At 61.1% G+C, this 115,343-nt stretch carries 92 protein-coding genes, 2 tRNA genes and 7 rRNA genes (2 of these 101 running past the window's edge); 53 read left to right on the forward strand and 48 right to left on the reverse strand.

Features of this window, described 5'->3' with window-relative positions; genetic code table 11:
- Positions 1-107: the start of an NAD(P)H-binding protein gene (locus tag V3314_RS03865; protein ID WP_046615298.1), read on the reverse strand. The gene continues 511 nt to the left of window position 1, outside the view; only the first 107 of its 618 coding nucleotides appear in the window; it begins with the start codon at positions 105-107; the stop codon falls past the left edge of the window.
- Between the two features lie 52 nt (positions 108-159).
- Between V3314_RS03865 and V3314_RS03870 the strand changes: the two genes are divergently transcribed.
- Positions 160-492, forward strand: coding sequence for a DOPA 4,5-dioxygenase family protein (locus tag V3314_RS03870; RefSeq protein ID WP_046615297.1), 333 nt, complete (start codon positions 160-162; stop codon positions 490-492).
- 120 nt (positions 493-612) lie between these two features.
- Here V3314_RS03870 and trpA read toward each other — a convergent pair whose 3' ends face one another.
- A complete protein-coding gene (gene trpA / locus V3314_RS03875) occupies positions 613-1,422 on the reverse strand; it encodes a tryptophan synthase subunit alpha (protein WP_046615296.1) in 810 nt (269 codons plus the stop codon).
- Positions 1,419-2,636, reverse strand: a complete 1,218-nt coding sequence (trpB, locus tag V3314_RS03880) for a tryptophan synthase subunit beta (RefSeq protein ID WP_015268451.1) — start codon at positions 2,634-2,636, stop codon at positions 1,419-1,421. The genes trpA and trpB overlap by 4 nt, the downstream gene beginning before the upstream one ends.
- Before the next feature lie 110 nt (positions 2,637-2,746).
- Here trpB and V3314_RS03885 point away from each other — a divergent pair, with 110 nt between their 5' ends.
- Positions 2,747-3,643, forward strand: coding sequence for a LysR family transcriptional regulator (locus V3314_RS03885; protein ID WP_046615295.1), 897 nt, complete (start codon positions 2,747-2,749; stop codon positions 3,641-3,643).
- On the opposite strand, the gene V3314_RS03890 is transcribed toward V3314_RS03885, so the two are convergent.
- On the reverse strand, positions 3,640-3,963 hold the full coding sequence (locus tag V3314_RS03890; RefSeq protein WP_003261039.1) for a DUF883 family protein: 324 nt from the start codon (positions 3,961-3,963) through the stop codon (positions 3,640-3,642). The two genes, V3314_RS03885 and V3314_RS03890, sit on opposite strands and share 4 nt — an antisense overlap.
- 150 nt (positions 3,964-4,113) lie before the next feature.
- Here V3314_RS03890 and V3314_RS03895 point away from each other — a divergent pair, with 150 nt between their 5' ends.
- Together V3314_RS03895 and V3314_RS03900 are read left to right on the forward strand one after the other, a co-directional pair.
- Entirely contained in the window at positions 4,114-4,329 is a 216-nt protein-coding gene (locus tag V3314_RS03895) for a dodecin (RefSeq protein WP_013970282.1), read from the forward strand.
- Positions 4,330-4,430: 101 nt separating this feature from the next.
- A complete protein-coding gene (locus V3314_RS03900; protein ID WP_003261041.1) occupies positions 4,431-4,652 on the forward strand; it encodes a DUF1161 domain-containing protein in 222 nt (73 codons plus the stop codon).
- A gap of 98 nt (positions 4,653-4,750) precedes the next feature.
- Here the strand turns inward: V3314_RS03900 and V3314_RS03905 are convergent, their stop codons facing one another.
- Entirely contained in the window at positions 4,751-5,755 is a 1,005-nt protein-coding gene (locus V3314_RS03905; protein WP_046615294.1) for an LLM class flavin-dependent oxidoreductase, read from the reverse strand.
- 152 nt (positions 5,756-5,907) lie between these two features.
- On the opposite strand from V3314_RS03905, the gene V3314_RS03910 reads away from it, so the two are divergent.
- Together V3314_RS03910 and V3314_RS03915 are read left to right on the forward strand one after the other, a co-directional pair.
- A complete protein-coding gene (locus V3314_RS03910; protein WP_046615293.1) occupies positions 5,908-6,333 on the forward strand; it encodes an OsmC family protein in 426 nt (141 codons plus the stop codon).
- Positions 6,334-6,406: 73 nt separating this feature from the next.
- Entirely contained in the window at positions 6,407-6,640 is a 234-nt protein-coding gene (locus V3314_RS03915) for a DUF1161 domain-containing protein (RefSeq protein ID WP_046615292.1), read from the forward strand.
- A 44-nt stretch (positions 6,641-6,684) separates the two neighbouring features.
- Here the strand turns inward: V3314_RS03915 and V3314_RS03920 are convergent, their stop codons facing one another.
- Together V3314_RS03920 and V3314_RS03925 are read right to left on the reverse strand one after the other, a co-directional pair.
- Positions 6,685-7,098, reverse strand: a complete 414-nt coding sequence (locus tag V3314_RS03920) for a hypothetical protein (RefSeq protein ID WP_046615291.1) — start codon at positions 7,096-7,098, stop codon at positions 6,685-6,687.
- A 55-nt stretch (positions 7,099-7,153) separates the two neighbouring features.
- The gene (locus V3314_RS03925; RefSeq protein WP_015268455.1) at positions 7,154-7,567 is read right to left on the reverse strand and encodes a hypothetical protein; all 414 of its coding nucleotides are present in this window, start codon (positions 7,565-7,567) and stop codon (positions 7,154-7,156) included.
- Between the two features lie 85 nt (positions 7,568-7,652).
- On the opposite strand from V3314_RS03925, the gene V3314_RS03930 reads away from it, so the two are divergent.
- Complete coding sequence (locus tag V3314_RS03930; RefSeq protein ID WP_338459935.1) at positions 7,653-8,726, forward strand: aminopeptidase; 1,074 nt, start codon at positions 7,653-7,655, stop codon at positions 8,724-8,726.
- Between the two features lie 117 nt (positions 8,727-8,843).
- Here the strand turns inward: V3314_RS03930 and V3314_RS03935 are convergent, their stop codons facing one another.
- Both V3314_RS03935 and V3314_RS03940 read right to left on the reverse strand, forming a co-directional pair.
- Entirely contained in the window at positions 8,844-9,494 is a 651-nt protein-coding gene (locus tag V3314_RS03935) for an HAD family hydrolase (protein ID WP_046615289.1), read from the reverse strand.
- A 59-nt stretch (positions 9,495-9,553) separates the two neighbouring features.
- Positions 9,554-10,102 carry a gamma carbonic anhydrase family protein gene (locus V3314_RS03940; RefSeq protein ID WP_046615288.1) on the reverse strand — a complete coding sequence of 183 codons (549 nt, stop codon included), beginning with the start codon at positions 10,100-10,102 and terminating at the stop codon, positions 9,554-9,556.
- A 66-nt stretch (positions 10,103-10,168) separates the two neighbouring features.
- Between V3314_RS03940 and prlC the strand changes: the two genes are divergently transcribed.
- The 6 genes from prlC to V3314_RS03970 all read left to right on the forward strand — a co-directional run bounded on the left by prlC (position 10,169) and on the right by V3314_RS03970 (position 18,641).
- A complete protein-coding gene (gene prlC / locus V3314_RS03945) occupies positions 10,169-12,256 on the forward strand; it encodes an oligopeptidase A (RefSeq protein ID WP_338459936.1) in 2,088 nt (695 codons plus the stop codon).
- Complete coding sequence (locus V3314_RS03950) at positions 12,253-12,534, forward strand: YheV family putative zinc ribbon protein (RefSeq protein ID WP_013970292.1); 282 nt, start codon at positions 12,253-12,255, stop codon at positions 12,532-12,534. The genes prlC and V3314_RS03950 overlap by 4 nt, the downstream gene beginning before the upstream one ends.
- 110 nt (positions 12,535-12,644) lie before the next feature.
- Complete coding sequence (locus V3314_RS03955; RefSeq protein WP_338459937.1) at positions 12,645-14,639, forward strand: M3 family metallopeptidase; 1,995 nt, start codon at positions 12,645-12,647, stop codon at positions 14,637-14,639.
- Positions 14,640-14,716: 77 nt separating this feature from the next.
- Positions 14,717-15,775: a PA0069 family radical SAM protein gene (locus V3314_RS03960; RefSeq protein WP_046615285.1), complete on the forward strand. Its 1,059-nt coding sequence runs from the start codon at positions 14,717-14,719 to the stop codon at positions 15,773-15,775.
- A gap of 422 nt (positions 15,776-16,197) precedes the next feature.
- Positions 16,198-16,917, forward strand: coding sequence for a carbonic anhydrase (locus V3314_RS03965; protein ID WP_013970295.1), 720 nt, complete (start codon positions 16,198-16,200; stop codon positions 16,915-16,917).
- Between the two features lie 191 nt (positions 16,918-17,108).
- On the forward strand, positions 17,109-18,641 hold the full coding sequence (locus V3314_RS03970) for a SulP family inorganic anion transporter (protein WP_046615284.1): 1,533 nt from the start codon (positions 17,109-17,111) through the stop codon (positions 18,639-18,641).
- Positions 18,642-18,772: 131 nt separating this feature from the next.
- On the opposite strand, the gene V3314_RS03975 is transcribed toward V3314_RS03970, so the two are convergent.
- Positions 18,773-19,414: a hypothetical protein gene (locus V3314_RS03975; protein ID WP_085601989.1), complete on the reverse strand. Its 642-nt coding sequence runs from the start codon at positions 19,412-19,414 to the stop codon at positions 18,773-18,775.
- A 369-nt stretch (positions 19,415-19,783) separates the two neighbouring features.
- Here V3314_RS03975 and coxB point away from each other — a divergent pair, with 369 nt between their 5' ends.
- The 4 genes from coxB to V3314_RS03995 are packed head-to-tail and all read left to right on the forward strand — an operon-like array spanning position 19,784 to position 24,025.
- Entirely contained in the window at positions 19,784-20,911 is a 1,128-nt protein-coding gene (coxB, locus tag V3314_RS03980; RefSeq protein ID WP_338459938.1) for a cytochrome c oxidase subunit II, read from the forward strand.
- 43 nt (positions 20,912-20,954) lie between these two features.
- Positions 20,955-22,544 (forward strand): cytochrome c oxidase subunit I, encoded by a 1,590-nt coding sequence (gene ctaD / locus V3314_RS03985; RefSeq protein WP_013970300.1) that lies wholly within the window; start codon positions 20,955-20,957, stop codon positions 22,542-22,544.
- 10 nt (positions 22,545-22,554) lie between these two features.
- Positions 22,555-23,121 (forward strand): cytochrome c oxidase assembly protein, encoded by a 567-nt coding sequence (locus V3314_RS03990; RefSeq protein WP_015268464.1) that lies wholly within the window; start codon positions 22,555-22,557, stop codon positions 23,119-23,121.
- 16 nt (positions 23,122-23,137) lie between these two features.
- Positions 23,138-24,025, forward strand: coding sequence for a cytochrome c oxidase subunit 3 (locus V3314_RS03995; protein ID WP_003258926.1), 888 nt, complete (start codon positions 23,138-23,140; stop codon positions 24,023-24,025).
- Positions 24,026-24,061: 36 nt separating this feature from the next.
- Here the strand turns inward: V3314_RS03995 and V3314_RS04000 are convergent, their stop codons facing one another.
- Positions 24,062-24,265: a twin transmembrane helix small protein gene (locus tag V3314_RS04000; protein WP_003258925.1), complete on the reverse strand. Its 204-nt coding sequence runs from the start codon at positions 24,263-24,265 to the stop codon at positions 24,062-24,064.
- A 63-nt stretch (positions 24,266-24,328) separates the two neighbouring features.
- Between V3314_RS04000 and V3314_RS04005 the strand changes: the two genes are divergently transcribed.
- From V3314_RS04005 to V3314_RS04025, 5 genes are read left to right on the forward strand one after another with little or no spacing between them, the layout of a single operon-like run.
- Entirely contained in the window at positions 24,329-25,066 is a 738-nt protein-coding gene (locus V3314_RS04005) for an SURF1 family protein (protein ID WP_338459939.1), read from the forward strand.
- Positions 25,035-25,616, forward strand: coding sequence for a hypothetical protein (locus tag V3314_RS04010; protein ID WP_338459940.1), 582 nt, complete (start codon positions 25,035-25,037; stop codon positions 25,614-25,616). Before V3314_RS04005 ends, V3314_RS04010 begins: the two co-directional genes overlap by 32 nt.
- Before the next feature lie 9 nt (positions 25,617-25,625).
- Positions 25,626-26,705: a COX15/CtaA family protein gene (locus V3314_RS04015; protein ID WP_338459941.1), complete on the forward strand. Its 1,080-nt coding sequence runs from the start codon at positions 25,626-25,628 to the stop codon at positions 26,703-26,705.
- Positions 26,690-27,583, forward strand: a complete 894-nt coding sequence (gene cyoE / locus V3314_RS04020) for a heme o synthase (protein ID WP_085601993.1) — start codon at positions 26,690-26,692, stop codon at positions 27,581-27,583. The genes V3314_RS04015 and cyoE overlap by 16 nt, the downstream gene beginning before the upstream one ends.
- A complete protein-coding gene (locus tag V3314_RS04025; RefSeq protein WP_013970305.1) occupies positions 27,580-28,212 on the forward strand; it encodes an SCO family protein in 633 nt (210 codons plus the stop codon). The genes cyoE and V3314_RS04025 overlap by 4 nt, the downstream gene beginning before the upstream one ends.
- A 120-nt stretch (positions 28,213-28,332) precedes the next feature.
- Here the strand turns inward: V3314_RS04025 and V3314_RS04030 are convergent, their stop codons facing one another.
- The 3 genes from V3314_RS04030 to V3314_RS04040 form a co-directional block, all read right to left on the reverse strand.
- A complete protein-coding gene (locus V3314_RS04030; protein WP_025337216.1) occupies positions 28,333-29,103 on the reverse strand; it encodes a MetQ/NlpA family ABC transporter substrate-binding protein in 771 nt (256 codons plus the stop codon).
- Positions 29,104-29,167: 64 nt separating this feature from the next.
- Complete coding sequence (locus V3314_RS04035; protein WP_013970307.1) at positions 29,168-29,839, reverse strand: methionine ABC transporter permease; 672 nt, start codon at positions 29,837-29,839, stop codon at positions 29,168-29,170.
- The gene (locus V3314_RS04040) at positions 29,839-30,846 is read right to left on the reverse strand and encodes a methionine ABC transporter ATP-binding protein (protein ID WP_003256960.1); all 1,008 of its coding nucleotides are present in this window, start codon (positions 30,844-30,846) and stop codon (positions 29,839-29,841) included. Before V3314_RS04040 ends, V3314_RS04035 begins: the two co-directional genes overlap by 1 nt.
- Before the next feature lie 227 nt (positions 30,847-31,073).
- Here V3314_RS04040 and katE point away from each other — a divergent pair, with 227 nt between their 5' ends.
- Positions 31,074-33,209: a catalase HPII gene (gene katE, locus V3314_RS04045; RefSeq protein WP_338459942.1), complete on the forward strand. Its 2,136-nt coding sequence runs from the start codon at positions 31,074-31,076 to the stop codon at positions 33,207-33,209.
- A gap of 114 nt (positions 33,210-33,323) precedes the next feature.
- Here the strand turns inward: katE and V3314_RS04050 are convergent, their stop codons facing one another.
- The 4 genes from V3314_RS04050 to zur all read right to left on the reverse strand — a co-directional run bounded on the left by V3314_RS04050 (position 33,324) and on the right by zur (position 36,192).
- Complete coding sequence (locus V3314_RS04050) at positions 33,324-34,031, reverse strand: PA5502 family lipoprotein (protein ID WP_046615275.1); 708 nt, start codon at positions 34,029-34,031, stop codon at positions 33,324-33,326.
- A 127-nt stretch (positions 34,032-34,158) separates the two neighbouring features.
- A complete protein-coding gene (gene znuB, locus V3314_RS04055) occupies positions 34,159-34,941 on the reverse strand; it encodes a zinc ABC transporter permease subunit ZnuB (RefSeq protein ID WP_046615274.1) in 783 nt (260 codons plus the stop codon).
- Positions 34,934-35,710: a zinc ABC transporter ATP-binding protein ZnuC gene (gene znuC / locus V3314_RS04060; RefSeq protein WP_046615273.1), complete on the reverse strand. Its 777-nt coding sequence runs from the start codon at positions 35,708-35,710 to the stop codon at positions 34,934-34,936. Before znuC ends, znuB begins: the two co-directional genes overlap by 8 nt.
- Entirely contained in the window at positions 35,707-36,192 is a 486-nt protein-coding gene (gene zur / locus V3314_RS04065; protein ID WP_046615272.1) for a zinc uptake transcriptional repressor Zur, read from the reverse strand. Before zur ends, znuC begins: the two co-directional genes overlap by 4 nt.
- An 18-nt stretch (positions 36,193-36,210) precedes the next feature.
- Between zur and V3314_RS04070 the strand changes: the two genes are divergently transcribed.
- A complete protein-coding gene (locus V3314_RS04070; RefSeq protein ID WP_046615271.1) occupies positions 36,211-37,167 on the forward strand; it encodes a zinc ABC transporter substrate-binding protein in 957 nt (318 codons plus the stop codon).
- A gap of 111 nt (positions 37,168-37,278) precedes the next feature.
- Here the strand turns inward: V3314_RS04070 and V3314_RS04075 are convergent, their stop codons facing one another.
- Together V3314_RS04075 and V3314_RS04080 are read right to left on the reverse strand one after the other, a co-directional pair.
- A complete protein-coding gene (locus V3314_RS04075) occupies positions 37,279-38,229 on the reverse strand; it encodes a homoserine kinase (RefSeq protein ID WP_046615270.1) in 951 nt (316 codons plus the stop codon).
- A gap of 69 nt (positions 38,230-38,298) precedes the next feature.
- Positions 38,299-38,586 carry a DUF2782 domain-containing protein gene (locus V3314_RS04080; protein ID WP_013970316.1) on the reverse strand — a complete coding sequence of 96 codons (288 nt, stop codon included), beginning with the start codon at positions 38,584-38,586 and terminating at the stop codon, positions 38,299-38,301.
- 75 nt (positions 38,587-38,661) lie between these two features.
- Between V3314_RS04080 and polA the strand changes: the two genes are divergently transcribed.
- Positions 38,662-41,409: a DNA polymerase I gene (gene polA / locus V3314_RS04085; protein WP_046615269.1), complete on the forward strand. Its 2,748-nt coding sequence runs from the start codon at positions 38,662-38,664 to the stop codon at positions 41,407-41,409.
- Positions 41,410-41,822: 413 nt separating this feature from the next.
- On the opposite strand, the gene yihA is transcribed toward polA, so the two are convergent.
- On the reverse strand, positions 41,823-42,455 hold the full coding sequence (yihA, locus tag V3314_RS04090; protein ID WP_003252993.1) for a ribosome biogenesis GTP-binding protein YihA/YsxC: 633 nt from the start codon (positions 42,453-42,455) through the stop codon (positions 41,823-41,825).
- Positions 42,456-42,656: 201 nt separating this feature from the next.
- Here yihA and V3314_RS04095 point away from each other — a divergent pair, with 201 nt between their 5' ends.
- From V3314_RS04095 to V3314_RS04125, 7 genes are all read left to right on the forward strand, one after another.
- Positions 42,657-42,959 (forward strand): c-type cytochrome, encoded by a 303-nt coding sequence (locus V3314_RS04095; RefSeq protein ID WP_046615268.1) that lies wholly within the window; start codon positions 42,657-42,659, stop codon positions 42,957-42,959.
- Positions 42,960-42,990: 31 nt separating this feature from the next.
- Positions 42,991-43,608: a c-type cytochrome gene (locus V3314_RS04100; protein ID WP_003256951.1), complete on the forward strand. Its 618-nt coding sequence runs from the start codon at positions 42,991-42,993 to the stop codon at positions 43,606-43,608.
- 174 nt (positions 43,609-43,782) lie between these two features.
- Positions 43,783-44,415 carry a thiol:disulfide interchange protein DsbA gene (dsbA, locus tag V3314_RS04105; RefSeq protein ID WP_046615267.1) on the forward strand — a complete coding sequence of 211 codons (633 nt, stop codon included), beginning with the start codon at positions 43,783-43,785 and terminating at the stop codon, positions 44,413-44,415.
- 12 nt (positions 44,416-44,427) lie between these two features.
- A complete protein-coding gene (locus V3314_RS04110) occupies positions 44,428-45,282 on the forward strand; it encodes an endonuclease/exonuclease/phosphatase family protein (protein WP_046615266.1) in 855 nt (284 codons plus the stop codon).
- 27 nt (positions 45,283-45,309) lie between these two features.
- A complete protein-coding gene (locus tag V3314_RS04115; protein ID WP_046615265.1) occupies positions 45,310-47,232 on the forward strand; it encodes a GGDEF domain-containing protein in 1,923 nt (640 codons plus the stop codon).
- An 80-nt stretch (positions 47,233-47,312) separates the two neighbouring features.
- Positions 47,313-48,101 (forward strand): N-acetylmuramoyl-L-alanine amidase, encoded by a 789-nt coding sequence (locus tag V3314_RS04120; RefSeq protein ID WP_046615264.1) that lies wholly within the window; start codon positions 47,313-47,315, stop codon positions 48,099-48,101.
- Positions 48,102-48,406: 305 nt separating this feature from the next.
- A complete protein-coding gene (locus V3314_RS04125) occupies positions 48,407-50,011 on the forward strand; it encodes an EAL domain-containing protein (RefSeq protein ID WP_046616921.1) in 1,605 nt (534 codons plus the stop codon).
- Positions 50,012-50,132: 121 nt separating this feature from the next.
- Here the strand turns inward: V3314_RS04125 and V3314_RS04130 are convergent, their stop codons facing one another.
- Both V3314_RS04130 and algB read right to left on the reverse strand, forming a co-directional pair.
- On the reverse strand, positions 50,133-51,914 hold the full coding sequence (locus tag V3314_RS04130) for a KinB sensor domain-containing domain (protein ID WP_338459943.1): 1,782 nt from the start codon (positions 51,912-51,914) through the stop codon (positions 50,133-50,135).
- Positions 51,911-53,257 (reverse strand): sigma-54-dependent response regulator transcription factor AlgB, encoded by a 1,347-nt coding sequence (algB, locus tag V3314_RS04135; RefSeq protein ID WP_046616919.1) that lies wholly within the window; start codon positions 53,255-53,257, stop codon positions 51,911-51,913. The genes V3314_RS04130 and algB overlap by 4 nt, the downstream gene beginning before the upstream one ends.
- A gap of 211 nt (positions 53,258-53,468) precedes the next feature.
- Here algB and V3314_RS04140 point away from each other — a divergent pair, with 211 nt between their 5' ends.
- The 6 genes from V3314_RS04140 to V3314_RS04165 all read left to right on the forward strand — a co-directional run bounded on the left by V3314_RS04140 (position 53,469) and on the right by V3314_RS04165 (position 58,970).
- Positions 53,469-54,290, forward strand: a complete 822-nt coding sequence (locus tag V3314_RS04140) for a BON domain-containing protein (protein ID WP_046616918.1) — start codon at positions 53,469-53,471, stop codon at positions 54,288-54,290.
- 174 nt (positions 54,291-54,464) lie between these two features.
- Complete coding sequence (locus V3314_RS04145) at positions 54,465-54,755, forward strand: hypothetical protein (protein WP_046616917.1); 291 nt, start codon at positions 54,465-54,467, stop codon at positions 54,753-54,755.
- A gap of 41 nt (positions 54,756-54,796) precedes the next feature.
- Positions 54,797-54,958: a DUF1328 domain-containing protein gene (locus tag V3314_RS04150; RefSeq protein ID WP_003252966.1), complete on the forward strand. Its 162-nt coding sequence runs from the start codon at positions 54,797-54,799 to the stop codon at positions 54,956-54,958.
- A gap of 2 nt (positions 54,959-54,960) precedes the next feature.
- Entirely contained in the window at positions 54,961-55,431 is a 471-nt protein-coding gene (locus V3314_RS04155) for an inhibitor of vertebrate lysozyme family protein (RefSeq protein ID WP_025337234.1), read from the forward strand.
- A gap of 742 nt (positions 55,432-56,173) precedes the next feature.
- On the forward strand, positions 56,174-57,502 hold the full coding sequence (gene gltP / locus V3314_RS04160) for a glutamate/aspartate:proton symporter GltP (protein WP_025337235.1): 1,329 nt from the start codon (positions 56,174-56,176) through the stop codon (positions 57,500-57,502).
- Between the two features lie 238 nt (positions 57,503-57,740).
- Positions 57,741-58,970 carry a spore maturation protein gene (locus tag V3314_RS04165; protein WP_046616916.1) on the forward strand — a complete coding sequence of 410 codons (1,230 nt, stop codon included), beginning with the start codon at positions 57,741-57,743 and terminating at the stop codon, positions 58,968-58,970.
- Between the two features lie 26 nt (positions 58,971-58,996).
- On the opposite strand, the gene V3314_RS04170 is transcribed toward V3314_RS04165, so the two are convergent.
- The 9 genes from V3314_RS04170 to V3314_RS04210 form a co-directional block, all read right to left on the reverse strand.
- Positions 58,997-59,614: an ABC-type transport auxiliary lipoprotein family protein gene (locus V3314_RS04170; RefSeq protein ID WP_338459945.1), complete on the reverse strand. Its 618-nt coding sequence runs from the start codon at positions 59,612-59,614 to the stop codon at positions 58,997-58,999.
- Positions 59,611-60,549, reverse strand: coding sequence for an MlaD family protein (locus V3314_RS04175; RefSeq protein WP_046616914.1), 939 nt, complete (start codon positions 60,547-60,549; stop codon positions 59,611-59,613). Before V3314_RS04175 ends, V3314_RS04170 begins: the two co-directional genes overlap by 4 nt.
- Positions 60,550-60,552: 3 nt before the next feature.
- Positions 60,553-61,344, reverse strand: coding sequence for an ATP-binding cassette domain-containing protein (locus V3314_RS04180; RefSeq protein ID WP_046616913.1), 792 nt, complete (start codon positions 61,342-61,344; stop codon positions 60,553-60,555).
- Positions 61,341-62,474: an MlaE family lipid ABC transporter permease subunit gene (locus V3314_RS04185; RefSeq protein ID WP_046616912.1), complete on the reverse strand. Its 1,134-nt coding sequence runs from the start codon at positions 62,472-62,474 to the stop codon at positions 61,341-61,343. The genes V3314_RS04180 and V3314_RS04185 overlap by 4 nt, the downstream gene beginning before the upstream one ends.
- 133 nt (positions 62,475-62,607) lie before the next feature.
- The gene (locus V3314_RS04190) at positions 62,608-63,630 is read right to left on the reverse strand and encodes a DUF5924 family protein (RefSeq protein ID WP_046616911.1); all 1,023 of its coding nucleotides are present in this window, start codon (positions 63,628-63,630) and stop codon (positions 62,608-62,610) included.
- A gap of 129 nt (positions 63,631-63,759) precedes the next feature.
- The gene (locus tag V3314_RS04195; protein ID WP_338459946.1) at positions 63,760-65,160 is read right to left on the reverse strand and encodes a pitrilysin family protein; all 1,401 of its coding nucleotides are present in this window, start codon (positions 65,158-65,160) and stop codon (positions 63,760-63,762) included.
- Positions 65,161-65,190: 30 nt separating this feature from the next.
- Positions 65,191-66,849 (reverse strand): Na/Pi cotransporter family protein, encoded by a 1,659-nt coding sequence (locus V3314_RS04200; protein ID WP_046616909.1) that lies wholly within the window; start codon positions 66,847-66,849, stop codon positions 65,191-65,193.
- Between the two features lie 197 nt (positions 66,850-67,046).
- The gene (locus V3314_RS04205; RefSeq protein WP_046616908.1) at positions 67,047-67,817 is read right to left on the reverse strand and encodes a TerC family protein; all 771 of its coding nucleotides are present in this window, start codon (positions 67,815-67,817) and stop codon (positions 67,047-67,049) included.
- Between the two features lie 71 nt (positions 67,818-67,888).
- On the reverse strand, positions 67,889-69,196 hold the full coding sequence (locus V3314_RS04210; protein WP_015268498.1) for a CitMHS family transporter: 1,308 nt from the start codon (positions 69,194-69,196) through the stop codon (positions 67,889-67,891).
- Positions 69,197-69,462: 266 nt separating this feature from the next.
- Here V3314_RS04210 and V3314_RS04215 point away from each other — a divergent pair, with 266 nt between their 5' ends.
- Positions 69,463-69,864, forward strand: a complete 402-nt coding sequence (locus tag V3314_RS04215; RefSeq protein ID WP_135002938.1) for a GFA family protein — start codon at positions 69,463-69,465, stop codon at positions 69,862-69,864.
- Positions 69,865-69,990: 126 nt separating this feature from the next.
- Here the strand turns inward: V3314_RS04215 and V3314_RS04220 are convergent, their stop codons facing one another.
- The 10 genes from V3314_RS04220 to V3314_RS04265 form a co-directional block, all read right to left on the reverse strand.
- Entirely contained in the window at positions 69,991-71,946 is a 1,956-nt protein-coding gene (locus V3314_RS04220) for a DUF4105 domain-containing protein (RefSeq protein ID WP_284385634.1), read from the reverse strand.
- Positions 71,943-72,263 carry a DUF2388 domain-containing protein gene (locus tag V3314_RS04225; protein WP_003256970.1) on the reverse strand — a complete coding sequence of 107 codons (321 nt, stop codon included), beginning with the start codon at positions 72,261-72,263 and terminating at the stop codon, positions 71,943-71,945. The genes V3314_RS04220 and V3314_RS04225 overlap by 4 nt, the downstream gene beginning before the upstream one ends.
- 36 nt (positions 72,264-72,299) lie before the next feature.
- Positions 72,300-72,593 (reverse strand): DUF2388 domain-containing protein, encoded by a 294-nt coding sequence (locus tag V3314_RS04230; protein ID WP_046616905.1) that lies wholly within the window; start codon positions 72,591-72,593, stop codon positions 72,300-72,302.
- Positions 72,594-72,681: 88 nt separating this feature from the next.
- Positions 72,682-72,999, reverse strand: a complete 318-nt coding sequence (locus V3314_RS04235) for a DUF2388 domain-containing protein (RefSeq protein WP_046616904.1) — start codon at positions 72,997-72,999, stop codon at positions 72,682-72,684.
- Positions 73,000-73,306: 307 nt separating this feature from the next.
- Positions 73,307-73,522, reverse strand: coding sequence for a DUF1127 domain-containing protein (locus V3314_RS04240; protein ID WP_003256968.1), 216 nt, complete (start codon positions 73,520-73,522; stop codon positions 73,307-73,309).
- Positions 73,523-73,896: 374 nt separating this feature from the next.
- Complete coding sequence (locus tag V3314_RS04245; protein WP_338459947.1) at positions 73,897-75,390, reverse strand: acetyl-CoA hydrolase/transferase family protein; 1,494 nt, start codon at positions 75,388-75,390, stop codon at positions 73,897-73,899.
- Between the two features lie 186 nt (positions 75,391-75,576).
- Positions 75,577-77,013, reverse strand: a complete 1,437-nt coding sequence (locus tag V3314_RS04250; RefSeq protein WP_015268505.1) for an NAD(P)(+) transhydrogenase (Re/Si-specific) subunit beta — start codon at positions 77,011-77,013, stop codon at positions 75,577-75,579.
- 2 nt (positions 77,014-77,015) lie between these two features.
- A complete protein-coding gene (locus V3314_RS04255; RefSeq protein WP_003256966.1) occupies positions 77,016-77,330 on the reverse strand; it encodes an NAD(P) transhydrogenase subunit alpha in 315 nt (104 codons plus the stop codon).
- A gap of 11 nt (positions 77,331-77,341) precedes the next feature.
- Positions 77,342-78,463 (reverse strand): Re/Si-specific NAD(P)(+) transhydrogenase subunit alpha, encoded by a 1,122-nt coding sequence (locus tag V3314_RS04260; protein WP_046616903.1) that lies wholly within the window; start codon positions 78,461-78,463, stop codon positions 77,342-77,344.
- Positions 78,464-78,900: 437 nt separating this feature from the next.
- Positions 78,901-79,800 carry a LysR family transcriptional regulator gene (locus tag V3314_RS04265; RefSeq protein WP_046616902.1) on the reverse strand — a complete coding sequence of 300 codons (900 nt, stop codon included), beginning with the start codon at positions 79,798-79,800 and terminating at the stop codon, positions 78,901-78,903.
- A gap of 161 nt (positions 79,801-79,961) precedes the next feature.
- Between V3314_RS04265 and V3314_RS04270 the strand changes: the two genes are divergently transcribed.
- From V3314_RS04270 to rrf (V3314_RS04320), 11 genes are all read left to right on the forward strand, one after another.
- The gene (locus tag V3314_RS04270) at positions 79,962-81,143 is read left to right on the forward strand and encodes an acyl-CoA dehydrogenase (protein WP_003252907.1); all 1,182 of its coding nucleotides are present in this window, start codon (positions 79,962-79,964) and stop codon (positions 81,141-81,143) included.
- Positions 81,144-81,157: 14 nt separating this feature from the next.
- Positions 81,158-82,378, forward strand: a complete 1,221-nt coding sequence (locus V3314_RS04275) for a CaiB/BaiF CoA-transferase family protein (protein ID WP_046616901.1) — start codon at positions 81,158-81,160, stop codon at positions 82,376-82,378.
- A 568-nt stretch (positions 82,379-82,946) separates the two neighbouring features.
- Positions 82,947-84,483 (forward strand): 16S ribosomal RNA (locus V3314_RS04280).
- A 316-nt stretch (positions 84,484-84,799) separates the two neighbouring features.
- Positions 84,800-87,691: ribosomal RNA gene (locus tag V3314_RS04285) — 23S ribosomal RNA — on the forward strand.
- Between the two features lie 131 nt (positions 87,692-87,822).
- Positions 87,823-87,938: ribosomal RNA gene (gene rrf / locus V3314_RS04290) — 5S ribosomal RNA — on the forward strand.
- A gap of 447 nt (positions 87,939-88,385) precedes the next feature.
- Positions 88,386-89,922 (forward strand): 16S ribosomal RNA (locus V3314_RS04295).
- An 85-nt stretch (positions 89,923-90,007) separates the two neighbouring features.
- Positions 90,008-90,084 (forward strand) — tRNA-Ile (locus V3314_RS04300).
- A gap of 24 nt (positions 90,085-90,108) precedes the next feature.
- Positions 90,109-90,184, forward strand: a tRNA-Ala gene (locus V3314_RS04305).
- Positions 90,185-90,422: 238 nt separating this feature from the next.
- Positions 90,423-93,314 (forward strand): 23S ribosomal RNA (locus V3314_RS04310).
- Between the two features lie 130 nt (positions 93,315-93,444).
- Positions 93,445-93,560: ribosomal RNA gene (gene rrf / locus V3314_RS04315) — 5S ribosomal RNA — on the forward strand.
- Between the two features lie 109 nt (positions 93,561-93,669).
- A 5S ribosomal RNA gene (gene rrf / locus V3314_RS04320) occupies positions 93,670-93,785 on the forward strand.
- Together the 16S, 23S and 5S rRNA genes with 2 tRNA genes alongside form the textbook arrangement of a ribosomal RNA operon.
- A 110-nt stretch (positions 93,786-93,895) precedes the next feature.
- On the opposite strand, the gene V3314_RS04325 is transcribed toward rrf (V3314_RS04320), so the two are convergent.
- The 4 genes from V3314_RS04325 to V3314_RS04340 form a co-directional block, all read right to left on the reverse strand.
- Complete coding sequence (locus tag V3314_RS04325; RefSeq protein ID WP_338459948.1) at positions 93,896-96,382, reverse strand: TonB-dependent siderophore receptor; 2,487 nt, start codon at positions 96,380-96,382, stop codon at positions 93,896-93,898.
- 222 nt (positions 96,383-96,604) lie between these two features.
- Positions 96,605-97,561, reverse strand: a complete 957-nt coding sequence (locus tag V3314_RS04330) for a FecR family protein (RefSeq protein WP_108479897.1) — start codon at positions 97,559-97,561, stop codon at positions 96,605-96,607.
- 4 nt (positions 97,562-97,565) lie between these two features.
- The gene (locus V3314_RS04335; RefSeq protein WP_085602325.1) at positions 97,566-98,069 is read right to left on the reverse strand and encodes a sigma-70 family RNA polymerase sigma factor; all 504 of its coding nucleotides are present in this window, start codon (positions 98,067-98,069) and stop codon (positions 97,566-97,568) included.
- 108 nt (positions 98,070-98,177) lie between these two features.
- Positions 98,178-98,867, reverse strand: coding sequence for a GntR family transcriptional regulator (locus tag V3314_RS04340; protein ID WP_046617194.1), 690 nt, complete (start codon positions 98,865-98,867; stop codon positions 98,178-98,180).
- Positions 98,868-99,071: 204 nt separating this feature from the next.
- Here V3314_RS04340 and lapG point away from each other — a divergent pair, with 204 nt between their 5' ends.
- Both lapG and lapD read left to right on the forward strand, forming a co-directional pair.
- Positions 99,072-99,833, forward strand: coding sequence for a cysteine protease LapG (gene lapG, locus V3314_RS04345; RefSeq protein WP_178081828.1), 762 nt, complete (start codon positions 99,072-99,074; stop codon positions 99,831-99,833).
- Positions 99,834-99,843: 10 nt separating this feature from the next.
- On the forward strand, positions 99,844-101,790 hold the full coding sequence (lapD, locus tag V3314_RS04350) for a cyclic di-GMP receptor LapD (RefSeq protein WP_108479895.1): 1,947 nt from the start codon (positions 99,844-99,846) through the stop codon (positions 101,788-101,790).
- Positions 101,791-101,965: 175 nt separating this feature from the next.
- On the opposite strand, the gene V3314_RS04355 is transcribed toward lapD, so the two are convergent.
- Positions 101,966-103,342, reverse strand: coding sequence for an HlyD family type I secretion periplasmic adaptor subunit (locus V3314_RS04355; protein ID WP_046617192.1), 1,377 nt, complete (start codon positions 103,340-103,342; stop codon positions 101,966-101,968).
- On the reverse strand, positions 103,332-105,488 hold the full coding sequence (locus V3314_RS04360; RefSeq protein WP_196183839.1) for a type I secretion system permease/ATPase: 2,157 nt from the start codon (positions 105,486-105,488) through the stop codon (positions 103,332-103,334). Before V3314_RS04360 ends, V3314_RS04355 begins: the two co-directional genes overlap by 11 nt.
- A 913-nt stretch (positions 105,489-106,401) precedes the next feature.
- Here V3314_RS04360 and V3314_RS04365 point away from each other — a divergent pair.
- Positions 106,402-115,343: the 5' portion of a retention module-containing protein gene (locus V3314_RS04365; RefSeq protein ID WP_338459949.1), read on the forward strand. It continues 6,862 nt past the right edge of the window; only the first 8,942 of its 15,804 coding nucleotides appear in the window; its start codon is at positions 106,402-106,404; its stop codon lies off the right edge, out of view.

Here is a 115,343-nt window from a genome sequence, read left to right on the forward strand (position 1 = left end):
GTGACTTCGTGCTGGCGCGACAGCAGCTCTACCATCAGGGCGTTGCCCAGGCTGCTTTCAGGCCCGAACAGGACCAGTTTGAACACTGGGGTTTCGGCGTTTTTCACTGCATCACTCCCTTTGCAGGTGGTGATGGTTGGACCGCAATCAGGAGTTATCGTGCAGAGGATCAAGGGTTACCACGCCCATGTTTACTACGACGCAGCGACCATGGACCAGGCCCGTGAACTGTGCGAGGAAGCGGCGCGTTTGTTCCCCGTGACCATGGGGCGCATGCACCAGAAACCGGTGGGGCCGCACCCGGACTGGAGCTGCCAGTTGGCGTTCGGGCCGGAGGTGGTGGGTGTGGTGTTGCCTTGGTTGGCGTTGTATCGGAAGGGGTTGGTGGTTTTCATGCACCCGCTGACCGGGGATGAACTGGCGGACCACCGTGACCATGCGATCTGGATGGGGGCTGTGCGGCCGCTGGATCTGTCGATGTTTGGGGGCTAGATCTTCATAGTCTGTACTGGCCTCATCGCCGGCAAGCCAGCTCCCACAGGGATATCACAGGGCCTGAGGGCGGCGCTGTACCTGTGGGAGCTGGCTTGCCGGCGATGAAGGCGACGCGGTTCAACGGCGGGCGCTGCGCACTCCTTCAGCCAGTGCCGAGCACAGGCTCAATACATCTTTGACTGCCTGCTCGGCACTATTGGCCTGGGCAATCTTGTCGACCAGCGCCGAGCCCACCACCACGCCGTCCGACAGTCGGGCTATGGCCGCAGCCTGCTCCGGTGTACGAATGCCAAAACCAACGCTGATCGGCAGATCGGTATGCCGACGCAGGCGGGCAATGGCTTGGGTCACGTGCTCGGTGGTCGCCGAGCCGGCGCCGGTCACGCCGGCCACCGACACGTAGTAGACGAACCCGGAGCTGCGCTCCAGCACGCGCGGAAGGCGCACGTCGTCGGTGGTAGGGGTAGTCAGGCGGATGAAGTCGATACCCGCAGCCTGGGCCGGGGTCGCCAGTTCGGCGTCGTGCTCTGGTGGCAGGTCGACGATGATCAGGCCATCGACACCCGCTTGCTTGGCTTCGGCCACGAACTTTTCCACGCCAAAGCGGTGGATCGGGTTGTAGTAACCCATCAGTACGATCGGTGTGGCCTGGTTATCCACACGGAATTCGCGAACCATCTGCAGGGTCTTGGCCAGGGTCTGGCCAGCTTCCAGGGCACGCAGGGTGGCCAGCTGGATGGCCACGCCGTCGGCCATCGGGTCGGTGAACGGCATGCCCAGCTCGATCACGTCGGCACCGGCTGCCGGCAGGCCCTTGAGGATCTGCAGCGAGGCGTCATAGCCCGGGTCGCCCGCGGTGACGAAGGTGACCAGTGCCGAGCGGCCTTCGGCCTTCAGCTCGGCGAAGCGTTGTTCAAGACGGCTCATGCCTGTTTCTCCTGGGCGGCCATGTGGTTCATGACGGTTTGCATGTCTTTGTCGCCGCGGCCCGACAGGCACACGACCATCAGGTGGTCCTTGGGCAGCTTCGGTGCGCGCTTGATCGCCTCGGCCAGGGCGTGGGAGCTTTCCAGGGCCGGGATGATGCCTTCCAGGCGGCAGGTGGCGTGGAACGCATCCAGCGCTTCGTCGTCGGTGATGCTGACGTACTCGACACGCTTCACTTCGTGCAGGTAGGCGTGCTCCGGGCCGATGCCCGGGTAGTCCAGGCCGGCGGAAATCGAGTGGGCGTCGGTGATCTGGCCGTCTTCGTCCTGCAGCAGGTAGGTGCGGTTGCCGTGCAGCACGCCCGGTACACCGCCGTTCAGGCTGGCGGCGTGCTTGTCGGTGTGCACGCCATGGCCACCGGCTTCGACGCCGATGATCTGCACGCTTGGCTCTTCGAGGAACTCATGGAACAGGCCCATGGCGTTGGAGCCGCCACCGACGCACGCAACCAGGCTGTCTGGCAGGCGGCCTTCCTTCTCTTGCAACTGGGCGCGGGTTTCCTTGCCGATGATCGACTGGAAGTCGCGGACCATGGCCGGGTACGGGTGCGGGCCGGCCACGGTGCCGATCAGGTAGAAGGTGTCTTCGACATTGGTGACCCAGTCGCGCAGGGCCTCGTTCATGGCATCCTTGAGGGTGCCAGTGCCGGCGGTGACCGGGACGATCTCGGCGCCCAGCAGCTTCATGCGGAACACGTTGGCCTGCTGGCGCTCGATGTCGGTGGCGCCCATGTAGATCACACAAGGCAGGCCGAAGCGGGCAGCGACGGTGGCGGTGGCCACGCCATGCATGCCGGCGCCGGTTTCGGCGATCAGGCGCTTCTTGCCCATGCGCTTGGCCAGCAGCACCTGGCCGATGCAGTTGTTCACCTTGTGCGCGCCGGTGTGGTTGAGTTCTTCACGCTTGAAGAAGATCTTCGCGCCGCCGCAGTGCTCGGTCAGGCGCTCGGCGAAGTACAGTGGGTTGGGGCGGCCGATGTAGTCGCGCTGGAAGTAGGCCAGCTCTTCGAGGAACTTGGGGTCTGCCTTGGCCGCTTCGTATTCGCGGGCCAGGTCCAGCACCAGTGGCATCAGGGTCTCGGCCACGTAGCGGCCGCCGAACGAGCCGAACAGGCCGTTGGCGTCGGGGCCGGGGCGGTATTGGGACTGGGTCATGGGGCGCTCCAGGGCGTTATGAATGAGTGACGGGCTTTACTGTAACCACGGCAAGCCCGGCTGAAAACCGATAAGATTGCGCAAACTTGTCAGAAAAACTCACAGATAAAATGGCCCACGACCTCCCTCCCCTCAATGCCCTGCGGGCCTTCGAAGCGACCGCAAGGCTAAACAGCGTCAGCCAGGCTGCCGAAGCGCTGCACGTCACCCATGGCGCCGTCAGCCGGCAGATCAAGGTACTTGAAGAGCACCTCGGCGTCGCGCTGTTCGTGAAGGACGGGCGTGGCATCAAACTCACAGATGCCGGCGTACGCCTGCGCGATGTCAGTAGCGAAGCCTTCGATCGCCTGCGCAGCGTGTGCGCCGAGCTCAGCCACGATGTCAGCGAGGCGCCGTTCGTGCTGGGCTGCTCGGGCAGCCTGCTGGCGCGCTGGTTCATCCCACGGTTGGGGCGGTTGCAGGCAGATTTGCCAGAGCTACGCTTGCACCTGTCGGCCGGTGAAGGTGACCTGGACCCGCGACGGCCTGGGCTGGATGCGCTGCTGGTGTATGCCGAGCCGCCATGGCCGTCGGACATGCAGGTGCATGTACTGGCCGAGGAGCGCATCGGGCCGGTGCTCAGCCCGCATTTCGCCGGTTTCGAGCGCTTGCGGGGCGCGCCGGCCAAGGCCTTGCTGGGCGAAGCCTTGCTGCACACCACCTCGCGTCCGCAGGCTTGGCCGACCTGGGCACTGGAACAGGGGTTGGAGCCGGCGACCCTCCACTATGGCCAGGCTTTCGAGCACCTGTATTACCTGCTGGAAGCTGCGGTGGCCGGGTTGGGTGTGGCGATTGCGCCGCAGCCGCTGGTCGCTGATGACCTGCGGGCGGGCCGTTTGAATGCGCCGTGGGGCTTTTCACCTACCCCTGCGGCATTGGCGCTGTGGGTGCCCAGGCGCGCCGCGGACGGGCGCGCCGAGCAGTTGGCGCAGTGGCTAAGGGCAGAACTGGCGCGACAGGGCGCTTAGTTGCGTTTGCACATCAGGTACGCCGCCAGCAGGCCTAGCGCGCCAATGGCGACGCCGGCGGTGGTGTACGGGTGTTCCTGGGCATAGTCGCGGGTGGCGATGCCGGTCTGGCGGGTGCGGTGCTTCACTTCCTCGTAGGCATCGCTCAGCAGATGGCGCGAATGACGAAGGGCGCTCTCGGCGTTGCTGCGGATTGCCTTCACCGATTTCTGGGACTCCTCCGACGCATCATGCTTGAGGTTTTCCAGGCTTTTCAGAAGGCTCTCGATCTCCGCTTCCATGCTTTCCAGGGACGTTCTACGCAGCGAATTGCGGTGCATGTTGACTCTCCTTTGCAGTATGGACTGTAAGGATTGCGACCTTGGGCCCGCGGGAAAGTGCGATCGAACTTTCGCCAATAGTGACCGCTCGCAGGTAAACCAGGCCTGCACTGCTAGGCTCAATCTCACCATCATCCGAGGAGAGCGCTCATGACCGATCATCACACCTACAAGAAGATCGAACTGGTGGGGTCTTCGACCACCAGCATCGAAGAGGCGATCAACAATGCTCTGGCCGAAGCCGGCAAGAGCATCAAGCACCTGGAGTGGTTCGAAGTGATAGATACCCGTGGCCATATCCGTGACAACAAGGCGGCGCACTTCCAGGTCACGCTGAAGGTCGGCTTCCGTATCGCCAATAGCTGACATATTGCCGGGCTGGATGAGCCCGACATGATGGGGTATTTAGGAAGAGGGCGCCTTGGCGGGCGCCCTTTCTGATGTCATCTGCACAAGGAAAGCGAGTGATGAACAAACTGATTCTGGCGCTGGGCCTGATGACCCTGGCCGGTGGTGCGCTGGCGGCGGGCAAGCCGTGCGAGGAACTCAAGGCAGAGATTGCGGCCAAGCTGGATGCCAAGGGGGTTACCGGCTACAAGTTGGAGATCGTCGACAAGGGCGACCCGGCCGGCAAGGTCATTGGTAGCTGCGAGGCTGGTACCAAGGAGATTGTGTACCGGCGCGGTTAACGGGTTGGGTTCTTCGCGGGTAAACCCGCTACCACAGGGATATCACAGGCCTGAGAGCGACGCCGTACCTGTGGGAGCGGGTTTACCCGCGAAGAAGATCACGCGGTCTTGAGAGCCTGCGCCAACAGTTCATAGGACCGAATCCGGTCCGCATGCTCATACAAATCACAGGTGAAGATCAGCTCATCTGCTCCGGTCTGCTCCAGCAGCACTTCCACCTTGGCCCGCACCTTCTGCGGGCTGCCAATCATCGCCAAGCCGAGGAAGCTGCCCACCGCGTCCCGCTCATGGGGCAGCCACAGCCCATCCATGCTTTCCACCGGCGGCTTCTGCATCAGGCTCTGCCCGCGAATCAGCGCGAGGATGCGCTGGTACACGGACGTGGCCAGGTATTCGGCCTTTTCGTCGGTTTCCGCCACCACCATGGGGATGCCCAGCATCACGTATGGCTTGTCCAGCGTTGTCGAGGGCTTGAAGTGGTTGCGGTACACGCGGATCGCCTCATGCATGTAGCGCGGCGCAAAGTGCGAGGCGAAAGCGTAGGGCATGCCGCGCATGCCGGCCAATTGAGCGCTGAACAGGCTGGAGCCGAGCAGCCACATCGGTACGTCGGTGTCGTGCCCTGGCACGGCGATCACTTTTTGATCATCGGTACGCGGGCCGAGGTAGCGTGACAGTTCCTCGACATCGTCCGGGAAATCATCCGGGCCGCCGGCGCGGTCGCGGCGCAGAGCGTAGGCGGTCATCTGATCGGAACCCGGCGCGCGACCCAGGCCCAGGTCGATGCGCCCTGGGTACAGGCTGGCCAGGGTGCCAAACTGCTCGGCGATCACCAGCGGTGCGTGGTTGGGCAGCATGACCCCGCCAGAGCCCACGCGAATGCTCGAGGTGCCCCCGGCCAGGTAGCCGATCAGCACCGAAGTCGCCGAACTGGCGATGCCGTCCATGTTGTGGTGCTCGGCAACCCAGAAGCGGTTGTAACCAAAGCGTTCGACGTGCTGCGCCAGGTCCAGCGAGTTGCGCAGCGACTGCGCCGGGCCGGCGTCGGCGCGCACCGGCACCAGGTCGAGGGTGGAAATTTTCAGTTCACGCAGCTGCGTCATGGAGCCTCCGCAAAGGTTTTTGGCCACAGGCCTTTACAACTCTGTATGGGCACATTCGACGGATTCAATGCTTGCCGTGCGATTGCTCTGAACTTGCTGTAGGCGGCTGACCTCTGAAGCCATGAGCATGTAACCCGAGACCAGGAGGCATCATGAAAAAGACAGCATCGGCGATCTGGCAAGGTGGCCTGAAGGACGGCAAAGGCCTGCTTTCTACTGAAAGTGGCGCGCTCAAGCAGAACCCCTACGGTTTCAATACCCGTTTCGAAGGCTCACCCGGGACCAACCCGGAGGAGCTGATCGGCGCGGCGCACGCTGGCTGCTTCTCGATGGCACTGTCGATGATGCTGGGCGAAGCGGGGTTCACCCCGGACAGGATCGACACCGCTGCCGAAGTGACACTCGACAAGCAAGCTGATGGCTTTGCCATTACCGCAGTGCATCTGGTGCTCAGGGCCAAGGTGCCTGGGGCGAGTGAAGCGCAGTTCCTGGAGATTGCCGACAAGGCCAAGGCTGGGTGCCCGGTGTCCAAGGTGCTGAACGCGAAGATCAGCCTGGATGCGGCGCTGGTGGGGTGAAGCAGTGCAATAAGGGCGGTTTGTTGTAGTCTAAACAGCGTCGGCAGCACGCTGCCCTTTCAGGAGCCGTTTCATGATTCGCGTAGCAATCGCCGTGTTGGCTTCCTTGGTCGCCACATCTGCGCTGGCGGCGGTCAAGCCGTGCGAGGAGCTCAAAGCCGAGATCGAGGCCAAGATCCAGGCCCAGGGTGTTCCGTCCTACACCCTGGAGATCGTGCCCAACAGCGAGGTCAAGGACCAGAACATGGTCGTCGGGACCTGCGATGGTGGGACCAAGAAGATCATTTATCAGAAGAATGATCGGTAGGTTCAGAATTGCGGGGCCGCTTTGCGGCCCATTCGCAGCCCCGATCACGGAATGCAGAACACCTCGCTAGGCTCGTTCACCACCACCTTGCGGTTGCCGTCATAGAGCAGCACCTGCGGCTCCATCACCGGCGCCCGTGCCTCCAGCCGATAGCGTTCGCCGGCCTTGAAGTTGTCAAAGCGCACGGTCAGGTAGCAGGTACGGTCCCTGGGCTGGGTCATGAGGCCGCCCCCATATATCTCGTAATCGAAGCGCACTACCAGTTCGTGCTTGCCCGGCGTCACCTGGAAGTAACGGCCATCCTCCAGGCGCTTGCCGTCGAGGCGGTCGGCCATGATCACCCTGCCGGGAGTCATGGTGTACAGGTCGACCCAGGCCTGCTTGGGGTCGACGGGCGGCAAGGGGCTGGCGCAAGCCCCCAATGCACTGAGGGCGATCAGCATCATGGGCTGGCGCATGGCAAGACTCCCACTTGCGACTTATAGGCTACAAGCATAGCGCCGTTTGTGCGTTTCAGGTGCGCTGGCAGCCTGCAGGCAAACCCTGCCCAACCAGTTTTTGCTGGTGGTCATAGAGTTTGATCCAGGGGCGGAAACCGATGCTGCCAGCCTGCAGCTGGTAGCGCTGGCCGGCACTGAAATCCTTGAAGGTCAGCTTGACCTGGCAATCCCGCCACAACGGCTCCTCGACCGGGCCGATATTGCTGGGGGTAACCGGAAACTGGTAGCGCACGGTCAGCTCGTGGCTGCCGGGCTGTACTTCGAAGTAACGGCTGTCGGCCCAGTCGCGTTCATCTACCTGCACGGCGTGCAGCGAGGTGTTGTCGTAGGGCGTGAGGTCGATCCAGGCCTGGTTCGGGTCGGGGTCTGGCAAGGTCGAACAGGCGGATATCAGCAACAGTGAGCCGGTGACCAACAGTGCACGCATGGCGAAACGCCCCCTTGGCGAGATAGTCTTGGAGTGAATCGGCCTTGAGCGAGTCAGACAGTCCCGGATGCTTCGACTTTTTCTTATGCAGCGCTCAGGCCCTGGGCCACTCGACCTTGTTTTCACCCGTTTGGTTCCCCTGCTAGCGGTGCTCCTGCTGAACGGTTGCAGTAGCGCGGCCTACTATGGGCAGTTGGCCGAGGGCCAGTGGCAGCTGCTACGCGCACGTCAGCCGCTGGAGCAGGTAGTGGCCAACCCGGCCACTTCACCGCAATTGCGCGCGCGCCTGGAGCATGCCAAGCAGGCGCGAGCATTTGCCAGCCAGCAACTGAAGCTGCCGGATAACCGCAGCTATCGGGTGTATGCCGACCTTGGCAGGCCCTACGTGGTATGGAATGTGTTCGCCACCCCCGAGCTGTCGTTGCAGCCAGTGACGCACTGCTTCCCGATCGCAGGGTGTGTGGCCTATCGCGGCTATTACCAGCAAGGCGCGGCGCGTGGGGCGGCGGCGTTGATGCGCCAGGACGGCATGGATGTGTATGTGGGCGGCGTGGAGGCCTATTCGACCCTGGGCTGGTTCGACGACCCGATCCTGTCGTCGATGGTGGGCTGGAGCGACGAGCGCCTGGCCACGTTGATCTTCCATGAGCTGGCCCACCAGCGCTTCTATGTGCAGGACGACACCGAGTTCAACGAGTCGTTTGCCTCCTTCGTCGAGCAGGAAGGCACCCGGCAATGGCGCGTGGCGCGGGGCCTGGCTGCCTCTGGTGGGGAGCAGGGGCAGCAGCGTGAGCAGTTCATCCGGTTGGTACTGGCCAGCCGCGAACGGTTGCAGGCGATTTATGCCGGGCCTCTGGATGATGCGCAGAAGCGGACGGCCAAGCAGGCGGAGTTCGAGCGGCTAAGGCGGGAATACCGGCAGGTGCGTGATGCCCAGTGGGGTGGTGACAAGCGCTATGACGCCTGGATGTATGGGCCGATGAGCAATGCCAAGTTGCTGCCGTTCGGGCTGTATGACCAGTGGGTACCGGCGTTTGCGGCGGTGTTCGGTGAGGTGGGTGGGGACTGGGCACGGTTTTATCAGCGGGTCGAGCAGTTGGGGCAGTTGCCGATTGAAGAGCGGAAGGCGGCGTTGCGGCGGTTGATGGTTAGCCGGTGAGATTTTGGGGCCGCTTTGCGGCCCATCGCGACGCAAGGCCGCTCCTACAGAAGATACGCGATCGCCTGTAGGAGCGGCCTTGTGTCGCGATGGGCTGCAAAGCAGCCCCCAGGGCCATCAAGCCTTGAGAAATGCCTGATGCATCTCGGCCAAGGTAGCAAAATGGTAGGCCGGCTCTTCCGCCATCAGTTCTTCCTGGCTACCAAACCCGTACCCCACCGCCACCGCCTGCAAGCCATTGCTGCGCGCACCGATCAGGTCATGCTTGCGGTCGCCGATCATCAGTGTATGCGCCGGGTCCAGCCCTTCTTCATCAAGCAGGTGGCGAATCAGCTCGACCTTGTTGGTGCGTGTGCCATCCAGTTCACTGCCGTAGATCACCTTGAAGTGGTGGTCGAAGGCGAAGTGCCGGGCGATTTCACGGGCGAACTTCCACGGCTTGGAGGTGGCGATGTAGAGGGTGCGGCCCTGGCCGTTCAGGGCCTCGAGCAGCTCCGGCACACCTTCGAACACCAGGTTTTCGTACAGGCCGGTGACGCTGAAGCGTTCCCGATAGAAGTTCACTGCATCCCATGCCTTGGCTTCGTCGAAGCTGTAGAACTGCATGAAGGCCTGCAGCAGAGGCGGGCCGATGAAGTGCTCGAGGCGGGTCAGGTCCGGCTCGTCGATGCCCAGTTTGGCCAGGGCGTACTGGATCGAGCGGGTGATGCCCTGGCGTGGGTCGGTCAGGGTGCCGTCGAGGTCGAACAGGATGTTTTGCTGGTGCATTTACTGAGTTCCACTTGAGTGCTGCGTGGCCTTCTTCGCGGGTTTACCCGCGAATGCGGTCATTCCGGTTGGTCGTAACCTTCGGCCAGGTGCTGGTCCTTGAGCTTCACGTAGTTACTGGCGCTGTAGGCGAAAAATGCGTGTTCCTTGTCGTTCAGCAGCCGGGCCTGCTTCACCGGGCTGCCCATGTACAGGTAGCCACTGACCAGGCGCTTGCCCGGCGGCACCAGGCTACCGGCGCCGATGATCACTTCGTCCTCGACGATGGCGCCGTCCATGATGGTGCTGCCCATGCCGACCAGTATGCGGTTGCCCAAGGTGCAGCCATGCAGCATGACCTTGTGGCCGATGGTCACTTCGTCACCGATGATCAGCGGGAAGCCGTCCGGGTTGAACGGGCCGGCATGGGTGATGTGCAGCACGCTGCCGTCCTGCACGCTGGTACGCGCGCCGATGCGGATGCGGTGCATGTCGCCGCGTATAACGGTCAACGGCCAGACGGAGCTGTCTTCACCGATTTCCACGTCGCCCAGCACTACCGCCGATCGGTCGACGAAGGCCCTGGGCCCAACTTTCGGAGTGTGTTGCTGGAAGCTTCGGATGGCCATGATAGCGTCTCTCATCTGTGCCGATAGGCAGGCTGCCTGCTGCGGTCGGCGTCGATTGTAATTAAGATGGGGCAGTGTTTCTTCTGCCAAGGTATCCAAACCGTGAGTGCGAACAACCCGCTTCTGCAGTCCTACGATCTGCCGCCCTTCTCGCAAATCCGTGCCGAACACGTGTTGCCGGCGATCGAAGCGATCCTGGCCGACAACCGTAAAGCCATTGCCGAGATCCTCGAAAAGCAAGGCAAGAACCCTACCTGGGCTGGCCTGGTGCTGGCCATGGACGAACTGAACGACCGCCTGGGCGCCGCCTGGAGCCCGGTCAGCCACCTCAATGCGGTGTGTAACAGCGCGCAGCTGCGCGAAGCCTATGAGTCGTGCCTGCCGGCGCTGAGCGCCTACTCTACCGAACTGGGCCAGAACCGCGCGCTGTTCGAAGCCTACCAGGCGCTGATCGACAGCCCCGAGGCCGCCGGTTTCGACGTGGCGCAAAAGACTATCCTCGAGCACGCCCTGCGTGACTTCCGCCTGTCGGGTATCGACCTGCCGGCGGATAAACAGCAGCGCTACGCCGAAGTGCAGAGCAAGCTCAGCGAGCTGGGCAGCCGTTTCTCCAACCAGCTGCTCGATGCCACCCAGGCCTGGACCAAGCACGTTACCGACGAAGCAGCGCTGGCCGGCCTGACCGATTCGGCCAAGGCGCAGATGGCCGCCGCCGCCCAGGCCAAGGGCCTCGACGGCTGGCTGATCACCCTGGAATTCCCCAGCTACTACGCGGTGATGACCTACGCCAGCGACCGCGCCCTGCGCGAAGAGCTTTACGCCGCATACTGCACCCGTGCCTCGGACCAGGGCCCGAATGCAGGCCAGTTCGACAACGGCCCGGTGATGCAGGAAATCCTCGGCCTGCGCCAGGAACTGGCCGAACTGCTGGGCTACAAGAACTACGCCGAGCTGAGCCTGGCCACCAAGATGGCCGAGTCCAGCCACCAGGTGCTGAGCTTCCTGCGTGACCTGGCCAAGCGTTCCAAGCCGTTCGCTGCCCAGGATCTGGAGCAGCTCAAGGCCTATGCCGCCGAGCAGGGCTGCCCTGAACTGGCCAGCTGGGACGCCGGCTACTTCGGCGAGAAGCTGCGTGAGCAGCGTTACAGCGTTTCTCAGGAAGCCCTGCGCGCCTACTTCCCGATCGATAAGGTACTGAGCGGCCTGTTCAGCATCGTGCAGCGCCTGTATGGCATCGAGATCGCCGAACTCAAGGGCTTCGACAGCTGGCACCCGGATGTGCGCCTGTTCGAGATCAAGGAAAACGGCCAGCACGTCGGCCGCTTCTTCTTCGACCTCTACGCCCGCCCCAACAAGCGTGGCGGTGCCTGGATGGATGGCGCGCGTGACCGCCGCCGCACAGCTGCCGGCCAGTTGCAGAGCCCGGTGGCCAACCTGGTGTGCAACTTCACCCCGGCCGCACCCGGCAAGCCGGCGCTGTTGACTCACGATGAAGTCACCACCTTGTTCCACGAGTTCGGCCACGGCCTGCACCACATGCTGACCCGCATCGAGCATGCCGGTGTGTCTGGCATCAACGGCGTGGCCTGGGACGCGGTGGAACTGCCGAGCCAGTTCATGGAAAACTGGTGCTGGGAGCCGGAAGGCCTGGCACTGATTTCCGCCCACTACGAAACCGGTGCCCCACTGCCCCAGGACCTGCTGGACAAGATGCTGGCGGCGAAGAACTTCCAGTCGGGCATGATGATGGTGCGCCAGCTGGAGTTCTCGCTGTTCGACTTTGAACTGCATGCCACCCATGGCGACGGCCGCAGCGTGCTGCAGGTGCTCGAAGGCGTGCGCGACGAGGTGTCGGTCATGCGCCCACCGGCGTACAACCGCTTCCCCAACAGCTTTGCGCACATCTTCGCTGGTGGTTATGCCGCGGGCTACTACAGCTACAAGTGGGCCGAAGTGCTGTCGGCTGACGCCTTCTCGCGCTTCGAGGAAGAAGGCGTGCTGAACGCCGAAACCGGCCGTGCCTTCCGCGAGGCAATCCTGGCACGCGGTGGTTCGCGCGAGCCTATGGAGTTGTTCGTCGACTTCCGTGGCCGTGAGCCTTCCATCGATGCCTTGCTGCGCCATAGTGGCCTGAGCGAGGACGCTGCAGCATGAGCGAGGTAGCCGTGAACAAGACCAAGAAACGCTTCATTGCCGGGGCGGTATGCCCGGCGTGCAGTGAGACCGACAAGCTGATGATGTGGAACGAAGACGGCGTACCGCATCGTGAATGCGTGGCCTGCGGCTTTACCGACACCCTCAACGAGCAGGGCTTGTCGGTGCCGAAGGAGCTTGGTACCCGGGTCAACCATCTGGAACCGAAAGCCGCGCCGGCCAAGGTACAGACGGTGCAGTTCTTCCCAAACCCGAAGCTGAAGAAACCGGCTGAATAAAGCCGTCGTGCCGCCCGGGCGCCGTGCCCGGGTGGTAGATAGTCAGGCCACCTGCTGCACGCCGGCCATGCAAGCTCGCCTGCTCTTCTCTACGAGCAAGGTGTTGCACCATGGACAACCCCCTTCTGCAAAATAGCCGTATCCCCGTCGATTACCCGTCGATCACGCTTCAAAACATGCAAGTTGCCTTCGACCATGTGCTGTTGGCGCACGAGCAAGGCATTGAACGCATCATCCGCGACCAGCAGGCATTGCCAACCTGGGATGACATGGTGCTGGCGGTGGATGGGCTGGATAGTCAGCTTCTGACGGTGTTGTATGCTGCCTCGCCGTTGGTGGGCCGGGATGAAGCCTGGGCCGGTGCCATTTTCGACTTCTTCGCCAAGGCCACGGAGCGGTTCGAACAGAAGTTCACCAATTCCGCACTGCAGGCCCTGTATGAGCGCTTGGCCAACAGCGACATTGGCAAGCAGCTGGATGCCCAGAAACGCGCCACATTGCGCTGGCATCTGCACAAGTTCGCCTCCAGTGGTGCATCGCTCGACCCAGCAGGCAAGCTGCGCCTGGCCGACCTGCTGAAACAGATTGGCGCTGCGCGGGAGGCGTTTCGCAGCAACATCAACCGACCAGGGCTGAGCATCACGGATGAATCCGAACTGAGCGGTGTACCTCAACGTATCCGTGACGAGCTGGCTACTAGGGCACAGGAGGCGGGTGAGCCGGGTTGGTTGATTGCATGCGAAAGCGCGACCACCGAGGCCGTGCTCAAACATGCTGACAACCGCCAACTGCGTGAGCGCGTATACCGGGCTTACCACACCCGAGGCGTCGGCCTTGGCCAACAGCAGGATAATCGCTTGCACCTGGAGCAACTTGCGAGGCTGCTGGAAGAAAAGGCCCACCTGCTCGGCTTTGCCAGCCATCTGGAGCAGAGCCTGCAGATGAAGAGCGCGGGTTCGGTTGCCCAGGTGCGCAGCTTCCTTCATGACCTGGCCGACCATGTGCGGCCGGCCGTACTGAATTGGCGTGCAGATATGCAGCGCCAGGCCTCAGCCAAAGGGCTGGGGAATGTCCAACCCTGGGACATTGCGTACCTGCAGGCCTCGTCGCGCACGGTGCTTTCCACCGAAGCCTTGCGCGAATACTTCCCGCTGAATGTCGTGGTCAGGGCATTGCAGCAGCTGGCGGAAAAACTGTTTGGCGTAACGCTGCTGGCCAGGCCGCTGGCAACCTGGGATGACAGCGTGCAACCGTTCGAGGTGCGGCAGGACAACGCCTTGATCGGTTTCCTGTACCTGGACGCCGTACAGCATGCCGGCAAACAACCTGACTCGGTATTCACCACCTACATTCGCAACCGTCGGGTCGATGCCGAGGGAATCTTCCAGACGGCCTCGGTGGTGGTCTATAGCGACGTGCCGGCAGCGCTGCCGGGTAGCCAGCCGTTGCTGGACCATCTGTCACTGCGCAAGCTGTTCCATGAGTTTGGCCATGCCTTGCACCATTTGCTGGTGCGCACGACCAACCACGTGATGTCCAACGTCACCGAACTCGGTACCGATGGCGTGGAGTTGTTCGGCAAGCTGTTCGAGCGCTGGGTCTGGGACGCGGATTACCTGGTGGCGATCTCTTCGCACCAGCACGATGGTAGCCAGCTTTCCCGGACGCGGGTCGATGAGTGCCTGCGCCGCTTGCGGCAACAAGGTGTGGAAGAAACCGCGCGCGACCTGAGCATGGCGCTGTTCGACCTGGACCTGCATGGCATGCCGAACGATGGCCGGTCCCTCGAGCAGCGCCTGGGCGATGCCCGTGAGTATTGTGGTTACTGGCCCCTGGCCGATTTCGAGCACCCGGCGCATGCCTTCGACCATCTGGTAAACGGCTACGATGCCGGTTATTACGCCTATCTGTGGTCGGACGTGCACGCCTTCGACCTGTTCACCCGCTTCGAGGCCCAAGGCCTGCTGGACCGGGCCACAGGGCAGGCCTTGCAGGAGACATTGCTTGCCCCAGGGGCATCGCGACCGTTGCGTGAAGGTATCGAGATGTTCCTCGGCCGGCAGTCGAGCCAGCTGCCCTTTCTACGTTGGCATGGCCTGAAGTGAACGCGCGCTGACCGGAGGTGCTGGAAAGAATCAGGCAGGCAATATACTGTATATGAATACAGTATCAGGGGTAGGCCATGATTCCTCCAGCACCGCAAAAGGGCCGTGGCACGGCGCACAATCCGCACAACCGCTTTGCCCCCAGCCATTCGGTGGCGGAGGATGACGGCTGGTGTCAGGAGGTGCCGCAAACCCAGGGCACCGAGGTGCGGGTAGAGACGGCCAAGTCGGTGATCAGCCGCAATACGTCTCCCGACCTGCCCTTCGACCGCTCCATCAACCCATACCGTGGTTGCGAGCACGGTTGCATCTACTGTTATGCCCGCCCTTCCCACGCCTACTGGGACCTTTCCCCCGGCCTGGATTTCGAGACCAAGCTGATTGCCAAGACCAACGCCGCCGAGGTGCTTGAGCAACAATTGAGCAAACCGGGTTACATTTGCGCGCCGATCAACCTGGGTTCCAATACCGACCCGTACCAGCCGATCGAGCGGGAGCAACTGCTGACCCGTCGCCTGCTCGAAGTGCTGCTGCGTTTTCGCCATCCGGTGACCATCGTCACGAAGGGTTCACTGGTGCTGCGCGACCTCGACCTGCTGGCCGAGATGGCCCGCCAGCGTCTGGTACGGGTGATGATCAGCCTGACCACGCTGGACGATGACCTGAAACGGGTGCTGGAACCGCGCGCGGCATCACCCAAGGCGCGCTTGCGGGCTATCCGTGTGTTGCGTGAGGCGGGAGTACCGGTGGGCGTGTTGTGTTCGCCGATGATCCCGATGATCAACGACAGTGAACTGGAACGGCTGCTGGATGCGGCGAGGGAGGCCGGTGCACAGAGCGCAGCCTACATGATGTTGCGCTTGCCGCTGGAAGTGGCACCGTTGTTCGAGCAATGGCTGCAGGACCATTACCCGCAGCGGGCGGCGCATGTATTGAGCCTGATCCGCCAGAGCCGCGGCGGAGAACTGTACGACAGCCGGTTTGGTGCGCGCATGCGCGGTGAAGGCGTGTTTGCCGAGTTGCTGGCGCAGCGCTTTGCCAAGGCCATGAAGCGGCTGGAGTTCGAAGGGCGAGAAGCGCAGGCGCTGGATTGTTCGGCGTTTTGCCCACCGGGTGGGCAGATGGCGCTGTTCTGATGCTTGAGCAGAGCACGGCCTTTGTGGGAGCGGGCGCGCCCGCGAACACCGGCGCAGCCGGTGCCTTGTACCAAGCTGCCTCTTTCGCGGGCACGCCCGCTCCCACAGGTTCTGTGCAGGTTCCGGGTTCCCGCATGGGGCGCATTGCCATCCGTCAATACAACTAATCCAAGTAGATAATTGGACTAATGGCTCTTGGCAGTTGATGTTTTTTTGCTATTATCCAGTGCCCGCCCTTCCTATCTGGAACACCCGTTCTAGAGCCTTCGAATTAAGTTTCAGTTAAGTTTTCCCCGCTAGCGTAGGAAATCAGTCTTCACCGACTGTGATCTATGGCCTGTGCGCGTCATCTAAATCCCTGCATAGCCAGAATCTTTCACCGGTAAAATGGATTTACCTACACACCGTCAAGAGGATGAATCATGCCCGTCAAGGACCCATCCAAGGTCGTACCGCAGGTCCCCGCGGAGAGCGCCGATGCCGCCCTGAAGCACATCGTCGACGGCTTCCTGCGTTTTCACCATGACGTTTTCCCCGAGCAGCAAGAGCTGTTCAAGAAGCTCGCCACCGCGCAAACCCCGCGAGCCATGTTCATTACCTGCGCCGACTCGCGCATCGTTCCCGAGCTGATCACCCAGAGTTCGCCTGGCGACCTGTTCGTGACCCGTAACGTCGGTAACGTGGTACCGCCTTATGGCCAGATGAACGGCGGCGTTTCCAGCGCTATCGAGTACGCCGTGCTGGCGTTGAAAGTGCATCACATCATCGTCTGCGGCCACTCCGACTGCGGCGCCATGCGTGCCGTGCTCAACCCGCAATCGCTGACCAAGATGCCGACAGTGTCCGCCTGGTTGCGCCACGCCGAAGTGGCCCGCACCGTGGTCGAGAACAACTGCTCGTGCGGCAGCGAACACGAAACCATGCAAGTGCTGACCAAGGAAAACGTCATCGCCCAGCTGCATCACCTGCGTACTCACCCTTCGGTGGCTTCGCGCCTGGCAGCCGGTGAGCTGTACATCCATGGCTGGGTCTACGACATCGAGACCAGCAAGATCGAAGCCTACGACGCCGCCAGCGATACCTTCCTGCCCCTGGCTGCTGGCGAGCCGGTCCCCTGCGCTACTCCGAGAGGCCGCTACTAAGCGACCCATCCACCCGCTGGAACCTTGATAGCCGGCTGCACCCTGTAGGGGTGTGGCATGGCTTTCGGCTGCCTTGAATTCCCTGACTGCCTGCCGGCACGCCCGCTGGCGGCCCGCGCCTGCGCGCTCGTCAGGGGTAAACGTGCCCACGGCCAGGGGAATGGCTGTGCGACAGAGAAAGGAGAAACACGGTGAACATTACACAGTTGAAAGCGGCCCTGCCGCGTGAGTTGCTGGCGTCGGTGGTGGTCTTCCTGGTGGCCCTGCCGTTGTGCATGGGCATTGCGATCGCCTCGGGCATGCCGCCCGCCAAAGGCCTGATCACCGGCATTATCGGCGGTGTTGTCGTGGGTTTTCTCGCCGGTTCCCCGCTGCAGGTCAGTGGACCGGCCGCTGGCCTGGCGGTATTGGTATTCGAACTGGTACGCCAGCATGGCATGGCCATGCTCGGGCCGATCCTGCTGCTGGCCGGCTTGCTGCAGTTGCTGGCCGGGCGTCTGCGCCTGGGCTGCTGGTTCCGGGTTACCGCGCCGGCGGTGGTGTACGGCATGCTGGCGGGAATTGGCGTGCTGATCGTGCTGTCGCAGGTGCATGTGATGTTCGATACCGCGCCGCAGCCATCCGGCATGCAGAACCTGCTGGAGTTCCCGGCGACCGTGGCCGCGGCCCTGCCACAGGAAAGCGCCGGCTCCGGCTGGATGGCCGGTGCGCTGGGCCTGGGTACCATCGCCATCATGTGGGGCTGGGAGCGCCTGCGGCCGCAGCGGCTGCGCTTTGTCCCAGGTGCCCTGCTGGGTGTGTCGGCCATGACGGCCATCAGCATGTGGCTGGCCTTGCCGGTGAATCGCGTACAGGTGCCGGCCGACCTGTCCGAGGCCATCGACTGGATCCGCCCTGGTGACCTGATGCAACTGGCCGACCCTACCCTGTTGGTCGCCGCTTTCGCTCTGGCCTTCATCGCCAGCGCCGAAACCTTATTGTCGGCTGCAGCGGTTGACCGCATGCACAGCGGCCAACGTTCGGACTTCGACCGTGAGCTGTCTGCCCAGGGCATCGGCAACATGCTGTGTGGGATGCTCGGCGCGTTACCGATGACCGGGGTGATCGTGCGTAGCTCGGCGAACGTGCAGGCTGGTGCGCAGACTCGGGCTTCAGCGATCTTCCATGGCTTGTGGCTGCTGGCATTCGTGGTGGCGCTGAGCAGCGTGCTGCAGCAGATCCCGGTGGCGAGCCTGGCGGGTGTGCTGGTGTTCACCGGGGTCAAACTGGTGGATTTCAAGGCGTTTCGTGGGTTGGGCCGCTATGGCCGCATGCCGATGATCACCTACGCGGCGACGGCACTGGCGATCATTTTTACCGACCTGCTGACCGGCGTATTGCTGGGCTTTGCCCTGACCTTGCTGAAGCTGGCACTGAAGGCGGCGCGGTTGAAGATCAACCTGGTCAGCCTGGAGAAGGCTGGGCACATGGAGCTGCGCTTGAGTGGCGCGGCCACCTTCCTCAAGGTGCCGGCGCTGACCCAGGTGCTGGATAGCGTGCCGGCTGGGACCACGCTGCATGTGCCGCTGGGTAACCTCAGCTATATCGACCACTCGTGCCTTGAGCTGCTTGAAGATTGGGGCCGCAGTAATTTGGCAAATGGGTCGCGGTTGCTGATCGAGCAGCGGCGCTTGAAGCGGCGGATCGAGGGGCGGATGCGGACTACGGCCGGGGTTGGGGCCTAGAGCCGGAATATTTGCTGCATGAGCCGGCCCTTTCGCGGGCACGCCCGCTCCCACAGGTAATCCACAGCCATTAAGGCATGTGCTTTCCCTGTGGGAGCGGGCGTGCCCGCGAAGAGGCTGGGACAGGAACTTCAGGCCGGCTGGCCCAGCTCCACCCCCAGCTGCCGTGACAGGCACGGCCAGCGCTTCCACGCCGCGCCTGTTTTCGGGCTGCTCAATTTCTCGCGGTAGGCCTCCACCGATTCCACCGCGAAGCTTTCGTCATTCAACATTTCATCCACCGAGTGGTGCACCACTTCATCCAGCTGGTTGGCAAACGTCTCGCCAATCAACTGGTGGGCAATCAGGTTGGCGACGGTGGTGTCGACCGGGATCAACGGTTGCTGGAAGTGACGGATGTACAGGTCGTTCACCTCTTCCACCAGGCGGTGCGCCAGGTAGGCCTCATCCAGCAGGCAGTCCAGGCCCACATGCCCTTGCATCACGCTGGGCGGCTGCAGAAAGTAGGCTTCGGCGATTTTCAGTACAGGTTTGATCTGCGATTCGATCCCGGCCTCGCGGGCGACCTCATGGGCGGCCTCCAGCAGTTCCGGAACCTGGTCGATGTAGGCGCTGACGAAGCGCGCCAAAGTACCCTGGGCGTCCTGCTCAGGCAGTTGGATCGAGGGGTGCAGGTGGGGCAGTTGCAGCTCGAGACGCTTTTTCAGTTGGCCGGTCTGGCCTTCGTGTTGATGGGCTTGGCTTACCTGCTCGCGTACAGCAGCGATGTTCATGACAACTCCAGGGACATTACGTTTCAAACGGAAGACACTAAATTAGCTCGGTATACAGAATACCTAAGACGTATTTGTTATAAGTCACGCAAACGTGTGCATGCTCAGGCATATCGAAATGCCATTATTGCGCCATGACCTATCAAGCGCGCGGTTTTCAGGCCATTCAGCCATTTAATGAAGTTCATTTCACGGCCTTCGTTGCGTGCCGTTGGTCGCTGTCTATACTCCCGGAGAACGTGATTCGTTGATGAGGCCCGACTGCTTTTAGCAGGGGCTCGGTCGTCGAAGCCAGGCAGTCTTGACCGCCGTTCCCTCTTGCCGCAGGCCACGCCTCCGGGACTACAAGAACGAGAAGGGGAACCCGCAATGATGCGACATCCACATGTCTGGATGGGCCTCCTGTTGTGGACGGTTTTTGGTCAGGTAAATGCCGCCTGGACCGTGAACATGCACCCAGGGGCGACGGAAGTCTCCAACGCCGTCTTCGACCTGCACATGACCATCTTCTGGATCTGCGTGATCATCGGCATCGTTGTCTTTGGCGCGATGTTCTGGTCGATGGTCATCCACCGCCGTTCCACCGGTCAGCAGGCTGCGCATTTCCACGAGCACACCTGGGTGGAAATTCTCTGGACGGTGGTCCCCTTCCTGATCCTGGTGGCCATGGCCATCCCGGCCACGAAGACCCTGATCGACATCTACGATGCCAGCGAGTCGGATATCGATATCCAGGTTACCGGGTACCAGTGGAAGTGGCACTACAAATACCTGGGCCAGGACGTGGAGTTCTTCAGCAACCTGGCCACCCCCACCGAGCAGATCCACAACAAGGCACCCAAGGACGAGCACTACCTGCTCGAAGTCGACCAGCCGCTGGTGCTGCCAGTGGGCGCCAAGGTGCGCTTCCTGGTGACCGCTGCCGATGTCATCCACTCCTGGTGGGTGCCGGCGTTCGCGGTCAAACGTGATGCCATCCCCGGCTTCGTCAACGAAGCCTGGACCCGTATCGACAAGCCCGGCATCTACCGCGGCCAGTGCACCGAGCTGTGCGGCAAGGACCACGGCTTCATGCCGGTGGTGGTCGAGGTCAAGTCCAAGGCTGACTACGACACCTGGCTGGGCGAGCGCAAGGCCGAAGCTGCCAAGCTCAAGGAGCTGACCAGCAAGGAATGGACCCTGCAGGAGCTGGTGGAACGTGGTGACAAGGTCTACCACACCACCTGCGTGGCCTGTCACCAGGCCGAAGGCCAGGGCCTGCCGCCGATGTTCCCGGCGCTCAAGGGCTCGAAGATCGCCACCGGGCCGAAGGAAGCCCACCTGGGTATCGTCTTCCACGGCAAGCCCGGCACCGCCATGGCCGCGTTCGGCAAGCAGCTCTCGGAAGTCGACATCGCCGCCGTGGTCACCTACGAGCGCAACGCCTGGGGCAACAACAAGGGTGACATGGTCACGCCGAAGGACGTGCTGGCACTGAAGCAGGCAGAAGCGCAATGAACCGGGTTACTCGCGGCAATCAATGGATTGCAGGAGACAGGACATGAGTGCAGTGATCGACGACCACGCCCACGGCCATGACCATGCGCACGGCCCGGCCAAGGGCCTGATGCGCTGGGTGCTGACCACCAACCACAAGGACATCGGCACGATGTACCTGTGGTTCAGCTTCATCATGTTCCTGCTCGGCGGCTCTTTCGCCATGGTGATCCGTGCCGAGCTGTTCCAGCCCGGCCTGCAGATCGTCCAGCCGGAGTTCTTCAACCAGATGACCACCATGCACGGCCTGATCATGGTGTTCGGTGCGGTGATGCCGGCCTTCGTCGGCCTGGCCAACTGGATGATCCCGCTGATGATCGGCGCGCCCGACATGGCCCTGCCGCGGATGAACAACTTCAGCTTCTGGCTGCTGCCGGCGGCTTTCCTGTTGCTGGTCTCGACCCTGTTCAGCCCGGGCGGGGGGCCCAACTTCGGCTGGACCTTCTACGCCCCGCTGTCCACCACCTACGCGCCGGCCAGCGTCACCTTCTTCATCTTTGCCATCCACCTGATGGGCATCAGCTCGATCATGGGCGCGATCAACGTGATCGCCACCATCCTCAACCTGCGCGCCCCGGGCATGACCTTGATGAAGATGCCACTGTTCGTCTGGACCTGGCTGATTACCGCGTTCCTGCTGATTGCGGTGATGCCGGTGCTGGCCGGCGTCGTGACCATGATGCTGATGGACATCCACTTCGGCACCAGCTTCTTCAGTGCCGCCGGCGGTGGTGACCCGGTGCTGTTCCAGCACGTGTTCTGGTTCTTCGGCCACCCCGAGGTGTACATCATGATCCTGCCGGCCTTCGGCGCGGTCAGTTCGATCATCCCGGCGTTCTCGCGCAAGCCGCTGTTCGGCTACACCTCCATGGTGTACGCCACCGGCGCCATCGCATTCCTGTCGTTCATCGTCTGGGCCCACCACATGTTCGTGGTCGGCATCCCGGTGGTCGGCGAGCTGTTCTTCATGTACGCCACCATGCTGATCGCCGTGCCTACCGGGGTTAAGGTGTTCAACTGGGTCAGCACCATGTGGGAAGGGTCACTGACCTTCGAAACGCCGATGCTGTTCGCCATCGCCTTTGTCATCCTGTTCACCATCGGCGGTTTCAGCGGGCTGATGCTTGCCATCGCCCCGGCTGACTTCCAGTACCACGACACCTACTTCGTGGTGGCGCACTTCCACTATGTGCTCGTGCCTGGGGCGATCTTCGGCATCTTCGCCTCGGCCTACTACTGGCTGCCGAAATGGACCGGCCACATGTATGACGAAACCCTTGGCAAGCTGCATTTCTGGCTATCGTTCATTGGCATGAACATGGCCTTCTTCCCCATGCACTTCGTGGGGCTTGCCGGCATGCCACGGCGGATCCCCGACTACAACTTGCAGTTCGCCGACTTCAACATGGTGTCGTCGATCGGCGCGTTCATGTTCGGTGCCACGCAGATCTTCTTCCTGTTCATCGTCATCAAATGCATCCGTGGCGGCGCGCCGGCACCGGCCAAACCATGGGATGGCGCCGAGGGCCTGGAGTGGTCGATCCCGTCGCCTGCGCCCTATCACACCTTCCAGACGCCACCGGAAGTGAAATAGGAACCGTGCCATGAACGGCCTTTCGCTGAAACGCCTGGTATTGCGCCTGCTGATGCTGACGGTGGTGATGTTCGCCTTCGGCTTCGCCCTGGTGCCTATCTATGACGTGATGTGCAAGGCCTTCGGTATCAACGGCAAGACCGGAGGGCAGTACGAAGGCAGCCAGGTCAGCGACCCGACGCGTTCGGTGCGGGTGCAGTTCATGTCGACCAATGCCAGCGACATGGTCTGGGACTTCTACTCCACCGCGGACCAGCTGGAGGTCAACCCGGGTGCGGTGAACCAGATGATCTTCATTGCCCACAACCCGACCGACCGGCCGATGAGTGCGCAAGCCATCCCCAGCATCACCCCAGCCGAGGCTGCGGCGTACTTCCACAAGACCGAGTGCTTCTGCTTTACCCAGCAGGTGCTGCAGCCCGGCGAACGCATCGAGATGCCGGTGCGCTTCATCGTCGACCGCGACCTGCCGGCCAGCGTGAAGCACCTGACACTGGCCTACACCTTGTTCGACATCACCGCTCGCCACCCGCCGGTCGCGCATGTCGCGGCCCAGGACGTCCAGGGCGCCCGTTAAGGGAAGGAGAACAGCAATGGCAAGTCATGAGCACTACTACGTTCCGGCGCAGAGCAAGTGGCCGATCATCGCCACCATCGGCATGTTCATCACGGTGTTCGGCCTGGGCACCTGGTTCAATGACATGAAGGCCGGCCACCCCGAGTCGCACGGGCCGCTGATCTTCTTCATCGGTGCGTTGTTCCTGGCCTACATGCTGTTCGGCTGGTTCGGTTCGGTGGTGCGGGAAAGCCGCGCGGGGCTGTACAGCCCGCAGCTGGACCGCTCGTTCCGCTGGGGCATGAGCTGGTTCATCTTCTCCGAGGTGATGTTCTTCCTGGCCTTCTTCGGTGCGCTGTTCTACGTGCGGGTGCTGGCCGGGCCGTGGCTGGGCGGTGAAGGGGCCAAGGGTGTTGCGCACATGTTGTGGCCGACCTTCGAATTCACCTGGCCGCTGCTGCACACGCCCGACCCGAAACTGTTCCCGCCGCCCAAGGAAGTGATCGATCCGTGGCACCTGCCGCTTATCAACACCATCTTGCTGGTCAGCTCCAGCGTGACCATCACCATCGCCCACCATGCCCTGCGTCGCGGCCACCGTGGCCCGCTGAAATTCTGGATGGCGCTGACCATCGTCCTGGGCGCCAGCTTCATCGCGTTGCAGGCCTACGAGTACCACGAGGCCTATACCAAGCTGGGGCTGACGCTGGGGTCGGGTATCTACGGCGCGACGTTCTTCATGCTCACCGGCTTCCACGGCGCCCACGTGACCCTGGGCACGATCATCCTGATCGTGATGTTCGTGCGCATCTTGCGCGGGCATTTCAACCCGGAGAAACACTTCGGTTTCGAGGCCGCCAGTTGGTACTGGCACTTCGTCGATGTGGTGTGGGTGGGGTTGTTCATCTTTGTCTATGTGTTGTGAATAAAGAACCCGCTCCCACAGGGGCAGGTGAGAACTTCAGAAGGGGGCGTGTGAGACGAGCTGACCGCTGATGAAGCCCCAGGCCACCAGGCCGATGGTGAGGGCCGCCAGGGTCACTCGCACGGTCAGCGCTTTCAGTAAACGGGTCGAGTTTTCATCGTCCTTTACCAGAAACACCAGGCCGCTGAACAGGCTGGCAATCGTGGCCAACAGCATCAGGACAATCGCGGCCTTGAGCATGGCGATACTCCGGGGGGATGCGGTGATGTGGATAAGTATAGCGATCGGCCCGACGAGGCTCCGATGAGGCCGTTTCGTCCGGGCTGGGTACCAACCCTGGTGGTGCTTGCGCTGCTGCCGGGGCTGATCGCGCTTGGCTGCTGGCAACTCGGCCGTGCCGAGGAAAAACGCATGCTGCTGGCCGCCTATGCCGAGCGGCGGGTAGAAGCGCCAGTGGCCACGGCCCAGCTGACAGCGAACCAGGACAATGCCTTCCGCCGCGTGCATCTCTATGGCCGCTTCGACTCCGAACACAGCCTGCTGCTGGATAACCGCATGCGCGATGGCCAGGCCGGTGTCGAGCTGCTGCAACCCTTCCATGATCAGGCCAGCGGCGCGTGGCTGCTGGTAAACCGCGGGTGGTTGCCCTGGCCGGATCGCCGTGTGCCGGTGCATTTCGATACCCCTGCCCAGGCGTTGGCGCTGGACGCTTCGGTGTATGTCGCGCCTGGCAGCACGTTCCAGCTGCACCCCGACCCTGCAGGCGGCCAGTGGCCGCATCTGCTGACTGCCGTGGATGCCGCGCAGCTATGGCAACAGCTCGATCGCGAAGGCTTCGCCCATGAGCTGCGCCTGGAACCCGGCCCGGCGACCTATCGCCTGGACTGGCCGGTCGTTGCCATGGGCCCGGAAAAACACCTGGGTTACGCCGTGCAGTGGTTTGCCCTGGCAACCACTTTGGTACTGCTCTACCTCTACTTCGGCTGGCACCACAACAAGGAGAAACGCCATGGCCACCGCCACTCCACTGGATGTGTCTGAACGCAGCAAACCCAGAGCCCGCGGGCGTTTGCAGCTGCTGCTGATTCTGCTGGTGGTGCTCGGGCCGATGGTTCTGGCCACCAGCATGTACAAGCTCAAGTTCTGGGTGCCGGACGGCCGCAGCTACCACGGCGTGATGATCGGCAACGGGGAGACCCTTGCCGATCTCGGCGTAGCGGGCCAGGGCGAGCGCTGGCAGCTGCTGGTGAGCACACCCACAGCCTGTGCCGAGGATTGCCAGCGGCTGGTGTACCTGGCTCGGCAGATCCAGGTCGGCCTGGGTCGTGATGCCAGCCGTGCCAGCCATGCCCTGGCGGCCGCCCAGCCGGCAAGTGCCGAGTACCAGGCGTTGCTAGGCCGCGAATACCCACAGTTGCAGCGTTACCCGCTGGATGCGCAACGCTACCTGCAAAAGGTCGGCGAGGCCGGCCCGCAGCTGTGGATCGTCGACCCACACGGCAACCTGGTGCTGCGCTACGACGCCAAGGTCAACGGCAAGCATGTGCTGGACGACCTGCGCCACCTGCTCAAGCTGTCCAACATCGGCTAGGAGCCTGCCATGGCCAGACCCGGATTCCGCCTTGCTGTGTTCGCCACCTTGCTGGCACTGCTGGTCGTCCTGCTTGGTGCCTATACTCGCCTGACCCACGCCGGCCTCGGCTGCCCGGACTGGCCGGGTTGCTACGGCTTCATCAGCGTGCCCAAGAGCGAAGCGCAGCTGGCCCATGCCGAGCTGCATTTCCCCGAACACCCGGTGGAAGCCGCCAAGGGCTGGGCCGAGATGGTCCACCGCTATTTCGCCGGCACCCTGGCGATGGTGATCGCCCTGCTCGCCTTGCAGGCGCTGCGCCGGCATACCCGCGATGGCCAGCCTTACCGCCTGCCCTTGCTGCTGCTGGGCGTGGTGCTGGCGCAGGCAGCCTTCGGCATGTGGACGGTCACCCTCAAGCTGTGGCCGCAGGTGGTCACCGCGCATCTACTCGGCGGCTTCACTACCCTGAGTTTGCTGTTCCTGTTGTCCCTGCGTCTGTCCCGGGCCTTTGCGCCTTTGCCAAAGCTGCCATTGAGCCTGCGCCGGGTCGCTGCGCTGGCCTTGCTGGTGGTGATCGGCCAGATCGCCCTGGGCGGCTGGGTCAGTGCCAACTACGCGGCCGTCGCCTGCATCGACCTGCCCACCTGCCACGGTCAGTGGTGGCCGACGGCGGACTTCAGCAACGGTTTCCACCTGACCCAGCACGTTGGGCCCAACTATCTGGGCGGGCAACTGGACAGTGATGCGCGCACGGCCATCCACATCAGCCACCGCCTGGGCGCATTGCTGGTGACCTGTGTGCTGCTGATGCTCAGCTGGAAGCTGCACCGCTGCGGCCTCCCTGGCCTGGCACGGCTGGTGCTGCTGGCGCTGGTGGTGCAAGTTGGTCTGGGCATCAGCAATGTGCTGCTGCACCTGCCGCTGGCCGTGGCCGTGGCGCACAACGCTGGTGGGGCGCTGTTGCTGCTGAGCATGGTGCTGGTGAACTACCGCATCCGCGTGGTCGACAAGGTTCGCGTGGGTGTCGGCCATGGCTGGCGCCTGCGGCCCGTGGCTGGCGTGGGCATCACCCACCACATGAGGAATGATTCATGGCGACGCTTCTGAGCGCACAGAGGGCCAGTTGGCGTGATTACCTGGAACTGACCAAGCCCAAGGTGGTGGTGCTGATGCTGATCACCTCGCTGGCGGGCATGTTCCTTGCCACCCGTGCGGGTGTCAGCTGGAGCGTGCTGCTGTTCGGCAACCTGGGCATCGGTTTGTGTGCAGGCGGCGCGGCGGTGGTCAACCATGTGGTGGACCGACGCATCGACGCGCTGATGGCGCGTACCCACAAGCGGCCGCTGGCCCAGGGCCGGGTCGAGCCGCTGCCGGCGCTGCTGTTCGCCCTGGCGCTGGCGCTACTTGGCATGGCCCTGCTGATGGTGTTCACCAATGCCCTCACTGCCTGGCTGACACTGGCTTCCCTGCTCGGCTATGCGGTGCTCTACACCGGTTTTCTCAAGCGCGCCACGCCGCAGAACATCGTCATCGGCGGCTTGGCTGGCGCCGCCCCGCCGTTGCTGGGCTGGGTGGCGGTCAGCGGCCATGTCAGCGCCGAGCCCCTGTTGCTGGTGCTGATCATCTTCGCCTGGACCCCACCCCACTTCTGGGCCTTGGCCATCCACCGCAAGGAGGAATACGCCAAGGCCGATATCCCGATGCTGCCAGTGACCCACGGCGAGCGCTACACCAAGCTGCATATCCTGCTGTACACCCTGGTACTGCTGTCGGTAAGCCTGCTGCCCTACGTCATCCACATGAGTGGCCCGCTTTACCTGGCCTGTGCCCTGGTGCTCGGCCTGCGCTTCCTGCAATGGGCCTGGGTGTTGTACCGTGGCAGCCGGCCGCACGCGGCGATCGGCACCTTCAAGTACTCTATCGGCTACCTGTTCGCGCTGTTCATCGCGTTGCTCCTCGACCACTACCTGTTGCTGAACCTATGACCCGAACCCAGAAAACCGTCTTCATCCTCGTTGCCCTGGTCGCGTTGATCCTGGGCCTGACCGTCAACAAGGTGCTCAATGGCCGCGACCAGCCCAACCCCACCGAGCTGATCGATGCCGGCATCATCCTGCTGCCGCAGAGCCGTACCGTGGCCGATGTGACCATGACCAACCAGGACGGCCAGCCGGTGCAACTGGATGACCTGAAGGGCAAATGGTCGCTGCTTTTCTTCGGTTACACCTACTGCCCCGACATCTGCCCGACGACCTTGGCCCAGTTGCGCCAGGTGAAGAGCGAGTTGCCCAAGGAGGCCGTCGACCGGCTGCAGGTGGTGCTGGTGAGCGTTGACCCGAACCGCGACACGCCGAACCAGCTGAAGCAGTACCTGGGTTATTTTGACAAGGATTTCGTCGGGGTGGCGGGGTCGATCGAGGATACCCAGAAGCTGGCCAATGCCTTGAGCATACCTTTCATTCCGGCCGATACCAGCAAGCCGGGGTATACCGTGGATCACAGCGGCAATCTGGCGGTTGTGGGGCCGGATGGACGTCAGCGTGGGTTCATTCGGGCTCCGTTCAACAACCAGAAGCTGGTGGCGCAATTGCCTGGGCTTGTGAAGCGGGATTGAGTTAACCCCCAAAAGCTTCGCGGGTAAACCCGCTCCCACAGGTACAGCGTAGGCCGTGAGCCTTGCGCTATCCCTGTGGGAGCGGGTTTACCCGCGAAGAGTCCTGCGCGATATGACGGCTTAGAACGCCGGCACCACAGCGCCTTTGTACTTCTCGTTGATGAACTGCTTCACCTCAGGCGAGTGCAGTGCAGCGGCCAGCTTCTTCATCGCGTCCGAGTCCTTGTTGTCCGGGCGGGCAACAAGGATGTTCACGTAAGGCGAGTCGCTGCCTTCGATGACCAGGGCGTCTTTTTCCGGGTTCAGCTTGGCTTCCAGCGCGTAGTTGGTGTTGATCAGGGCAGCATCGACCTGGGTCAGCACGCGCGGGATGGTGGCTGCTTCCAGCTCACGGAACTTCAGGCTTTTCGGGTTCTCGGCAACATCCTTCACGGTGGACAGGATGTTCTTGTTGTCCTTCAGCTTGATCACACCGGCCTTGTCCAGCAGCAGCAGCGCGCGGCCGCCGTTGGTGGCGTCGTTGGGGATTACCACGGTGGCGCCGGAGGACAGCTCGTCGAGCTTCTTGATCTTGGTCGAGTACACGCCCAGTGGCTCGATGTGCACGCCGGCAACGCTAACCAGGTTGGTGCCCTTGGCCTTGTTGAACTCATCCAGGTACGGCTGGTGCTGGAAGAAGTTGGCGTCAAGGCGCTTTTCGGCAACCTGCACGTTCGGCTGGATGTAGTCGGTGAACTCCTTGACCTTCAGCTCCACGCCCTCTTTCGCCAGTGCAGGTTTGACGAAGTTGAGGATCTCGGCGTGCGGCACCGGGGTAGCGGCAACGGTCAGGGACTCGGCGTGGGCCGAGAAGGCCGCGACAGCGGCGACAACAGCAAGCAGCTTCTTCATTGATCACTCCTTGTGAGGGCCGCGACGGCCCCCGAACGGGTCGGCCGGGCCGACCCCATTGGGGTTACTTACGGGAAAAATGCACGACCAGTTTGTCGCCCACGCTCTGCAGGACTTGAACCAGTACCAGCAACAGCACCACGGTGACGACCATCACGTCGGTCTGGAAACGCTGGTAGCCGAAGCGGATGGCCAGGTCGCCCAGGCCGCCGGCACCGACTACACCGGCCATGGCGGTGTACGACACCAGGGTGATGGCGGTCACGGTAATGGCGGCGAAGATGCCCGGGCGGGCCTCCGGCAGCAGTGCGCTGGTGATGATCTGGCGGGTAGTGGCACCCATCGACTGGGTGGCTTCGATGATGCCGCGGTCCACTTCACGCAGGGCGGTTTCCACCAGGCGTGCGAAGAATGGCGTGGCACCCACCACCAGCGGCGGAATGGCGCCGGCGACGCCTAGCGAAGTGCCGGTGATCAGCACGGTGATCGGGATCATCACGATCAGCAGGATGATGAACGGCAGCGAGCGCAGGATGTTGACGATCAGCGACAGTAGCGCATACACACCCTTCTGCTCGAACATCTGTTTCGGCCCGCACAGGAACAGCAGCACGCCCAGCGGCAGGCCGAGCAGCACGGTGAAGAACAGCGAGCCGAACAGCATGATCATGGTGTCGACGCTGGCCAGCCAGATTTCGGCCCAGTCGACGTTGGCAAAGAAATTCAGGGCGTCCATCAACGCAGTACCTCCATATGTACGTCAGCTGCCTTGAAGCGGGCGAACGCCGCTTCCATGTCACCGCCGATCAGGGCGAGGGTGAGCTGGCCATAGGGGACATCCTTGATACGGTCGATACGCCCGGCGAGGATGCTGTAGTCCACACCGGTTTCGCGGGCCACGGTGCCCAGCAGCGGCGCGTAGGTGGCGTCGCCCTGGAATGTCAGGCGCACGATGCGGCCCGGCACATGGGCGAAGTCGTCCCGCTGCTCGCCTTCGTCGACCTGCTCGTCTTCCTGGACGAACCGCTTGGTGGTGGGGTGCTGCGGGTGCAGGAACACTTCGGCCACCGAGCCCTGCTCGACGATCTGGCCGGCGTCCATCACTGCCACGCGGTCGCAGACCCGGCGGATAACGTCCATTTCGTGAGTGATCAGTACGATGGTCAGCTTCAGCTCACGGTTGATTTCGGCCAGCAATTGCAGGACCGAGGCGGTGGTTTGCGGGTCGAGGGCGCTAGTGGCCTCGTCGCACAGCAGGATCTTCGGGTTGGTGGACAAGGCGCGGGCGATGCCGACGCGCTGCTTCTGGCCACCGGACAGCTGCGCCGGGTACTTTCTGGCGTGGTCGGAAAGGCCGACGCGGGCCAGCAGTTCGGTCACGCGCTTGTCGATCTCGCTGCGCGACAGCTCGCCGGCCAGGGTCAGTGGCAGGGCAACGTTGTCGGCGACGGTCTTGGAGGCCAGCAGGTTGAAGTGCTGGAAAATCATCCCGACCTGCTGGCGGAAACCGCGCAGCTGGCTGGCGTTGAACGCGGTAACGTCTTCGCCGTCGACGATGATCTTGCCGCCAGAAGGCTCTTCCAGGCGGTTGATCAGGCGCAGCATGGTGCTCTTGCCGGCGCCGGAATGGCCGATCAGGCCGAACACCTGGCCATCTTCGATGGTCAGGCTGGTCGGATTCAGTGCGGGGATTTCCCTACCGGCGACGCGGTAGGTCTTGTGTACCTGTTGGAACTCGATCACGTAGCGAACCTTGTGGGGCGCATGGAATTTGGGTCAGCGGTTAGCTGGGGTCGCGCATTTTAGCCTTTTCCCATAGCTGTTCTTAGCATTTATTTCGTAATGCACCAATCCTTCGGGCATATCGCGACAACCGGTAATCCTGATTGAACGCTCGGCAAAGCCTCCCGGTCACTACTTGCACACAGCCCGAAACGGGTACGCCTGAAGACTGATGAGGAGAGCCGACCATGCCCAGAAAGAACACGGACGCGCCCAAGCACAGCGAAGCCGCTGGCACCCAGACCCCGGACCGGGCCAATACCAACGCCAAGTTACAGAGCCTGGAGGCTGACCGCAGCGATGCTACAGGCCATGCGCTGCGCACCAACCAGGGGGTGCGCATCGCCGACAACCAGAACACGCTGAAGGCCGGTGATCGAGGCCCCTCACTGCTCGAAGATTTCATCATGCGCGAGAAGATCACGCACTTTGACCACGAGCGCATCCCTGAACGCATCGTGCATGCGCGAGGGACGGGGGCGCATGGCTATTTCCAGAGCTATGGCAACCACGCCGAGCTGACCAAGGCCGGCTTCCTGCAGGACCCGGAGAAAGTCACGCCTGTCTTCGTGCGATTTTCCACGGTACAGGGCCCGCGTGGCTCAGCCGACACCGTGCGTGACGTGAGGGGCTTTGCTGTGAAGTTCTACACCGACGAGGGCAACTTCGACCTGGTGGGCAACAACATGCCGGTGTTCTTCATCCAGGATGCGATCAAATTCCCGGATTTCGTCCACGCCGTAAAGCCGGAGCCGCATAACGAGATCCCGACCGGCGCTTCGGCCCATGACACCTTTTGGGATTTCGTCTCGCTTGTACCGGAGTCGGCCCATATGGTCATGTGGGCTATGTCGGACCGTGCTATCCCGCGCAGCTTGCGGATGATGGAAGGGTTCGGGGTGCATACCTTCCGGCTGATCAACGCTGAGGGCGTAGCCAGTTTCGTCAAATTCCACTGGAAGCCGCGCCAGGGTGTGCACTCCTTGCTATGGGACGAAGCGCAGAAATTGGCAGGCAAGGACGCTGACTTCCAGCGTCGCGACTTGTGGGAGGCAATCGAGACGGGCGATTACCCGGAGTGGGAACTGGGCGTACAGATCGTGCCGGAAGCCGATGAGCACAAATTTGATTTCGACCTGCTGGACCCAACCAAGATAATCCCGGAAGAACTGGTGCCGGTTACACCGTTGGGCAAGATGGTCCTGAATCGCAACCCGGACAACTTCTTTGCCGAAGTGGAACAGGTGGCGTTCTGCCCGGGTCATATCGTGCCTGGTATCGACTTTACCAACGACCCCTTGCTGCAGGGGCGGCTGTTCTCCTACACCGACACGCAACTTAGCCGCCTGGGCGGGCCCAATTTCCACCAGATCCCGGTCAACCGCCCCATTGCTCCCAACCACAACAACCAGCGCGATGCCCTGCATCAGCATGTGGTGCACAAGGGCCGCGCATCGTACGAGCCCAATTCCATCGACGGTGGCTGGCCGAAGGAAACGCCACCAGCCGCGCAGGATGGTGGCTTCGAGAGCTACCAGGAGCGTATTGATGCGCACAAGATCCGCCAGCGCAGCGAGTCGTTCGGCGACCACTTCTCGCAGGCGCGGTTGTTCTTCCAGAGCATGAGCCCGACCGAGCAGCAGCACATCATCAAGGCCTACAGCTTTGAATTGGGCAAAGTGGAACGGGAGGCGATCCGCGCTCGGGAAGTGAATGAAATTCTCGCCAATATCGACCTGAAGCTGGCAGCTGCGGTGGCCGCCAACCTGGGCTTGCCTGCGCCGAGCGGGGGCACGGTGCCAGTGAAGGGGAGCCAGCTTGCGCAGTCTCCTGCCTTGAGCCAGATGAACCACCCGGGTTCGGTTGGCATCAAGGGACGCAAGATTGCCGTGCTGGTGGCAGACGGCGTAGACGCTGCCAGTGTAGACAAGCTGGTCAAGGCCCTGGAAGCGCACAGTGCCCGACCATTGCTCCTTGGGCCGACCTCGGCACCGGTGAAGGCTGCGGACGGCAAGCAACTGCCGGTGGATGCTTCCATGGAAGGGATGCCATCGATCATGTTCGATGGCATTGTCGTGCCTGGGGGCAAGGCTTCGACCGATGCGCTGGCGGCCAGCGGCTTGGCCAAGCACTTCTTGTTGGAGGGCTACAAGCACCTGAAGGCGATGGTGTTGACCAAAGAGCTTTTGGGCAGCTTGGGGTTGAAAGAAGACAAAGGGTTGCTGCTGGGAGATGAGCAGAAGATCGTGGATGCCTTCGTCAAAGCGGTAGAAGGGCATCGGGTGTGGGAGCGGGAGGCAGCTGCGGAGGCTGTGCCGGCCTAAGGCGCTGCTTCGCAGCCCATCGCCGGGAAGCCAGCTCCCACAGGTACTGCACCAGGCTTGAAATTGGTGCGGTCGAGGTGAGAGCTGGCTTGCCGGCGATAGGGCCCGGGAGGCTTATTGCTGATGCGGAACCAGAACCACCTGCGCAGGCAGCGATCGCTGAATCTCGTGCTTCTGCTTCAGCTCGAACCCGCTGTCGATCTTGCGCACGCGTTTTTCCAGCAAGGTCTTCAGCCAAGGCGCATCCTCGGTCCGCGGCACCTGGAACACCACGTCGCACTGATAACTCACCACATCAGCGGCAATGTCATCCAGCTGGCGACGCATGGCGCGGCTGTCGGTGGTTTTCAAGGCCACGACGGTGCTCGGTGCAGCCGGGTCGATGATGCGCGCCTTGGGCTTGGCCTCGGCCGCTTTCAGCGCCGCTTCAGCCTTCTCCAGCTCTGCTTTGCGCGCCTGGGTCACTGCATCGCCACCAGTCACTGCCGGGGCCTGCGGCATCAGCGCACGGGCACGGGCCAAGGCGGTGGCGGCAGCGTTCACATCACCCTTCTGCAGGAAGATCTGGCTGCGTTGCAGGTAGGCTTCGGCGAGTTGGCGCTGGTATTGCTCCAGACGCGCGTCATCCGGCGCCTGCGCCTGCAAGGCTGCCAACTGGTCTTCGGCGGTGGCCAGCTCGTTGCTGGCGATGTTCTGTTGCAACTGCTGCCAGGCATCGGCTTGGGCAGGTGCGGTGGCCTGTTCTACCGGCGCGCTGGAACACGCAGCCAGGAACAGGGAAAACGCGGCAACAAGCAGATAACGGGAGGCGAACGGCTTCATTCCTGCGACTCTCTATTTGCGCAAAAAGCGAGCAAGTCTACACCCAGGTGCGCACGCTCGAAAACAAGTCTTACAGACCCTTTACGTGCGAAAAGGTTGCAGGGCGCGCCTTCACACGCCCTGTTTTTCAGCGTTTTGGCAGGGCCAGGCTCAGCAAGAATAGCACCGCCGCGCAGACCACGATCGATGGGCCTGCGGGAGTGTCCTTGAACCAGGACATGGCCAGGCCGCCGCATACTGCGGTCACGCCCAGCAGGCTGGCGCCCAGGGCCATCTGCTCGGGAGAGCGGGCGTGACGTTGTGCCGCAGCGGCAGGAATGATCAGCAGCGAGGTGATCAGCAGCACACCAACGATCTTCATGGCCACGGCAATCACCACCGCGATCAGCAGCATCAGCGCCATGCGCAGCCCGGCCACCGGCAGGCCTTCGACCATGGCCAGCTCTTCGTGCACGGTAACTGCCAGCAACGGCCGCCAAAGCGCAGCGAGCAGCAGCAAAACCAGCGCGCTGCCGCCAAGGATCCAAGCCAGGTCGGTGGTGTTGATGGCCAGCAGGTCGCCGAACAGGTACGCCATCAGGTCGATGCGCACGTCATGCATGAAGCTCAGCACCACCAGGCCCAGCGACAGGGTGCTGGGGGCGAGGATGCCGAGCAGGGTGTCGGAGGCCAGCGGCTGGCGTTGCTGCAAGGTCACCAGCAAGATCGCCAGCAACAGGCAGCCCACGGTTACCGCCAGCGCCGGGCTGACGTCCAGGGCGAAGCCCAGGGCCACGCCTAGCAGGGCGGCGTGGGACAAGGTGTCGCCAAAATAGGCCATGCGCCGCCACACCACGAAGGAACCCAGTGGGCCGGCCACCAGCGCCAGGGACAAACCGGCAAGCAGGGCGTAGAGAAGAAAATCAGCCATGCTTGCAGTGCGCTCCGTGAACATGGGGGCCAGGGGCGACCACCGAGCCGTGCAGGTCGTGGCTGTGGTCGTGATGGTGGTGGTAGATGGCCAGGCTGGGTGCGGCGTTCTGGCCGAACAGCTCGACGAATGCCGGGTCGCCGCTTACCTGCTCGGGGTGGCCCGAACAGCACACGTGGCGGTTCAGACACACCACCTGGTCGGTGGCACTCATCACCAGGTGCAGGTCGTGGGAAACCATCAGCACGCCGCAGCCGTGGCGGTCGCGCAGGCGGGTAATGAGGTTGTACAGCTCGGTCTGGCCGACCACGTCTACGCCCTGCACTGGCTCGTCGAGCACCAGCAGCTGGGGTTCGCGCAGCAGGGCGCGGGCCAACAATACCCGCTGCATCTCGCCGCCGGAAACGGTCTGGATCGGGCTATCGATGACCTGTTCGGCGCCCACTTCCTGCAACGCCGACAAGGCTGCCGCGCGGTCTACACCGGGCACCAGGCGCAAGAAGCGCAGTACCGACAGCGGCAGCGTGGCATCAACCTGGATCTTTTGCGGCATGTAGCCAATGCGCAGTTTCGGCTTGCGCCATACCTTGCCGCGGTGCGGCTTGAGCAGACCAAGAACGGCGCGCACCAAGGTGGTCTTGCCTGCGCCGTTCGGGCCGATCAGGGTGACGATCTGGCCAGGTGCGACCGACAGGTCGATGCTGTCTAGCACCGCCTCGCCACCGAAAGTGACACCGACCTGCTCCAGGCGGATCAGCGCATCGTTCATGCCGCGCTCCGGCAATTGCTGCACAGGCCGACCACTTCAACCGTCTGGGTCTCGACCGTGAAGCCCACGCCCTTGGCGCTGCTGATGATGGCTTCGCTGATGCTGTTCTGTTCCAGTTCGATGGCTACATGGCAGGCCCGGCAGATCAGGAACTGACCCTGGTGCAGGTGTTCCGGGTGGCTGCAGCCGATGAAGGCGTTGAGCGAGGCGATGCGGTGCACCAGGCCGTTTTCCAGCAGGAAGTCCAGCGCACGGTACACCGTTGGGGGCGCGGCTCGGCGGCCGTCCTGCTCACTGAGCACGGCGAGGATGTCGTAGGCGCCCAGTGGCTTGTGGCTTTGCCAGACCAGTTCCAGCACTCGACGGCGCAGCGCGGTCAGGCGCAGGCCCTGGCGGGTGCACAAGGCGTCGGCTTCAGTCAGTGCGCTGTGTACGCAATGAGAATGATCGTGAGGACGGTTGGCCAGCGGCGTGATGGACATGGGCAGCGACGGTTCTGGATGGAGACGTTATTATGTTACCTGTTTCTGATGACTCGAGTATTCACCGTGTCCCGATTCCTAGTCCTTTTTGTCGCTTTCATCGCATTTTCCGCCCAGGCCGACGTGCGCGTGCTGACCAGTATCAAACCGCTGCAGCAGATTGCCGCCGCCGTGCAGGATGGTGTTGGCAACCCCGAAGTATTGCTGCCGCCGGGTGCTTCGCCGCACCACTATGCGCTGCGCCCGTCCGACGTACGGCGGGTGGGCGATGCCGACCTGCTGTACTGGATCGGTCCGGACATGGAGGGCTTCCTGCCGCGGGTATTGGGTAATCGCAGCAAGCCCACGGTTGCCGTGCAGGCGTTACCGGGCATGAAGCTGCGGCATTTTGGCGAGGACAGCCATTCCCACGAGGAAGAAGACCATGACGACCATGATCATGACCACCGCCCGGGCAGCCTGGACGCGCACCTGTGGCTATCGTCGGTCAATGCGCGGGTGATTGCCGCGAAAATGGCGGCTGATCTGGCGCAGGTCGATCCGGCCAATGCGGCGCGCTATCAGAGCAACCTCAAGGCCTTCGACGAACGCTTGGACGCGCTGGATGGGCGGATCAAGGCGCGGGTGGCCGGGATCGCCGGCAAGCCTTACTTCGTGTTCCACGAAGCGTTCGACTATTTCGAAGCAGAGTATGGGCTCAAGCACACCGGGGTGTTCAGCGTGGCTTCCGAGGTGCAGCCGGGTGCGCAGCACGTGGCGGCCATGCGCAAGCGCCTGCAGGAAGTGGGCAAGACTTGTGTGTTCAGCGAACCGCCGCTGCGGCCACGGCTTGCCGAGACTTTGACCGCCGGGCTGCCGGTGCGCCTGGCCGAGCTGGATGCCCTGGGCGGTACCGACCCTGTGGATGGCAAAGGCTATGAGCGCTTGCTGGAAAAGTTGGGTGGCGACCTGGTTGGGTGCCTGGAACAGCTGTAGGCCTGTGCCGGCCTCTTCGCGGGTAAACCCGCTCCCACAGGGATAGCGCCAGCTTCACGCCTTTCACCGTACCTGTGGGAGCGAGTTTACCCGCGAAGAAGCAGACGCGCTCTAGAGGGCGAACGGCAGGTGCAATGCCACCTGCTGACGCTGCGCCAAACGCACTTCGAACTCGCTCGGGTCGTGGATCATCACATCCAGCCCTGCAAACGATTCCGCTGCAATCAGGCGCGACAACCAGAAGCGCACGCAGCCTACCCGCAACATCTCCGGCCACAGCTCGGCTTCGGCTGCGGTGAAGGGCCGTAGCGACGCATAGGCCGCCAGCAGCGCCTGGGCACGTGGCACATCGATCGCGCCGTGTTCATCCAGGCACCAGTCGTTCACGGTGATGGCTATGTCATACAGCATCGGCCCGGAACAGGCGTTGTAGAAGTCGATTACACCGGTCAGGTGGGTGCCTTCGAACATCACGTTGTCGCGGAACAGGTCCGCATGCAGGTTGGCCCGTGGCAGGGCCAGGATCTGTGCCTTGTGTGCGCTGATTTCATCCAGCGCCGGCTGCAGCAGCGCGGCTTGCTCGGCAGTAAGGCGCGGCAGCAGCTCGGCACCCGAGGCCAGCATCCAGTCCAGGCCGCGGTCGGTGCGGCGCTCGATGATGTGCTCGCGGGTAGCCAGGTGAATGTGCGCCAGCAGCTCGCCGACCTGGGCGCAGTGCTGGGCGTTCGGTGCCTTGATGTGCTTGCCCGACAGCCGTGGCTGCAGCAGCGCCGGCTTGCCGCACAGCTCGCGCAGGCCATTGCCGTCGCGGTCGCGTATTGCATAGGGCACCGGCATGTCGGCTGCGTGCAAAGTGTCCAGCAGCTCGATGAAGAACGGCATGTCCTCGCTGGGCCCGCGCTCGATCAGCGTCAGGACGAACTCCCCCTGTTCGAGGCTGACGAAGAAATTGCTGTTCTCGGTGCCGGCGGCGATGCCCTGGAAATCGAGCAGACGACCCAGCGCGTACGGTGCCAGAAAGGTTTCCAGCTCAGGCCGGGTCACGGGGGTGAAGACTGACATGATGAAAAATTGCCCATACGGGCACTTCCGCCGGGAAGTGCCGGGTTGATGTGAACGGTGCGCGTCAGATTACCACTCGAAGATCTTCCAGGACGGAATCAGCATGTCCGGCTGGTCGGATCGAATGAAATTGCCATCAGAGCCATCGGCGCGTACCAGGAAATAAGGCTTGCCGTTTTTCGGCGTGATCTTGATCGCATACAGGAACCCGTTCTGCCGGTACTCCTGGATGGTTTTGTCGCCTTCCGTGCGAATGGTCACCTCGGGATCGGCCGAGGGGGCGTCGTCCGCCGCCAGGGTGACGACAGGCATGGTGGCCAACAGACCGAGCAGTAACAGGCGATTGAGTGTACGCATGATAACCTTGTCCCTTTGTCGTCAATGATTCTGGCTATTCTAGCGCCGGACCCGTCGAAAAGGTTGATTCTGCTCATGAGCCAAGCGCCCCTCGTCCTGGTGGACGGTTCCTCCTACCTGTACCGCGCCTTCCACGCGCTGCCGCCGTTGACTACCTCCAAAGGCATGCCGACCGGCGCGGTGAAGGGGGTGCTGAACATGCTCAAGAGCCTGCGCAAGCAATACCCCGACAGCCTGTTCGCGGTGGTGTTCGACGCCAAGGGTGGCACCTTCCGCGATGCCATGTTCGCCGAATACAAGGCCAACCGCCCAAGCATGCCGGACGACCTGCGGGTGCAGATCGAGCCGCTGCACGCCAGCGTCAAGGCGCTGGGCTACCCGCTGCTGTGCGTCGAGGGGGTCGAGGCCGACGACGTGATCGGCACCCTGGCGCGCAGCAGCGCCGCGCTGGGCCGCCCGGTGATCATCTCGACCGGTGACAAGGACATGGCGCAGCTGGTGGACGGGCACATTACCTTGGTCAACACCATGACCGGAAGCGTGCTGGACGTGGCTGGCGTGCACGAGAAATTTGGCGTCGGCCCGGAACATATCATCGACTTCCTGGCGCTGATGGGCGACAAGGTCGACAACATCCCCGGTGTACCGGGGGTGGGCGAAAAAACCGCGGTGGGCCTGCTTACCGGTATCGGCGGTGGCCTCAGCGACCTGTATGCCAACCTGGACAAGGTCCCGACACTGGCCATTCGCGGCGCCAAGACCCTGCCGGCCAAGCTGGAAGAGCACCGCGACGCGGCGTTCCTGTCTTATGAGCTGGCTACCATCAAGGTCGACGTGCCCCTGGATATCGAAGTTGATGCCCTGGTGTGCGGCGAACCTGATCGCGAAGCGTTGCTGGCGCTGTACACCGAGATGGAATTCAAGAGCTGGGTCGCCGAGGTGCAGCGTGACGCTGCCAACGCCGGTGACGATATTGCGCCGGTCGCGGAGCCGGTGGCCAAGATCGAGCCCAGGTACGAGACCATTCTCGACCAGGCCCGTTTCGACTTCTGGCTGGAGAAGCTGCGTCAGGCGCCACTGTTCGCTTTCGACACCGAGACCACCAGCCTGGACGCGCAGCAGGCGCAGCTTGTCGGCCTGTCGTTCGCCGTCGAGCCGCATGAAGCGGCCTATGTGCCGCTGGCCCACGACTATGAAGGCGCGCCGGTCCAGCTGGACCGCGCCGCCGTGCTGCTGGCGCTGAAGCCGCTACTGGAAGACCCGGCCAAGGCCAAGGTCGGGCAGAACGCCAAGTACGATATCAACATCCTTGCCAACGGCTCGCCCGCCATCGAAATGCGCGGCGTTGCCTACGACACCATGCTCGAGTCGTACGTGCTGAACTCCACCGCCACCCGTCACGACATGGACAGCCTGGCGCAGAAGTACCTCGACCACACCACCATCGCTTTCGAGGACATTGCCGGCAAAGGCGCCAAGCAGCTGACCTTCAACCAGATCCACCTGGACAAGGCCGGCCCCTACGCTGCCGAAGACGCGGACATCACCCTGCGTCTGCACCAGGCGCTGCAGGTGCGCCTGGCGCAGACGCCGAGCGTGCAGCCGGTACTGATGGACATCGAGATGCCGCTGGTGCCGGTGCTGGCCAAGATCGAGCGCCAGGGGGCGCTGGTCGATGCTGCGCTGCTGCAGGTGCAGAGCGGTGAGCTGGGGGTGAAGATGGCCGAGCTGGAGCAGCGCGCCTATGAGCTGGCCGGTGAGGAGTTCAACCTCGGCTCGCCCAAGCAGCTGGGCGCGATTCTCTACGACAAGCTGGGCATGCCGGTGCTGAGCAAGACCACCAAAGGCCAGCCATCCACGGCGGAGGCGGTGCTCGACGAGCTGGCCGAACAAGGCTACCCGCTGCCGGAGGTACTGATGCAGTACCGCAGCCTGAGCAAGCTCAAGAGCACCTACACCGACAAGCTGCCAGGGCAGATAAACCCGCGCACCGGGCGTATCCACACCTCATATCAGCAGGCGGTGGCGGCCACTGGCCGGCTGTCGTCCAGCGACCCGAACCTGCAGAACATTCCGATCCGTACTGCCGAAGGCCGACGCATCCGCCAGGCCTTCGTCGCCAGCCCGGGCTACAAGCTGCTGGCGGCGGACTACTCGCAGATCGAGTTGCGCATCATGGCCCACCTGGCCAAGGACGAAGGCTTGCTGCATGCCTTCCGCAACGACCTGGACGTGCACCGCGCCACAGCGGCGGAAGTATTCGGCGTAGCCCTGGAAGACGTCACCACCGACCAGCGCCGCAGTGCCAAGGCCATCAACTTCGGGCTGATCTACGGCATGAGCGCCTTTGGCCTGGCCAAGCAGATCGGCGTCGACCGCAAGCAGTCGCAGGATTACATCGACCGCTACTTCGCACGCTACCCGGGCGTGCTGGCCTACATGGAGCGCACCCGCGCCCAGGCGGCGGAGCAAGGTTTTGTCGAAACCCTGTTCGGCCGCCGCCTGTACCTGCCGGATATCAATGCCAAGAACCCGGCTCTGCGCAAGGGCGCCGAGCGCACGGCGATCAACGCCCCGATGCAAGGCACTGCGGCCGACATCATCAAGCGGGCCATGGTCAATGTGGATAACTGGCTGAGCGAGAGCGGGCTGGATGCCCGGGTGATCCTGCAGGTACACGACGAACTGGTGCTGGAAGTGCGCGAGGACCTGGTTGAGCAAGTGAAAGATGAAATTCGCCAGCACATGAGCAAGGCCGCACAGCTGGATGTACCGCTGCTGGTCGAGGCAGGAATTGGTGCGAATTGGGACGAAGCTCACTGATCGGGCGGGGAAAGCTGTGTAGGATCCGTGACGTAGGGATGCGGATCCTGGCACTGCTCAGTGCCAGCGGTGCTGAAGTTTCATGAAACTATCGCAAATAGTTTTCAGGGCTTTGGAACTAAACCGGTGAAGCGGAACTCAGAGTAACTGAATGGCTGGTGAAGCCTTTCGATGCTCCTATGTTGTGTTAAGTGTTGGCAGATATCTGGACCCCGCCCTAGCGGTCCGGACTTGGACCCCGAACTTCCCCCTCCCCATACGAAGTCCGGGGTTTTTTTTGCCCGGAATTTGCCCTGAGTCTGGTGAAGGAACACTGTGGGAGTGGGCGCGCCCGCGAACCTGGGCGAAGCCCAGGCGATGCTCCGCGCTGGATTCTTCGCGGGCATGCCCGCTCCCACAGGTTGAGCAAACCTTCAAATGACTGGCTTGTCTTCCAGTTCCATCCAGTCCGCCAGCACTCGGTAGGCATCTTCAACGCCCAGGCGCTTGGGCGCCGAGAACAGCTGGATCGTCACGCCGTCGCCCCAACCCTTGCGGATTTCCGACTGCACCTTGAGCAAAGTGTTCTTGCCCGCGCCGTGGGTCAGCTTGTCGGCCTTGGTCAGCAGGATGTGCATCGGCATGCTGCTGGCCTTTGCCCAATCGAGCATCATCTTGTCGAAGTCGGTCATCGGGTGGCGCACGTCCATCATCAGGATTACGCCACGCAGGCACTCCCGGCTGCCAAGGTAGGCTTCCAGGTGTTTCTGCCAGTGCTGCTTGAGCGGAATGGGGACTTTTGCATAACCGTAGCCTGGCAGGTCGACCAAACGCCGTTCATCGTCCAGACTGAAGAAATTCAACAGCTGGGTGCGCCCGGGGGTTTTCGAGGTGCGCGCCAGGCTGGCATGAGTCAGGGTGTTGAGGGCGCTGGATTTGCCGGCGTTGGAGCGGCCGGCGAAAGCCACCTCGTAACCCTGGTCGTCCGGGCATTGTTCGACCTTGGCAGCGCTGAGGGCGAATTTGGCTTTCTGGCAGAGGCCGAGGATGGGGTTCTTGACTTGCATGGGATATCCGATGTGGGTGTTGCCTGACTCTGTAGGCCCGAGCCTGGCAAGCGGTGTCGTTTCCGTTTGGATGGCGGAAGTATATAATGCCCCAGTTTTTGTGTGCTCATTCTCCCAGAGAAGGAGAACGGGCATGGGGTGTCGAACAATAGCTCGCGCAACAGAACGCAGCGCGGCCCCCAACCCTGAAGGTCGTTCCGCATGGCGAAATGGCTGCTTGCTGTCGGTATGTTCCTGCCGTTTTACAGCGCACAGGCTACACAGGATCCCGAGGTGTTGTACAACCGCACGTGTGCGGCCTGTCACGCCGGGCAGTTGCCACAGGCACCCAGGCAGGGTGACCGGGCAGCATGGGAGCCAAGGCTGGCGCAAGGCATGGATGTACTGGTGAAGCACGTGACCCAGGGTTTCAAGGCTATGCCGCCGCGTGGATTGTGCATGGACTGCAGTGCCGAGGACTACCGTTTGGTCATCCTTTGGATGAGTGGCAGTCCCGATACATAACATTTCACCCTTAGCCGTGTTGGATTAGCTGATGAACAAACTAGTCGTGAGTCTGCTGTTGACCCTGGGTGTCGCAGGTGCGGCCACTGCTGCGCAACCCGTCAAAGGCGATGCCGCCGCCGGCCAGGCCAAGACGGCCGTCTGTGGCGCCTGCCACAACCCCGACGGCAACAGCCTGGCACCGAACTTCCCGAAACTGGCCGGCCAAGGCCAGCGCTATCTTGAAAAACAACTGCACGATATCAAGTCGGGCAAGCGTACCGTGCTGGAAATGACCGGCATGCTGGCCGCATTCAGCGACCAGGACCTGGCCGACATCGCCGCCTACTTCTCCAGCCAGAAAGGCAGCGTGGGCGCCGCCGATCCCAAGCTGGTCGAACGTGGCCGGGCGCTGTTCAACGGCGGTGACCTGGAAAAAGGCATGCCTGCCTGCACCGGCTGCCACTCACCGAACGGCGCGGGTATCGCCCTGGCCGGCTTCCCGCACCTGGGCGGGCAGCACGCGCAGTACGTGACCAAGCAGCTCACCGACTTCCGCGAAGGAAACCGCACCAACGATGGCGATGCCATGACCATGCGCACCATCGCCGGCAAGCTGAGCAACCACGACATCGAGGCGTTGGCCAGTTACATCCAGGGCCTGCACTGAGGCCATTACAGGCAGCGCATTAACCTTCAGTTAATGTTGTAAGGCAATGATGAAAGGGCGGCCGGACCGCCCTTTTTTCCGTCCGCAGCCGTTACACTACAGAACTCGGCCCCTTCCCGGCCTGTCTCAGAGCAGGTCGCGTCGTGGCGACCAATGACTGCCCAGGAGTAAAGCATGCGTAAACTGATTCTCAGCGCCGCGCTGGTCGCTGCCAGCGTATTCGGTATGACTGCCATCCAGGCCGCCGAGCCTGCCGCCGGCAAGGAATACCTCGAGCTGAGCAACCCTGTTCCGGTTTCCGTGCCTGGCAAGATCGAAGTGGTCGAGCTGTTCTGGTACGGCTGCCCACACTGCTACCACTTCGAGCCGACCATCAACCCGTGGGTAGAAAAACTGCCCAAGGACGTCAACTTCAAGCGCGTACCGGCCATGTTCGGTGGTGCGTGGGATGCCCACGGCCAGATGTTCCTGACCCTCGAAGCCATGGGCGTCGAGCAGAAAGTGCACGCCGCAGTGTTCGACGCCATCCAGAACCAGCGCAAGCGCCTGACCGACCCGCAAGACATGGCCGATTTCCTTGCCACCCAAGGCGTGGACAAGGACAAGTTCCTCGCCACCTTCAACTCGTTCGCCATCAAGGGCCAGGTCAACCAGGCCAAGGAACTGGCGAAGAAGTACGAGATCACCGGCGTACCGAGCATGGTGGTCAACGGCAAGTACCGCTTCGACCTGGGTACTGCCGGCGGGCCGGAAGGCGTACTGAACGTTGCCGACCAGCTGATCGCCAAGGAGCGCGCCGCTAAGTAAGCGGCGTAACCCATGCGCCGCTTCAGAACCGCGCGTGGCATTGGCCTGCACCAGCCGCAGGTCAACGAGCATCACCTGCAGGCGCCTGGCCTGCCCGAGGATGGTCGTCTGCGGCTGCTCAGTTTCAACATCCAGGTGGGCATCAGCACCGAGCGGTATCGGCATTACGTGACTCGTAGTTGGCAGCACCTGCTGCCGCACAACGGGCGAGCAGGCAACCTGCAGAAGATTGGCCAACTGCTGGGCGACTTCGACCTTGTGGCCCTGCAGGAGGCCGATGGCGGCAGCCTGCGCTCGGGCTACGTCAACCAGGTCGAGCACCTTGCCCACCTGGGCGCCTTCCCCTACTGGTACCAGCAACTCAACCGCAACCTTGGGCGTTTTGCCCAGCACAGCAATGGCGTGCTCAGCCGCCTGAAGCCACAACTGCTCGAGGATCACCCGTTGCCCGGCCCGGCTGGGCGTGGTGCGATCCTGGTGCGCTTTGGCGAGGGTGAAGATGCGCTGATCGTGGTGATGATGCACCTTGCCCTCGGTGCCAAGACCCGCGCCCTGCAGCTGGGTTACATTCGCGAGCTGATTGGCGGCTACCGGCACCAGGTGCTGATGGGCGACATGAATACCCATGCAACCGACCTGCTGGAGCACTCGCCGCTGCGCGATCTGGGCCTGATCGCCCCGCAAGTCGAGGCCACCTTCCCCAGCTGGCGCCCACAGCGTTGCCTTGACCACATCCTGCTCAGCTCAAGCCTCACGCTGGAGCGCGTCGAGGTGCTGGCGCAACCAATTTCCGACCACCTTCCCGTTGCTGTCGAGATTCGATTGCCTGATGCATTGACTGTGGATACGCTGCCGGTCCTGAGCTAATTGCCATCACCGTTTGCGGACCCGGGCATGACTGAAGACGCTGAGCGCTGGAAAGAAAAATACCTGAAAAGCATCGAGCAGCAGGAAAAGCTCGAGCGCCGTTGGGACGCACGTCTAGACCTGCTGTGTCGCGGCCTGGTACGCAGCACCCTGGCTGCCGAAGGCAGCGACAAGGTGGTGGACCAGTGCATGAAGGAAATGCGCGAGGTCATCCGCAGCGACAACATGGACGCCGGCCTTGCCGGGTTGATTCCGCGTCTTGAGAAGGCGGTGCTGGATTCCGAACAGCGCCGCGAAGCCCGCATGAACCAGGTCAGCGATGCACTGACCGCGTTGGTCGACCAACTGCAAGGCCTGCCATTGCCGAACGATGTGTCGCGGCCCCTGAAAAAACTGGCGAAGAAGCTTGATGGCGGGGTGGCTCAGTCACGCGACCTGCCACCGTTGCTGGGCGAGTTGAGCGGCTTGCAGGGCCGTGCGCTGTCAGCCTTGGGCAAGTCGGCGGAGGACGCCCGCCCCGGCTTCTTGCAGCGCTTGTTCGGCAGCCGCGAAGGTGACGCGCAAAGCGAGCCAGCGCTTGTGCCACTGGCTTTGCCAGTTGCCGAGGCGCAGCCCCCGGCGGCACCGGCCAGTGTCGATGCTCTGCAGCCCGACGATGTGGACGAGCTACAGCCGCTGCCAGCCTCTTCAACATCAGTTGTCGAGGCGCCCGTAGTGCCATTGGAGACTCCTGGCCCGGCCCTGATCGAAACGGCTGAACTGGCACCAGCGCCGCTACCGGACGATGTGCCGGCACCGGAAGTTGTCGCAAGCGAGCCTCCGGCTGGAACGGGACTGGTACAAACACTCGAAGAAACCTTCGGCGAGGACGGCCCCTATGCCCTGCCCTACGCGGTAGAGCCGCCCTACAGTCAGGTCGCCGAGCACATCGAACACACCCTGATCGGCCTGCTCGATGACCTCAGCCTGCCGGAGCGACACAAGGCACAAGCCCTCGAGATGCGTGAACGGGTCGCCCGCGGCTTGAACTGGTATGAGCTGATCCCGGTACTGGATGACCTGGCTGTGCTCATGCTGGCCATCACTGACAGCGGTCAGCACGAATTCGAAACCTACCTGCAGGAGCTCAACGAACGCCTCGAAGGTTTCCAGAGTCACCTGCACGAGGCCAGTGCCGGGCATGCCGACAACAGCTCGGCCGCCCGCGAGCTGGATACCCAACTGCGAGAGCATGTCGACGGGCTGCAGAGCAGTGTGCAAGGTGCCGCCGATGTTGACAGCCTCAAGCACATCCTGGAAAACCGCCTGGAAGGCCTGTTGGTGACCATGGACGAGCACAAGCACGAGCGTGATCGCCGCGAACAGGAGCTGGCTGGGCGCCTGCAAGGGCTGTCGGAGCGGGTGGCGAACATGGAGCAGGAGGCGCTCGGCTACCGCGAGCACCTTGAAGAGCAGCGCCAGAAGGCCTTGCTCGACCCCCTCACCGGCTTGCCCAACCGTGCGGCCTGGAGCGAGCGGGTCGAGCGCGAAATGCTCGAATGGCAAGCGCACGGCGGCCATCTGGCGATGGCGATCCTCGACCTGGACCATTTCAAGCGAATCAACGACAGCTATGGGCACCTGGCTGGGGACAAAGTACTCAAGATCGTCGCCGACCAGTTGCGCAAGCGCCTGCGTAGCCGTGATTTCATTGCCCGGTTTGGCGGCGAGGAGTTTGTCCTGCTGCTGCCGCAGACCTCGCCGGCCGCCGCTGCCCAGATCGCCGAGCTGCTGCGGGCCACAGTCGAGGCGTGCCCGTTCCACTTCAAGGGGGAACGGGTGGTGATCACCACGTCCATCGGCCTGGGTGCATTCCGTTCCGGCGAGCGCGGTGACCAGGTGCTCAAGCGCGCCGATGCGGCGCTTTACCGGGCCAAAGAGTCGGGGCGCAACCGGGTCGAGCAGGCATAGCCGGCAGCCGCTGACTCGCGGCAAGCACGGCCCCTGGGGAGCACGTTATACTGTAGCGCTCATACGCTGAGGCCACTGACGTGCTTTCCACGCTTAAAACAACCCTGATTTCCTTCCTGCTGGTGGCTGTTGCCGGTTGCTCGACAGGCCTGCGCATCGACCGTAGCCACCCTTCGGTCAACCAGGACAACCGAATCCAGTTCGTTGTCCTGCACTACACGAATGCTTCGCTGGAGCGTTCCCTGGCGTTGCTGACCCATGGCGAAGTCAGCAGCCACTACCTGATTGGTGATGGCCCGGCGACGGTGTACCAGCTGGTGGATGAAAGCCGCCGCGCCTGGCATGCCGGTGATAGCCAGTGGCAAGGTCGGACTTGGCTGAACTCCTCGTCCATCGGTATCGAAATCGTCAATCCGGGCTTCACGGACACGCCGAATGGCCGGGTCTGGCACCCCTACAGCGAAGCGCAGGTCCAGTCGCTGATCGCGCTGCTCAAGGACATCGTCAAACGCAACAACATCGAGCCACGGCACATCATTGGTCACAGCGATATCGCGCCGCTGCGCAAGCTTGACCCAGGGCCGCTGTTCCCATGGAAGCGCCTGGCCGACGCCGGGTTGGGTGTCTGGCCGGATGCCAACGCCGTGGCACGGCAGCAAGCCTATTTCAGCGTCAACCCGCCAAGTATTGGCTGGTATCAGCAGGAGCTGGCACGGTTTGGCTACGCGATCGAGCAGACCGGGGTACTGGATGTTGCCACCCGCCATGTGATCGCCGCGTTCCAGATGCGTTTCCGCCCGCAGCGCTTCGATGGCATGCCGGATGCGCAGACGGCGGCGATGCTGCAGGTACTCAACCGGATGCGTTGAGCCGCCAGCGAGGCTGTGGGGGATTGCCCAGCCCTTTGGGCTGCGCTGTCGCACAGATAACTGAGTTCGCAAGCGATCCTCGTACCCTGTGGGGGCGGCTTTAGCCGCGAAGAATCCAACGCGGTGCCAGCCACCGCGTTTGCTTCTTGCTCCCACAGAGTCCGTGTAGCGCCTGCAAATCGACTCTCTGCGCGACAGCGCAGCCTTGGGAGATGGTCATCTCTCAACAAGCAAACGAAACGCCCAACGGCGAAGGTGATTCTTGATTCAGTTGCTATACCTTAGTTATCAACTGGATGCCCTCGATGCCAGCCTTCATCGCTTTGCTGCGCCAAATTTTTTACCGTCCCTGGATGCTGGCCACATTGGCAGCGCTGGCCAGCGCTGCACTGTTGCTCTCTGCCAGCATCGGCATTGCCCTGCAACAGATGAAGCAAAGCGAAAGTGCACAGATGAACGCCCAAGGGGAACGCTTTCTCGAGCGCCTCGAGCAGGTGTTCGGCCAGTTGCGCGAAGGGGTCGACCTGTTGCAGGCGCAGCCCTTGCGCGGCTGCAGTCCGGCGATGCTGACGGCATTGCAGCAGGTAAGCCTGAGTTCACGCTTCATTTATGAAGCGGCATACGTGGATGGGGATATCGCCTGCTCGAACCGCGGTGATGAGCGGGCGTTCGAACCCTTGCGGGTTCCCGACATCCAGGGGCCGACCTACAGTTACTGGCTGAACACCACGACCGAGCCGAACGAGAACCTGGCTGCACTGATGCTGGGCAGGGGCAAGTTCGTGGTATCCACCTCTCGTGGGCACCTGACCGATGTGGTCGACCTGCCCCCGGGCGGCAGCCTTGTCGTGGTGCTGGACAACGGTGCCCGGGCCATCCCTGTGTTGGGCCCACCGCAGGTATGGCCACCTCCCTCGGCCTGGTCGACCAGCCACAAGTCGCTGCTCGAGCTCAGCGACCGCCTGATCTACCGCATGCCAACCAAGTCGCCGGACTACCAGTTGGTGCTCATTGCCCCGCGGGCGAGCCTGCCGTTGAGGATGAATGGCATGCTCTGGCTCCTGTTCCCCGGCAGTGTGCTGGCGGCCTGCTGCATCGGCTGGCTGGTGCTGCAACTGATCCTGCAGCGGCGGTCGATGAGCTCGGAATTGCAGAATGCCTTGCGCCGCGGCGAACTGCAGGTGCTCTACCAGCCGATCTTCGAGCTCGACAGCCGGCGCTGTGTCGGGGCCGAGGCCCTGGTGCGCTGGCGCCGCCCGGACGGCACCCTGACCAGCCCGGATCTGTTCATCCCGTTGGCGGAAAACACCGGGCAGATTCGCCAGATCACCGACTTTGTCCTGCAGCGTGTGCTGGAACAGTTAGGGCAACTGTTGCGCTCGCACCCCAACCTTTACATTTCGGTGAACCTGGCGGCTTGCGATGTGATGGTGCCGCGCATTGGCCGGGTGGCGGCGCGCTTGCTCGCCCTGCACCGGGTGGCGGCGAGTCAGATTGCATTCGAGGTGACCGAGCGCGGCCTGATCGACGTGGTGGTGGCGCGCGACAACCTGCAGGCGTTGCGCGCGGTGGGGCACCAGGTGCTGATCGACGACTTTGGTACGGGATATTGCAGTCTGGCCTACCTGCAGACCCTGCCGGTGGACTGCCTGAAGATCGACAAGGCCTTTATCGATGCCCTTGGGCATGACGCCGCCAGCAGCGGTGTTGCCCCGCATATCATCCGCATGGCCCACGACTTGCACCTGCGGGTGATCGCCGAAGGCATCGAGTGTGAAGACCAGGCGGTGCTGCTGAACAGCGAAGGAGTCAATTATGGCCAGGGCTGGCTGTTTGCCCGGCCACTGAATGCCCGGCAGTTTGCCGAACTGGTGACCCGAGGACGGCTGCCGCGGCGGGTTGAGCATTGAGTGATCCTGCACCGGCCTCATCGCCGGCAAGCCAGCCCGCACAGGTATTGCAATGGCACCAAGTGCGGTGCGATCCCTGTGGGAGCTGGCTTGCCGGCGATGGGGACAGGGCAGGCAACATTCAGACCGGCAGCGCCATGTAAAACTGGGTCCCCTGCCCTGGCCGGGAAAACACGCCCATGCGTCCGCCATGCAACTGCACGATCTCCTTGCACAACGCCAGCCCCAGCCCTGCGCCGCCTTTCTTGCGCCCTACCTGCACGAAGGGCTCGAAGATGCGCCCCTGTTGCCCATAGGCAATGCCCTCGCCGTTGTCCTCGACGCTGATGATCACCCGCTCCGCATGCCGCCGTGCATGCAGGCGGATACGCCCGCCGCTGGCGGTATGACGGATGGCGTTGTGCAACAGGTTGTCCAGCACCCGATCGAGTTGGGCGACGTCGGCCTGGATACGCGGTAGCGGTAGTTCCAGTTCAGTGATCAGCTCGATCTGCTTGTTCGCTGCCGGCTCGGCAAAGCGCTTTTGTGCACGCTCCAGCAACTCGTCGATAGCGCAGGGAGCCAGCTCGAGCTTCTGCATCCCGCTCTGGTAGCGGCTGAAGTTGAGCAGATCGTTGATCAACTGGGTCAGGCGCTGCATTTCCTCGCCGATGGTTTCCAGCAGGTCGTGCTCGCGCGCCTCGGGCGGGAACTTGAGCCGCTCGCGCAACAGGCCGAAGGCCATGTGCATGCCGGTCACCGGAGTGCGCAGCTCATGGGAAGCGCGCAGTACGAATTCGCTACGCACGCGTTCGAAGGCTCGCTGCTCGGTTACATCGTGCAGCACCATCACCGCGCCAAGGATCGGCCCTTGCGGATGGCTGACCGGCGTCAGGCTGTAGGCGAGCAGGCGCGTTTCGTCATCGACCTCCATGTTCAGGTCGTCCGGCTGCCGGTCGAGGTTGCCGCCGCGCAGTACCTGGCGTAGTTGCTGTTCCAGTTCCGGGCGCTGCAGAGCTTCAGCCAGGCTGCTGCCCGCGCGGCTATCGGTCCAGCCCAGCTGGCGCTGCGCCACCGGGTTGAGGTGTTCCAGGCGGCCTTGGCGGTCGATGATCAGCAGGCCATCGTCAATGCTGTCGAGTACGGCCTGCAAGCGTTGCTGGCCGGCCAGCAGTTCGTCGACGTTGGTGGCCTGGTGCTTGCGCAAGGCATCGGCCATCAGGCCGAAGCGGCGGGTAAGCTGGTTCAGTTCGGTGGCTTGGGTGACCGGCAGGGTGACGTCGAAATTGCCCTTGCCGAGTTGGTCGGCCGCTAATGCCAAGGCTTCGATCGGCTGGCCGAAGCGCCGGGCGATGTTGTGCGCGGTGATAAAGCCCAGTACCAGTACCACCAGGCCCATCAGGCCAAGTACGCCGCTGACCAGCAGGGCGTGGTCGCGGGTGTGTTCTTCGCTACGGGTGATGTGATCCAGCGCCTGCCTGTGGGAATCGATCAGGTCGGTGCGGACCTGATTGAACGCGGCTCCCAGTGGCTGCTCAGCCCCCATGCTGCGCGAGGGCGCCGGGCTATCGCGGTAGGCCTGAAGGAAGGCCTGGTAATTGCTGCTGGCCTTGCTGAAGCCGGTGCGCTCGCCACCTTGGTCCAGCCCCTGGTTCAGCAGGGTCTGGAAGTTGTCCTGCAGCAGCTGCAGGTTTTCCGGGGCGGTCTCGTCATCGAGGATCAAGGTCAACTGTTCGCCAAGGTTCTGGCGCAACTTCAGCCCTATTTCCAGGGCGTGGGTGGTATCGCGCACCAGTCGCTGTTGCACCGTGGCCATCTGCAGCACGCTGACCAGGCCCAGCAGCAGCCCGAGCAGGGCTACGGTGACCAGCGCCGAAATGCTGAGGAAAAGCCGCGTGCGCAGCTTCATGGGTGGCCACCTCATAAGTTGTACTGCTTGCGCTTGCGGTACAGGGTGGAGGCATCGATTCCCAGGGTCTTGGCAGCCTGGTCAAGGGTGTCGCTGGCGGCCAGCACCGCGCCAATGTGGGCGCGTTCCAGCTCATCCAGGCTCAGCGCGGCGCCAACGCGCGGGGCATTGCCTGCAGGCTGCTCGCCCATGCCCAGGTGGCTGATTTCCACGCGCTCCTGCGGACAGATGATGCTGGCACGCTCCACCACGTTGCGCAGTTCGCGAATGTTGCCGGGCCAGCGGTAGTTGAGCAGGGCCGTACGGGCTTCGTCACTGAAGCCGCGGGCAGGACGGGAGTATTCCTTGACGAAGCGGGCGAGAAAGCGGTCGGCCAGGGTCAGGATGTCTTCACTGCGCTCGCGCAGCGGCGGCAGGTGCAAGGTGATGACGTTCAGGCGATACAGCAGGTCTTCGCGGAAGCGGCTCTCACGCACCATTTCTTCGAGGTTGAGGTTGGTGGCGGCGAGGATACGCACATCGGCGCGACGGGTGACCGGGTCGCCGACGCGCTCGTATTCCTTGTCCTGAATGAAGCGCAGCAGTTTGGGTTGCAAGGTCAGTGGGAAATCGCCGATCTCGTCGAGGAATAGCGTGCCCCCATCAGCCTGGCTGACTCGCCCCAGGGTGCTTTCGCTGGCGCCGGTGAAGGCGCCGCGGGTGTGGCCGAACAACTCACTTTCCATCAGCTCGGCGTTCAGTGACGGGCAGTTGATGGTCACGCAGGATTTGCGCGCGCGCTTGCTCCAGCCATGGATGGCCCGGGCCAGCTCACCTTTACCTGTGCCCGACTCGCCAAGGATGAGGATGTTGGCATCGGTGGTAGCGACCTGGCGGGCGGTTTCCAGCACCGCCATCATCGCCGGACTGTGCGAATCAAGGCCGTCCTTGGGTTTGCGTATTTCACCTTCCAGGGCCTCCAGGCGCGCGGAAAGTTGGCGTACTTCCAATTGCTTGGAGGTAGCCAGCCGCAGCTGGTCGGGGCTGCACGGCTTGACCAGGTAATCCGCGGCGCCGGCCTGGATCGCGTCCACTGCCGTATCGATCGCCGAGTGCGCGGTGACGATCACCACCCGCATCCAGGGGGCCTGGATACGCATCTGCGCCAGCACGTCGAGGCCGTTGTCCTCGCCGAGGCGCAAATCAAGGAAGCACAGGTCGAACACCTGGCGCTGCAGCAGGGCTTCGGCCTGGGCGGCGCTGTTGGCCGTGGCCACGCTATAGCCCTCGTCCTCCAGGCAATAGCGGAAGGTGCGCAGGATCGCGGACTCGTCATCCACCAGCAGAATGCGGCCTTGGTTGTCCTGGGCTGACTCCATGTGCTGCGCTCCTTTAGGAAAGATCTTCATTTAGTGTGGGAAAAATCGGGCAAGTTGCATGGTCCATTGTGAAGGAACCTGTCCTTTGCATGCTAGCCAATGGCCAATCGACGCCTGTAGGCCGCGATATCCCGATGATTTGGTTAGAGGTCCACGGTGGCACATTGGTTGCGAGGATTTTTAGCTTTGCTCTACAAAAGGAGGCACCGCCATGTCCTTTTCCATTCGCACCGCTATGTTGGCAGCCACCTTGCTGCCGATATTCACCCCGGCCCTCGCCGGCCCGGTGCAGGACGCTCGCCTGGAGGGGGCCCTGCAAACTGCCCTGTCGCTGAACCGCATGCTCGACCCGTTCCGTATTCAGGTCGAGGTGGACGGCAAGCAGGCGCGGCTTTCCGGTGAGGTGGAGAATGACGTCGAGCGCCAGCTGGCCGAGCATGTGGCGCTGGCTACCCGTGGCATCGAGCAAGTCGACAATCAGCTGCGGGTCAATGCCCAGCTGGTGGAGCGCCCGCTGGCGCTGCGTGCCTACGCCCAGCGCCTGGAGGATGCAACCCTGGCCGCGGTGATCCGTGCGCGGCTGTTGTGGAGCCGCACCACCGAGAAGGCGCCTATAGATGTACAGAGCAGCGAAGGTGTGGTGACCCTGCGTGGCAAGGTCGACAGTGCCGAGGCCAAGGAGCTGGCCGGCGTGGTGGCGCGTACCACCGAGGGCGTGCACCTGGTCAACAACCTGGTCAGCCTCGATACCGCTGCCATGGCCAAGGCCCGGGAAACCCCGGTGGGAACGCCGACCGGGCCGCAGCCGAGCGACAGTTGGATCATCGACAAGATCCAGAACAGCTACCGCTTCAGCCGCAACCTGGATGGCCTGAACCTGAAAGTGGCCAGCGAAGAGGGGTTGGTGCGGCTTTCCGGCGAAGTGGTCAGTAGCGAGCAGAAAACCATTGCCGTGGAAATCGCCCGGCAGATCATCGGTGTGCGCGGGGTGGATGCTGACCTGCTCAAAGTGGCGACCAAGGTCGAAGGCTGATCGTGCAATTCGCACGACGGCCTGGGCGGCATCGTGCAGGATACGTCCTCCCTGGCTTTGAGTAATTTGCGTAACTATTTGATTTTAATGGTTTTTGTCCAATCCAAAAGGCTGGCACGCAGGCTGCAATTACCTGTTCAGGTTTGAACAAGAATTACAGCAGGAGGAGCCGGCATGAACCGCCAATCCGTCAACCGCTTGCAGAGCGCTGCAATGCCCCTGCGCCAGGTGCTTTCACTCGGCCTGGCGCTGTTGCTGACCTTGGCCGCTGGCCTCTTCTACTACAGCTGGCAGACCGCGCGCCTGGCCGAGCAAGTGGCGGCGCAGACCGCGCTGTTGACGCAGATTCAGGCAACCCGTGCCAATACGTTGGTCAAGGCCGCCGACCCGCTGCCAGCCAGTCAGGCCACTGCGTCACCGGCCACCGTGGAAAATGTTGTACCCCAGGACCGCTGGGTGTTCTGACCGCTGGCCGTACCGTTTTCAAAAAAGAAAGGAGAACCACCATGCTGAGTTGGGCTATCACTTTCCTCATCATCGCCATTGTCGCCGCCGTACTGGGCTTCGGTGGTATCGCGGGCGCTGCCACCGGTATCGCGAAGATTCTGTTCATTGTCTTCCTGGTACTGTTCGTAGCCTCCTTCTTCTTTGGACGTGGACGAGGTTGAAGATGGGCAGGAAGCGTTGGACATCCCTGGCTGCCGCCCTGTTACTGGGCGGCAGTGCGGCGGCGATGGCGGCCAATGACGGCCAGGTCCGGGTCGACCAGCTGCTCGGCTCGGACCCGGAATACCGGGAAACCTGGCAGGACACGATCGAAGGAGAGGAACGCCTGCCCGATTGGGTGGTCAATCTGACCGGCAGCGCCCAGCAGCAGATGTCCGCCGTTACCGAAGACGGCGACAAGTATCTGGTCGGCCCATTGTGCGAACGCCAGGACAACTGCACCTACAAGCGCCTGATCGTGGCGTTCAGCTGGGACAAGGACGATGCCTACGGGATGCTCGTGGAAGTTCCCGAAGGTTTGCCGAGCGACAAGTCGCCCACCCGCCACGCGCAATATCGCTGGCTGGGTAAGCCGGACGACGGCATGAAGGCGATGCTGCAGGAGCAGCTCAAGCGTGACCCGAATTGGTACTGAGCTTTTGTATCCGGTACGGATGAAAGGTCATGCACTGTCACGTAATAGAAGCTGAACCTTTCTATAGTTCAGCCTTCTATGATGCGCTGCCCCGAGGAGGGGCTGCACATGACCAAGGGGCCGGGCTGTTCTGATTGTTGCAGGATCGGAGTGGCCTAGGGGTACAGGGAGTGCCTCCAGCAATGGGCCGGGTCAGGAAAGGCGGAATCGGAAGTTTCAGGTCGGCGGAGCCGTAGGCGCTGTCCAGACCTGACTTCCGAGGAGCCATGTAAGAAACGTCTCTTCCCTGCGCGATTTCCTCTCCAAGACACATTTTGTCTTGACCGTACATCAATTTTTTTTCGATCAGCACTACGCTTGTTCAAGTGCCATTTCAGCCATTCGGATTGTCGAACAAGCCATCTTTCCTGTCCTTTTCACCCAGCCAAATCTGCCTAAATTTGGCGGTTTGGTCTTGTTCGGGATTCCGAACGTTCTAAATCAAGCACTTGCGAACCTCCCATTTTGGTCAGAAATGTTATGCATGAACGGTATGGGCTATGCGCTTCCGGCATTAGATTTCCCCCTTTGCCATCGCAATAGTTGCCGCCTTTTTCGCCGGCCCGAGCGCCCTGTCGCTCGCCTGCGGTGTCCTTACATGAAGTCGCCGGACGGAAGCATCTTCTGCTCGTGACCTAGCCAACGGCTCTGTTACGGGCGTTTCCGTTGGGTGCCCATGACCACTAGAACAAAGGGTAAAGACATGAAGAAGGCAAAACTGAGCCTCGCCTGGCAGATCGTCATCGGTCTGGTCCTGGGTGTTGCAATCGGCGCGCTACTGAATCATTTCAGTGCAGAAAAGGCATGGTGGATCAGCAACGTCCTCCAGCCCGCTGGTGACATCTTCATTCGCCTGATCAAGATGATCGTCGTCCCGATCGTGATTTCGTCGCTGATCGTGGGTATCGCCGGGGTTGGCGACGCGAAGAAACTGGGCAGCATCGGCCTGAAGACCATCATCTACTTCGAAGTGGTGACCACCATCGCCATCGTCGTGGGCCTGGTGTTGGCCAACCTGTTCCACCCGGGCGCCGGCATCGACATGAGCACCCTGGGTACCGTGGACATCTCCAAGTACCAGGCTACCGCGGCCGAAGTGCAGCATGAGCACGCGTTCATCGAAACCTTGCTGAACCTGATCCCGTCGAACATCTTCGCAGCGCTGATGCGTGGCGAAATGCTACCGATCATCTTCTTCTCGGTGATGTTCGGCCTGGGGCTGTCGAGCCTGCAGGCGGAGCTGCGCGACCCGCTGGTGCGTACCTTCCAGGCGGTTTCCGAGACCATGTTCAAGGTCACCCACATGATCATGAACTACGCCCCTATCGGCGTGTTCGCCCTGATCGCCGTGACCGTCGCCAACTTCGGTTTCAGCTCGCTGCTGCCGCTGGCCAAGCTGGTGCTGCTGGTGTACTTCGCCATCGCCTTCTTCGCCTTCATGGTGCTGGGCCTGGTTGCCCGCCTGTTCGGCTTCTCGGTGATCAAGATCATGCGCATCATGAAAGATGAGTTGATCCTCGCCTACTCCACCTCCAGCTCGGAAACCGTGCTGCCGCGCGTGATCGAGAAGATGGAGAAGTACGGTGCACCGAAGTCGATCTGTTCGTTCGTGGTTCCGACCGGCTACTCGTTCAACCTCGACGGCTCGACCCTGTACCAGAGCATCGCGGCCATCTTCATTGCCCAGCTGTACGGTATCGACCTGTCGTGGAGCCAGCAGCTGCTGCTGGTGCTGACCCTGATGGTCACCTCCAAGGGTATCGCTGGCGTACCGGGTGTTTCCTTCGTGGTGCTGCTGGCCACCCTGGGCAGCGTGGGCATCCCGCTGGAGGGCCTGGCCTTCATCGCCGGTGTCGACCGCATCATGGACATGGCCCGTACCGCCTTGAACGTTGTGGGTAACGCCCTGGCAGCCCTGGTCATCGCTCGCTGGGAGGGTATGTACGACGCCGCCAAGGGCGAGAAGTACTACGCCTCGCTGATGGCCGGCAAGCAGGAAGCGGCCATGGTTGGCGAAGCTGCCAAGCGCTGAGCCTGACTGCTGCATGACCAAGAGCCCCGACTTGTCGGGGCTTTTTGTTGCCTGTGAGATCTTGGGGCCGCTTTGCGGCCCTTTCGCGACGCAAGGCCGCTCCCACAGGGCTCGCTATACGCCGGCCATTGTGGGAGCGGCCTTGTGTCGCGATACGAGGGCGCAGCCCTCGCCTGCGGTCTCCAGCCATGCGCCCCGATACGCTATCATTCGGGCATTTTTCAGGGGGAACACACGGATGCTCAACGGCCTTTGGCTTGGCTTTTTCCTGGTGGCGGCAGTGTCCGCCCTGGCCCAATGGCTGGTAGGCGGCAACGCCGGCATTTTCGCGGCGATGGTCGAGAGCATATTCGCCATGGCCAAGCTGTCGGTCGAGGTTATGGTGCTGCTGTTCGGCACGCTGACCCTGTGGCTGGGCTTTCTCAAGATTGCCGAGAAGGCTGGCATTGTCGAGTGGCTGGCCAAGGTGCTCGGTCCGCTGTTTGCCCGGCTGATGCCGGAAGTTCCGCCCGGCCACCCGGCCCTGGGCCTGATCACCATGAACTTCGCCGCCAACGGCCTGGGCCTGGACAATGCCGCCACCCCGATCGGCCTGAAGGCCATGCGCGCGCTGCAGGAGCTGAACCCCAGCAGCACCACGGCGAGCAACGCGCAGATCCTGTTTCTGGTGCTCAACGCCTCGTCGCTGACCCTGCTGCCTGTGACCATCTTCATGTACCGGGCCCAACAAGGCGCGGCGGACCCGACCATGGTGTTCCTGCCCATTCTGCTGGCTACCAGCGTTTCGACACTGGTCGGCCTGCTGTCGGTGGCGGTGATGCAGCGCCTGCGCCTGTGGGACCCGGTAGTGCTTGCCTACCTCATCCCCGGTGCCTTGCTGCTGGGCGGCTTCATGGCCTTTCTCGGCACCCTTTCGGCGGCCGCGCTGGCCAGCCTGTCGTCGATCTTGGGCAACCTCACGTTGTTCGGCGTGATCATGCTGTTCCTGGTGACCGGCGCCTTGAAGCGTGTGAAGGTGTATGAAGCCTTTGTCGAAGGCGCGAAGGAAGGCTTCGATGTGGCCAAGGGCTTGTTGCCTTACCTGGTAGCGATGCTGGTGGCGGTGGGTGTGCTGCGGGCCTCAGGCGCCCTGGAGCTGGCCCTGGGCGGTATTCGCCATGCGGTCACCTGGCTGGGCCTGGACACCCGCTTCGTCGAGGGCCTGCCCACTGCGCTGGTCAAGCCGTTCTCCGGCAGTGCGGCGCGGGCGATGCTGATCGAGACCATGCAGGCCCACGGTGTGGACAGCTTCCCGGCGCTGGTGGCGGCGACGATTCAGGGGAGTACCGAAACCACCTTCTACGTGCTCGCGGTGTACTTTGGTGCGGTGGGTATCCAACGCGTGCGCCATGCTGTCGGTTGCGCATTGCTGGCCGAATTGTCCGGTGTGATCGCGGCGATCTTCGTCTGCTACTGGTTCTTCGCCTGACGCTCCCGCAAAGAACAGACAGAGCTTCAGGAAGCGGGAACGCTGGCTGATTGCGCAATGGTCCAACTCACCACCTGCTCGGTCAGCTGGTCGCAGGCCTTCCCGAAACCGGCAACCACCGCTGAAATCTGTTTGTCGGCCAGCGGCTGGCGGATTTCGAAGCGTTTGCTGGCCAGAATGCGCTGGCTGCGGCCCTGGACCAAGCGTGCGTCATAGCGGATTACCACCTCCACTGCTCCGCCCGCGCGGTATTCGGTCTGGAACGCCTGCAGCTCGCCAGCCAGCTCGTAGTCGGCCTGCAGGTTGCTGTCGTCGGCGCTCAGGCGCTGCACCTGGCCGTCACGCTGGAAACCGTCAAGCAGGCGGTTGCGCAGCAGCACCGGCACCGCGTCGCTCCAGCGCGCTCCCTTGTAGCTACTGACCACATCGCCCTGAGGAATCACGGCAATCCGTGGCCCGGCCAGCACTTCGCTTGCCAGCGGCTTGTTCAGGCGCAATGACCAGTCCAGCGCTGGTGCCGTCCGGCCGGGCTGGTTCACCGGAAGACGGTACAGGTCGACGGGCTCGCTCTGCGGCAAGATGGAGCAGGCACTGGCCAGGTTCAGTGCGGCCGCCAGGGCCAGCAGGCGCAGCGACGGTTTCATGGTTGGAACTCCTTGTTGTTGTCGCGGCCGAGCAGGTAGCCGCTGGGGTCGGCCTCCAATTGCCGGGAAATGCCTTTGAGGGCGTTGAGGGTTTCGCGCAGCTCGCGAATTGCCGGGGTCAGTTGGTTCAGGCCTTGGGCACCGTCGCCGATGGCTTCGCGGTTGTCCTCGAGCAGGCGGTTGATGGTGGCGGTGCTCTCGGCCAGTGACTGCATGGCCTGCTCGGCACTGCCGATGGCCTGCTTGCCTTCGCTGCCCAGCAGGCCGTTGGCATTGCGCATCAGTGCCTGGGTTTCGGCCAGGGTGGCGCTGGCCTGCTTGCCCACCTGGACCAGTTGCTCGATGGCCTGGGTGATGCTGCCGTGCTGGCCTGCGAAGGCGCCGGTGGTCTTGTCGAGGTTGGACAGGGTGTTGCTGAGATGGCCGATGTTGTCCTCGGAAAACATCTGGTTGGCGTTGTGCAGCAGCAGGTTGATGTTGGTCACCAGGTCGCTGCTGTCATTGAGCAGGCGCGAGATTGGCGAGGGCGATGCGATGATCACCGGCAGCTTGCCATCCTTGCCTTTCAGCTCGGGGCTTTGCGGGGTGCCCCCGCTGAGCTGGATGAACGAGTTGCCGGTCACGCCGGCCAGGGTCAGCTTGGCCTGGGTGTCTTCCTTCACCGGGGTGTCGGCGCTCAGGCGCACCCGTGCCAGTACTCGGCGCGGATCTTTCGGGTCCAGGCGCAGAGTGGACACGTCGCCCACCTTGATGCCGTTGTACTGCACCGGGCTGCCGCGGGACAGGCCGGAGACGGCTTCGTTGAACACCACTTCGTAGTCCTTGAAGGCGTCGTCGACACTGGACTTGGCCAGCCACAGGCCGAACAGCATGGCGCCGGCTACCACCAGGACGGTGACCAGGCCGATAAGAACGTGATGGGCTCGGGTTTCCATTGCTCAGCGCTCCTGCCCGGCACGGGTGGCGGCCTGTTCGGCCGCGCGCCCGCGTGGGCCATGAAAGTATTCTTGAATCCATGCGTCGTCGGTCTGCTCGACCTCGGCCAGCGGGCCGGCCACCAGGACCTTCTTCTGCGACAGCACGGCGATGCGGTCGGTAATGGTGTACAGGGTGTCGAGGTCGTGGGTGATGAGGAACACCGACAGGCCCAGAGCGTCCCGCAGAGTCAGGATCAACTGGTCGAAGGCGGCGGCGCCGATCGGGTCCAGGCCAGCGGTGGGCTCGTCGAGGAAAAGGATGTCCGGGTCCAGTGCCAAGGCACGGGCCAGCGCGGCGCGCTTGATCATGCCCCCCGACAGCGAGGCCGGGTACTTGTCGGCGGCCGAGATTGGCAGCCCGGCCAGGGCCAGCTTCACTCCGGCCAGGTGCTCGGCATCGGCGCGGGACAGCCCGGCGTGCTCGATCAGCGGCAACGCCACGTTTTCGGTGACGGTCAGCGAAGAGAACAGCGCGCCCTTCTGAAACAGCACGCCGAAGCGTCGCTCGACCAAGGAGCGCTGCTCTTCGCGCAGGCCGGCCAGGTCCTGGCCTAGCACCTTGATCTGCCCGTCGTCGGGCCGTCGCAGGCCGATGATGCTACGCAGCAGCACCGACTTGCCGCTGCCCGACCCACCGACCACGGCGAGGATCTCGCCGCGATACAGGTCGAGATCGAGGTTTTCGTGCACGCTCTGGCGGCCGAAGCGGTTGCAGATGCCGCGGGCCTCGATCACGCGTTCCTGGCCATTCACCAGCCCATCTCCATGAAGAACAGTGCAGCCACCGCATCCAGCACGATGACCACGAATATCGACTGCACTACCGCCGAGGTGGTGTGCGCGCCCACCGATTCGGCGCTGCCGCTGACCTTGAAGCCTTCCAGGCAGCCGATGGCGGCGATCAGGAAGGCGAAGAACGGTGCCTTGGCCAGGCCGACCAGGAAGTGCTGCACGCCGATGTCGCTTTGCAGCAGCGACAGAAACATGGCTGGCGAGATGTCCAGTGACAGCGCGCACACCACCGCACCGCCGACGATACCGCAGATCATCGCGATGAAGGTCAGCAAGGGCAGCGAAATCAACAGTGCCAGTACGCGCGGCACCACCAGCATCTCCATGGGGTTCAGGCCCAGGGTGCGGATGGCATCGATTTCCTCGTTGGCCTTCATCGAGCCGATCTGCGCGGTGAACGCACTGGCAGTGCGGCCGGCCATGAGGATGGCGGTCAGCAGCACGGCGAATTCGCGCAGGAACGAGAATGCCACCAGGTCGACAGTGAAGACGGTCGCGCCGAAATCGGCCAGCACCGTGGCGCCAAGGAAAGCCACTACCGCGCCCACCAGAAAGGTCAGCAGGGCGACGATGGGCGCGGCGTCCAGGCCGGTTTGTTCGATGTGCGCCACGACCGGGGTGAAGCGCCAGCGATGGGGTTGCAGGGCGCGGCGCAGCAGGGTTTCGAGGATCAGGCCAACGAAGCCGAGCACCTGCATGGTGTCTTGCCACAAGGTGCCGACGGCGCAACCGATGCGCTCCAGCAGCAACAGCAGCACGTTCCGCTCGGGCTCCTTGACCGGGATGCAGTAGTCCTGCACCGAGCAGTAGACATTCTTGAGCAGGGCGCGGCTGGCTTCTGGCAGGCCGTGGGTGCAGCGCGACAGGCGTTCGGAGCCGAGCAGTTCGGCCAGCAGCGAGGCGCCGGCGGTGTCCAGGCGGCCCAGTTGGCTGAGGTCGGCGATGGTATCGGCAGCGTATTGCGCGCGCAGGCGCTCGCTCTCACGTTTGAGGCTGGCGTAATGCGCCAAGGTCCAGTCACCGGTAATGCGCAGACAGGCCGGTTGGCTACTGGTGTCCAGGGTGGCGCTGGGGGTGGTCATCGGCTCCATGCTACTGACTCGGCGCTAAGGCATAGGGGCTGATCATAGCGCAGCGGGCATGGGCTGTTTGGTGATTATGTGCTGTCTTCACGGACCTTGGGGGCTGCTTTGCAGCCCATCGCCGGCAAGCGGCCCCTTTCACTCACCCCGTGGGCGCGTCATCTACCACTTTGAAGCGCAGCACGCCGATGACCTGCCCATCTTCGGTCAGTACCCTCACCTGCCACTTGCCCACCGGGTTCGGCGGGAAGTTCTGCTTGTGGGTCCAGGCCCGGTAGCCTTCCTTGCGCCCGCCGTGGATGTCCAAGGCAATGCGATCGACTTCCTGGCCGTCCTTTTGCCACACATGGTAGATCCGCTCGTTCAGGCCGCGTGGCGCGTTGATCGCGGTGTAGGCGTACAGGCCGCTGCTACGGATGCGGCTGGCAGCAATTTCGTGCAGCGAATCGCCCGGCTGGCGGTTCAGCACTTCGGTGCTGACCGCCACTTCGGTCATCCACAGGGTCGCTGGCGGCACCCAGGAGCGCAGCAGCCAACCCCCGGCGCCGACCGACAGGGTGACCACCACCAGGGCCACAGCGCGGCGCCAGTTGTTGATCGGGAAGCTGCTGACAAGGCTGGGGAACGACAGTGCCATGGCTGCAATCAGGGCCAGCTTGAAGCTTTGCGCGGTGGTCAGGTGCAGGATGATCGGCAGCGCGGTCAGCAGGGCGGCGAAAAGGGTCAGGGTATGCAATGCCAGGAACAGCCAGCGGCGCGGCGCCAGCCACTTGTAGTACAGCGGATCGATGATCGAAATCAGCCCGGCGGCACCGAGCAGGCCGGTGAACACCAGTTGGCCGCTGTTCCAGGTGGTGGTGATGAAAAAGAACGGCAGTACGAAGAACAGTGATTCCTGGTGGATCATCTGCGTCGCGTAGCGCAGCAATGGTTGCGGTATTTCGCGGTTGAAGGTGCGCGCGAACAGGCCGGTGAGGGTGTTTTCCAGCATCAGCCAGACCCAGCTGACCAGCATGAGCACAGCAATCCAGCTGGCCAGGCCAGCCTGGCGGTCGACAAGGATGAAGCTACCAATCCCGGAGAGGAAACCGCCGAGCGCGATGATGCCGGGGTAGCGTTTAAGCAGTTCGATGATGCGCTGGACGATGTGGGGGATTTGGGGCATTGGGGGCTACAACAGAAAGGGTATGGTGGCTGTGCCGGCCTCTTCGCGGGTGAAACCGCTCCCAAAGGGACCGCGTTGCGATACCCGCGAAGTGGCCGGTACTGGCAAAAGGATACCGCCGATTCACTGCTAGCGTGTAGCACCGCTCGGCTTTTCCGGAGCATGCCGACGCCAGCGCAACAACCCCGCTGCCAGGATCAGCCCAAACAACAAGGCGACCAGCCCGTAGAGCTCATCATAGCCAAGCAATGGTTTCTCGATACGCACATAGCCATCTTCCTTGAGCAGTTCTTTCAGCGCCTCGTTGGCCTGCGCCAGGCTGACCTGGCGCAGCTTGCGCACCGGGTTGACGAAGCGCCCGTCGCTATAGTCGTTCAGCGCGCCCCAGTAGTAGTCGGCCAAGGCACTGTTGCCCTGGGTACTCCAGCTTTCCTTGGCGACGCTGGCGTACTTGATGCGCTCGAAGGTCTCCGGGTCGAGGCCTTCCTTGCGCAGGTGGTCGAACAACTTCTGCATCACTTCGACCGCTTGGTCGATGTCCTCGCGCTCCAGATCGGCATTGAGGCTTAGCAGGCCGGTGTCGCCGAAGCTCTCGCGTTTTGCCGAAGGGCCGTAGGACAACCCGTTGCGCAGGCGAAGCTGGTCGTACAGCGCCCAGTCCAGGTAGTGCGACAGCAGGTCCAGGGTGGCCTGGTGGTCGTTGTCCAGCACCGGCTCGACGAACAGCCAGTGCAGCTTGACGCTGTCGCCCAGCCAGCCGCGGGTCAGGTCGCGGCGCTGTGCAGCTTGCTGGCCGATGCTTTCCAGGGTGCGGCGCTCCTCCGGCTCGGTGGCGGGCAGTTCGCCAAAGGTACGCTCCAGGTAAGCCGGCAGCAGGCGGTCGAGGCCGCCGACCACGATCAGGGTCATGTTGTTGGCCGCGTACCAGCGGTCACGCAAAGTGTTCACCTGCTCCAGGGTCATATCTTCGAGGTTGGAGCGCTCCGGGCATTTCAGCCCCAGCTCGGTGGCTAGCTGGTCACTGGCGGGGTGGCCGATGTCCTGGCGGTCGAGCCAGCGCTGCAGGTGGCCATAGTGGCCGCCATCCTCGCGCTCGATGATGCGCTTGGCGGTGGCCAGGGCCTTGGCATCGATGCGGGTGTCGTGGATCACCGCCAGCAGCAGGTCCAGGATTTTGCGCTGGTTGCGTGCCGGGGCTTCGATCACGAAGGTGGTGTCGGCGCTGCTGGTGTAGGCGTTCCACTCGCCGCCCAGCGATTGCAGGCGCTCTTCCAGGCCGCCTTCGCCAGTTTCGTCGATGCCGCTGAAGAGCAGGTGCTCGAGCAGGTGCGGCAGCTCTTTCTGCTCGCAATTGAAGTCATCCAGGCCGACACCGACCACCAGGCGAATCGCCACATGGTCGCGTTCATAGCCGTTTTTCAAGATGACCTGCAGGCCGTTGGGCAACAGGTAACCTTCCACCCGCGAGCGGTCGAGGGCGAATGAGGGCAGGCTGCAGATCAGCAGGCAAACGAACATCAGGCAACGCATGGGCGAGCTTGGGTCCTCAGGTAGGCGAAATCACGGCAGACGGGCTTCGTCCGGCACGCTGTCGAGCATCAGCCCGCCCGTGTCCGAGCCGCCCAGTACCACATAGGCACTGCTACAGAACAAAGAGTTCAACCGTTTCATGTCGGCGATCAGCTCCAAGTGTAGCGAACTGGTCTCGATACTTTGCACTACCTTACGCTGCAAGCGGCTGACATGGGCGTGGGCAAGGCGCCGTTCCTGGGCGCGAAAACGGCGTTTTTCCCGCAGCAGCAGGCGGGCGCTTTCCGGATCGGCGCTGAGGAACACCGACAAGCCCAGGCGCAAGTTGGCCAGCAGTTGTTCCTGCAAGCCGGTCAGCTCTTCCAGCCCTACCTGGGAAAACTCCCGGCGCTGGCTGGTTTTCTGCTGTTGGACCTTGCGCAGCATGCGCTCGATCAGGTCGCAGGCCAGCTTGAGGTTGATTGCCAGTTCGATGATTTCTGCCCAGCGGCGGTTGTCCTGTTCGCTGAGGTCTTCACGCGACATCTGCGCCAGGTACAGCTTGATCGCGCTGTACAAGGCTTCGGCGTCCTCGCCCAAGGCGCGGACCTGCTGTGGCAATGCGGCCTGGGTACCGCGCAGGGCACCTAGCATGGCTTCGAGCAGGCTGTCGACGATATCGCCCAGGCGCAGGGTTTCGCGGGAGGCGTTGGCCAGGGCCAGGCTGGGTGTTTCCAGCGCCGAGGTGTCGAGATGGCGCGGGCGAATCTGGCCGTTGCCGTTTTCTCGCTCGGGCAGCAGAGTGTTGCACAGCCGGCCCATGGGTTTGACTGTGGGCAGCATGATCAGGCAACGCAGCGTGTTGTAGAGCAGGTGGAAGCCAATGACCAGCTCCTGTGCGCTGAAGCTCAGTGAGTCCATCCACCCCACCAGCGGGTGCAGCACGGGGATGATCAGCAGCAGGCCGATCAACTTGTACAGCAGGCTGCCCAGAGCCACCCGGCGCCCGGCGGCGTTTTGCATGCTGGTGCTGATGAAAGCCAGCAATCCGCTGCCGATGTTGGCCCCCACCACCAGACCGATGGCCACCGGCAGGCTGATCACTTCGGCACCGGCCAGCGTTGCGGTGAGCAGCACGGCCGCCAGGCTGGAATAGGAAATCATGGCGAACAGCGCGCCGACCAGGGCGTCGAGCATGATGTCGCCGGTCAGGGAGGCAAACAGCACCTTCACGCCCTGGGCGTGGGTAATCGGCGTAGCTGCCTGCACGATCAGCTCCAATGCCAGAATGATCAGGCCAAGCCCGATGCCTACCCTGCCCAGCTGGCCGGCTCGCGTCTGCTTGCGGGAGAGGAAAAAGATCACACCCAGGAATATCAGTAGCGGCGACAGCCAGGACAGGTCCAGGGTCAGCACCCGGGCCATCAGCGCGGTACCCACGTCGGCGCCGAGCATGATTGCCAAGGCCGGAGTCATCGCCATCAGGCCCTGGCCGACGAACGAGGTGACCAGCATGGCGGTGGCGTTGCTGCTTTGCACCATCGCCGTGACCAGAATGCCGGCGACGAACGCCAGCGGGCGTTTGCTCATGTTCTGGCTGATGATGCGCCGCAGGCTCGAGCCGAATACCCGAAGGATGCCGGTACGCACGATGTGGGTGCCCCAGACCAGTAGCGTAACGGCCGAGAGCAGGTTGAGCAGGGTCAGCATGGCTACGGCCCCCTGTTGCATTGGCCCAGAGGGCCAAGAGACGAAGCGTGAGCGTTTGAAGAATTTTCAGTGCTCACTCAAAGCTTTAGTTGTTTTGCGAAGCTGTCGCCAGCTTCGCATGGCTGTCATTTGTTTGAAATACAGCGGAAATGAAAAAAGGGCCCCGAAGGGCCCTTTGTGTCCTGCACTTCCTGATCTTATTGACCCGGAATGTCCTTGCGCAGTTTCACCGGTTCATGCTCTTTGCCGTTCTTGCGGGCCAAGGCAGTGCGCATGCGGATGTTGATAGCTTCCACCGCCAGCGAGAACGCCATGGCGAAGTAGACGTAGCCCTTCGGCACATGCACATCGAAAGCTTCGGCGATGAGCACGGTCCCGACCACGATCAGGAACGACAATGCCAGCATCTTCAGCGACGGGTGCTTGTCGATGAAATCGCTGATGGTGCCGGCGCACAGCATCATCACCAGCACGGCGACGATGATCGCGGCGATCATCACCGGTACGTGCGAGACCATGCCCACCGCAGTGATCACCGAGTCCAGCGAGAACACGATGTCGATGATGGCGATCTGGATGATGGTGTAGAAGAACTTGCCACCCGCGCCTTTCGGTTCTTCCTGGTTCTCGTCCTCGCCTTCGAGGCCGTGGTAAATCTCTTGTGAGCTTTTCCACAACAGGAACAGGCCACCAAAGAACAGGATCAGGTCACGCCCCGAGATGCCTTGGCCCAGAACCACGAACAGGTCGGCGGTAAGGCGCATGACCCAGGTGATCGACAGCAGCAGCATGATACGCGTGACCATGGCCAGGGCGAGGCCGAAGATCCGGGTGCGCGGCTGCATGTGCTTGGGCATGCGGCTGACCAGAATCGAGATCATGATGATGTTGTCGATACCGAGGACGATCTCAAGCGCGGTGAGGGTAAAAAAGGCAACCCAGATTTCCGGGCTGGTCAGCCATTCCATTTGTTTTCCTTCGAACGGTAAAGGCGACACGCCCGGGTCAGGGCGCGTCGCGTTAGGGAAATACGCGTTTATTAAAGACTACTGAACAGCGGGAAAATCCCCATCAGCAGCGCGGCGAGCATTATGCACAGGCATACCAGCACTGCCCACTTCAAGGTGAAGCGCTGATGATCGCCGAACTCGATGCCGGCCAGGGCCACCAGCAGGTAGGTGGAGGGTACCAGGGGGCTGAGCAGGTGTACCGGTTGCCCGACGATCGAAGCACGCGCCATTTCCACCGGGCTGATGCCGTAGTGGCTGGCAGCTTCGGCCAGCACTGGCAGCACGCCATAGTAGAACGCGTCGTTGGACATGAAGAAGGTGAACGGCATGCTCACGATCGCGGTGATCACCGCCAGGTATGGGCCCAACGCCTCGGGGATGACCGACAGCAGGCTCTTGGACATGGCGTCGACCATGCCGGTGCCCGACAGGATCCCGGTGAAGATGCCGGCGGCGAAGATCAGACCGGTGACCGCCAGCACGCTGCCGGCGTGGGCGGCGATGCGGTCTTTCTGCTGCTGCAGGCACGGGTAGTTGACGATCATGGCGATGCTGAAGGCGATCATGAACAGCACCGGCAGCGGCAGTACGCCGGCAATCAGCGCGACCATCAGGGCAGCGGTCAGGGCGCCGTTGAAGTACAGCAGTTTTGGCCGGCGCGCGTCCGGGTACTGCGAAACGGTGATTTCGCTGTGGTCGATGTCGTCGGTGGGCAGGTGCAACTCGCCCAGGCGGGCACGTTCGCGCTTGCCGTACATGTAGGCGATGGCCAGGATCGCCAGCACGCCGAACAGCATGGCCGGGATCATTGGTACGAAGATGTCCGACGGGTCCACGTGCAGGGCGCTGGCTGCGCGGGCCGTCGGGCCACCCCAGGGGGTCATGTTCATCACCCCGCCGGCGAGAATGATCAGGCCGGCCATGATCCGCGGGCTCATGCCCAGGCGGCTGTACATCGGCAGCATGGCGGCGCAGCAGATCATGTAGGTGGTGGCGCCGTCACCGTCGAGCGAGACCACCAGGGCCAGCACTGCGGTGCCGACGGAGACTTTCAGCGGGTCACCCTTGACCAGCTTGAGGATCTTGCGCACAGCCGGGTCGAACAGGCCGGAGTCGATCATCAGGGCGAAATAGAGGATGGCGAACATCAGCATCACACCGGTAGGTGCGAGTTTGCTGATGCCCTCGAGCATCATCGGGCCGATCTTTGCGGAAAAACCGCCGAACAGGGCGAACAGGATCGGTACCAGGATCAGCGCTATCAGGGCAGACAGGCGCTTGGTCATGATCAGGTACATGAAGGTGATGACCATGGCAAAGCCGAGGAAGGTCAGCATGGCAATACTCCAGGCGTGGCGCGGCGAAGGAACGTCGATTCGGGCGGATCAGCGCGTTTGGCGCTGTGCGGGGAGCATGCAGAGGGGAACTACGGAAAGTCGGGCACAGGAATACATCAGAATCACCATTGTTGTTGTTGATTGGGCCGGGCGCGGTGGTTACCGGGTGCCCTGGCTGACCGGTCTTGTGCCGGTAGTGGGGGCTATCCTATGAGGGCAAGCTTTCAGCCAGCTTTCGCCGAAGCAAAGGCGACGAGAGGTAGGTGATGCAGGATGTGACCGAGGGTGGCTGCCATTGTGGCGCCTTGCGTTATCGGTTGGCGGGCGACCTGACAGACATCGCCCATTGCCATTGTTCTATCTGCCGACGGGTCAGTGGCGGGCTGGTGGTGACCTGGCTCACCCTGCCCCGCTCGGGGTTCCGGTGGTTGGCTGGAGAGCCGAACTGCTATGTGGCACCGTCCAGTTGCAGCCGGTACTTCTGTGGGCATTGTGGGGCGCATGTGGCGTTGGTGACTACACACAGCTCGGAGACGGTTGATGTGACGGTGGCGACGCTGGACCACCCGGAACGGGTCAGGGCCAACCGGCATATCTGGGTGGGTAGCCGGTTGCCCTGGTTGCATCTGGATGAGGATTTGCCTTCGGAGGCGGAGGAAAACCAGTAAGGGATTGTGTTGGTGCTGCCGGCCCTATCGCCGGCAAGCCAGCTCCCACAGGTGTCCCACCACCTTCAGACCCATGGTGATCTCGTGGGCGCTGGCCTGCCGGCGATAGGGCCGGCACAGCCGTACTTACAACTGCAGGCCTCCTGCAGCCTTGTGCAATGCCCGCAGATGCTCGCCTACCTGCTTCACATTGGCTTCCACCGCCGCAATCTCCCTGGCCCGCGATGGCTCCAGCAGCGCTCTAACCTCTTTGTCCAGGCTCGTGCTCAAGCGCAGCAACTGCGCTTGCCGCTCGCTGCTGACCTGCTCCAGTTGCTTGCGCTCCTGCGGCTGCGGCAGCCCGTAGCCCTTGCTGTCGAGCAACTCTGCCGGGCGGCTGAGAAAGCCACTGTTGGCAAGCATCTGCCTGAGGGTCGCATCGGCCTTGCTGACGCTACCATCGTTCAGCGCGGCGGCGTTCAGGTAGCGCTGTTTGACCTCGTCCTGGGCCAGAAGCAGTTGCCGGCGCAAGCTGGCCTGTTCAAGCAGCAGCAAGGCGGCGCTGGTGCGCAGGTCGGCCTGGGCGAACCAACCTCGCCGTTGCTCGGCGTCCAGGGCCAGCCAGTCCTCGACCTTGTCCTGCTTGATTGGCAACTGCTTCTTCAACACCTCGAACATGGCCTGGTAACGGTCGCGGTAGGAGTCGAAGCGATAACCCAGGCGCAGCGCCTCGCGGGGGTCGTCGAGCACGCTGGTATCGGCCAGCCCCCTGCCCTTGAGCACGGCCAGCAAGCCATTGGGCATGATGCTGTCGAGGTCGTTCAGGCGTGGGTTCGCGGTGCCGCTGCGCAGCAGCTTCAACGACTCTACCGCGCAATTGTTGGACAGGAACCAGTAGTTGCCATCGTAGCTCCAGTGCATTTCGGCGGCCTGACGCACAAGGTTCTCGATCTCGTCGCGGTTCAGCCGCAAGGGCACCGACGCCAGGCTGCGCAGTTCGGTCTTGGTGTACTCGTCGATCACCTGGCCCAGCGGCAGCACGAACAGGCGCGAGGGGTAGGCACCGACCAGGCCGTCCCAGCTGGAAAGCTGCACATCGTTGACGAAGGCTCGGTACGACAGCACCAGGCTCTGGTCGAGGTCCAGGCGGCAGTCCGGCCCGCGGGGGCGACCCGGCTTGCAGATCACCAGGCGCAGCATGCTGTGGCCCCAGCGGCTGACCAGGTTCTGGTTGGCTTCGGCCAGCAGGTAGTCCACCTCATAGACCCGCTCGGGGTCGATTTCACCCAGCGGTTGGCGGGCGAAGTCGCTGCCGGCATTGATGAACGGCAGGCCCTTGGCGCAGCTGTCCTGCTGCGGTGCCCAGCCGAAGTGTTCGCGCAGATATTGGTTCAGCGCCGGACGGCGGCAGCCGTAGCTCGGGTCGAGGAGGAAGTACTCCATGTTGACCGCGATGTATTCCTTGGGGCTGCTCAGTTCATAACTGTCGGGGCTGCGCACGAACTGGCCGTTGTGCTGCTCGCGCTCGCCGCGTCGGCCCACGTACTGTTGCCAGCCGGCCAGGTCGAGCAGGCGCGGGTCGTCGCTGAGGGTGAAACGGCGCTCTGCCTGGCCTCTGCATGCTTCGGGCAGGCCAACTTTGCCCAACGTACCTTGCTGGCGCTTGCAACGGGCGATCAGCGCGTTCTCGGCGCTGGGCCACAGCCGGGCACGGTCGTAGATATGGGTGAGTTCGTGCAGCACGGTGGCCAGCAGTTCTTCTCGCACCGTGCCATGCGGGCGCTTGGTGCGCTCGGTGGCAGCACTGCCATCGGTGAGGCTGGGCAGTAGGCGGCGATTGAGTTCGAGGGTAGATACCAGCGATGCCTGGCCATAGGCGTCGGCCGGCATGTTGTCGCTCCAGCTGACCCGCACGCGGCGGTTCAGTTGTTGCTTGAAGCGAGGGGGCAGCTTGCCCACGGCTTCGTCGAGCAGAGCCTGAGTGGCTCGGGTCTGCTGTGGGTCAAGGCCGGACGCCTGCAGCTCGAGCTGCAGGTCGGCCAGGGCGGGCGTGCCGAGCAGCGTCAGGACGCAGCCGAGCAGCCAGGCGCGCACGCGGTTCACAGCGCGAGGATGGCTTCAGCCAGTACCTGGTCGCTGGCGTCGCGCGCTTGCGGAACGCGCTCGCGCAGAGTGTTGAAAGCGGCCTCGAGCTGGGCGCCGCGGATGTCACCGTTGCTGGCGACAAAGCTGGCGGCGTCGTCATGGGCTTCGCGCACCACTTTGGAGTCGCGGATCGAGGTGGTGGTGTCAGAGGTGAAGTCGATCGAACGGCCAAAGGCCCGCACGATGATATTGCTGGTGGCCACCAGGGTCTGTGCCTGAGCCAGGTCGGCCAGCAGCAGCATGCCGAGGGTAGCGGCAATCAGCGGTTTACGCATGGAGCATCTCCGAAAAATACAGGGAGTCAGATGTAGTTATTGGACGAGAATTGCCTGCGCCAGTTCCAGATCGCCGACGGTATGCCGTGCGCAATTGTGGCGTAGTGATTCCAGTGCTGCCTCCAGCCGCGCACCGCGGATCTGGCCGTCGCTGGCGACGAAGGCAGCGGCATCGTCCTGGGCCTGGCGGACCAGTTTACGGTCGAACGGTGCGGTGGTGACCTGGCTGGTCACATAGCCAGTGATGACCAGGCTTTGCGTAGTGGTATCCATGGCATGGGCACTGACCATGCCAACAACGGAGAGCAGCAACGGCAACAGATAACGCATGGGCTCTACAACAGCTGGAAACGTGGATGGCAAAGATGTGTGCGGCTGTGCTGGTGGTGACCAGCACAGCTGAACGGCTCAGCCGGGGTCAAAGCGCCAGGATGGCCTGGGCCAGTTGCGCGTCGCTGGCTTGCAGGGCTGGCATTTGCGAGCGGATGTGCATGAAAGCGCTTTCCAGCTTGGCACCACGAATGTCGCCCTGGCTGCCAACGAAGCTGGCGGCGTCGTCACGGGCGGCCTGGACAATCTTGTCGTCACGGAACGAGGAGGAAATATCGGAAGTGGCATCGGTGGACGCGGCCACTGCGCCAACGACGGCGTCGGTGGTGACAACGAAGCTGGTGGCGTTTGCGGTGCCGGCCAGGCTCAGCATCAGGGCGGCGCCAATCAGGTATTTACGGGACATGATCGTGGACTCCTGGACTAGGGTCGGGTGGTTCTGTTTTATCGGACGCTCGCACAGCTCGTCGCGGTACTTTTTCAACAGTGCGTTCTACCAGACTGTTACGCCAAGCGTATCACGCGCCGGTGTTTCTGGATGTTAATGAACAGCGCGCCAACAAACTGTTATGGTTTGTTTTATGATTTTACAAACTGTACATGTGCGCTTGTAAAAGGCTCTGGCATGCCGTCTGCAAACAAAAAACCCGTCGCAGTCACCTGCAACGGGTTTCGGAAATTAGCGGTGCCGACCAAAGCCGGCAAGCCGGAGCTTAGCGCCAGAAAGGCTTGCTCAGCTCTTCGTAACGCTGCGACTCGCTGATACCGGCATCGGCCAGCAGGCGGGCGTCCAGGCGAGCCAGTTGACGGCGGCTGGCCATACGGCGCTGCCACAGCAGCAGGGTGGACAGAGCGCGCAGCGGCAGCGAAGCGTTGGATTGTTGGGCGTTGCTTTCAAAAACCAGACCGGAACTGAGGGTACGTTCCATGATGTTTCATCCTTCCGCTTATGGCGGGATTAGGTAGTGATTTAACTGATGCCAATGATCCTCCTCTGTCGTCCATTACAGTAGATACAGTTCGGTGGAAAGACGATGGTCCAGTTAACTGTGTAACCCTACTGTTGCACTCGAAACTGACGCAACTGTACTGGTCTGCACTTATTTGGTGCGCTTTGATTCAGGGAGGTTGATTTGCGAGCCGAGAAGGCGCGCAAGAACCGGTACAGTAGTACAGATTATGCTGGATGCTACGGCAAGGTGTATTGATCGAAGGGTTTGACTGTATCTGGCCCATTCGCGGAATTGCCTGCGAAGAGGCCGGAACAGCGGAAGCAGGGCCGCCGTTCCGTACCTCATCTGTATCAGCTAGCCAGCATGCGCCCGGTTTCTTCCAGGTTCTCGTGCCAGCTCAGGGCTTCGCGCAGGATGTGTGGGGTGTGGCCACCAAGCTGGCAGGCGCGATCGAAGTAGTCGTTCAGCGCTGCTCGGTAGTCCGGGTGTACACAGTTGTCGATGATCGCCCGGGCGCGCTCACGTGGCGCCAGGCCACGCAGGTCGGCCAGGCCTTGCTCGGTGACCAGGATGTCCACGTCGTGCTCGGTATGGTCGACATGGCTGACCATCGGTACCACGCTGGAAATCGCGCCACCCTTGGCAATCGACTTGGTGACGAACACGGCAAGGTGGGCGTTACGGGCGAAGTCACCCGAGCCGCCGATGCCGTTCATCATCTTGGTGCCGCAGACGTGGGTGGAGTTGACGTTACCGTAGATGTCGAACTCCAGCGCGGTATTGATACCGATGATGCCCAGACGGCGGACCACTTCCGGGTGGTTGGAAATCTCTTGCGGGCGCAGAACCAGCTTGTCCTTGTAACGCTCCAGGTTGCCGAACACATCGGCGTTGCGGCGGGTCGACAAGGTGATCGAACTGCCCGAGGCGAAACTCAGCTTGCCAGCGTCGATCAGGTCGAAGGTGGAATCCTGCAGTACTTCGGAGTACATGGTCAGGTTTTCGAACGGCGACTCGATCAGGCCGCACATCACTGCGTTGGCGATGCTGCCGATACCGGCCTGCAGCGGGCCAAGCTTGTTGGTCATGCGGCCAGCTTCCACTTCTTTCTTGAGGAAGTTGATCAGGTGGTCGGCGATGCCCTGGGTTTCGTCATCCGGAGGCAGGACGGTGGACGGCGAGTCCGGCTGGTCGCTGATAACGATGCCGACGATCTTGGCCGGGTCGATCGGAATGGCGGTGCTGCCGATACGGTCGTCGACCTTGACCAACGGGATTGGCGTACGGGTCGGGCGGTAGGTCGGGATATAGATGTCGTGCAGGCCTTCGAGGTTGGTGTTGTGCGAGAGGTTGATCTCGACAATCACCTGCTTGGCGAAGATCGCAAAGCTGGCCGAGTTGCCCACCGAGGTGGTTGGCACGATGTGGCCCTGCTCGGTGATGGCCACGGCTTCGATGACCGCGATGTCCGGCAGTTTCAGCTGCTGGTTGCGCAGCTGCTCGACGGTTTCTGACAGATGCTGGTCGATGAACATCACCTGGCCGTCGTTGATAGCCTTGCGCAGGGTGCTATCGACCTGGAACGGCATGCGGCGAGCCAGCACGCCAGCCTCGGTCAGTTGCTTGTCCAGGTCGTTGCCCAGGCTGGCGCCGGTCATCAGGCTGATTTTCAGTGGCGATTGCTTGGCACGCTCGGCCAGTGCATGCGGTACGGCCTTGGCTTCGCCGGCGCGGGTGAAACCGCTCATGCCGACGGTCATGCCGTCCTCGATCAGACCAGCGGCATCAGCCGCACTCATTACCTTGCTGTGCAGGGAGGACAAGCGGATACGATCACGGTACATGGATTGTTATCTCGGGCTACTGAAACTACTGCAGCGCAGTCTAGAGACTTCGCCCCTTGCCGTCCCACGACCATGGTCGTATGAGAAACGTTGGAGTAGAGCCGTTGATCCGGATCAATAAAAGAAAAGCCCCGGCAGATTCTGACCGGGGCTTCCTTTATATCAGCTGGTTTGCAGCGGCCGTTGTCACTCCACCGCCTTGACCATGTCTTCGATGACCTTCTTGGCGTCGCCGAACACCATCATGGTCTTGTCGAGGTAGAACAGTTCGTTGTCCAGGCCGGCATAGCCACTGGCCATGGAGCGCTTGTTGACGATGATGGTCTTGGCCTTGAACGCTTCGAGGATCGGCATGCCGGCGATCGGCGACTTGGGGTCGTTCTTCGCTGCCGGGTTGACCACGTCGTTGGCGCCCAGCACCAGCACCACATCGGCCTGGCCGAACTCGGCGTTGATGTCTTCCATTTCGAACACCTGATCGTACGGTACTTCTGCCTCGGCCAGCAGCACGTTCATGTGCCCGGGCATACGGCCCGCTACTGGGTGGATCGCGTACTTCACGGTCACGCCGTTGTGGCTCAGCTTCTCGGTCAGTTCCTTGAGCGCATGCTGGGCGCGAGCCACCGCCAGGCCGTAACCCGGGACGATGATCACGCTGTCGGCGTTGCTGAGCAGGAAGGTGGCATCGTCGGCCGAGCCAGACTTCACCGGGCGCTGCTCTTTGGAACCTTGCGCCGCGCCCGCATCGGTATCACCACCGAAGCCACCGAGGATGACGTTGAAGAACGAACGGTTCATCGCTTTGCACATGATGTACGAGAGGATGGCACCGGACGAGCCGACCAGGGAGCCTGCGATGATCAGCATCGAGTTGTTAAGCGAGAAACCGATACCGGCCGCTGCCCAGCCCGAATAGCTATTGAGCATCGACACCACTACCGGCATGTCGGCGCCCCCGATCGGAATAATGATCAGCACGCCCATGATGAAGGCCAAGACCAGCATCAGGGTGAAGGCACTGTAGTGGCCAGTGAAGGTGAACAGCAGGCCCAGGGCAATGGTGGTCAGGCCGAGGATCAGGTTCAACTTGTGCTGGCCGGCGAACTGTACCGGTGCGCCCTGGAACAGGCGGAACTTGTACTTGCCCGACAGCTTGCCGAAGGCGATCACCGAGCCGGAGAAAGTAATGGCACCGATGGCTGCGCCGAGGAACAGTTCCAGGCGGTTGCCGGTGGGGATCGGGTCGCTCATGGCGGCAACGATGCCCATCGATTGCGGTTCCAACACTGCGGCGATGGCGATGAACACCGCAGCCAGGCCGATCATGCTGTGCATGAAGGCGACCAGTTCCGGCATCTTGGTCATCTCGACGCGCTTGGCCATTATCGAACCGGCAGTGCCGCCGACCAGCAGGCCAACGAGGACGTAGCCGATGCCGGCGGTGGCAAGCTCGGCCCCGAGCTTATAAATGAGGCCGACCGTAGTGACGATGGCGATACCCATGCCGATCATGCCGAACAGGTTGCCACGCCGCGAGGTAGTCGGGTGCGACAGGCCCTTGAGCGCCTGGATGAAGCACACCGAGGCGACGAGGTAGAGGAGCGTTACCAGATTCATGCTCATGCTTACTTCTGCGCCTCGTTCTTGGTTTTCTTCTTGAACATCTCAAGCATGCGACGGGTGACCAGAAAGCCACCGAACACGTTGACCGCGGCCAGAGCCACCGCCAGGGTGCCCATCAGCTTGCCGGCCGGGGTCACCGTCAGGGCGGCGGCCAGCATGGCGCCGACGATGACGATCGCGGAGATGGCGTTGGTCACGGCCATCAGTGGCGTGTGCAGTGCCGGGGTGACGTTCCACACCACGTGGTAGCCCACATAGATGGCCAGCACGAAGATGATCAGGTTGTAGATGCCATGGGAAATCAGCATGTCTTCCATTGTCGTGCTCCTTAGCCGTTCTTGCGGACGACCTGACCATCACGGCACATCAGGCAGGCCGCGACGATGTCGTCTTCGAGGTTGATGACCAGCGCGCCGTCCTTGTCGAACAGCAGCTTCATGAAGTCCAGCAGGTTGCGTGCATACAGTGCCGAGGCATCGGCGCCCACCTGGGCCGGCAGGTTGGTCGGGCCGACGATGATCACGCCGTTCTCGTGTACCACCTGGTCGGCGACAGTCAGTGGGCAGTTGCCGCCCTGGGCTGCTGCAAGGTCGATGACCACCGAGCCGGGCTTCATCTGCGCGACGGTTTCGGCACTTAGCAGGGTCGGCGCCTTGCGCCCCGGGATCAGCGCAGTGGTAATTACGATATCCGCCTGCTTAGCGCGCTCGTGCACGGCCTGGGCCTGGCGTTGCATCCAGCTGGCCGGCATCGGCCGGGCGTAACCGCCGACACCTTCGGCGCACTCGCGCTCTTCATCGGTTTCGTAGGGTACGTCGATGAACTTGGCGCCCAGCGACTCGATCTGCTCCTTCACGGCCGGGCGTACGTCGGACGCCTCGATCACTGCGCCCAGGCGCTTGGCCGTGGCAATGGCCTGCAGGCCGGCAACGCCCGCGCCCAGGATCAGCACGCGCGCAGCCTTGACGGTACCGGCGGCGGTCATGAGCATGGGCATGAAGCGTGGATAGTGATGGGCAGCCAGCAACACAGCCTTGTAACCGGCGATGTTGGCCTGCGACGACAGTACGTCCAGGCTCTGCGCCCGCGAGGTGCGCGGCGCAGCCTCCAGCGCGAACGCGGTAATGCCGCGCTCGGCCATCTTGCCGATCAGCTCGCTGTTGAAGGGGTTGAGCATGCCCACCAGGAGGCTGCCACTGTTTATCAGGGCCAGTTCCTGGTCGTTGGGGGCGACCACTTTGAGCACCAATTGGGCGCCGTAGGCATCGGCTGCACTTCCCAGGGAAGCACCCACGGCCTCATAGGCACTGTCCGGAATGCTGGCATTGAGCCCTGCCCCCCGTTGGACGGTGACCTGATGGCCCTGGCCAATCAGTTTCTTGATGGTTTCCGGGGTCGCAGCGACCCTTGTCTCACCGGTCTGCGTCTCGAGAGGAACACCAATGTGCACGACTATTTCTCCTGCGGTGACCTTTTGTCTTTTTAAAAGCCAGCGCACTTCGGATGGTGCGCTGGGGCGGCTGTGGAGCGCCGGCCCGCCGAATCCCGGGCGGGCGAAGCATTTTGCAGACGAAGCCAGAGGCCTTCAACCGGTTCTGGAGCGAAACGAAGTCAAAACTACAAGTCACCCTGTGACCGTATGTCGCAACGGCCAGGCTGCAGCCCGTCAAACATAGGCTATTGGCAGATTAGGAGAAAAAAACAAAAATTTTGCGATCAATTCGCTTACGGCTTGGTGAATGTCGCAAAATAACCCGCAAAGCCGCGCCGTAAGCAGGGTTAAAGCGGATTTTTGCACCCCGCATAACAGTTTACGTATATGCGACAAATACATATATCTGTAGGTGTTAAAAATAATTGACTACGGGGTCAAGTTACCGGGTTTGCTCACGTCTTGGCCGTGTAGGCCTGGGCCTGGCTTAGCAGCCAGTCGCGGAAGGCGCGTAGCGAAGCTGACTCCACCTTGCGCTCCGGGATCATCAGATAGTAGGCCTTGTCACTACTCAGGGCATGCCTGTTAGCGACCACCAACCTGCCCTCCTCCAACTCGCGCTGGATCAGGAACGGCGGAATCAGGGCGATGCCCATCTCATGCATGGCCGCCTGCGCGAGCATCGAGAATAGTTCATAGCGCGGGCCTGTCATGTCGCGTTCCACATTCATGCCGACGCTGCTGAACCATTGCCGCCAGGCATAGGGGCGCGTGCTCTGCTGCAGCAGTGGTAGCCGGGCGATACGCTGCGCGTCGAGCGTGCCCTGCCCGTCCAGCAGCACAGGGCTGCACACCGGTACCGGGTTTTCCCCCATCAGCCGGTGCGACTGCGTGCCGGACCAGTCGGCATCGCCGAAGTAGATAGCGGCGTCGAAGGTGGTGTCGGCAAACAGGAAAGGCCGGGTGCGGTTGGTGAGGTTGACCGTGACCTCTGGATGGCGCTGCTGGAAGTCCTTTAGTCGCGGTAGCAGCCATTGGGTGCCGAAGGTGGGTACCACGGCGAGCTCGATCACGTTGGCGCCCTGCTGGCGCATTACCGACAAGGTATCGCGCTCTACCGCGTCCAATTGGGCGGCCACCTGGCGGCTATAGGAAAGGCCGGCTTCTGTCAGCTTCACGCCGCGGCGCGAGCGGCGGAACAGCTCCACATTAAGGAAGGCTTCCAGGCCACCTATCTGCCGACAGACGGCGCCTTGGGTCAGCGCAAGTTCCTGGGCGGCCTTGGTAAAGCTCTCGTTGCGTGCTGCCGCCTCGAAGCAAACCAAGGCGGCGGTACTGGGGATCTTGCGGCGCATGTACGTCAACCTCACTCGTAAGGCTGTCAATATGGCGTTTTGCCGATTTACGAAGTGACAAATTATCACTAATTGGTGCGCAATCCTCGTTTGTCCCGACGGCCGATCAGGCCTAGGCTCAAAGGCACAAGAAACTGCCCCCTATTTCGAGGATTTCGCTCATGGCCGGTAAAGCAAGCTTCAACTGGATCGACCCGCTGCTGCTCGATCAGCAGCTCACTGAAGAAGAGCGCATGGTGCGTGACAGCGCTTATCAGTTCGCCCAGGACAAGCTGGCCCCGCGTGTGCTCGAGGCTTTCCGTCATGAGCAGACCGACCCGGCGATCTTCCGTGAAATGGGTGAGGTCGGGTTGCTGGGCGCCACCATTCCCGAGCAATACGGTGGCAGTGGCCTGAACTACGTGTGCTATGGCCTGATTGCTCGAGAGGTAGAGCGCATCGACTCGGGTTACCGCTCGATGATGAGCGTGCAGTCGTCGCTGGTGATGGTGCCAATCAACGAGTTCGGTACCGAGGCACAAAAGCAGAAGTATCTGCCCAAGCTGGCTAGCGGCGAGTGGATCGGTTGCTTCGGCCTGACCGAGCCCAACCACGGTTCCGACCCGGGTTCGATGATTACCCGTGCCCGGAAGGTCGACGGCGGCTACCGCCTGACTGGCAGCAAGATGTGGATCACCAACAGCCCGATCGCCGATGTGTTCGTGGTCTGGGCCAAGGACGATGCGGGTGATATCCGCGGCTTTGTTCTGGAAAAGGGTTGGCAAGGCCTCAGCGCGCCGGCGATTCACGGCAAGGTCGGGCTGCGCGCCTCGATAACTGGCGAAATCGTCATGGATAACGTGTTCGTGCCGGAAGAAAACATCTTCCCGGATGTACGCGGCCTCAAAGGTCCGTTCACCTGCCTGAACTCCGCCCGCTATGGCATCTCGTGGGGTGCGCTGGGAGCTGCGGAAGCCTGCTGGCACACTGCGCGTCAGTATACCCTGGACCGTCAGCAATTCGGTCGCCCGTTGGCTGCCAACCAGTTGATCCAGAAGAAGCTGGCCGACATGCAGACTGAAATCACCCTGGCGCTGCAGGGCTGCCTGCGTCTGGGGCGGATGAAGGACGAAGGCACGGCTGCAGTGGAGATCACCTCGATCATGAAGCGCAACTCGTGTGGCAAGGCGTTGGATATTGCCCGCATGGCGCGTGACATGCTGGGGGGCAATGGCATTTCCGATGAGTTCGGCGTGGCTCGTCACCTGGTCAACCTGGAGGTGGTCAACACCTATGAAGGTACTCACGATGTGCATGCGCTGATCCTGGGGCGTGCGCAGACCGGCATCCAGGCCTTCTATTGATAAGGAGCCAGCCCATGGGCGCGCTATCACATCTGCGGGTGCTGGACCTTTCTCGCGTGTTGGCCGGCCCATGGTCTGGCCAGATTCTCGCTGACCTTGGTGCCGATGTGATCAAGGTCGAGCGCCCTGGCAGTGGTGACGATACCCGCTCATGGGGGCCGCCTTTCCTCAAGGATGCCAAGGGCGAGAGCACAAGTGAGGCGGCCTATTACCTGTCGGCCAACCGCAACAAGCGCTCGGTGACCATCGACTTTACCCAGGCCGAGGGGCAGCGCCTGGTACGTGAGTTGGCGGCGAAGTCCGATATCGTCATCGAGAACTTCAAGGTTGGTGGGTTGGCTGCCTACGGCCTGGACTACCAGAGCCTGAAGGCGATCAACCCGCGGCTTATCTATTGTTCCATCACTGGGTTCGGGCAGACCGGGCCTTATGCCAAGCGCGCGGGTTATGACTTCATGATTCAGGGGTTGGGCGGGCTGATGAGCCTGACCGGCCGCCCGGAAGGTGAAGAGGGTGCGGGGCCGGTCAAGGTAGGGGTGGCGCTGACCGACATCCTTACCGGGTTGTACTCCACGGTGGCGATCCTCGCTGCCCTTGCCCATCGCGAGCAGACCGGGGTGGGCCAGCATGTCGACATGGCGTTGCTCGATGTGCAGGTGGCTTGCCTGGCGAACCAGGCGATGAACTACCTGACCACGGGCAACCCGCCTCGTCGGCTTGGTAATGCGCACCCCAATATCGTGCCTTATCAGGATTTTCCCACGGCGGACGGCGACTTCATCCTGACCGTGGGCAACGACAGCCAGTTCCGCAAGTTCGCCGAGGTGGCCGGGCAGCCGCAATGGGCGGACGACCCGCGTTTCGTTACCAACAAGCTGCGGGTTGCCAACCGGGCCGAGCTGATTCCTTTGATCCGCCAGGCCACGGTGTTCAAGACCACGGCGGAATGGGTAAGCCAGCTCGAAGCTGCAGGAGTGCCGTGCGGGCCTATCAATGACCTGGCGCAGATGTTCCAGGATCCGCAGGTTCTGGCACGCGGATTGGCGGTAAACATTCCGCATCCGTTGGCGGGAAGTGTGCCGCAGGTGGCGAGCCCGATACGGTTGTCGGAGACGCCGGTTGAGTACCGTCGGGCGCCGCCGCTGCTGGGTGAGCATACCGAGGTGGTGCTGGAGGATGTATTGGGGCTGGATGCCGGTGAGGTGCGGCGGCTGCGCAGTACCGGTGTGCTTTAAGGGCGTTTGGCCTTGGTGAAAAGCGGGGAGGCCGTCAGGCCTCCCCGCTTTGCTTTTCAGCGATATCAAGGTTTCTTGAAATTAAGGGTTGACGCGGTTTCGAATCCGCTTATAATGCGCCCCACTTCTGACGTAGTCGAAGCGTAAAACTTCTTGTAAATCAATTAGTTAGGCGATTCAGGTAGTATCAGGAGTGCTTCGATCGAATGATCGCCAGCGGTTGAGATGATGGTTGACAGCGCTTCTAAACGCTGTATGATTCGCCTCCCGCTACGAGAGATCGCAGCGAGTCAAGTGTTTGAAGCTAAACGAGTTTCTCGCAAAAAACTTCAAAATAAACGCTTGACAGCAAATGAGGAAAGCGTAGAATGCGCGCCTCGGTTGAGACCAAACGCTCTTAACCAAACGCTCTTTAACAAATCGAATCAAGCAATTCGTGTGGGTGCTTGTGAGTACGGACTGATAGTCACAAAGATTATCAGCATCACAAGTGGCCATGCGAAAAATCACATAGTCATTTGAGATTGCTGAGCCAAGTTTAGGGTTTCTTAAAAACCCAAGCAGTATTGAACTGAAGAGTTTGATCATGGCTCAGATTGAACGCTGGCGGCAGGCCTAACACATGCAAGTCGAGCGGATGACGGGAGCTTGCTCCTTGATTCAGCGGCGGACGGGTGAGTAATGCCTAGGAATCTGCCTGGTAGTGGGGGACAACGTTTCGAAAGGAACGCTAATACCGCATACGTCCTACGGGAGAAAGCAGGGGACCTTCGGGCCTTGCGCTATCAGATGAGCCTAGGTCGGATTAGCTAGTTGGTGGGGTAATGGCTCACCAAGGCGACGATCCGTAACTGGTCTGAGAGGATGATCAGTCACACTGGAACTGAGACACGGTCCAGACTCCTACGGGAGGCAGCAGTGGGGAATATTGGACAATGGGCGAAAGCCTGATCCAGCCATGCCGCGTGTGTGAAGAAGGTCTTCGGATTGTAAAGCACTTTAAGTTGGGAGGAAGGGCAGTAAGCTAATACCTTGCTGTTTTGACGTTACCGACAGAATAAGCACCGGCTAACTCTGTGCCAGCAGCCGCGGTAATACAGAGGGTGCAAGCGTTAATCGGAATTACTGGGCGTAAAGCGCGCGTAGGTGGTTCGTTAAGTTGGATGTGAAAGCCCCGGGCTCAACCTGGGAACTGCATCCAAAACTGGCGAGCTAGAGTACGGTAGAGGGTGGTGGAATTTCCTGTGTAGCGGTGAAATGCGTAGATATAGGAAGGAACACCAGTGGCGAAGGCGACCACCTGGACTGATACTGACACTGAGGTGCGAAAGCGTGGGGAGCAAACAGGATTAGATACCCTGGTAGTCCACGCCGTAAACGATGTCAACTAGCCGTTGGAATCCTTGAGATTTTAGTGGCGCAGCTAACGCATTAAGTTGACCGCCTGGGGAGTACGGCCGCAAGGTTAAAACTCAAATGAATTGACGGGGGCCCGCACAAGCGGTGGAGCATGTGGTTTAATTCGAAGCAACGCGAAGAACCTTACCAGGCCTTGACATGCAGAGAACTTTCCAGAGATGGATTGGTGCCTTCGGGAACTCTGACACAGGTGCTGCATGGCTGTCGTCAGCTCGTGTCGTGAGATGTTGGGTTAAGTCCCGTAACGAGCGCAACCCTTGTCCTTAGTTACCAGCACGTTATGGTGGGCACTCTAAGGAGACTGCCGGTGACAAACCGGAGGAAGGTGGGGATGACGTCAAGTCATCATGGCCCTTACGGCCTGGGCTACACACGTGCTACAATGGTCGGTACAGAGGGTTGCCAAGCCGCGAGGTGGAGCTAATCTCACAAAACCGATCGTAGTCCGGATCGCAGTCTGCAACTCGACTGCGTGAAGTCGGAATCGCTAGTAATCGCGAATCAGAATGTCGCGGTGAATACGTTCCCGGGCCTTGTACACACCGCCCGTCACACCATGGGAGTGGGTTGCACCAGAAGTAGCTAGTCTAACCTTCGGGGGGACGGTTACCACGGTGTGATTCATGACTGGGGTGAAGTCGTAACAAGGTAGCCGTAGGGGAACCTGCGGCTGGATCACCTCCTTAATCGACGACATCAGCCTGCTGATGAGCTCCCACACGAATTGCTTGATTCATGGTTGAAGACGACTAGGCCCTGCAAGGGTCGAATGTTGTTCCTGATCAGAACTCGGAAATGAGCATTCGTTTCGAATGTTGATTTCTGGCTTTTGTCAGATCGTTCTTTAAAAATTCGGATATGTGATAGATATAGACTGATGGCCAGTTTCACTGCTGGTTAATCAGGCTAAGGTAAAATTTGTGAGTTCTGCTCGAAAGAGCAACATGCGAATTTTCGGCGAATGTCGTCTTCACAGTATAACCAGATTGCTTGGGGTTATATGGTCAAGTGAAGAAGCGCATACGGTGGATGCCTTGGCAGTCAGAGGCGATGAAAGACGTGGTAGCCTGCGATAAGCTTTGGGGAGTCGGCAAACAGACTGTGATCCAGAGATCTCTGAATGGGGGAACCCACTCAGCACAAGCTGAGTATCTTGTACTGAATACATAGGTGCAAGAGGCGAACCAGGGGAACTGAAACATCTAAGTACCCTGAGGAAAAGAAATCAACCGAGATTCCCTTAGTAGTGGCGAGCGAACGGGGACCAGCCCTTAAGTTGATTTGAGATTAGTGGAACGCTCTGGAAAGTGCGGCCATAGTGGGTGATAGCCCCGTACACGAAAATCTCTTATCAATGAAATCGAGTAGGACGGAGCACGAGAAACTTTGTCTGAATATGGGGGGACCATCCTCCAAGGCTAAATACTACTGACTGACCGATAGTGAACCAGTACCGTGAGGGAAAGGCGAAAAGAACCCCGGAGAGGGGAGTGAAATAGAACCTGAAACCGTATGCGTACAAGCAGTGGGAGCCTACTTTGTTAGGTGACTGCGTACCTTTTGTATAATGGGTCAGCGACTTATATTCAGTGGCGAGCTTAACCGAATAGGGGAGGCGTAGCGAAAGCGAGTCTTAATAGGGCGTTTAGTCGCTGGGTATAGACCCGAAACCGGGCGATCTATCCATGGGCAGGTTGAAGGTTAGGTAACACTGACTGGAGGACCGAACCGACTACCGTTGAAAAGTTAGCGGATGACCTGTGGATCGGAGTGAAAGGCTAATCAAGCTCGGAGATAGCTGGTTCTCCTCGAAAGCTATTTAGGTAGCGCCTCATGTATCACTCCAGGGGGTAGAGCACTGTTTCGGCTAGGGGGTCATCCCGACTTACCAAACCGATGCAAACTCCGAATACCTGGAAGTGCCGAGCATGGGAGACACACGGCGGGTGCTAACGTCCGTCGTGAAAAGGGAAACAACCCAGACCGTCAGCTAAGGTCCCAAAGTCATGGTTAAGTGGGAAACGATGTGGGAAGGCTTAGACAGCTAGGAGGTTGGCTTAGAAGCAGCCACCCTTTAAAGAAAGCGTAATAGCTCACTAGTCGAGTCGGCCTGCGCGGAAGATGTAACGGGGCTCAAACCATGCACCGAAGCTACGGGTGTCATCTTTGATGACGCGGTAGAGGAGCGTTCTGTAAGCCTGTGAAGGTGAGTTGAGAAGCTTGCTGGAGGTATCAGAAGTGCGAATGCTGACATGAGTAACGACAATGCGAGTGAAAAACTCGCACGCCGAAAGACCAAGGTTTCCTGCGCAACGTTAATCGACGCAGGGTTAGTCGGTCCCTAAGGCGAGGCTGAAAAGCGTAGTCGATGGAAAACAGGTTAATATTCCTGTACTTCCAGTTATTGCGATGGAGGGACGGAGAAGGTTAGGCCAGCCTGGCGTTGGTTGTCCAGGTTTAAGGTGGTAGGCTGAAATCTTAGGCAAATCCGGGATTTCAAGGCCGAGAGCTGATGACGAGTTGCCTTCAGGCGACGAAGTGGTTGATACCATGCTTCCAAGAAAAGCTCCTAAGCTTCAGATAACTGGGAACCGTACCCCAAACCGACACAGGTGGTTAGGTAGAGAATACCAAGGCGCTTGAGAGAACTCGGGTGAAGGAACTAGGCAAAATGGCACCGTAACTTCGGGAGAAGGTGCGCCGGCGAGGGTGAAGGACTTGCTCCGTAAGCCCATGCCGGTCGAAGATACCAGGCCGCTGCGACTGTTTATTAAAAACACAGCACTCTGCAAACACGAAAGTGGACGTATAGGGTGTGACGCCTGCCCGGTGCCGGAAGGTTAATTGATGGGGTTAGCGCAAGCGAAGCTCTTGATCGAAGCCCCGGTAAACGGCGGCCGTAACTATAACGGTCCTAAGGTAGCGAAATTCCTTGTCGGGTAAGTTCCGACCTGCACGAATGGCGTAACGATGGCGGCGCTGTCTCCACCCGAGACTCAGTGAAATTGAAATCGCTGTGAAGATGCAGTGTATCCGCGGCTAGACGGAAAGACCCCGTGAACCTTTACTATAGCTTTGCACTGGACTTTGAATTTGCTTGTGTAGGATAGGTGGGAGGCTTTGAAGTGGGGACGCCAGTTCTCATGGAGCCATCCTTGAAATACCACCCTGGCAACTTTGAGGTTCTAACTCAGGTCCGTTATCCGGATCGAGGACAGTGTATGGTGGGTAGTTTGACTGGGGCGGTCTCCTCCCAAAGAGTAACGGAGGAGTACGAAGGTGCGCTCAGACCGGTCGGAAATCGGTCGTAGAGTATAAAGGCAAAAGCGCGCTTGACTGCGAGACAAACACGTCGAGCAGGTACGAAAGTAGGTCTTAGTGATCCGGTGGTTCTGTATGGAAGGGCCATCGCTCAACGGATAAAAGGTACTCCGGGGATAACAGGCTGATACCGCCCAAGAGTTCATATCGACGGCGGTGTTTGGCACCTCGATGTCGGCTCATCACATCCTGGGGCTGAAGCCGGTCCCAAGGGTATGGCTGTTCGCCATTTAAAGTGGTACGCGAGCTGGGTTTAGAACGTCGTGAGACAGTTCGGTCCCTATCTGCCGTGGACGTTTGAGATTTGAGAGGGGCTGCTCCTAGTACGAGAGGACCGGAGTGGACGAACCTCTGGTGTTCCGGTTGTCACGCCAGTGGCATTGCCGGGTAGCTATGTTCGGAAGAGATAACCGCTGAAAGCATCTAAGCGGGAAACTTGCCTCAAGATGAGATCTCACTGGGATCTTGAATCCCCTGAAGGGCCGTCGAAGACTACGACGTTGATAGGTTGGGTGTGTAAGCGCTGTGAGGCGTTGAGCTAACCAATACTAATTGCCCGTGAGGCTTGACCATATAACACCCAAGCAATTTGCTAGCGCAGATTGCGGTGGTGAAGACGAAAGAACCGAAAGTTCGCAACATCACAAATATCGCATATCCGAATTCGCTGGGCTGTCCATCTGGACATTCTGGCAACAGAATTTCTTGACGACCATAGAGCATTGGAACCACCTGATCCCATCCCGAACTCAGTAGTGAAACGATGCATCGCCGATGGTAGTGTGGGGTTTCCCCATGTGAGAGTAGGTCATCGTCAAGATTCATTTCGCAAAACCCCTATCTGCACATGCAGGTAGGGGTTTTGTCTTTAAGTAGAAGCTATCGCTTCTCCTGGTAGGCTGAAAGCCAGCCGGTGGTGGTAAAAAGGTGGTTGACAGCGTTTCTGAATGCTGTATTATTCACCTCCCGCTACGAGAGATCGAAGCGAGTTAAGTGCTTGAAGTTAAACGAGTTTCTCGCAAAAAACTTCAAAATAAACGCTTGACAGCAAATGAGGAAAGCGTAGAATGCGCGCCTCGGTTGAGACGAAACGCTCTTAACCAAACGCTCTTTAACAAATCGAATCAAGCAATTCGTGTGGGTGCTTGTGAGTACGGACTGATAGTCACAAAGATTATCAGCATCACAAGTGATCATGCGAGAAATCACATAGTCATTTGAGATTGCTGAGCCAAGTTTAGGGTTTCTTAAAAACCCAAGCAGTATTGAACTGAAGAGTTTGATCATGGCTCAGATTGAACGCTGGCGGCAGGCCTAACACATGCAAGTCGAGCGGATGACGGGAGCTTGCTCCTTGATTCAGCGGCGGACGGGTGAGTAATGCCTAGGAATCTGCCTGGTAGTGGGGGACAACGTTTCGAAAGGAACGCTAATACCGCATACGTCCTACGGGAGAAAGCAGGGGACCTTCGGGCCTTGCGCTATCAGATGAGCCTAGGTCGGATTAGCTAGTTGGTGGGGTAATGGCTCACCAAGGCGACGATCCGTAACTGGTCTGAGAGGATGATCAGTCACACTGGAACTGAGACACGGTCCAGACTCCTACGGGAGGCAGCAGTGGGGAATATTGGACAATGGGCGAAAGCCTGATCCAGCCATGCCGCGTGTGTGAAGAAGGTCTTCGGATTGTAAAGCACTTTAAGTTGGGAGGAAGGGCAGTAAGCTAATACCTTGCTGTTTTGACGTTACCGACAGAATAAGCACCGGCTAACTCTGTGCCAGCAGCCGCGGTAATACAGAGGGTGCAAGCGTTAATCGGAATTACTGGGCGTAAAGCGCGCGTAGGTGGTTCGTTAAGTTGGATGTGAAAGCCCCGGGCTCAACCTGGGAACTGCATCCAAAACTGGCGAGCTAGAGTACGGTAGAGGGTGGTGGAATTTCCTGTGTAGCGGTGAAATGCGTAGATATAGGAAGGAACACCAGTGGCGAAGGCGACCACCTGGACTGATACTGACACTGAGGTGCGAAAGCGTGGGGAGCAAACAGGATTAGATACCCTGGTAGTCCACGCCGTAAACGATGTCAACTAGCCGTTGGAATCCTTGAGATTTTAGTGGCGCAGCTAACGCATTAAGTTGACCGCCTGGGGAGTACGGCCGCAAGGTTAAAACTCAAATGAATTGACGGGGGCCCGCACAAGCGGTGGAGCATGTGGTTTAATTCGAAGCAACGCGAAGAACCTTACCAGGCCTTGACATGCAGAGAACTTTCCAGAGATGGATTGGTGCCTTCGGGAACTCTGACACAGGTGCTGCATGGCTGTCGTCAGCTCGTGTCGTGAGATGTTGGGTTAAGTCCCGTAACGAGCGCAACCCTTGTCCTTAGTTACCAGCACGTTATGGTGGGCACTCTAAGGAGACTGCCGGTGACAAACCGGAGGAAGGTGGGGATGACGTCAAGTCATCATGGCCCTTACGGCCTGGGCTACACACGTGCTACAATGGTCGGTACAGAGGGTTGCCAAGCCGCGAGGTGGAGCTAATCTCACAAAACCGATCGTAGTCCGGATCGCAGTCTGCAACTCGACTGCGTGAAGTCGGAATCGCTAGTAATCGCGAATCAGAATGTCGCGGTGAATACGTTCCCGGGCCTTGTACACACCGCCCGTCACACCATGGGAGTGGGTTGCACCAGAAGTAGCTAGTCTAACCTTCGGGGGGACGGTTACCACGGTGTGATTCATGACTGGGGTGAAGTCGTAACAAGGTAGCCGTAGGGGAACCTGCGGCTGGATCACCTCCTTAATCGACGACATCAGCCTGCTGATGAGCTCCCACACGAATTGCTTGATTCATTGTAAAAGACGATGCTGTAACGCGACCCTGTTATAGGTCTGTAGCTCAGTTGGTTAGAGCGCACCCCTGATAAGGGTGAGGTCGGCAGTTCAAATCTGCCCAGACCTACCATTACATGGTTCAGCCGTAGAATACGGGGCCATAGCTCAGCTGGGAGAGCGCCTGCCTTGCACGCAGGAGGTCAGCGGTTCGATCCCGCTTGGCTCCACCACTTTTGCTGTACTGCTTGATCAAACTCAGAAATGAACATTCGTTTCGAATGTTGATTTCTGGCTTTTGTCAGATCGTTCTTTAAAAATTCGGATATGTGATAGATATAGACTGATAGCCAGTTTCACTGCTGGTTAATCAGGCTAAGGTAAAATTTGTGAGTTCTGCTCGAAAGAGCAACATGCGAATTTTCGGCGAATGTCGTCTTCACAGTATAACCAGATTGCTTGGGGTTATATGGTCAAGTGAAGAAGCGCATACGGTGGATGCCTTGGCAGTCAGAGGCGATGAAAGACGTGGTAGCCTGCGATAAGCTTTGGGGAGTCGGCAAACAGACTGTGATCCAGAGATCTCTGAATGGGGGAACCCACTCAGCACAAGCTGAGTATCTTGTACTGAATACATAGGTGCAAGAGGCGAACCAGGGGAACTGAAACATCTAAGTACCCTGAGGAAAAGAAATCAACCGAGATTCCCTTAGTAGTGGCGAGCGAACGGGGACCAGCCCTTAAGTTGATTTGAGATTAGTGGAACGCTCTGGAAAGTGCGGCCATAGTGGGTGATAGCCCCGTACACGAAAATCTCTTGTCAATGAAATCGAGTAGGACGGAGCACGAGAAACTTTGTCTGAATATGGGGGGACCATCCTCCAAGGCTAAATACTACTGACTGACCGATAGTGAACCAGTACCGTGAGGGAAAGGCGAAAAGAACCCCGGAGAGGGGAGTGAAATAGAACCTGAAACCGTATGCGTACAAGCAGTGGGAGCCTACTTTGTTAGGTGACTGCGTACCTTTTGTATAATGGGTCAGCGACTTATATTCAGTGGCGAGCTTAACCGAATAGGGGAGGCGTAGCGAAAGCGAGTCTTAATAGGGCGTTTAGTCGCTGGGTATAGACCCGAAACCGGGCGATCTATCCATGGGCAGGTTGAAGGTTAGGTAACACTGACTGGAGGACCGAACCGACTACCGTTGAAAAGTTAGCGGATGACCTGTGGATCGGAGTGAAAGGCTAATCAAGCTCGGAGATAGCTGGTTCTCCTCGAAAGCTATTTAGGTAGCGCCTCATGTATCACTCCAGGGGGTAGAGCACTGTTTCGGCTAGGGGGTCATCCCGACTTACCAAACCGATGCAAACTCCGAATACCTGGAAGTGCCGAGCATGGGAGACACACGGCGGGTGCTAACGTCCGTCGTGAAAAGGGAAACAACCCAGACCGTCAGCTAAGGTCCCAAAGTCATGGTTAAGTGGGAAACGATGTGGGAAGGCTTAGACAGCTAGGAGGTTGGCTTAGAAGCAGCCACCCTTTAAAGAAAGCGTAATAGCTCACTAGTCGAGTCGGCCTGCGCGGAAGATGTAACGGGGCTCAAACCATGCACCGAAGCTACGGGTGTCATCTTTGATGACGCGGTAGAGGAGCGTTCTGTAAGCCTGTGAAGGTGAGTTGAGAAGCTTGCTGGAGGTATCAGAAGTGCGAATGCTGACATGAGTAACGACAATGCGAGTGAAAAACTCGCACGCCGAAAGACCAAGGTTTCCTGCGCAACGTTAATCGACGCAGGGTTAGTCGGTCCCTAAGGCGAGGCTGAAAAGCGTAGTCGATGGAAAACAGGTTAATATTCCTGTACTTCCAGTTATTGCGATGGAGGGACGGAGAAGGTTAGGCCAGCCTGGCGTTGGTTGTCCAGGTTTAAGGTGGTAGGCTGAAATCTTAGGCAAATCCGGGATTTCAAGGCCGAGAGCTGATGACGAGTTGCCTTTAGGCGACGAAGTGGTTGATACCATGCTTCCAAGAAAAGCTCCTAAGCTTCAGATAACTGGGAACCGTACCCCAAACCGACACAGGTGGTTAGGTAGAGAATACCAAGGCGCTTGAGAGAACTCGGGTGAAGGAACTAGGCAAAATGGCACCGTAACTTCGGGAGAAGGTGCGCCGGCGAGGGTGAAGGACTTGCTCCGTAAGCCCATGCCGGTCGAAGATACCAGGCCGCTGCGACTGTTTATTAAAAACACAGCACTCTGCAAACACGAAAGTGGACGTATAGGGTGTGACGCCTGCCCGGTGCCGGAAGGTTAATTGATGGGGTTAGCGCAAGCGAAGCTCTTGATCGAAGCCCCGGTAAACGGCGGCCGTAACTATAACGGTCCTAAGGTAGCGAAATTCCTTGTCGGGTAAGTTCCGACCTGCACGAATGGCGTAACGATGGCGGCGCTGTCTCCACCCGAGACTCAGTGAAATTGAAATCGCTGTGAAGATGCAGTGTATCCGCGGCTAGACGGAAAGACCCCGTGAACCTTTACTATAGCTTTGCACTGGACTTTGAATTTGCTTGTGTAGGATAGGTGGGAGGCTTTGAAGTGGGGACGCCAGTTCTCATGGAGCCATCCTTGAAATACCACCCTGGCAACTTTGAGGTTCTAACTCAGGTCCGTTATCCGGATCGAGGACAGTGTATGGTGGGTAGTTTGACTGGGGCGGTCTCCTCCCAAAGAGTAACGGAGGAGTACGAAGGTGCGCTCAGACCGGTCGGAAATCGGTCGTAGAGTATAAAGGCAAAAGCGCGCTTGACTGCGAGACAAACACGTCGAGCAGGTACGAAAGTAGGTCTTAGTGATCCGGTGGTTCTGTATGGAAGGGCCATCGCTCAACGGATAAAAGGTACTCCGGGGATAACAGGCTGATACCGCCCAAGAGTTCATATCGACGGCGGTGTTTGGCACCTCGATGTCGGCTCATCACATCCTGGGGCTGAAGCCGGTCCCAAGGGTATGGCTGTTCGCCATTTAAAGTGGTACGCGAGCTGGGTTTAGAACGTCGTGAGACAGTTCGGTCCCTATCTGCCGTGGACGTTTGAGATTTGAGAGGGGCTGCTCCTAGTACGAGAGGACCGGAGTGGACGAACCTCTGGTGTTCCGGTTGTCACGCCAGTGGCATTGCCGGGTAGCTATGTTCGGAAGAGATAACCGCTGAAAGCATCTAAGCGGGAAACTTGCCTCAAGATGAGATCTCACTGGGATCTTGAATCCCCTGAAGGGCCGTCGAAGACTACGACGTTGATAGGTTGGGTGTGTAAGCGCTGTGAGGCGTTGAGCTAACCAATACTAATTGCCCGTGAGGCTTGACCATATAACACCCAAGCAATTTGCTAGCGCAGATTGCGGTGGTGAAGACGAAGAACCGAAAGTTCGCAACATCACAAATATCGCATATCCGAATTCGCTGGGCTGTCCATCTCGACATTCTGGCAACAGAATTTCTTGACGACCATAGAGCATTGGAACCACCTGATCCCATCCCGAACTCAGCAGTGAAACGATGCATCGCCGATGGTAGTGTGGGGTTTCCCCATGTGAGAGTAGGTCATCGTCAAGATTCATTTCGCAAAACCCCTATCTGCACATGCAGGTAGGGGTTTTGTCTTTAAGTAGGAACTACAGAGATTCGCAGGCACGTCCGAAGGACGGGCCAGCACACAGAATTTCTTGACGACCATAGAGCATTGGAACCACCTGATCCCATCCCGAACTCAGCAGTGAAACGATGCATCGCCGATGGTAGTGTGGGGTTTCCCCATGTGAGAGTAGGTCATCGTCAAGATTCAAATCCAAAGCCCCTGTCTGCAATGCAGACAGGGGCTTTGTCTTTTCCAGGGGAGCTTTCAGGTGAGCGCGCTTCCCGTGTAGGAGCGGCCTTGTGTCGCGATAGCGTCAGAACTGGTAGCTGACCGTGGCACTGACATTTCGCTCTTCACCCATATAGCAGTAGTTCAGGCTTGCACACGAGGTGATGTAGCTTTCATTGGTGAGGTTATTGGCATTCAGGCGCACATCCATCCCCCGGAGGCCGACCTTGCCCAGGTCATAGCCGATCGAGGCGTCGAACAGGGTATAGGAGGGCACCTTCATGCTGTTTTCCGCATCCACCCAGCTGTATCCCACATAACGCACCCCACCGCCCAAGCGCAGACCATCCAGTGCCCCCTGGTGGAAGTTGTAGTCAGCCCAAAGCGAAAACATCTGTTTCGGTGCCTGTGTTGGCGAATTGCCTTTGTTATCCAGGTTGCCAGACACCAGGCTGGGCATCGACTTTGTGTATTCGATATCGGTAAAGGTATAGCCGCCCAGCAGCTTCAAGCTGTCGGTCAGCTGCAAATGGGCCTCCAGCTCAAGCCCTTGTGAGCGCACTTGCCCTACAGGGCGATAGAAGTCCTCGTCAGGCTGCTTCGAGGCCAGGTTCTCCTGCTCGATGTGGAACACCGATGCGGTGAACAGGTTGTCGGTACCCGGCGGCTGATACTTGAGACCTGCCTCCCATTGAGTGCCCTCGGTCGGTGCAAGAGGGCGGCCTTGCTGGTCGGACACGGTATTGGGGTTGAATGACTCCGAGTAGCTGACATAGGGAGCGATGCCGTTCTCGAACAGGTAGAGCACCCCTGCGCGGGTAGTGAACCTGGAGCGCTGGTCACTGACCTTGGCGTTGCTGTCGCGATTCTCCTCGGACACCCTCACCCAGTCCTGGCGCAGTCCCAACGAGAAGCGCCATTGGTCCAGCTCCACCAGGTCCTGCAGGTAAACGCCCGTTTGCTGCAGGCGCCGCTGGTAGCGGTTCTCGCCCAGCACCTGAAGGTTGCCGTTGCCGTATTGTGGGTTGCCGGCATCCAGCGGATCGACTGTGCCATAACGCCAAGCCACGTCGGCCTTGCGTCGCTGATAGTCGGCGCCCAGCAGCAGGGTGTGTTTGGCGGCCCCGGTGAAGAATTCCGCCTGCAGCATGTTGTCGATGATGTACGAATGCAGGCGTTCGTCGCCGCCGGTATAGGCGCGGTTGAGGATATTGCTGTCGGCATCCGCCCAACCAGCGGAATACACCTGGTCCATCGACACGTCGGAATCCTGATAGCGGAAGTTCTGGCGTGCCGTGAACACATCGTTGAAGCGATGCTCGAACTGGTAGCTGAAGGACTGTTGGGTACGCTCGTAGTTGTCGATACCCGGTTCACCTTCGAAGAAGTGGTCCGACAGGCGCAAGCCGTTGCGCTTGTGCAGCATGCCATCTGCGGGGTTACCGCCGTGATAGCCGCCGTTGGGGTCGTGTTGCAGGTAGGCCTGCAGGGTCAGCGAAGTATCTTCGTTGAAGTCGATACTGACGGCCGGCGCGATGGCGTAGCGTTCTTCCTTGTTGTGATCGAACTGCGTGTCGGAAGCATCCGCCAGGCCTGTCAGGCGATAAGCGATATGCTTGTCGTCATCCACGGGGCCGCTGAAGTCGAAACCCGTGCCACGCTGGCCTTGGGTACCAAGGGTGGCCTGGACTTGATGGTAGGGGGTAAACAGCGGCTTCTTGGTGGTCAGTGCCACCAGGCCTCCTGGCGAACTACGGCCATACAGTACCGAAGAAGGTCCCTTGAGAATATCGATGCGCTCAAGGAAGTACGGGTCCACCTGCATGGTGCTGTAGGTGCCGTTGTCTCCCATCGACTTGAGCCCGTCGACATAGATGTTATCCACCGAGCCGTCGTTGAAGCCACGCATGGCTACATAGTCATAACGATGGGTCGCCCCGTAGGGGTTGGTCAGTACCCCAGGTGTGTAGCGCATGGCTTGGGCAACGGTTTGGGAGCCTTGGTCGGCGATCTGCTGTCGAGTAACCACCGAGACCGATTGCGATGTCTCTACCAGTGGCATGCTGGTCTTGGTCGCAACTTGGCTATGGGTAGCGTTGTAACCCTCCATGCTGCCCAGTGCATTGCCGAGAGTGAAGCTACGGATGTCGGTGTCTGGCAACGACAATGCAGCGCCTTGGGGTTGTGCCTGCAGCACGTAGCTGCGGCCATCTTGGCTGACGGCTTCCAGGCCGCTGCCATTGAGCAACTGGTGCAATGCCTGATCAATTGGGTATCGCCCCTGCAGGCCATTCGTCTGCAAGCCTTGGGTGAGCTGGGGTGTACTAGACAGGGTGATGCCAGCCTGGCGGGCGAACTGGTTGAGCACATCATCCAACTGGCCGGCCGGGATCGCATAGTGGTGGCTCACCTGGGCCGTTTCAGCTGCTATGGACAGTTGCGTGACGGTTGTCAGGCTCAGGGCGGTGCCAAACAGGGCAGCCCGGACTGCTTTGCGTAAGCGTGCTGAGTGCAAGACAGGTCGAAAATCATTCGTATTGAAGGTGCGCGTGTACACTGCGGCGGTAGGCATGAGGGGTCCGTTGAAGTGTGAGGGCAGAAGGTGTTGCTTACTGTCCAAGCCGTACCGGCATTCAAAACCCGTCAAAAAAGTTATTGGGACCGCTATGCGCCCCATCGCCGGCAAGCCAGCTCCCAAAGGTATTGCATAGCTCTCAGGCCTTGAGATCCCTGTGGGAGCTGGCTTGCCGGCGATAGGCTGCACGCAGCCCTGAATGCAAAAGCCGCCTTCAGTTCAGGCCAGCCCCTCCACGCGAACCCACCAGCGTGTACGTTGGCGAAGCCGCACGGGCAGTGTACTTGGCAGCAGCTGCAGCAGCTGCTCCGGTTCTTCGAGGCGGAATACACCCGACAGGCGCAAATCGGCAATGTCGTCGCTGCAGTCCAGATATCCATGGCGATAACGGCTGACCTGCGAGAGGAAGTCGAACAGCCGCATGTTCCGGGTGACGATCAGGCCCTCAGTCCAGGCCATCGCATCCATGTCTACCTGCTCGAGCCGGTGTGTACCTTGCGCATCCAGGCGCCAGTTCTGGCCGCTTTCCATCCATTGCAGCTGGCCATTGCCAGGCCGGTGTATCGCCACCCTGCCATGGCTGACACTGACCTGCGTGTAGTCGTTGTCCTGGCGCGCCACAAAGCGCCCTTCAAACCCTTCCAGCAACGCGTCACGAGTTTGCACAAGCAAGGGATGCTGCGGATTGCAGGCAATCATCAATTCCCCCTGTTTCAGGCGGACCAGGCGCTGTTGGTCATTGAAGGCCAGGTCGACGGCACTGCGGGTATTGAGTTGCATCAGCGAGCCATCGGGAAGCGCGAAGCTGCGCCGTTCGCCCGTACCGGTGGTGTAGTCCGATGCCCAGGCGTTGACCGCATCGAGATCTTTTCCCAGCCATGCCGCTGTCCCCACCATGGCAACGCCACCAAGCAGCTTCAGCGCCTGCCGACGGTGCAGGCGGCGCTGGCTGGTCTCCAGGGTCTGCAAAGCCAGCCCTGCGCCAGGGACGGCACTCAGGTCAAGGTCCTGATGCAGGTGAATAACCCGTTGCCAGGCCTGTTCATGTTCGTGGTGGGTAGTGCGCCATTGCCTGCACTGTTGCTGCACGGCAGGGTCATGCCCGCTCTCGCGTAGCCTCAGTATCCACTGGATGGCCTGCTTGACCGCTGTTGCGCCAGGCTGTGCGGCGGTCATCATGTCAGCACTCGTCGGCGTAGCGCAGTAGATAGCAATGGTAGAGCGCGTCGGCGATGTAGCGCTCCACGGTACGTACCGAGATCCCCATCTGGTCGGCGATGGCCTGGTGCTTCAGCCCCTCGCATTGGGCCAGCAGGAATGCGCGGCGTACTTTGGGCTTGAGGCCGTCGAGCATGCGCGCGATGCGCTCCAGCAATTCCAGCAGCAGCTCACGGGTTTCGACCGAGGGGGCCTGTGCTTCCGGCACCTCTGCCAGTGCCTCAAGGTAGGCCCTGTGCAGTTCCTCGCGCCGCCAGTGGTCGATCACCAGCCCGCGCGCGACCGTCCGCAGGAAGGCCCGTGGTGTGTTCAGTTTCAGGTTTTCGCGACGCTGCAACAGGCGCACGAAGGTGTCCTGGGCCAGGTCTGCTGCATCGGCGGCATTGCCCAGCTTGCTGCGTAGCCAGGCATGCAACCAGCCGTGGTGGTCACTATAGAGCGTTTGCACGGAATCGTTGCTGGGCATGGGTACGGGTGCTGCCATCAATGGACATTAATGATAATTAGTCTCATTGTTGGCTGGGCGCCGATCAATTTGCAACCCATCCGACTCCATGCGGGCAGTCACTACCCGCTAGCGCCCCAGTTGCGTATCCAGGTACTTGCGGATTACCCGCGATGCGTTATTCAGGTGCCGCTCCAGCACTGCTACAGCTTCGTCTACCAGCTTGTCGCTCGCCGCATCCGCCAGTGCGTTGTGATCGTCCTGGGTGAGCTTGCCCAGGCCCATGGACGAGAGATGAAACCGCAGGAAGCGCTCTTCCTCATTCAGTTCGTCCTCGATCAGACGCAGCAGCTTCTTGTTCGGCGCCTTGTTGTACAGCGACATGTGGAACAGGCGATTGAGGCGGCCGATTTCAGCGTGGCGGGTTTCGTTTTCCAGTTGCTGGATATACCCGCGGGCATTGTCGATGTCGCTGGCATCTAGCAGCGGAATGGATTGGCGCAGCGCTTCGGTCTCGAGCAGCACGCGCAGGGCATAGGTGTCCACCGCGTCCTCGCCGATCAACGGCGCAACCACCGCGCCCTTGTGCATTTCCACTTTCAGCAGCGATTGCGCTTCGAGCTGGCGCAGGGCCTCGCGCACGGGCATGCGGCTGACACCGAACAAGGTGGCGAGTTCTTGTTGTCTTACGGCGGTACCTGGGGGCAAGCGACCATCGAGAATGGCACTGCGCAGGCGTTCTTCGATCACGCCACGGGCCTGATGCGGCAACAGCTGCTCACTGGCCAGCACATTGCTCAATTTGATTTTCTCGGCCACGCGACGTCTGCCTCAACGATGACTAAAGTTGGATCCAATTACACTAGTAACAGCTCTTGGGGGCGTCAAACCTGTACTGGTGGTGGAACAGGCGCCCCAAAAGCGCGGCTATGGTGGATGAAGTCGCCCGGCAAAGGAAGCGGCCTCCAGAATGTTATAACCGGAAAGTGTAGGTCGACTGACCAGCGGGTGCATGATTGCAGGGTGCCATTGTTTTTTGCCGTGGCAAGCCGCACCATCGCTGCTTTCGACTGGCCTGAACAGGGCTTCGCAGTGGCGATATCCTGGATGCTCAAAACCGTTGTGCAACGTGTCGGCCTTGCTGCGCTGCTGGGCGGCCTGCTGCTGGGCGGTTTGCATGCGGATTGGGACTTTTCCCAGATCAGCCGCAAGTCGCAGGCACTCTATGGCCCCTTGGGCGCCGGGCAGGGCCGGATCGATGCCTGGCAAAACCTGATGGCCACGCAGAAGCAGGGTACGGAGCTTGAGCGATTGCAGGTGGTAAACCGCTTCTTCAACCAGCAATTGCGCTATGTCGAGGATATCGACCTGTGGCATGAGGTCGATTATTGGGCCACGCCGGTGCAGGCGCTGATCAAGGGCGCAGGGGACTGCGAGGACTACGCCATCGCCAAGTATTTCAGTCTGCGGCGCATGGGCATCCCCAGCGAAAAGCTGCGCATCACCTACGTCAAGGCGCTGCGGCAGAACCGGGCGCACATGGTCCTGACCTATTATTCAAGCCCACAGGCACAACCATTGGTGCTCGACAGCCTGATGGATGCCATCAAGCCGGCCAGCCAGCGTACCGACCTGCTGCCGGTGTACGCCTTCAATGGTGAGGGCTTGTGGCTGACGGGCGCCACAGGCAACAAGAAGGTCGGCGATACCAAGCGGTTGTCACGCTGGCAGGATTTGCTGAAGAAAATGCAGGCCGAAGGGTTCCCGGCCGAGCCGGTCTACTGAAGGAGCACAGATGTCACTGTTCAAACAATTGCTGTTGGCCATTTGCCTGTTCCTGGTGGTCGCCTTCAGTGGCAGTTTCATGGTCAGCCTGGAAAGCTCTCGCAGCCAGTACGTCAACCAGTTGCGATCGCACGCCCAGGATGCGGCGACCGCGCTGGCGCTGTCGCTGACGCCGAATATCGATGACCCGGCGATGGTCGAGCTGATGGTCAGTTCTATCTTCGACAGTGGTTACTACTCAAGCATCAAGGTCGTCGACCTGGGCTCCAATGCTGTGCTGGTGGAGCGCCACGCCGAACCGGACCCAGGCGGTGTGCCGCGCTGGTTCGTGCACTTGATCGGACTGGAGGCCGCCGGTGGCGATGCCATCGTCAGCCGCGGCTGGCAGCAGGCCGCACGCGTTGAAGTAATCAGCCACCCGATGTTCGCCATTGCCAAACTCTGGCAGAGCGCCCTGGGCAGCCTGGGTTGGCTGCTGCTGTGTGGCGCGGCCAGTGCGGTACTTGGCGCCTTGCTCTTGCGTCGCCAGTTGCGGCCGCTGGACTACATGGTCGAGCAGTCCCACGCCATTGCCCGCCGCGAATTCCTCAGCCTGCCCGAGTTGCCGCGCACACCGGAGCTGCGCCGGGTAGTACAGGCGATGAACCAGATGGTCGAGAAGCTCAAGGCACTGTTTACCGAGCAGGCCGAGCGTAGTGAGCGGCTGCGTGCCGAGTCCTACCAGGACAGCCTGACTGGACTCTCCAACCGCCGTTATTTCGAGATGCAACTGAACACCCGGGTGAGCAACCTGGAAGAAGCGCGCGCCGGCTACCTGCTGTTGCTGCGGGTCCAGGGGCTGGCGGGGTTGAACGCCCGTCTTGGCGGCCAGCGTACCGACCAGTTGCTACAGGCCGTGGGTGAGCAATTGCGTCGCACCTGTGCCAGCTACCCGGAAACCAATGACCTGATTTCCCGTAGCCGTGGGGGCGAGTTCGCCGTGCTGGCGCCGGGTATGGTGCATGAAGAGGCGGTACAGCTTGCCCAGGCCTTGGAAGCGACGCTGCACAGCCTGCACGAAACGGGCGCCAGTGATATCGACCCGGTTGCTTGTATCGGCCTGGCGCCGTTCAGCCCCGGTGATTCACCGCAGGCATTGCTGAAGCTTGCCGACGAGGCCCTGGCCCGCGCCGAGAACCAGCCAACGCCGGGTTGGGTATGCCTTGAACAAGGCGTGGCTGCAGTTGCCGCGGACAGCCAGCATGTCTGGCATGAGCGGCTGGACCAGGCGTTCAACAATGGGCATTTCGAACTGTTCTTCCAGCCAGTGGTGGATTGCGCTTCTGCGCAACGAGTACTGCACCACAAAGTGATTTCGCGTTTGCAGGATGGCCAGGGCGAGGCGCTGCCGGCGGGACGCTTCCTGCCCTGGCTGGAGCGCTTCGGCTGGATGCCGCGGCTTGATGTGCTGGTGTTGGAGAAGGTGCTGGCGCATCTTCGAGGGCATGACCAGGTGTTGGCGCTGAACCTGTCAGCCGCCACCCTGGCCGACCCCAAGGCCCTTCAGCGTGTTTTCGAGCTTCTGGGCCAGAATACGGCGCTCGGCCCGCGGCTGGTTTTCGAAATTGGCGAGGAACAGTTGCCTGAGCAGGCGGCCCTGGAGCAACTCACCCGGCGCCTGCACGCGCTTGGTTTCGGCCTGGCGCTGCAACGCTTTGGTGGGCGATTCAGCATGATCGGCAACCTGGCGCATCTGGGGCTGGCGTACCTGAAGATCGATGGCAGCTACATCCGCAACATTGACCAAGAGCAGCACAAGCGGCTGTTCATCGAAGCGGTCCAGCGCGCTGCACACAGCATCGACCTGCCGCTGATTGCCGAGCGGGTAGAGACGGAAGGTGAACGGTTGATGTTGCGGGAGATGGGGGTGGGTGGGATTCAGGGGCAGTTGGTTGGTGAGCCTGCACCTTGGCGCTGACAACTTGCAGGTATCGCATGAGGGCATGCGGTCTCTTGTAGGAGCGGCCTTGAGTCGCGAAAGGGCCGCACAGCGGCCCCGGGCTTTCAGCAAAGATGCATAAATCGCTGGGGCTGCTGTGCAGCCCTTTCGCGACTCAAGGCCACTCCTGCAGCGAGCACGGCAGGGATGGCGATCACCGCTCGCGCAACGCCTCCGAACGCGCCTTCATGATCGGCTTTAGCAGGTAGCTCATGATGGTCTTCTTGCCAGTCATGATATCGACTGTCGCCACCATCCCCGGAATGATCAGCAGAGGCTTCTCGTCAGTGCCCAGGTGGCTGCGGTCGGTGCGCAGCTTGATCAGGTAATAGGTGGTCTTCTTGTCTTCATCGGTGATGGTGTCGGCACCGATCTGCTCCAGCTTGGCCTTCAGCCCACCGTAGATGGTGTAGTCATAGGCCGTGAACTTGACCGTCGCCTCCTGACCAGGGTGCAGGAAGGCGATGTCCTTGGGCAGGATCTTCGCCTCGATGACCAGTGAGTCGTCCAGCGGCACGATTTCTATGATGTCGCTGCCCGGCTGGATCACCCCACCGATGGTATTCACCAGCAGCTGCTTGACGATACCGCGTACCGGCGAGGTAACCATCGTGCGGTTCACGCGGTCATCCAAGGCCTTGCTGGTCGCCGTGGCCTTGTTCAGCTCGGTGCGCGCTTCGTTCAATTGGGTCAGCGCTTCGCTGCGGAATTTGCCACGGGTCTCTTCGATCTTGCTTTGCACCTCGCGAATGGCCGCCTCGGCACGCGGGATGGCCAGCGCCGTGGAGTCCAGCTGACCGCGGTTCTCCACTTCGGCGCGACGCAAGCGCAGTACCTCGACCTGGGAGATCGCACCGGTGGCCACCAGCGGCTCGGACATGCTGATCTCCTTGCGCAACAATTGCAGGCTGTTGGCGTACTGGGCGCGCTTTGAGCTGAACTCGCGCAGTTCCTGCTGGCGCTGTACCAGCTGTTGTTGCAAGCCACCGATCTCGTCCTGCAATTGCTGGCGCCGGCTCTGATACAGCGACTCTTCGTTCGCTGCCTGGCTTGGCGCGGCTTTGCGCAGTTCCTCATCAATCTTCAACGGGGTGTCACCTACTTCGGCACTCAGGCGCTCGACGCGCAAGGCCATCGCCAGGCGGTCGGCCTCGGTTTCACCCACGTTGGAGGCGAAGCGGGTTTCATCCAGACGCAGCAATGGCTGGCCTACTTCGACAATCTGCCCTTCCTTGGCGAAGATCTCGGCGACGATGCCGCCCTCCAGGTTCTGGATCTTCTGCACCTTGGACGACGGAATGGCCTTGCCTTCACCCCGCGTAACTTCATCGATGGGTGCGACGCTGGCCCACACGATCAGGAACACGAAGAACAGGATCACGCCCCATATGGTCAGCCGCACGACCCGCGGCGCATCCTCGATCAGGGCCTTGTTGACCTCTGGCAGCGGCTGGCCACCCAGTGAATCGGAACCCTTGAAATAGCGCCGCAGGCCGTCCTTGAACTGCCCCACATCCAGCTTATGCAACACTGATCTGCCCCTTCTTCAGCGCATCCATGACCGCGGCTTTCGGGCCGTCGGCGACAATCTGCCCGCGATCGATCACGATCAGCCGGTCCACCAGTGACAGCAGCGAGGCACGGTGCGTGACCAGCAGCATCGTCTTGCCTTCCACCACCGCCTGCAGTCGCTGCTTGAGGCGTTCTTCGCCGGTGTTGTCCATGGCGCTGGTCGGTTCGTCCAGCAGCAGGATCTGCGGGTTGAGCAAAAGTGCGCGGCCCAGGGCGACGTTCTGTCGCTGGCCGCCGGACAGGTTCTGTCCGCGTTCACCTACCTGCAACTCGTAGCCGTCCGGGTGCAACCGGGCGAACTCATGTACACCCGCCAGTTCGGCAGCCTGCAGAATCAACTCATCCTCTATGTAACGGGCCCCGCTGACCAGGTTGTCGCGCAGGGTGCCGGCCAGCAGCTGAATATCCTGGGGCACGTAGCCAATGTTGTGGCGCAGTTCGCTGACGTCGATCTGGCGAATGTCCACGCCATCGACCAGCAGCGAGCCGCTATCGGCTTCGTACAGGCCGACGATGAGCTTGGCCAGCGAGCTCTTGCCCGAGCCACTGCGGCCGATAATGCCCACCTTCTCGCCGGGGCGGATGGTGAGGTTGATGTTCTTCAAGGCCTGATTCTGTTGGTTCGGGTAGGTGAAATCGACTCCGCGGAACTCGACGCTGCCCTGCAGCACCTTGCGGCTCAGCGGGCGTTCTTCGAAGTTGCGTTCTTGCGGCAGTTCCATCATGTGGTCGGTGGAGACCATGGTCACCTTGGCTTGCTGATAGCGGGCGAGCAGGCCATTGAGCTGGCCCAGCGGGCCGAGGGCGCGGCCGCTGAGCATGTAGCAGGCCACCAGGCCGCCCATGCTCAGGTTGCCGTCGATGATCAGGTACACGCCGACGCAAATCATCGCCACGCCTGCCAGTTGCTGGATCAGCAGGGTGATGTTCATCGCCAGGCTCGACAGCACCTTCACCCGCAGTTCCAGGCGGCTGAGGGTGCCAAGGGTCTGCTCCCACATGTACTGGCGTTCGCTTTCGGCGTTGTTGACCTTTACTGCATCCAGTCCGGCAAGGGTCTCGATCAGGCTGGACTGGCGCTCCGAGGCCAGGGCCATGGTCCGTTCCATGGTCGCCATCAGTGGCCGTTGCAGGGCGTAACCAATGCCCAGGGCCAGCGGGAAGGCGATGATCGGGATCCACACCAGGTGCCCGCCAATGATGGCGATGACTACCAGGATCAGGACGGTGAACGGCAGGTCGATCAGACTGGTCAGGGTCAGCGAGGCGAGGAAGTCACGCAGGCCCTGGAATTCGTGAATGTTCTGGGCAAAGCTGCCAACCCTGGCCGGGCGGTACTTCATCGACATGCCGACGATACGTTCGAACAGCGTTGCCGAAATGATCAGGTCGGTCTTCTTGCCAGCCAGGTCCAGGCACAAGCCGCGCAGGCCCTTGAGGATCAGGTCGAAGATGTAGGCGCCGGCGATGCCGATGGCCAACACCCAGAGGGTCGAGGTGGCTTGGTTGGGCACAACCCGGTCATATACGTTCATCACGAACAGTGGCGCGGCCAGGGCGATCAGGTTGATCACCAGGCTGGCAGCGATCGCGTCGATATATAGCCACTTGCTGCGCAGCAAGGTATCGCGGAACCACGACTTCGCCCGCGGGATGAGGTTGCCGTGGTTGACATCGAACTTGTGCTGCGGCTGCGCGAAGAACACCCGGCCACTGTAATCGCTCTGCAGGGCTTCGCGGCTGACATGCACCTCGCCGCCATCGCTCTCGCTGAGCAGCAGGCGCGCGGTGTCTTCGTTTTCCCAGCCCAGCAGGACGGCGCTGCGGCCTTCCTTGAGCAGCAGCATGGCTGGCATGGCGATGCTCGGGATATGCTCCAGTTTACGCTGCAGCAGGCGCCCCTGCAGGCCGGCCCTGGCGGCAGCGCGGGGCAGCAACTCGGGGCTCAGGCGCTGGGCCGGCAGCGGCAGGCCGGTGGTCAGCATGACCCGGCTGGCGGGTTTCTGGTGCAGGACACACAGGCTCAGCAGGCTATCCAGCAGGGGATCGTCATGCTGACTGCGTGGATCGTGGCTGAGTTGGACTCGACTGACTTCGGATTCCACGCGGCGCTCTCTTCATCCTTGTGGTGGGTGGGGTAGGTGGGCAGCCGTTCAGCTAGCTCACCCTGACGTTCAATGGCGCTGCCAGGCAGTGGTCATGAGGCTACGGCACGCTGGCGCTTGGGCAACCGGTCAATGGTCGCCTTGAATCGGTATCGAGTAAACAGTTCTACGGTCGATACTCCTGCAGACGATGCTGAGTGGTGAATGTTTCATTTTTGAGCCAGTCAGCATACAGGCCGAAGCTATTCTGCAGCATAGCCTGCTATCCGGCTGGCAGCAGAGGTGCAGTTTCGCTCAACTTGTAACTTTGTCAGGAAACAGGCGCTGATTCATTGACGGTATTTTGCTGCTAATTAGTCAAAATTCATCTATTAGAAAGCGGGTCGCTGACTGTTCTGGACTAAAAATCGGCAAGGCTTTTCCTATTCGGGTTGGCAGTATTGCGCGGTTGTTTGCTATCCCATTGATCTACGGCAATTTGCAGTTCCGTATCGTGCTACCTGAAGGGCTGGTGATGCTGGTAAGTTCTCGGCGGCTGGTTGGCTGCCTTCGGCAAGGTTTGTGCTTGTTTTCGAGCATTGGCCTGCGAGTGAGCCGATTATTGACACCTGAGCGGTTACCTTTTTTCCGTATTTGCGGTTATCAAGATGTGGAAAAACGCTTTCAATGATGCGCGACATTGGTCCTTAAGAAACGTTTGGCTAAGGTTCAAATATCAATGTGACATTACATTGCCGATTGTTTAGGATGGCATGTGCAAGGTCAATAGTTTGGCAGTTAGTCAATTCCGAAAAGTTATAGACGGGATATTGACGTCAAAAGCGTCACGAGATCATCGACATAGTTCCGCCTGAAGTGGCCTGCAAGTGCCGCTCTGGCAGGGAAGTACCCATCGGGTCACACGGAGAGTCCAATGAGCAGCGTTGTAGCCATCGTCAAAAGTATTGTCGGCCAGGTTATTGCGGTTTCCCCAGAAGGCATCCGGCGTGTTCTGATCGAAGGGGACCGCCTGCTGTCCGGTGAGGAAGTGCTCACCGGACCAGGGGGGGCAGTTACTTTGGAGCTGGCCGATGGCCGCTTGCTTGACCTGGGTCGAGACAGCCAGTGGAGCGCTGATGCGCCAGACAGCAGCACCGACTTGAGCCAGGCTACCGCACAAGCCGCGCCGTCGGTGGAAGAGCTGCAACAGGCGATCGCTGCTGGTGTCGACCCGACTACCGAGCTTGAAGCGACTGCGGCTGGCCCATCGTCGGCGGGCGGCGGCGGCGCACTGGGCGGTGGCCACAGCTTTGTCATGCTCGAAGAAACCGCGGGCCGGGTCGACCCTACCGTCGGCTTCCCGACTGACGGGCTGGGCTTTGCTGCCGTGCTCGATGGCGAAGAGGTTGGCGTGCTGGATACCACCAGCAACAACCAGGTGACCACACCGACGACAGACACCAACGTTGCTACCGACCTGGCTCTTGGCGCTACCCCTTCCATCAGCGAAGCGGGCGGCGTAATTGTTTATACCGCTACGGTTGGCCAGGCGCCGACCACCAACTTGGTGATCACCCTGTCAAACGGGGCCGTAATTGTCATTCCGGCCGGGCAAACCTCGGGTAGCGTCAACGTCGTGGTTCCGGCAGGCGATACCCCGTATATCGACGGCGGCCAGATTTCGGCGACCGTAACGGGCACAACCGGGGGCGGTGGATTGACGGTAACCGTACCGCAAACACCAGCGGTTACCCAGGTTACCGATACCATCGACACTACCACTGCGACCCTGACGGCCACTCCGTCGGTGACCGAAGGCGGGGTGATCACCTACACCGTGACCTTGAGCAATCCGGCTCAGACCCCGGTGACCGTGACCCTGTCCAACGGCCAGACCATCACCGTCGAAGCGGGCAAGACCCAGGGCAGCGTCGACTTCGAAACGCCAGCGAACGACGTTTACAGCAACGGCTCGACCGTCAGCGTGACCATCGAAAGCGCCACCGGCGGCAACTTCGAGCAGCTGACGCCGAACCCGACCCCGGCCCAGACCACGATCAACGACTCGGTCGACACCACCACCGCCACCCTGTCGGCCACTCCGTCGGTGACCGAAGGCGGGGTGATCACCTACACCGTGACCCTGAGCAATCCGGCACAGACTCCGGTGACCGTGACCCTGTCCAACGGCCAGACCATCACCGTCGAAGCTGGCAAGACCCAGGGCAGCGTCGACTTCGAAACGCCAGCGAACGACGTCTACAACAACGGTTCGACCGTCAGCACCACGATTACCGGTGCGACCGGTGGCAACTTCGAGCAGCTGACGCCGAACCCGACCCCGGCCCAGACCACGATCAACGACTCGGTCGACACCACCACCGCCACCCTGACGGCCACTCCATCGGTGACTGAAGGCGGCGTCATCACCTACACCGTGACCCTGAGCAATCCGGCACAGACTCCGGTGACCGTAACCCTGTCCAACGGCCAGACCATCACCGTCGAAGCGGGCAAGACCCAGGGCAGCGTCGACTTCGAAACGCCAGCCAACGACGTCTACAACAACGGCTCGACCGTCAGCGTGACCATCGAAAGCGCCACCGGCGGCAACTTCGAGCAGCTGACGCCGAACCCGACCCCGGCCCAGACCACGATCAACGACTCGGTCGACACCACCACCGCCACCCTGTCGGCCACTCCGTCGGTGACCGAGGGCGGGGTGATCACCTACACCGTGACCCTGAGCAATCCGGCTCAGACCCCGGTGACCGTGACCCTGTCCAACGGCCAGACCATCACCGTCGAAGCCGGCAAGACCCAGGGCAGTGTCGATTTCCAGACCCCGGTCAACGATGTCTACAACAACGGTTCGACCGTCAGCACCACGATTACCGGTGCGACCGGCGGCAACTTCGAGCAGCTGACGCCGAACCCGACCCCGGCCCAGACCACGATCAACGACTCGGTCGACACCACCACCGCCACCTTGACGGCGACCCCGTCGGTGACCGAAGGCGGCGTCATCACCTACACCGTGACGTTGAGCAATCCGGCACAGACTCCGGTGACCGTCACCCTGTCCAACGGTCAGACCATCACCGTCGAAGCGGGCAAGACCCAGGGCAGCGTCGATTTCGAGACGCCAGCCAACGATGTCTACAACAACGGTTCGACCGTCAGCACCACGATTACCGGTGCGACCGGTGGCAACTTCGAGCAACTGACGCCGAACCCGACCCCGGCCCAGACCACGATCAACGACTCGGTCGACACCACCACCGCCACCCTGACGGCCACTCCATCGGTGACTGAAGGCGGCGTCATCACCTACACCGTGACGCTGAGCAACCCAGCCCAGACTCCGGTGACCGTAACCCTGTCCAACGGCCAGACCATCACCGTCGAAGCCGGCAAGACCCAGGGCAGCGTCGACTTCGAAACGCCAGCGAACGACGTCTACAACAACGGCTCGACCGTCAGCACCACGATTACCGGTGCGACCGGCGGCAACTTCGAGCAGCTGACGCCGAACCCGACGCCGGCCCAGACCACGATCAACGACTCGGTCGACACCACCACCGCCACCCTGACGGCCACTCCGTCGGTGACCGAAGGCGGGGTGATCACCTACACCGTGACCCTGAGCAATCCGGCCCAGACCCCGGTGACCGTAACCCTGTCCAACGGTCAGACCATCACCGTCGAAGCGGGCAAGACCCAGGGTAGCGTGGACTTCGAGACCCCGGCCAACGATGTCTACAACAACGGCTCGACCGTCAGCGTAACCATCGAAAGCGCCACCGGCGGCAACTTCGAGCAACTGACGCCGAACCCGACCCCGGCTCAGACCACGATCAACGACTCGGTCGACACCACCACCGCCACCTTGACGGCCACTCCGTCGGTGACCGAAGGCGGGGTGATCACCTACACCGTGACCCTGAGCAATCCGGCACAGACTCCGGTGACCGTGACCCTGTCCAACGGCCAGACCATCACCGTCGAAGCTGGCAAGACCCAGGGCAGCGTCGACTTCGAAACGCCAGCGAACGACGTCTACAACAACGGTTCGACCGTCAGCACCACGATTACCGGTGCGACCGGTGGCAACTTCGAGCAGCTGACGCCGAACCCGACCCCGGCCCAGACCACGATCAACGACTCGGTCGACAACACCACCGCCACCCTGACGGCCACTCCATCGGTGACCGAAGGCGGCGTCATCACCTACACCGTGACGCTGAGCAACCCAGCCCAGACTCCGGTGACCGTAACCCTGTCCAACGGCCAGACCATCACCGTCGAAGCCGGCAAGACCCAGGGCAGCGTGGACTTCGAGACCCCGGCCAACGATGTCTACAACAACGGCTCGACCGTCAGCACCACGATTACCGGTGCGACCGGCGGCAACTTCGAGCAACTGACGCCGAACCCGACCCCGGCCCAGACCACGATCAACGACTCGGTCGACACCACCACCGCCACCCTGACGGCCACTCCATCGGTGACTGAAGGCGGCGTCATCACCTACACCGTGACGCTGAGCAACCCAGCCCAGACTCCGGTGACCGTAACCCTGTCCAACGGTCAGACCATCACCGTCGAAGCCGGCAAGACCCAGGGCAGCGTCGACTTCGAAACGCCAGCGAACGACGTCTACAACAACGGCTCGACCGTCAGCACCACGATTACCGGTGCGACCGGCGGCAACTTCGAGCAACTGACGCCGAACCCGACGCCGGCCCAGACCACGATCAACGACTCGGTCGACAACACCACCGCCACCCTGACGGCCACTCCATCGGTGACCGAAGGCGGGGTGATCACCTACACCGTGACCCTGAGCAATCCGGCACAGACTCCGGTGACCGTAACCCTGTCCAACGGCCAGACCATCACCGTCGAAGCTGGCAAGACCCAGGGCAGCGTCGACTTCGAAACGCCAGCGAACGACGTCTACAACAACGGTTCGACCGTCAGCACCACGATTACCGGTGCGACCGGTGGCAACTTCGAGCAGCTGACGCCGAACCCGACCCCGGCCCAGACCACGATCAACGACTCGGTCGACACCACCACCGCCACCCTGACGGCCACTCCATCGGTGACCGAAGGCGGGGTGATCACCTACACCGTGACCCTGAGCAACCCGGCCCAGACCCCGGTGACTGTGACTCTGTCCAACGGTCAGACCATCACCGTCGAAGCGGGCAAGACCCAGGGCAGCGTGGACTTCGAGACCCCGGCCAACGATGTCTACAACAACGGCTCGACCGTCAGCACCACGATTACCGGTGCGACCGGCGGCAACTTCGAGCAACTGACGCCGAACCCGACCCCGGCCCAGACCACGATCAACGACTCGGTCGACAACACCACCGCCACCCTGACGGCCACTCCATCGGTGACCGAAGGCGGGGTGATCACCTACACCGTGACCCTGAGCAACCCGGCCCAGACCCCGGTGACTGTGACTCTGTCCAACGGTCAGACCATCACCGTCGAAGCGGGCAAGACCCAGGGCAGCGTGGACTTCGAGACCCCGGCCAACGATGTCTACAACAACGGCTCGACCGTCAGCACCACGATTACCGGTGCGACCGGCGGCAACTTCGAGCAACTGACGCCGAACCCGACCCCGGCCCAGACCACGATCAACGACTCGGTCGACAACACCACCGCCACCCTGACGGCCACTCCATCAGTGACCGAAGGCGGGGTGATCACCTACACCGTGACGCTGAGCAACCCAGCCCAGACTCCGGTGACCGTAACCCTGTCCAACGGCCAGACCATCACCGTCGAAGCTGGCAAGACCCAGGGCAGCGTCGACTTCGAAACGCCAGCGAACGACGTCTACAACAACGGTTCGACCGTCAGCACCACGATTACCGGTGCGACCGGTGGCAACTTCGAGCAGCTGACGCCGAACCCGACCCCGGCCCAGACCACGATCAACGACTCGGTCGACAACACCACCGCCACCCTGACGGCCACTCCATCGGTGACCGAAGGCGGGGTGATCACCTACACCGTGACCCTGAGCAACCCGGCCCAGACCCCGGTGACTGTGACTCTGTCCAACGGCCAGACCATCACCGTCGAAGCTGGCAAGACCCAGGGCAGCGTCGACTTCGAAACGCCAGCGAACGACGTCTACAACAACGGTTCGACCGTCAGCACCACGATTACCGGTGCGACCGGTGGCAACTTCGAACAGCTGACGCCAGACCCGACGCCAGCATCGACTGTCATCAATGACAGTATCGATACCGTCACCGTGAGCATTGTCAGCAATGGCAATGTGACAGAGGACCAGCAGCCGTCCTTTACTGTGAAGGTAAGCCAGGCACTGGACCGTCCGTTGACGGTTACCTTGTCGAACGGCGATACCGTGACCATCGGGGCCGGCAAGACCGAAGTGGAATACAAGACTGCGGCCCAAGGCGATGACGTAATCCAGGATGCCGGCTCTGTCACGCTCAGCGTGACGGATGCCACCGTTTCGGGCGCCACCTTCGAGAAGCTGGCGTTCGGAGGCCCGGCTACCGTTGAAATCTCGGATACCATCAGTGAGGTCGTCGCCAAACTGACCGCTACCGAGTCCGTAAGCGAAGGTGGCGAAATTACCTACACCGTCACGCTGACCAGCAAGGATGGACTGCCGCTCAACATCCAATCACCGCTGTATTTCACCCTCAGCGATGGCAAGACCGTTATTGAGGTACCGGCCAACAGCACAACTGGTTCGATTACCGTTGCCGCGCCGGACAACGTCTACATGGGCGCCAATCTGCCGGTGGTCAATGCGATCGATTCGGTTAGCGGTGCGGATGTATGGAAGTTCGAGAAACTGACCTTGGACAAAACCGAGGTCAGTACCACCGTGACTGATGAATCCGGCACCCCTGGCTCTGGTGGCGATCTTGTGTTGGTAAGCATCGAGGCCGACCAAGCGTCGGTTCTCGAGAACCAGAACCCGACATTTACCGTGAAGATCAACACCGCGCTGGCGCATGATCTTGTCGTTACCCTGAGCAACGATGCCCAGGTCACGATCAAGGCGGGGGAGACCAGTGCGCAGTACACCCACGCCGTACAGGGAGACGACGTTTATCAGGACGCCGGCACTATCAGTCTCGGCCTCAAGTCAGCGACCGATACTGCAGGCAGTACCTTCGAGAACCTGCAGTTTGGCGGCGCCGCGTCGGTGGAAGTGACTGACACCATCAACGAAGTGGTGGCCAAGCTGACGGCTACCGATACCGTTACCGAAGGTGGCGAAATTACCTATACCGTCACGCTGACCAGCGAAGACGGCCTGCCGATCAACAACCACTCGCCGCTCTACTTCACCCTCAGCGACGGCAAGACCGTTGTCATGGTGCCAGCTAACAGCAACACCGGCTCTATCACCGTTACCGCGCCTAATGATGTCTATGTAGGCGCTCAGCCTGTAGTAAACGCGATCGACTCGGTCAGCGGTGCAGATGCCTGGAAGTTTGAAAAGCTGACCCTGGACAAAACGGAAGTCAGCACGACGGTTACCGATGGCCCAGGCTCCGAGGACATTACCTGCCTGACGCTCTCTGCTACGCCTACAGTGGCCGAAGGTGGCGCTATCACCTACACCGCCACGTTGACCAACAAGGCCGGCACTGACCTGGTCATCAAACTGAGCAACGGCGAAACCATCACCATCGCGGCTGGCCAGAAGGAAGCTTCGATCATCGTCGACGCCCCAGGCGACGATGTGTACATCGATGCCAAAGACCTCAGCGTGACCATCACCGATGCCACGGGTGGTAATTTCGAAAAACTGGATGTCAGCAGCAAGGCGGCTGTAACGAAAGTCACCGATACCATCGACACCACCACCGTGACCTTGACCGCCACGCAGAGCGTGGTCGAGGGCGGCGTGGTGACCTACACCGCATCGGTCAACCACAAGGTCACTGGCTCGGATCTGGTGGTGAAACTGGCCAACGGCCAGACCATTACCATTCCGGTGGGTGAGTCGTCGGCGTCGGTACCGTTCACCGCGCCAGACAATGCCTACAACACCAACCTGGACCTGACCAACAAGATCACTGACATCTCGGGCGGCAATTACGAAAAGACCGTAGCAGTTGGCGAGCCAGTGACGACCGTGACCGACGGACCAGGCACGAAGGACATTACCCACCTTACCCTGAGCGCGACCCCTACGGTTGCCGAGGGTGGCAAGATCACTTACACCGCGACTTTGACCAACAAGGCCGGCACCGATCTAGTGATCAAGCTGAGCAATGGCGAGACCATCACCATTGCCGCAGGCTCGAAGGAAGCTTCGGTCACCGTCGATGCTCCAGGCGATGATGTCTACATCGATGCTGAAGTGCTTCAGGTCAAAGTGACCGAAACCTCGGGTGGTGACTTCGAGAAGCTGAATGTAAACAGCGGCGCAGCCGTGACCAAGGTGACCGATACCATCGACACCACGACTGTCACTCTGACCGCGACCTCGACCGTCGCTGAAGGTGGCGTGGTCACTTACACCGCGTCGGTCAACCACAAGGTCACCGGTTCCGACCTGGTGGTGAAACTGGCCAACGGTCAGACCATCACCATCCCGGTGGGCGAGTCGTCTGCATCGGTACCGTTCACTGCACCGAACAACGCACTCAATACCAATCTGGACTTGAGCAACAAGATCACCAGCATCTCGGGTGGTAATTACGAGAAAACCGTGGCCGTTGGTGAGCCGGTGACCACTGTCACCGACAACCCGGCGACCCCGGATGTCACCACGCTTACGCTGAGCGCGACGGATACCGTGGCCGAAGGCGGCAAGATTACGTATACCGCTACGCTGACCAACCCGGCGGGTACTACGCTTACCGTAAAGCTGAGCAACGGCGAGACCATCACCATCGCGGCGGGTCAGAAAGAAGGGTCGATTACCATCGACGCGCCGAGCGACGATGTGTACATCGATGCGGGTACCGTTCAGGCCAATATCGATAGCACCAGCGGCGGTGACTTCGAGAAATTGGACGTCAGCAGCACTGCGGCCGTGACCAAGGTTACCGACACCATCGACACCACCACCGTCACTCTGACCGCGACCTCGACCGTTGCTGAAGGTGGCGTGGTGACCTACACCGCGTCGGTCAACCACAAGGTCACCGGCTCGGATCTGGTGGTGAAACTGGCCAACGGTCAGACCATCACCATTCCGGTAGGCGAGTCGTCTGCTTCGGTACCGTTCACCGCCCCGAACAACGTCCACAACACCAACCTGGATCTGACCAACAAGATCACCAATATCTCGGGTGGCAACTACGAGAAGACCGTGGCGGTTGGCGAGCCAGTGACCACCGTCACCGACAACCCGGCGACTCCGGACGTCACCACGCTCACCCTGACCGCGACGGACACCGTCGCCGAAGGCGGCAAGATCACCTACACCGCGACCTTGACCAACAAGGCCGGTACCGACCTGGTGATCAAGCTGAGCAACGGTGAAACCATCACCATCGCGGCCGGTTCGAAGGAAGCGTCGATCACCGTCGATGCCCCAGGCGACGACGTGTACCTCGATGCCGAAAACCTGAGCGTGACCGTTACCGGCACCACCGGTGGTGACTTCGAGAAGCTGGACGTCAGCAGTACTGCGGCCGTGACCAAGGTTACCGACACCATCGACACCACCACCGTCACTCTGACCGCGACCTCGACCGTTGCTGAAGGTGGCGTGGTGACCTACACCGCGTCGGTCAACCACAAGGTCACCGGCTCGGATCTGGTGGTGAAACTGGCCAACGGTCAGACCATCACCATCCCGGTGGGCGAGTCGTCTGCTTCGGTGCCGTTCACCGCCCCGAACAACGT

The sequence above is a fragment of the Pseudomonas sp. TE3-3-F2023 genome (assembly GCF_036784815.1).
GTDB classification, from domain to species: Bacteria; Pseudomonadota; Gammaproteobacteria; order Pseudomonadales; family Pseudomonadaceae; genus Aquipseudomonas; species Aquipseudomonas pudica.

Coding starts and splice junctions, on each gene's coding strand:
- V3314_RS04270 (WP_003252907.1), top strand. CDS start 79,962: ATGGCCGGTAAAGCAAGCTTCAACTGGATCGACCCGCTGCTGCTCGAT.
- V3314_RS03925 (WP_015268455.1), bottom strand. CDS start 7,567: ATGCGTGCACTGTTGGTCACCGGCTCACTGTTGCTGATATCCGCCTGT.
- V3314_RS04215 (WP_135002938.1), top strand. CDS start 69,463: ATGCAGGATGTGACCGAGGGTGGCTGCCATTGTGGCGCCTTGCGTTAT.
- V3314_RS04080 (WP_013970316.1), bottom strand. CDS start 38,586: ATGCGTACACTCAATCGCCTGTTACTGCTCGGTCTGTTGGCCACCATG.
- V3314_RS03890 (WP_003261039.1), bottom strand. CDS start 3,963: ATGCACCGCAATTCGCTGCGTAGAACGTCCCTGGAAAGCATGGAAGCG.
- gltP (WP_025337235.1), top strand. CDS start 56,174: ATGAAGAAGGCAAAACTGAGCCTCGCCTGGCAGATCGTCATCGGTCTG.
- V3314_RS04000 (WP_003258925.1), bottom strand. CDS start 24,265: ATGCTCAAGGCCGCGATTGTCCTGATGCTGTTGGCCACGATTGCCAGC.
- trpA (WP_046615296.1), bottom strand. CDS start 1,422: ATGAGCCGTCTTGAACAACGCTTCGCCGAGCTGAAGGCCGAAGGCCGC.
- katE (WP_338459942.1), top strand. CDS start 31,074: ATGCCCAGAAAGAACACGGACGCGCCCAAGCACAGCGAAGCCGCTGGC.
- V3314_RS04335 (WP_085602325.1), bottom strand. CDS start 98,069: ATGCCCAGCAACGATTCCGTGCAAACGCTCTATAGTGACCACCACGGC.
- znuB (WP_046615274.1), bottom strand. CDS start 34,941: ATGGCTGATTTTCTTCTCTACGCCCTGCTTGCCGGTTTGTCCCTGGCG.
- znuC (WP_046615273.1), bottom strand. CDS start 35,710: ATGAACGATGCGCTGATCCGCCTGGAGCAGGTCGGTGTCACTTTCGGT.
- V3314_RS04235 (WP_046616904.1), bottom strand. CDS start 72,999: ATGTCCCGTAAATACCTGATTGGCGCCGCCCTGATGCTGAGCCTGGCC.
- V3314_RS03955 (WP_338459937.1), top strand. CDS start 12,645: ATGGACAACCCCCTTCTGCAAAATAGCCGTATCCCCGTCGATTACCCG.
- V3314_RS04110 (WP_046615266.1), top strand. CDS start 44,428: ATGCGCCGCTTCAGAACCGCGCGTGGCATTGGCCTGCACCAGCCGCAG.
- V3314_RS04170 (WP_338459945.1), bottom strand. CDS start 59,614: ATGAAACCGTCGCTGCGCCTGCTGGCCCTGGCGGCCGCACTGAACCTG.
- V3314_RS04190 (WP_046616911.1), bottom strand. CDS start 63,630: ATGCCCCAAATCCCCCACATCGTCCAGCGCATCATCGAACTGCTTAAA.
- V3314_RS03940 (WP_046615288.1), bottom strand. CDS start 10,102: ATGGCCATCCGAAGCTTCCAGCAACACACTCCGAAAGTTGGGCCCAGG.
- V3314_RS04125 (WP_046616921.1), top strand. CDS start 48,407: ATGCCAGCCTTCATCGCTTTGCTGCGCCAAATTTTTTACCGTCCCTGG.
- V3314_RS04250 (WP_015268505.1), bottom strand. CDS start 77,013: ATGAGCATGAATCTGGTAACGCTCCTCTACCTCGTCGCCTCGGTGTGC.
- V3314_RS03920 (WP_046615291.1), bottom strand. CDS start 7,098: ATGCGCCAGCCCATGATGCTGATCGCCCTCAGTGCATTGGGGGCTTGC.
- V3314_RS04195 (WP_338459946.1), bottom strand. CDS start 65,160: ATGCGTTGCCTGATGTTCGTTTGCCTGCTGATCTGCAGCCTGCCCTCA.
- V3314_RS03905 (WP_046615294.1), bottom strand. CDS start 5,755: ATGACGCAGCTGCGTGAACTGAAAATTTCCACCCTCGACCTGGTGCCG.
- V3314_RS04100 (WP_003256951.1), top strand. CDS start 42,991: ATGAACAAACTAGTCGTGAGTCTGCTGTTGACCCTGGGTGTCGCAGGT.
- V3314_RS04050 (WP_046615275.1), bottom strand. CDS start 34,031: ATGAAGCCGTTCGCCTCCCGTTATCTGCTTGTTGCCGCGTTTTCCCTG.
- V3314_RS04245 (WP_338459947.1), bottom strand. CDS start 75,390: ATGTACCGTGATCGTATCCGCTTGTCCTCCCTGCACAGCAAGGTAATG.
- V3314_RS03885 (WP_046615295.1), top strand. CDS start 2,747: ATGGCCCACGACCTCCCTCCCCTCAATGCCCTGCGGGCCTTCGAAGCG.
- V3314_RS04225 (WP_003256970.1), bottom strand. CDS start 72,263: ATGCGTAAACCGCTGATTGCCGCTACCCTCGGCATGCTGCTGCTGGCC.
- V3314_RS03910 (WP_046615293.1), top strand. CDS start 5,908: ATGAAAAAGACAGCATCGGCGATCTGGCAAGGTGGCCTGAAGGACGGC.
- V3314_RS04015 (WP_338459941.1), top strand. CDS start 25,626: ATGGCCAGACCCGGATTCCGCCTTGCTGTGTTCGCCACCTTGCTGGCA.
- V3314_RS03900 (WP_003261041.1), top strand. CDS start 4,431: ATGAACAAACTGATTCTGGCGCTGGGCCTGATGACCCTGGCCGGTGGT.
- V3314_RS04185 (WP_046616912.1), bottom strand. CDS start 62,474: ATGGAGCCGATGACCACCCCCAGCGCCACCCTGGACACCAGTAGCCAA.
- V3314_RS04230 (WP_046616905.1), bottom strand. CDS start 72,593: ATGCGTTATCTGTTGCCGTTGCTGCTCTCCGTTGTTGGCATGGTCAGT.
- V3314_RS04275 (WP_046616901.1), top strand. CDS start 81,158: ATGGGCGCGCTATCACATCTGCGGGTGCTGGACCTTTCTCGCGTGTTG.
- V3314_RS03960 (WP_046615285.1), top strand. CDS start 14,717: ATGATTCCTCCAGCACCGCAAAAGGGCCGTGGCACGGCGCACAATCCG.
- V3314_RS04255 (WP_003256966.1), bottom strand. CDS start 77,330: ATGGAAGACATGCTGATTTCCCATGGCATCTACAACCTGATCATCTTC.
- trpB (WP_015268451.1), bottom strand. CDS start 2,636: ATGACCCAGTCCCAATACCGCCCCGGCCCCGACGCCAACGGCCTGTTC.
- V3314_RS04325 (WP_338459948.1), bottom strand. CDS start 96,382: ATGCCTACCGCCGCAGTGTACACGCGCACCTTCAATACGAATGATTTT.
- zur (WP_046615272.1), bottom strand. CDS start 36,192: ATGTCCATCACGCCGCTGGCCAACCGTCCTCACGATCATTCTCATTGC.
- V3314_RS03950 (WP_013970292.1), top strand. CDS start 12,253: ATGAGCGAGGTAGCCGTGAACAAGACCAAGAAACGCTTCATTGCCGGG.
- algB (WP_046616919.1), bottom strand. CDS start 53,257: ATGGAGTCAGCCCAGGACAACCAAGGCCGCATTCTGCTGGTGGATGAC.
- V3314_RS04205 (WP_046616908.1), bottom strand. CDS start 67,817: ATGGAATGGCTGACCAGCCCGGAAATCTGGGTTGCCTTTTTTACCCTC.
- V3314_RS03965 (WP_013970295.1), top strand. CDS start 16,198: ATGCCCGTCAAGGACCCATCCAAGGTCGTACCGCAGGTCCCCGCGGAG.
- V3314_RS04155 (WP_025337234.1), top strand. CDS start 54,961: ATGGGCAGGAAGCGTTGGACATCCCTGGCTGCCGCCCTGTTACTGGGC.
- V3314_RS04330 (WP_108479897.1), bottom strand. CDS start 97,561: ATGACCGCCGCACAGCCTGGCGCAACAGCGGTCAAGCAGGCCATCCAG.
- V3314_RS04035 (WP_013970307.1), bottom strand. CDS start 29,839: ATGGACGCCCTGAATTTCTTTGCCAACGTCGACTGGGCCGAAATCTGG.
- V3314_RS03995 (WP_003258926.1), top strand. CDS start 23,138: ATGGCAAGTCATGAGCACTACTACGTTCCGGCGCAGAGCAAGTGGCCG.
- cyoE (WP_085601993.1), top strand. CDS start 26,690: ATGGCGACGCTTCTGAGCGCACAGAGGGCCAGTTGGCGTGATTACCTG.
- V3314_RS04115 (WP_046615265.1), top strand. CDS start 45,310: ATGACTGAAGACGCTGAGCGCTGGAAAGAAAAATACCTGAAAAGCATC.
- polA (WP_046615269.1), top strand. CDS start 38,662: ATGAGCCAAGCGCCCCTCGTCCTGGTGGACGGTTCCTCCTACCTGTAC.
- prlC (WP_338459936.1), top strand. CDS start 10,169: ATGGGGCAGTGTTTCTTCTGCCAAGGTATCCAAACCGTGAGTGCGAAC.
- V3314_RS04025 (WP_013970305.1), top strand. CDS start 27,580: ATGACCCGAACCCAGAAAACCGTCTTCATCCTCGTTGCCCTGGTCGCG.
- lapD (WP_108479895.1), top strand. CDS start 99,844: ATGTCACTGTTCAAACAATTGCTGTTGGCCATTTGCCTGTTCCTGGTG.
- yihA (WP_003252993.1), bottom strand. CDS start 42,455: ATGCAAGTCAAGAACCCCATCCTCGGCCTCTGCCAGAAAGCCAAATTC.
- V3314_RS03990 (WP_015268464.1), top strand. CDS start 22,555: ATGAACGGCCTTTCGCTGAAACGCCTGGTATTGCGCCTGCTGATGCTG.
- V3314_RS03975 (WP_085601989.1), bottom strand. CDS start 19,414: ATGAACATCGCTGCTGTACGCGAGCAGGTAAGCCAAGCCCATCAACAC.
- V3314_RS03895 (WP_013970282.1), top strand. CDS start 4,114: ATGACCGATCATCACACCTACAAGAAGATCGAACTGGTGGGGTCTTCG.
- V3314_RS04240 (WP_003256968.1), bottom strand. CDS start 73,522: ATGGAACGTACCCTCAGTTCCGGTCTGGTTTTTGAAAGCAACGCCCAA.
- V3314_RS03935 (WP_046615289.1), bottom strand. CDS start 9,494: ATGCACCAGCAAAACATCCTGTTCGACCTCGACGGCACCCTGACCGAC.
- V3314_RS04175 (WP_046616914.1), bottom strand. CDS start 60,549: ATGGAAACCCGAGCCCATCACGTTCTTATCGGCCTGGTCACCGTCCTG.
- dsbA (WP_046615267.1), top strand. CDS start 43,783: ATGCGTAAACTGATTCTCAGCGCCGCGCTGGTCGCTGCCAGCGTATTC.
- V3314_RS04265 (WP_046616902.1), bottom strand. CDS start 79,800: ATGCGCCGCAAGATCCCCAGTACCGCCGCCTTGGTTTGCTTCGAGGCG.
- V3314_RS04095 (WP_046615268.1), top strand. CDS start 42,657: ATGGCGAAATGGCTGCTTGCTGTCGGTATGTTCCTGCCGTTTTACAGC.
- V3314_RS03915 (WP_046615292.1), top strand. CDS start 6,407: ATGATTCGCGTAGCAATCGCCGTGTTGGCTTCCTTGGTCGCCACATCT.
- V3314_RS04130 (WP_338459943.1), bottom strand. CDS start 51,914: ATGAGGTGGCCACCCATGAAGCTGCGCACGCGGCTTTTCCTCAGCATT.
- V3314_RS04210 (WP_015268498.1), bottom strand. CDS start 69,196: ATGCTGACCTTCCTCGGCTTTGCCATGGTCATCACCTTCATGTACCTG.
- ctaD (WP_013970300.1), top strand. CDS start 20,955: ATGAGTGCAGTGATCGACGACCACGCCCACGGCCATGACCATGCGCAC.
- V3314_RS04005 (WP_338459939.1), top strand. CDS start 24,329: ATGAGGCCGTTTCGTCCGGGCTGGGTACCAACCCTGGTGGTGCTTGCG.
- V3314_RS04145 (WP_046616917.1), top strand. CDS start 54,465: ATGAACCGCCAATCCGTCAACCGCTTGCAGAGCGCTGCAATGCCCCTG.
- coxB (WP_338459938.1), top strand. CDS start 19,784: ATGATGCGACATCCACATGTCTGGATGGGCCTCCTGTTGTGGACGGTT.
- V3314_RS04165 (WP_046616916.1), top strand. CDS start 57,741: ATGCTCAACGGCCTTTGGCTTGGCTTTTTCCTGGTGGCGGCAGTGTCC.
- V3314_RS04140 (WP_046616918.1), top strand. CDS start 53,469: ATGTCCTTTTCCATTCGCACCGCTATGTTGGCAGCCACCTTGCTGCCG.
- V3314_RS04200 (WP_046616909.1), bottom strand. CDS start 66,849: ATGCTGACCCTGCTCAACCTGCTCTCGGCCGTTACGCTACTGGTCTGG.
- V3314_RS04010 (WP_338459940.1), top strand. CDS start 25,035: ATGGCCACCGCCACTCCACTGGATGTGTCTGAACGCAGCAAACCCAGA.
- V3314_RS04150 (WP_003252966.1), top strand. CDS start 54,797: ATGCTGAGTTGGGCTATCACTTTCCTCATCATCGCCATTGTCGCCGCC.
- V3314_RS04070 (WP_046615271.1), top strand. CDS start 36,211: ATGGAGACGTTATTATGTTACCTGTTTCTGATGACTCGAGTATTCACC.
- V3314_RS04075 (WP_046615270.1), bottom strand. CDS start 38,229: ATGTCAGTCTTCACCCCCGTGACCCGGCCTGAGCTGGAAACCTTTCTG.
- V3314_RS04030 (WP_025337216.1), bottom strand. CDS start 29,103: ATGAAGAAGCTGCTTGCTGTTGTCGCCGCTGTCGCGGCCTTCTCGGCC.
- V3314_RS03930 (WP_338459935.1), top strand. CDS start 7,653: ATGCAGCGCTCAGGCCCTGGGCCACTCGACCTTGTTTTCACCCGTTTG.